Origin of the sequence: Vibrio crassostreae (assembly GCF_041439375.1) — a bacterium.
Taxonomy (GTDB): Bacteria; Pseudomonadota; Gammaproteobacteria; order Enterobacterales; family Vibrionaceae; genus Vibrio; species Vibrio crassostreae_D.
In genome coordinates this window covers 1-104,112 of the sequence record NZ_JBGONY010000013.1, presented here as the reverse complement: position 1 = coordinate 104,112, position 104,112 = coordinate 1, and the positions used below count along the sequence as shown (strand labels likewise).

General features: G+C 44.3%; 79 protein-coding genes, 1 pseudogene and 1 riboswitch. Of the genes and pseudogenes, 53 read left to right on the top strand and 27 right to left on the bottom strand.

What is annotated here, in order from left to right; genetic code table 11:
• Positions 1-91: 91 nt before the first annotated feature.
• The gene (locus ACED45_RS08195) at positions 92-1,372 is read right to left on the bottom strand and encodes a cation:proton antiporter (RefSeq protein WP_136979351.1); all 1,281 of its coding nucleotides are present in this window, start codon (positions 1,370-1,372) and stop codon (positions 92-94) included.
• Between the two features lie 169 nt (positions 1,373-1,541).
• Between ACED45_RS08195 and metH the strand changes: the two genes are divergently transcribed.
• A complete protein-coding gene (gene metH / locus ACED45_RS08190) occupies positions 1,542-5,219 on the top strand; it encodes a methionine synthase (RefSeq protein ID WP_123285560.1) in 3,678 nt (1,225 codons plus the stop codon).
• Positions 5,220-5,330: 111 nt separating this feature from the next.
• Here metH and lysC read toward each other — a convergent pair whose 3' ends face one another.
• Positions 5,331-6,698 carry a lysine-sensitive aspartokinase 3 gene (gene lysC, locus ACED45_RS08185; protein ID WP_371713719.1) on the bottom strand — a complete coding sequence of 456 codons (1,368 nt, stop codon included), beginning with the start codon at positions 6,696-6,698 and terminating at the stop codon, positions 5,331-5,333.
• A 108-nt stretch (positions 6,699-6,806) separates the two neighbouring features.
• Positions 6,807-6,984: riboswitch (Lysine riboswitch) on the bottom strand.
• 176 nt (positions 6,985-7,160) lie between these two features.
• On the opposite strand from lysC, the gene ACED45_RS08180 reads away from it, so the two are divergent.
• A complete protein-coding gene (locus tag ACED45_RS08180; protein ID WP_048618113.1) occupies positions 7,161-8,300 on the top strand; it encodes a pyridoxal-phosphate-dependent aminotransferase family protein in 1,140 nt (379 codons plus the stop codon).
• Positions 8,301-8,407: 107 nt separating this feature from the next.
• On the opposite strand, the gene ACED45_RS08175 is transcribed toward ACED45_RS08180, so the two are convergent.
• The 4 genes from ACED45_RS08175 to ACED45_RS08160 all read right to left on the bottom strand — a co-directional run bounded on the left by ACED45_RS08175 (position 8,408) and on the right by ACED45_RS08160 (position 14,927).
• Positions 8,408-10,171: a PglL family O-oligosaccharyltransferase gene (locus ACED45_RS08175; protein ID WP_371713718.1), complete on the bottom strand. Its 1,764-nt coding sequence runs from the start codon at positions 10,169-10,171 to the stop codon at positions 8,408-8,410.
• A gap of 96 nt (positions 10,172-10,267) precedes the next feature.
• The gene (gene uvrA, locus ACED45_RS08170; RefSeq protein ID WP_371713717.1) at positions 10,268-13,099 is read right to left on the bottom strand and encodes an excinuclease ABC subunit UvrA; all 2,832 of its coding nucleotides are present in this window, start codon (positions 13,097-13,099) and stop codon (positions 10,268-10,270) included.
• A 151-nt stretch (positions 13,100-13,250) separates the two neighbouring features.
• Positions 13,251-14,123 carry a UTP--glucose-1-phosphate uridylyltransferase GalU gene (gene galU, locus ACED45_RS08165; protein ID WP_048657943.1) on the bottom strand — a complete coding sequence of 291 codons (873 nt, stop codon included), beginning with the start codon at positions 14,121-14,123 and terminating at the stop codon, positions 13,251-13,253.
• Between the two features lie 156 nt (positions 14,124-14,279).
• Positions 14,280-14,927 (bottom strand): LuxR C-terminal-related transcriptional regulator, encoded by a 648-nt coding sequence (locus tag ACED45_RS08160; RefSeq protein WP_029222919.1) that lies wholly within the window; start codon positions 14,925-14,927, stop codon positions 14,280-14,282.
• 278 nt (positions 14,928-15,205) lie between these two features.
• Here ACED45_RS08160 and ACED45_RS08155 point away from each other — a divergent pair, with 278 nt between their 5' ends.
• The 26 genes from ACED45_RS08155 (at position 15,206) to tldD (ending at position 46,188) form a co-directional block, all read left to right on the top strand.
• Complete coding sequence (locus tag ACED45_RS08155; RefSeq protein WP_017061342.1) at positions 15,206-15,763, top strand: single-stranded DNA-binding protein; 558 nt, start codon at positions 15,206-15,208, stop codon at positions 15,761-15,763.
• A gap of 161 nt (positions 15,764-15,924) precedes the next feature.
• Positions 15,925-17,940 (top strand): RNase E specificity factor CsrD, encoded by a 2,016-nt coding sequence (csrD, locus tag ACED45_RS08150; RefSeq protein ID WP_108167549.1) that lies wholly within the window; start codon positions 15,925-15,927, stop codon positions 17,938-17,940.
• Positions 17,941-17,942: 2 nt separating this feature from the next.
• Complete coding sequence (locus ACED45_RS08145; protein WP_102480907.1) at positions 17,943-19,385, top strand: MSHA biogenesis protein MshI; 1,443 nt, start codon at positions 17,943-17,945, stop codon at positions 19,383-19,385.
• Entirely contained in the window at positions 19,385-20,032 is a 648-nt protein-coding gene (pilO, locus tag ACED45_RS08140) for a type 4a pilus biogenesis protein PilO (RefSeq protein WP_371713716.1), read from the top strand. Before ACED45_RS08145 ends, pilO begins: the two co-directional genes overlap by 1 nt.
• Positions 20,025-20,360, top strand: coding sequence for an MSHA biogenesis protein MshK (locus ACED45_RS08135; RefSeq protein WP_371713715.1), 336 nt, complete (start codon positions 20,025-20,027; stop codon positions 20,358-20,360). The genes pilO and ACED45_RS08135 overlap by 8 nt, the downstream gene beginning before the upstream one ends.
• 15 nt (positions 20,361-20,375) lie before the next feature.
• Positions 20,376-22,046, top strand: a complete 1,671-nt coding sequence (gene mshL, locus ACED45_RS08130) for a pilus (MSHA type) biogenesis protein MshL (RefSeq protein ID WP_371713714.1) — start codon at positions 20,376-20,378, stop codon at positions 22,044-22,046.
• Between the two features lie 52 nt (positions 22,047-22,098).
• Complete coding sequence (locus ACED45_RS08125; RefSeq protein WP_055318979.1) at positions 22,099-22,938, top strand: ExeA family protein; 840 nt, start codon at positions 22,099-22,101, stop codon at positions 22,936-22,938.
• A 2-nt stretch (positions 22,939-22,940) separates the two neighbouring features.
• A complete protein-coding gene (locus ACED45_RS08120; RefSeq protein ID WP_371713713.1) occupies positions 22,941-24,101 on the top strand; it encodes a tetratricopeptide repeat protein in 1,161 nt (386 codons plus the stop codon).
• Positions 24,091-25,815 (top strand): GspE/PulE family protein, encoded by a 1,725-nt coding sequence (locus tag ACED45_RS08115; protein WP_048657952.1) that lies wholly within the window; start codon positions 24,091-24,093, stop codon positions 25,813-25,815. The genes ACED45_RS08120 and ACED45_RS08115 overlap by 11 nt, the downstream gene beginning before the upstream one ends.
• 12 nt (positions 25,816-25,827) lie before the next feature.
• Positions 25,828-27,051 carry a type II secretion system F family protein gene (locus ACED45_RS08110; RefSeq protein ID WP_060982974.1) on the top strand — a complete coding sequence of 408 codons (1,224 nt, stop codon included), beginning with the start codon at positions 25,828-25,830 and terminating at the stop codon, positions 27,049-27,051.
• A 3-nt stretch (positions 27,052-27,054) separates the two neighbouring features.
• Positions 27,055-27,510: a hypothetical protein gene (locus ACED45_RS08105; RefSeq protein WP_048657954.1), complete on the top strand. Its 456-nt coding sequence runs from the start codon at positions 27,055-27,057 to the stop codon at positions 27,508-27,510.
• A gap of 79 nt (positions 27,511-27,589) precedes the next feature.
• Complete coding sequence (locus ACED45_RS08100; RefSeq protein ID WP_048657956.1) at positions 27,590-28,165, top strand: prepilin-type N-terminal cleavage/methylation domain-containing protein; 576 nt, start codon at positions 27,590-27,592, stop codon at positions 28,163-28,165.
• A 35-nt stretch (positions 28,166-28,200) separates the two neighbouring features.
• Positions 28,201-28,668: a type II secretion system protein gene (locus tag ACED45_RS08095; protein WP_371713712.1), complete on the top strand. Its 468-nt coding sequence runs from the start codon at positions 28,201-28,203 to the stop codon at positions 28,666-28,668.
• Positions 28,669-28,805: 137 nt separating this feature from the next.
• Positions 28,806-29,303, top strand: coding sequence for a prepilin-type N-terminal cleavage/methylation domain-containing protein (locus ACED45_RS08090; RefSeq protein WP_108083055.1), 498 nt, complete (start codon positions 28,806-28,808; stop codon positions 29,301-29,303).
• On the top strand, positions 29,300-29,662 hold the full coding sequence (locus ACED45_RS08085; RefSeq protein ID WP_108083056.1) for a type IV pilus modification PilV family protein: 363 nt from the start codon (positions 29,300-29,302) through the stop codon (positions 29,660-29,662). The genes ACED45_RS08090 and ACED45_RS08085 overlap by 4 nt, the downstream gene beginning before the upstream one ends.
• Entirely contained in the window at positions 29,662-30,384 is a 723-nt protein-coding gene (locus tag ACED45_RS08080) for a PilW family protein (protein WP_371713711.1), read from the top strand. Before ACED45_RS08085 ends, ACED45_RS08080 begins: the two co-directional genes overlap by 1 nt.
• Positions 30,374-30,832, top strand: coding sequence for a hypothetical protein (locus tag ACED45_RS08075; protein WP_055318986.1), 459 nt, complete (start codon positions 30,374-30,376; stop codon positions 30,830-30,832). The genes ACED45_RS08080 and ACED45_RS08075 overlap by 11 nt, the downstream gene beginning before the upstream one ends.
• The gene (locus ACED45_RS08070) at positions 30,829-35,199 is read left to right on the top strand and encodes a DUF6701 domain-containing protein (RefSeq protein WP_371713710.1); all 4,371 of its coding nucleotides are present in this window, start codon (positions 30,829-30,831) and stop codon (positions 35,197-35,199) included. Before ACED45_RS08075 ends, ACED45_RS08070 begins: the two co-directional genes overlap by 4 nt.
• Before the next feature lie 150 nt (positions 35,200-35,349).
• Complete coding sequence (locus tag ACED45_RS08065) at positions 35,350-36,393, top strand: rod shape-determining protein (protein ID WP_017062957.1); 1,044 nt, start codon at positions 35,350-35,352, stop codon at positions 36,391-36,393.
• Positions 36,394-36,487: 94 nt separating this feature from the next.
• Positions 36,488-37,375 (top strand): rod shape-determining protein MreC, encoded by an 888-nt coding sequence (mreC, locus tag ACED45_RS08060; RefSeq protein WP_048657962.1) that lies wholly within the window; start codon positions 36,488-36,490, stop codon positions 37,373-37,375.
• Complete coding sequence (mreD, locus tag ACED45_RS08055) at positions 37,365-37,853, top strand: rod shape-determining protein MreD (protein ID WP_004735926.1); 489 nt, start codon at positions 37,365-37,367, stop codon at positions 37,851-37,853. Before mreC ends, mreD begins: the two co-directional genes overlap by 11 nt.
• 7 nt (positions 37,854-37,860) lie before the next feature.
• Positions 37,861-38,463 (top strand): Maf family protein, encoded by a 603-nt coding sequence (locus ACED45_RS08050; RefSeq protein WP_333918673.1) that lies wholly within the window; start codon positions 37,861-37,863, stop codon positions 38,461-38,463.
• Positions 38,464-38,483: 20 nt separating this feature from the next.
• Positions 38,484-39,953: a ribonuclease G gene (gene rng, locus ACED45_RS08045; RefSeq protein ID WP_017061363.1), complete on the top strand. Its 1,470-nt coding sequence runs from the start codon at positions 38,484-38,486 to the stop codon at positions 39,951-39,953.
• Between the two features lie 10 nt (positions 39,954-39,963).
• A complete protein-coding gene (locus ACED45_RS08040; RefSeq protein WP_371713709.1) occupies positions 39,964-43,836 on the top strand; it encodes a YhdP family protein in 3,873 nt (1,290 codons plus the stop codon).
• Between the two features lie 74 nt (positions 43,837-43,910).
• Positions 43,911-44,723, top strand: coding sequence for a carbon-nitrogen hydrolase family protein (locus tag ACED45_RS08035; protein WP_108020401.1), 813 nt, complete (start codon positions 43,911-43,913; stop codon positions 44,721-44,723).
• Positions 44,724-44,742: 19 nt separating this feature from the next.
• Positions 44,743-46,188: a metalloprotease TldD gene (tldD, locus tag ACED45_RS08030; protein ID WP_008220563.1), complete on the top strand. Its 1,446-nt coding sequence runs from the start codon at positions 44,743-44,745 to the stop codon at positions 46,186-46,188.
• A 106-nt stretch (positions 46,189-46,294) separates the two neighbouring features.
• Here the strand turns inward: tldD and ACED45_RS08025 are convergent, their stop codons facing one another.
• On the bottom strand, positions 46,295-47,674 hold the full coding sequence (locus ACED45_RS08025; RefSeq protein ID WP_048657967.1) for a PhoH family protein: 1,380 nt from the start codon (positions 47,672-47,674) through the stop codon (positions 46,295-46,297).
• A 466-nt stretch (positions 47,675-48,140) separates the two neighbouring features.
• On the opposite strand from ACED45_RS08025, the gene rapA reads away from it, so the two are divergent.
• Positions 48,141-51,050, top strand: coding sequence for an RNA polymerase-associated protein RapA (rapA, locus tag ACED45_RS08020; protein ID WP_048657968.1), 2,910 nt, complete (start codon positions 48,141-48,143; stop codon positions 51,048-51,050).
• A gap of 110 nt (positions 51,051-51,160) precedes the next feature.
• Here the strand turns inward: rapA and ACED45_RS08015 are convergent, their stop codons facing one another.
• Positions 51,161-52,438 (bottom strand): NRAMP family divalent metal transporter, encoded by a 1,278-nt coding sequence (locus tag ACED45_RS08015; RefSeq protein ID WP_102530529.1) that lies wholly within the window; start codon positions 52,436-52,438, stop codon positions 51,161-51,163.
• Between the two features lie 158 nt (positions 52,439-52,596).
• Between ACED45_RS08015 and ACED45_RS08010 the strand changes: the two genes are divergently transcribed.
• Positions 52,597-53,331 (top strand): pseudouridine synthase, encoded by a 735-nt coding sequence (locus ACED45_RS08010; protein WP_102530528.1) that lies wholly within the window; start codon positions 52,597-52,599, stop codon positions 53,329-53,331.
• A 34-nt stretch (positions 53,332-53,365) separates the two neighbouring features.
• On the top strand, positions 53,366-54,328 hold the full coding sequence (locus tag ACED45_RS08005) for a D-2-hydroxyacid dehydrogenase (protein WP_102530527.1): 963 nt from the start codon (positions 53,366-53,368) through the stop codon (positions 54,326-54,328).
• A 104-nt stretch (positions 54,329-54,432) separates the two neighbouring features.
• On the opposite strand, the gene ACED45_RS08000 is transcribed toward ACED45_RS08005, so the two are convergent.
• The 4 genes from ACED45_RS08000 to argR form a co-directional block, all read right to left on the bottom strand.
• Positions 54,433-54,870 (bottom strand): universal stress protein, encoded by a 438-nt coding sequence (locus ACED45_RS08000; protein ID WP_010434405.1) that lies wholly within the window; start codon positions 54,868-54,870, stop codon positions 54,433-54,435.
• A 107-nt stretch (positions 54,871-54,977) separates the two neighbouring features.
• Positions 54,978-57,557, bottom strand: a complete 2,580-nt coding sequence (locus tag ACED45_RS07995) for a TRAP transporter permease (RefSeq protein ID WP_371713708.1) — start codon at positions 57,555-57,557, stop codon at positions 54,978-54,980.
• Positions 57,558-57,812: 255 nt separating this feature from the next.
• Positions 57,813-58,781: a TAXI family TRAP transporter solute-binding subunit gene (locus ACED45_RS07990; protein ID WP_017061374.1), complete on the bottom strand. Its 969-nt coding sequence runs from the start codon at positions 58,779-58,781 to the stop codon at positions 57,813-57,815.
• A gap of 342 nt (positions 58,782-59,123) precedes the next feature.
• Positions 59,124-59,594, bottom strand: a complete 471-nt coding sequence (gene argR, locus ACED45_RS07985; protein ID WP_004740827.1) for a transcriptional regulator ArgR — start codon at positions 59,592-59,594, stop codon at positions 59,124-59,126.
• 332 nt (positions 59,595-59,926) lie between these two features.
• Between argR and mdh the strand changes: the two genes are divergently transcribed.
• Positions 59,927-60,862 carry a malate dehydrogenase gene (gene mdh, locus ACED45_RS07980; RefSeq protein WP_371713707.1) on the top strand — a complete coding sequence of 312 codons (936 nt, stop codon included), beginning with the start codon at positions 59,927-59,929 and terminating at the stop codon, positions 60,860-60,862.
• A 125-nt stretch (positions 60,863-60,987) separates the two neighbouring features.
• Positions 60,988-61,182, top strand: coding sequence for a hypothetical protein (locus ACED45_RS07975; RefSeq protein WP_102432791.1), 195 nt, complete (start codon positions 60,988-60,990; stop codon positions 61,180-61,182).
• 100 nt (positions 61,183-61,282) lie between these two features.
• Here the strand turns inward: ACED45_RS07975 and ispB are convergent, their stop codons facing one another.
• Positions 61,283-62,254, bottom strand: coding sequence for an octaprenyl diphosphate synthase (ispB, locus tag ACED45_RS07970; protein ID WP_048657974.1), 972 nt, complete (start codon positions 62,252-62,254; stop codon positions 61,283-61,285).
• Between the two features lie 268 nt (positions 62,255-62,522).
• Here ispB and rplU point away from each other — a divergent pair, with 268 nt between their 5' ends.
• From rplU to folA, 6 genes are all read left to right on the top strand, one after another.
• Entirely contained in the window at positions 62,523-62,834 is a 312-nt protein-coding gene (rplU, locus tag ACED45_RS07965) for a 50S ribosomal protein L21 (RefSeq protein WP_004740823.1), read from the top strand.
• A 19-nt stretch (positions 62,835-62,853) separates the two neighbouring features.
• Complete coding sequence (rpmA, locus tag ACED45_RS07960; protein WP_004735905.1) at positions 62,854-63,111, top strand: 50S ribosomal protein L27; 258 nt, start codon at positions 62,854-62,856, stop codon at positions 63,109-63,111.
• 305 nt (positions 63,112-63,416) lie between these two features.
• A complete protein-coding gene (gene cgtA / locus ACED45_RS07955; protein ID WP_017061377.1) occupies positions 63,417-64,589 on the top strand; it encodes an Obg family GTPase CgtA in 1,173 nt (390 codons plus the stop codon).
• A gap of 165 nt (positions 64,590-64,754) precedes the next feature.
• Complete coding sequence (locus ACED45_RS07950; protein ID WP_146490481.1) at positions 64,755-65,522, top strand: threonine/serine exporter family protein; 768 nt, start codon at positions 64,755-64,757, stop codon at positions 65,520-65,522.
• A complete protein-coding gene (locus ACED45_RS07945) occupies positions 65,522-65,995 on the top strand; it encodes a threonine/serine exporter family protein (protein ID WP_017062945.1) in 474 nt (157 codons plus the stop codon). Before ACED45_RS07950 ends, ACED45_RS07945 begins: the two co-directional genes overlap by 1 nt.
• A 39-nt stretch (positions 65,996-66,034) precedes the next feature.
• The gene (folA, locus tag ACED45_RS07940) at positions 66,035-66,514 is read left to right on the top strand and encodes a type 3 dihydrofolate reductase (protein WP_146490482.1); all 480 of its coding nucleotides are present in this window, start codon (positions 66,035-66,037) and stop codon (positions 66,512-66,514) included.
• Positions 66,515-66,592: 78 nt separating this feature from the next.
• Here the strand turns inward: folA and ACED45_RS07935 are convergent, their stop codons facing one another.
• The 6 genes from ACED45_RS07935 to lptD all read right to left on the bottom strand — a co-directional run bounded on the left by ACED45_RS07935 (position 66,593) and on the right by lptD (position 73,394).
• Positions 66,593-67,396, bottom strand: a complete 804-nt coding sequence (locus ACED45_RS07935) for a symmetrical bis(5'-nucleosyl)-tetraphosphatase (RefSeq protein ID WP_146490483.1) — start codon at positions 67,394-67,396, stop codon at positions 66,593-66,595.
• A 29-nt stretch (positions 67,397-67,425) separates the two neighbouring features.
• The gene (gene apaG / locus ACED45_RS07930; protein WP_004735899.1) at positions 67,426-67,806 is read right to left on the bottom strand and encodes a Co2+/Mg2+ efflux protein ApaG; all 381 of its coding nucleotides are present in this window, start codon (positions 67,804-67,806) and stop codon (positions 67,426-67,428) included.
• A gap of 88 nt (positions 67,807-67,894) precedes the next feature.
• Entirely contained in the window at positions 67,895-68,710 is an 816-nt protein-coding gene (gene rsmA / locus ACED45_RS07925) for a 16S rRNA (adenine(1518)-N(6)/adenine(1519)-N(6))-dimethyltransferase RsmA (protein WP_017632191.1), read from the bottom strand.
• Positions 68,707-69,696 (bottom strand): 4-hydroxythreonine-4-phosphate dehydrogenase PdxA, encoded by a 990-nt coding sequence (pdxA, locus tag ACED45_RS07920; RefSeq protein ID WP_061019093.1) that lies wholly within the window; start codon positions 69,694-69,696, stop codon positions 68,707-68,709. Before pdxA ends, rsmA begins: the two co-directional genes overlap by 4 nt.
• Positions 69,686-70,981 carry a peptidylprolyl isomerase SurA gene (gene surA, locus ACED45_RS07915; RefSeq protein WP_371713706.1) on the bottom strand — a complete coding sequence of 432 codons (1,296 nt, stop codon included), beginning with the start codon at positions 70,979-70,981 and terminating at the stop codon, positions 69,686-69,688. Before surA ends, pdxA begins: the two co-directional genes overlap by 11 nt.
• A gap of 43 nt (positions 70,982-71,024) precedes the next feature.
• Positions 71,025-73,394, bottom strand: coding sequence for an LPS assembly protein LptD (gene lptD, locus ACED45_RS07910; RefSeq protein ID WP_371713705.1), 2,370 nt, complete (start codon positions 73,392-73,394; stop codon positions 71,025-71,027).
• Positions 73,395-73,543: 149 nt separating this feature from the next.
• Here lptD and djlA point away from each other — a divergent pair, with 149 nt between their 5' ends.
• Together djlA and ACED45_RS07900 are read left to right on the top strand one after the other, a co-directional pair.
• Positions 73,544-74,398: a co-chaperone DjlA gene (djlA, locus tag ACED45_RS07905; RefSeq protein ID WP_371713704.1), complete on the top strand. Its 855-nt coding sequence runs from the start codon at positions 73,544-73,546 to the stop codon at positions 74,396-74,398.
• A gap of 59 nt (positions 74,399-74,457) precedes the next feature.
• Complete coding sequence (locus ACED45_RS07900) at positions 74,458-75,003, top strand: DUF924 family protein (RefSeq protein WP_371713703.1); 546 nt, start codon at positions 74,458-74,460, stop codon at positions 75,001-75,003.
• A gap of 97 nt (positions 75,004-75,100) precedes the next feature.
• On the opposite strand, the gene ACED45_RS07895 is transcribed toward ACED45_RS07900, so the two are convergent.
• The 5 genes from ACED45_RS07895 to leuA all read right to left on the bottom strand — a co-directional run bounded on the left by ACED45_RS07895 (position 75,101) and on the right by leuA (position 80,958).
• Positions 75,101-75,883 (bottom strand): DUF547 domain-containing protein, encoded by a 783-nt coding sequence (locus ACED45_RS07895; protein ID WP_371713702.1) that lies wholly within the window; start codon positions 75,881-75,883, stop codon positions 75,101-75,103.
• A gap of 190 nt (positions 75,884-76,073) precedes the next feature.
• Positions 76,074-76,676, bottom strand: coding sequence for a 3-isopropylmalate dehydratase small subunit (gene leuD / locus ACED45_RS07890; protein ID WP_371713701.1), 603 nt, complete (start codon positions 76,674-76,676; stop codon positions 76,074-76,076).
• 14 nt (positions 76,677-76,690) lie between these two features.
• The gene (gene leuC / locus ACED45_RS07885; protein WP_371713700.1) at positions 76,691-78,103 is read right to left on the bottom strand and encodes a 3-isopropylmalate dehydratase large subunit; all 1,413 of its coding nucleotides are present in this window, start codon (positions 78,101-78,103) and stop codon (positions 76,691-76,693) included.
• Between the two features lie 117 nt (positions 78,104-78,220).
• A complete protein-coding gene (leuB, locus tag ACED45_RS07880; protein ID WP_102432786.1) occupies positions 78,221-79,312 on the bottom strand; it encodes a 3-isopropylmalate dehydrogenase in 1,092 nt (363 codons plus the stop codon).
• Positions 79,313-79,410: 98 nt separating this feature from the next.
• Positions 79,411-80,958: a 2-isopropylmalate synthase gene (leuA, locus tag ACED45_RS07875; protein ID WP_048657988.1), complete on the bottom strand. Its 1,548-nt coding sequence runs from the start codon at positions 80,956-80,958 to the stop codon at positions 79,411-79,413.
• 568 nt (positions 80,959-81,526) lie between these two features.
• On the opposite strand from leuA, the gene ACED45_RS07870 reads away from it, so the two are divergent.
• The 10 genes and pseudogenes from ACED45_RS07870 to ACED45_RS07825 all read left to right on the top strand — a co-directional run bounded on the left by ACED45_RS07870 (position 81,527) and on the right by ACED45_RS07825 (position 96,494).
• Positions 81,527-82,186 carry a TetR/AcrR family transcriptional regulator gene (locus ACED45_RS07870; protein ID WP_048657989.1) on the top strand — a complete coding sequence of 220 codons (660 nt, stop codon included), beginning with the start codon at positions 81,527-81,529 and terminating at the stop codon, positions 82,184-82,186.
• Complete coding sequence (locus tag ACED45_RS07865; RefSeq protein WP_371713699.1) at positions 82,186-83,523, top strand: efflux RND transporter periplasmic adaptor subunit; 1,338 nt, start codon at positions 82,186-82,188, stop codon at positions 83,521-83,523. The genes ACED45_RS07870 and ACED45_RS07865 overlap by 1 nt, the downstream gene beginning before the upstream one ends.
• Positions 83,520-86,627, top strand: a complete 3,108-nt coding sequence (locus ACED45_RS07860) for an efflux RND transporter permease subunit (protein WP_055319006.1) — start codon at positions 83,520-83,522, stop codon at positions 86,625-86,627. Before ACED45_RS07865 ends, ACED45_RS07860 begins: the two co-directional genes overlap by 4 nt.
• 208 nt (positions 86,628-86,835) lie before the next feature.
• A complete protein-coding gene (locus ACED45_RS07855) occupies positions 86,836-87,360 on the top strand; it encodes a phosphatase PAP2 family protein (RefSeq protein ID WP_123285532.1) in 525 nt (174 codons plus the stop codon).
• 54 nt (positions 87,361-87,414) lie between these two features.
• Complete coding sequence (locus tag ACED45_RS07850; protein WP_371713698.1) at positions 87,415-88,485, top strand: MJ1255/VC2487 family glycosyltransferase; 1,071 nt, start codon at positions 87,415-87,417, stop codon at positions 88,483-88,485.
• Between the two features lie 346 nt (positions 88,486-88,831).
• On the top strand, positions 88,832-89,791 hold the full coding sequence (gene leuO, locus ACED45_RS07845; protein WP_019826889.1) for a transcriptional regulator LeuO: 960 nt from the start codon (positions 88,832-88,834) through the stop codon (positions 89,789-89,791).
• A 201-nt stretch (positions 89,792-89,992) separates the two neighbouring features.
• Complete coding sequence (locus tag ACED45_RS07840; RefSeq protein ID WP_108083070.1) at positions 89,993-91,801, top strand: AMP-dependent synthetase/ligase; 1,809 nt, start codon at positions 89,993-89,995, stop codon at positions 91,799-91,801.
• 460 nt (positions 91,802-92,261) lie between these two features.
• Positions 92,262-94,001 (top strand): acetolactate synthase 3 large subunit, encoded by a 1,740-nt coding sequence (locus ACED45_RS07835; RefSeq protein WP_102478552.1) that lies wholly within the window; start codon positions 92,262-92,264, stop codon positions 93,999-94,001.
• A 1-nt stretch (position 94,002) separates the two neighbouring features.
• Positions 94,003-94,497, top strand: coding sequence for an acetolactate synthase small subunit (gene ilvN, locus ACED45_RS07830; protein WP_008219984.1), 495 nt, complete (start codon positions 94,003-94,005; stop codon positions 94,495-94,497).
• Between the two features lie 113 nt (positions 94,498-94,610).
• Positions 94,611-96,494 (top strand): annotated as a pseudogene (locus ACED45_RS07825) (diguanylate cyclase).
• A 575-nt stretch (positions 96,495-97,069) separates the two neighbouring features.
• Here ACED45_RS07825 and ACED45_RS07820 read toward each other — a convergent pair.
• Both ACED45_RS07820 and pykF read right to left on the bottom strand, forming a co-directional pair.
• Complete coding sequence (locus tag ACED45_RS07820; protein ID WP_019826885.1) at positions 97,070-97,741, bottom strand: GntR family transcriptional regulator; 672 nt, start codon at positions 97,739-97,741, stop codon at positions 97,070-97,072.
• Between the two features lie 176 nt (positions 97,742-97,917).
• Positions 97,918-99,330 carry a pyruvate kinase PykF gene (gene pykF, locus ACED45_RS07815; RefSeq protein WP_017061403.1) on the bottom strand — a complete coding sequence of 471 codons (1,413 nt, stop codon included), beginning with the start codon at positions 99,328-99,330 and terminating at the stop codon, positions 97,918-97,920.
• A 429-nt stretch (positions 99,331-99,759) separates the two neighbouring features.
• Between pykF and ACED45_RS07810 the strand changes: the two genes are divergently transcribed.
• Positions 99,760-100,530, top strand: a complete 771-nt coding sequence (locus tag ACED45_RS07810; protein ID WP_136984179.1) for a DeoR/GlpR family DNA-binding transcription regulator — start codon at positions 99,760-99,762, stop codon at positions 100,528-100,530.
• 107 nt (positions 100,531-100,637) lie between these two features.
• Complete coding sequence (gene glmS / locus ACED45_RS07805; protein WP_371713697.1) at positions 100,638-102,470, top strand: glutamine--fructose-6-phosphate transaminase (isomerizing); 1,833 nt, start codon at positions 100,638-100,640, stop codon at positions 102,468-102,470.
• Positions 102,471-102,588: 118 nt separating this feature from the next.
• Here glmS and ACED45_RS07800 read toward each other — a convergent pair whose 3' ends face one another.
• The gene (locus ACED45_RS07800) at positions 102,589-103,857 is read right to left on the bottom strand and encodes an O-acetylhomoserine aminocarboxypropyltransferase/cysteine synthase family protein (protein WP_371713696.1); all 1,269 of its coding nucleotides are present in this window, start codon (positions 103,855-103,857) and stop codon (positions 102,589-102,591) included.
• Positions 103,858-104,112: the final 255 nt, after the last annotated feature.

The following is a 104,112-nucleotide window of genomic DNA, read 5'->3' as shown; positions in this document are numbered from 1 at the left end:
TCCCAGCCAAATATCCGTTCAGGTTCAAGCAATAATGCTTATCCGAACGGCATTAACCTAAAGTAGACGGCCTTGGTTGATCATCTAGATGTTAATCTAGCTCTTTCTCTGCTTGTTTTGCTTTCTCTATCATAGGAGTGATTGTTGAGCCTTGAATCAGAATAGAGAACACAACAACAGCATATGTCATGACAAGGATTATCTCTTTAACATCTATTGCCTTGTCTTCAATTACCCAGATACCTGAAGGGATTGAAAGTGCCATGGCTAGTGCTAAACCACCGCGTAAACCACCCCAAGTTAGAATCTTAATCGACCACGGGTTGTAAGTTCTAAAACGTTTAAATCCAATGTAAGACAAGAAAACACTTAAGTAGCGAGCACTCAATACAAGGGGGACTGCGAACGCCATTAAGATCCAGTCTTCTTGGTGGAATTTGAATAGCAGCATCGACATACCAATTAACAAGAATAATACGCCGTTTAAGAATTCATCTATCAATTCCCAGAAATGATCTAGGTGATCTTCACTCTCTTTTGAGAATCCGATAAAGCGAGTCCAGTTACCAATCATGATACCTGATACCACCATCGCTAATGGACCTGATACATGTAGAACTTCAGCAAACGCATAACCAGCAGTTGGGATGCCGATGGTTAATAGCAACTCCATCGAGTGGTCATCGGTATTGCTGATTAGGTAATGGAATACAAGACCTAAAACAAAACCGTAGACGATGCCGCCAATTGCCTCTTGAACGAATAGCATGGTCACACTACCGACGGTTGGCGCTTCTGTGCCGAATGCGATAGTAAATAGGGTTACGAAGATCACTAAGCCAAAACCATCGTTGAATAGAGATTCTCCTTCGATTTGAGTAGAGATTCTTCTGGGCGCATCGAGCTTCTTTACTATTGCTAAAACGGCAATTGGATCGGTTGGAGAGATTAACGAGCCAAAGAGTAGGCAGTAAATCAGATCAAATTGAATGCCGATGACCTGACAGAACCCGTACAGTACAAAACCGATAAAGAAGGTTGAAAACAGCGTAGCACCTAACGCGAGTACAGTTATTTCCCACTTTTGGTCTTTTAGGTTTGGTAACTTAATCCCTAAACCACCGGCAAAGAGTAAGAACCCCAATATTCCCTTAAGTAGGAAATCTTCAAAGTTGATACTGGCAACGGTTTCTGAGGCGATGTCAGCCAGTTGGAACCAATTGTTTTGTCCCGCAATGATAATCAATAGAGATAACATCATTGAGCCAGCTGTGATGGCGATGGTTGTCTGCATTTTACCAATTTTTGTATTCACGAAAGCAATAAGCATGGCTGCAGCGGACAAGAAGCATAAGGTGTAATAGACCGACATTGGGATTCCAACATGTAACAAAGTATGAATATGAATTTTCGTTGTCTCATGCTCAAATAGCAAACATTTTTTTGTCATGAGTCGGTAATCAATTTCCTTTTTTAGACGTCTAGACTCCTTTTTAATGTGTGATAGGATGGAGGGATAATTAAAGGAATGAGGTTGTACCGTGGGAAGTAATGTAAGGCAAAAGATTGACGCTCTGTTGAAGCAACGAATTTTACTGATTGATGGTGGTATGGGTACCATGATTCAGGATTATAAATTGGAAGAGCAAGACTATCGTGGTGAACGCTTTGCTGATTGGCACAGTGACTTAAAGGGCAACAATGACCTTTTAGTTCTTACACAGCCTAAGCTTATCAAAGATATCCATTCAGAATACTTGGAAGCTGGGGCTGACATCCTCGAAACCAATACCTTTAACGCTACAACCATCGCTATGGCCGACTATGATATGGAAAGCCTTAGTGAAGAAATTAACTTTTCTGCTGCCAAGCTTGCTCGTGAAGCGGCTGATGAATGGACCGCAAAGACCCCAGAAAAGCCTCGCTTCGTCGCGGGTGTATTAGGTCCAACTAACCGAACTTGTTCTATCTCGCCTGATGTAAACGATCCAGGTTATCGAAATGTTAGCTTTGACGAGTTAGTTGAAGCTTATTCTGAGTCGACTCGCGCGCTTATTAAGGGCGGTTCAGACTTAATTCTTATCGAAACTATCTTCGATACGTTGAACGCGAAAGCGTGTGCTTTTGCCGTTGAATCTGTTTTTGAAGAAGTGGGTATTACTCTTCCAGTGATGATCTCCGGTACCATCACTGATGCATCAGGTCGTACGCTTTCAGGGCAGACAACAGAAGCATTCTATAATGCCCTTCGTCATGTTAAACCTATCTCATTTGGACTGAATTGTGCTCTAGGCCCTGACGAACTGCGTGAGTATGTTGGTGAGATGTCTCGCATCTCAGAATGCAATGTTTCGGCTCACCCTAACGCGGGGTTACCTAACGCATTTGGTGAGTATGACCTTTCTCCTGAAGATATGGCCGAACACGTTAAAGAATGGGCTGAAAGTGGTTTCTTGAACCTAATTGGTGGTTGTTGTGGTACTACTCCAGAGCATATCCGCCAAATGGCTGAGGCTGTTGAAGGTGTAACGCCGCGTCAATTGCCAGACTTACCGGTTTCTTGTCGCCTTTCGGGGCTAGAGCCTCTGACGATTGCTAAAGAATCTTTATTCGTGAATGTGGGTGAGCGTACCAATGTGACGGGCTCAGCTCGCTTTAAGCGCCTGATTAAAGAAGAGCTTTACGACGAAGCCTTGAGTGTTGCTCGAGAGCAAGTTGAGAACGGTGCTCAAATTATCGATATCAACATGGATGAAGGGATGCTAGACGCTGAAGCGTGTATGGTTAAATTCCTTAATTTATGTGCCTCTGAACCAGAAATTTCAAAAGTACCAGTAATGGTTGATTCTTCAAAATGGGAAGTTATCGAAGCTGGCCTGAAATGTATTCAGGGTAAAGGTATAGTCAACTCTATCTCTCTAAAAGAAGGCAAAGAGAAATTTGTCGAGCAAGCCAAGTTAGTTCGTCGCTATGGTGCTGCCGTTATTGTGATGGCTTTTGATGAAGTTGGTCAGGCTGATACTCGAGAGCGTAAAGTTGAGATCTGTACCAATGCCTACAACATTCTTGTGGATGAAGTTGGCTTCCCTCCTGAAGACATTATTTTTGATCCGAACATTTTCGCAGTAGCTACTGGTATTGATGAACATAACAACTATGCGGTTGATTTCATTGAAGCAGTGGGAGACATCAAACGCGATCTCCCTCATGCGATGATCTCTGGTGGCGTATCTAACGTGTCGTTCTCATTCCGCGGCAATAACTACGTCCGTGAGGCAATCCACGCAGTATTCCTATATCACTGTTTTAAAAATGGTATGGATATGGGCATTGTAAATGCTGGTCAACTGGAGATTTACGATAATGTTCCTGAAGACCTGCGTGATGCTGTTGAAGATGTAGTACTAAACCGCCGTGATGATTCGACGGAACGTTTGCTTGATATGGCAACTGAGTACCTAGAGCGAGCAGTAGGTAAAGTTGAAGATAAGTCAGCTCTAGAATGGCGTACTTGGCCTGTAGAGAAGCGCTTAGAGCACTCTTTGGTTAAAGGTATTACAGACTTTATAGTTGAAGACACTGAAGAAGCTCGTGTTAATGCCTCTCGTCCTATTGAGGTGATTGAAGGTCCTCTAATGGACGGCATGAACGTTGTTGGTGACCTATTTGGTGAAGGTAAGATGTTCTTACCACAGGTAGTTAAGTCTGCGCGTGTAATGAAGCAGGCTGTTGCGCACTTAGAACCGTTCATCAATGCATCCAAAGAAGTGGGTGCGACTAACGGTAAGATTCTGTTAGCGACCGTTAAAGGCGACGTACACGATATCGGTAAGAATATCGTTGGTGTGGTTTTGCAGTGTAATAACTACGAAATTATCGACTTAGGTGTGATGGTTTCTTGTGAAAAGATTCTTAAGGTCGCGAAAGAAGAGAACGTCGACATTATCGGCTTATCTGGTTTGATCACACCATCTCTTGATGAAATGGTACACGTTGCCAAAGAGATGGAAAGACAAGGTTTTAAGCTTCCTCTATTGATCGGCGGCGCAACTACATCTAAAGCGCACACTGCGGTCAAGATTGAACAAAATTATTCAGAACCTGTTGTATACGTAAATAATGCCTCGCGCGCTGTAGGTGTGTGTACTTCACTACTTTCTGATGAATTGAAGCCCGCTTTCGTTGAGAAGCTAGATATCGACTATGATCGCGTTCGAGACCAGCACAATCGTAAGAAGCCGCGCACTAAGCCTGTCACACTTGAAAGAGCTCGTGCCAATAAAGTCGCTATCGATTGGGATGCGTATACGCCACCGGCACCCGCTAAGCCGGGAGTTCACATTTTCAATGATTTTGATGTAGCTACTCTGCGTCAGTACATCGATTGGACTCCATTCTTCATGACATGGTCATTGGTTGGTAAGTACCCTGCGATCCTTGATCATGAAGAAGTGGGTGAAGAAGCAAAACGTTTATTCAAAGATGCCAATGATTTACTGGATCGCGTAGAGAAAGAGAAGCTGCTTGAAGCGCGTGGTATGTGTGCCATGTTCCCAGCGAACAGTGTTGGTGATGATATTGAAGTGTATACCGATGAATCTCGTACCGAAGTTCTAAAAGTTCTACACAACCTTCGTCAACAAACAGAGAAACCAAAAGGCTTTAACTATTGCCTGTCAGATTACATTGCGCCAAAAGAAAGCGGTAAAGCGGATTGGATTGGTGGCTTTGCGGTAACCGGTGGTATTGGTGAGCGAGAACTGGCTGATGAATACAAAGCGAAAGGTGATGACTACAACGCAATCATGATTCAAGCGGTTGCTGACCGATTGGCTGAAGCGTTCGCGGAGTATCTGCATAAAGAAGTGAGAAAGGATATTTGGGGCTACTCGCCAGATGAGGACTTGTCTAACGACGATTTGATTCGAGAGAAATACCAAGGTATCCGTCCTGCTCCAGGTTATCCTGCTTGTCCAGAGCACACAGAGAAAGGCACGTTGTGGGAGTTGATGGACGTTGAGAAGGCTATCGATATGTCACTGACGTCTAGCTACGCGATGTGGCCTGGTGCTTCAGTATCAGGGATGTACTTCTCACACCCTGATGCTCGGTACTTTGCGATAGCCCAGATTCAACAGGATCAAGTAGATAGCTATGCCGACCGTAAAGGCTGGGATATGTTGGAAGCTGAGAAGTGGTTAGGGCCAAATATCAACTAACTCTGGAATCAGTGAGTTGTTCGTAAAGCTAGAAAGAGAAAGGGTTGCTTAATCGCAACCCTTTTTGTATTTGTGATTTGGTTAACTCAACCCTATCTATTAATTGACTTCTTATTCAAAAAGCTCTTGATGCAGTTTTTGAATTGCTAACTTAGATACAGGTTCATCCAACAAGAAGCACAGATTGTGTGGGCTTGCTCCGTAACAAATCATACGTAGGTTGAAATCTTCTAGAGTGCCGAATACCTGCTTTGCATAGCCTTTGCTTTCGCTCATGTTGTTACCAATAAGAGCAACCAGGCATAGGTCATGCTCAATATCGACAGAACACAGTTCTTCAAGCTCAATACGCGCTGCTTCTGGTAATTCAGGAGCCCCACCTGATGTGTCTGTTTGATCCAGCGTAAGTGAAACGCTGATCTCTGATGTAGTGATAAGATCGACAGAGATCTTATGTTTAGCAAGGATCTCGAATACTTTCGCAAGGAAACCGTAAGCATGGAACATATTAGCGCTACGCAGCGTAACCATGGTTTGGTTGCAGCGAAGGGCAAGGGCTCTAAAAAGAGGAGAGCTCTCAACTTCTTGACGAATCCAAGTGCCACCTAACTCTGGTGCTTTAGAAGATCCAACAAATACTGGGATTTGGTGGCGTAGTGCGGGTACTAGAGTCGATGGGTGCAAGATCTTCGCACCAAAGTTTGCCATTTCCGATGCTTCACTGAAGCTGATCTCTGGGATAGGAGATGCTTTCGGTGCGATGCGTGGATCGGTAGTGTAGATCCCCGGAACATCCGTCCAAATTTCTAAGCCAATTGCTTGTACTGATTCGGCAATCAGTGCCGCCGAATAATCACTGCCCCCGCGACCTAAAGTCGTGGTGTTGCCTTCACTATCAGCGCCGATAAAACCTTGAGTAACGACAACTTGCTGTTGGCACAGTGGAATCAATTTCTCTTTTGCCAAAGCAGCAATCTCTTCTAGCTGTGGTTCTGCTTTTCCGAAATCATCATTAGTGCGCATCACTTCTCTGATATCAAAGCGAACTGCAGGTGTGCCTCGTTCACGAATGATCTGAGCCAAGATGTGTGTCGACATCAACTCGCCACATGCGACAAGGTGATCAGTCAGTTTGGTACTGGTTTGAAATGATGCCGCTTCTGCTGCGCTCGCAATGTCATCAAGAATGCTGTGAACTTCTTTTTCGATGCTGACTGAGTCTGCCAGTTGGCCAAGAATTGCGTTATGAATGTCCGCTAATTGAGCCATCAATTCCTGACGACGAGCTTTATCTTGAACGCCATTCGCCAGTTCAACCAGCAAGTTAGTCACACCAGAACACGCAGAACTTACGACTAACTTGGTATTTGAGTTGTTTTCAATAATGGCAGCACAACGGCTCATTGCTTCAAAGTTGGCAACACTTGTACCACCAAACTTAGCGACATTAAAAGAACCAGCTACATTAGATGCACTCACGATATATCTCCCACGACTTCCTAAAATAAAATTACGGTTGGGTAATCCAACGTCCGATGTTTTTCGAAGAGAGTTTTAGAGCAAAAAGAGAGGAATTATTAGAATAGTAACCTCAGAAGCTCTTCACCATATAGAAATGGCGACAGTTGACGGGATTCAGCCCGCTCAACCGATAATAAAGGTCCTGCATCCTTTTATTATCTCGGCACTGCTCCCCATAAATGTTTTGTATTGGAAATGCGGTTCCACAAAACACCTGCCTGGGCAGTGCTCCTCTTCTGCTAGATAGCCATTTCATTGAACGTGTTTGCGGTAACAATGTCAATCCGTAACTTGAGATAATTGAAAAATAATTTTAACAATTATGTGACAGTGGTTTGACCTCAATACTTATGGCTAATTGCTGAGGTAATCAATTTGCTTTAGGGTGGATTGTTCACAACATTAACGTAAGGGATGTACATGTCTAATTTAACACTCACTACTGCTATCGATAGCTTTTATCCACCACACCGAACGTTAATGGGACCAGGTCCTTCTGATATCTCACCTCAGGTACTGCAGGCTCTAAGCCGTCCGACGATTGGTCACTTAGATCCGCTTTTTATTGCGATGATGGATGAGCTTAAACAGCTTCTTAAATACGCTTTTCAGACTGAAAACGAATTTACGATTGCCGTTTCTGCACCGGGCAGTGCGGGTATGGAGACCTGTTTTGTTAACTTGATTGAGCCTGGTGAAAAGGTGATTGTTTGTCGTAACGGTGTCTTCGGTGAGCGTATGCGAGAAAACGTGGTGCGCTGTGGTGGCGAAGCCATCCTTGTTGATGACGAGTGGGGCAAGCCCGTTTCAGTTGAAAAGGTAGAACAAGCATTGGCAGAAAACCCCGATGCTGTTGCGGTTGCATTTGTGCATGCAGAGACATCAACTGGAGCGCTATCTGATGCTCAAGCTATCTCAGCTATCGCTCGTCAGTTTGATGCGTTAACGATTGTCGATGCAGTGACATCACTTGGTGGTGTGCCATTGCTGGTTGATGAGTGGCAGCTAGATGCGGTTTATTCTGGCAGCCAAAAGTGTCTGTCTTGTGTGCCAGGGCTATCTCCGGTGACTTTCTCTCAGCGTGCCGTTGATAAAATGAAAGCCCGCCAAGCTCCGGTGCAAAGCTGGTTCTTAGATCAAAGTTTAGTATTAGGTTACTGGAGCGGAGAAGGTAAGCGCAGCTACCACCATACCGCACCTGTAAATAGCCTCTATGCTCTGCATGAGTCGCTGGTTTTGTTGAAAAATGAAGGCTTAGATAATGCGTGGTCTCGTCATCATGCGATGCACCAGGAGCTTAAAGAAGGCGTAGAAGCTCTAGGGTTAAAGTTTGTGGTTGATGAAGAGAGTCGCCTGCCGCAGCTGAACGCACTTTATTTCCCTGAAGGAATTGATGAAGCTAAGATCAGAACGCAGCTTTTAGAAGAATACAATCTTGAAATCGGTGCAGGGCTGGGCTCTTTGGCTGGTAAGGCATGGCGTATCGGCCTAATGGGTTACGGTGCTCGTAAAGAGAATGTTGCGCTGTGTCTCAAAGCGTTAAAAGATGTTCTGAAATAGTAGTGGCAATGAACTGAAATTAAAGAGAAAAGCGCCCGAGAGATCGGGCGCTTTTTTGTGTCTAACCGAAAGGTCAAAAATGGTGCTTCAGTTCCGAATTCTAAACATCACTCAGCAGATGAAACGGTATCTTCTGCTTGTGACACTTTCTTATACTGAACCTTTGAAAAGTCTCTATCTGGGAACAAGAAGCTTGCTTCACTACGAATTTGTTCCGCCTTGCTGTGATCCCCCAATCCTTGATAAGCAAGAATAAGGTTGCTGTAAAAAGCCGGCCTAGGCTTACTCTTGATGATCTCTAACGACCAGTCGATGTAAGGCTGGATAAGGCTCGGGTCTGCTTTATAGAGACCAATATTAAGGTATGTACTGTATATGTCCCAATCATAGCGATCTTTCCAGACTACGGGGTTGGTTACTTGCTTAAGAATGTCTGGGTTTTTAGGCTTAGACAGCTCAAACTTAGTCAGGACATAGTTGGTATGCAGAGCGCTCAACATATAAAAACTGACTAAGATAGGTATTACTAAGCTCGACACTCTAAACAGGGTCTTGCTGATGATACTGAACGGCTGTTGATAATGTCGGGAAGAGCGCTGATCGACCCAGTAAATCAATATAATGAATGTTATCCAGTGAATCGCCGAGTGATAAAAAGGATACTCAAGCTGAGAGTGCAAAAGAATTGGGATGAATAAAGCGAGCAGGGCTAGACGCGTTCCCTTTGCAGAACTTGCTATACGTGACATAACCAATATTGCAGCAATCAAGATCCCGATGATTGGTACAATTCCCCCTTCTACCCCCCAAAACAGAAACTCATTGTGGGGGTGATCCATTGAAGGAAGACCTGGATGATAGTTTGAATTGAGTTGGTGCTGACGAGCGGTATAAAGGGTGTACTCTGATTCAAATTTCCCGTAGCCGTAACCAGTAAATGGTTTCTCTACCAACATGTCTAGTGTTTGAGGGAAGGTGTAAGCGCGAGGGCTTTCTAGGTTCGCTTTCTTACTCGCTATGCTATCTGTAGCGCTAAGGTTTATTACAGTAAACGCAACCACAATACCTACAACAACTGATGCGCACCATCCATAGAAGCGTTTCTTGGTCGAAAATTTATATAGGTAAGGAAGAATACACACAAAGCCGATGAGTGCCGCTAACCATCCGGTACGTGATGCGATGATGATCAGCAGTGGCACGGTTAAAGTTGGGGTCAGATACAGTAAGAAAGACTCACTGATCTTATGGTTATATTTAGCGGGCTGCCTTGCTAAAAGATAAGCTGAAAGCACAAAGCCCGTAGCAAGGAAGCTTGCCATTACATTCGGTTGTTGGAATATCCCATATGGTCGGTTTGCCGCTGTGTTGTAGCCAAATAGGTTGCCAGGCTCCAAGAAGAAATATTGCACATAGCCAAATAGTGCTTGTATGACAACAGCAAGCACAATGAACCACAACATGCGCTGCTTGTGCTTATTGCTGAATTTAAATTGCTGCAGCACGACGAATAATGCAAAGCCCGCCCACAATCCAAGCAAGCGTCCTGAAGCTCCTTGAGGAGCTGCATTGCTGTATAAAATGGGTAGTGTGAGTATGATGCAGCTTATCAACAAGCCAATCGTTAATTTTGAATACTTAAGTACTCGGTTGGTAGCGAGTTGGTAAAAGCCAATTGCTAGCGTGAAGCTTAGCGCCAGCCAAGTTGTTGGGTTAAATGATAACGCAAGCCCCGAGCCTCCAGGGTTAGGCATGAAAAAATGCATGGCTAACAAGAATACAACAGCTAAAGAAGCCAGAAATGCTTTGTTGAGTGGTAGCTGAGTGACCTGATTTTCTAGCTGGGTACCGCTAGTGTGTATTGTTGCCATAAATCCCTAACCTTATAAAAACAGAGCTTGTTCCTTCTGAAACAAGCTCTGTTACTTTAACATTTTTCTGTCTGCTCGCAGGGCGCTATTTTACACCTACTTCAAATTTAACATAGGCTTAAGGAAGCGAGCAGTGTGTGAACCTTCGACTAACGCCACATCTTCAGGTGTACCTTCTGCAACAATCTCGCCACCACCTTGTCCGCCTTCTGGGCCAAGATCTAGGATCCAGTCTGCTGTTTTAACGACATCTAAGTTGTGCTCAATCACGACAACCGTATTACCGTGATCACGCAACCTATGTAGTACCGTTAACAACTGCTGGATATCGTGGAAATGAAGACCTGTTGTTGGCTCATCGAGAATGTATAAGGTTTTTCCTGTGTCTCGTTTCGATAGCTCTCGCGCCAATTTAACACGCTGGGCTTCACCACCAGACAAGGTTGTCGCTGCTTGCCCCAAGCGAATGTAAGATAGACCCACGTCCATGAGTGTTTGTAGCTTACGAGCGATAACAGGTACTGGATTGAAGAACTCGCGTGCATCTTCTACGGTCATCTCAAGAACTTCGTCTATGGTTTTGCCCTTGTAGCGAACCTCTAGAGTCTCACGGTTATAGCGCTTGCCTTTACACACATCGCAAGGTACATACACATCCGGCAAGAAGTGCATCTCTACTTTGATTACGCCATCGCCCTGACAAGCCTCACAACGGCCACCACGAACGTTAAAGCTGAATCGACCTGGTTTATAACCACGAGAACGTGACTCTTGTGTGCCCGCGAATAGTTCACGAATAGGAGTAAAAATCCCTGTATAAGTTGCAGGGTTTGATCTTGGTGTACGACCGATAGGGCTTTGATCTATGTCGATCACCTTATCAAAATGTTCTAATCCTTTAATCTTTTTGTGTTGTGCAGGAACAGCAGTCGTGGCCCCGTTTAATTGAGTGTGGGCGACTTTGAAGAAGGTGTCATTGATTAGTGTTGATTTACCTGAACCTGATACACCTGTAATACAACTGAATAAGCCTACAGGAATTGTCGCGGTGACATTCTTTAGGTTGTTCCCCGTTGCGCCTACGATCTCTACGACCTTTTTCTTGTCGATAGGTGTTCTCTTTTCTGGCACTGCAATTTCTTTGGTGCCGCTCAGGTATTGGCCTGTCAAAGAGTTCGGGTTTTCGATGATGTCTTGCATGGTGCCTTCTGCTACCACGTGTCCACCATGCACACCTGCACCTGGGCCGATATCGATAACATGGTCAGCACAACGGATTGCGTCTTCATCATGTTCAACAACAAGCACCGTATTACCTAGATCTCTGAGGTGAACCAAAGTTTGCAGCAGACGTTCATTATCGCGCTGGTGGAGGCCAATCGATGGTTCATCCAGTACATACATAACGCCAACTAAACCGGCACCGATTTGGCTCGCCAAACGAATACGTTGCGCCTCACCACCAGACAGCGTCTCGGCACTGCGTGATAGGTTAAGGTAGTTTAAACCAACGTTGACTAAGAAATGCAGACGATCATTGATCTCTTTCATCACTTTATCTGCGATCTGCCCACGCTGACCGTCTAATTTCAATTCTTGGAAAAATTGTAGTGCGTCAGCAATGCTCAGTTCAACGATTTCCGGCAGTGTTGTATCACCAATGAAAACATTTCGAGCCTCTAATCTTAAGCGAGTACCATCACAGCTAGAACATGATTTGGTTGATATATATTTGGCAAGATCTTCACGCACCGCGCTAGATTCAGTATCACGGTAACGGCGCTCTAAGGTATTTAATATTCCCTCGAATGGATGACGCTTAACTCGAATATCACCTCGGTCATTGATGTACTTGAATTCCACTTCAGTACGACCTGATCCTTTTAGAATGATCTCTTGAGTCTTTTTCGGTAGAGAATTAAATGGTGCATACAGGTCAAAACCATAATGTTCTGACAGCGATGTTAGCATTTGGAAATAGTAGTAGTTCTTTTGATCCCAACCTTTGATCGCACCTTCTGCGATACTTAGGTTCTCATCCAAAATCACTCGGCTTTGGTCAAAATACTGCTGAACCCCAAGACCATCACAAGTACCGCATGCCCCAGCTGGGTTATTGAAAGAGAATAGGCGAGGCTCTAGTTCCTGCATGCTGTAGCCACACTTTGGACAAGCGAAGTTAGCAGAGAATACGATCTCTTCTTGGTCTGTTTCATCCATCCAACCGACGACAGCGATGCCGCCAGATAGCTCTAATGTGGTCTCGAATGACTCAGCTAAACGCTGTTGAAGATCAGGACGAACTTTGAATCTGTCTACCACGACTTCAATGGTGTGTTTCTTATGAAGTTCAAGTGCTGGTGGATCGGATAGATCACAGGTTTCACCATCAATGCGCGCACGGATAAAGCCTTGTGCCGCTAAGTTTTCCAGTGTTTTAACATGCTCACCTTTACGCTCTTTGACGATCGGTGCCATTAACATCATCTTTGAGCCTTCAGGCAGTTCTAATACCTTGTCGACCATTTGGCTGATGGTTTGCGCAGCTAGAGGGATGTTGTGATCTGGACAGCGAGGTTCGCCAACTCGCGCATACAGTAACCTAAGGTAGTCATAGACTTCAGTAATAGTACCGACGGTTGAGCGGGGGTTATGTGACGTCGATTTTTGCTCTATCGAGATAGCTGGAGATAAACCTTCGATGTGGTCTACATCGGGTTTTTCCATAAGAGATAGAAATTGGCGAGCGTAGGCAGACAAAGACTCAACATAGCGACGTTGTCCTTCTGCGTAGAGAGTATCAAACGCAAGTGACGACTTCCCTGAACCGGATAGTCCAGTGATAACCGTGAGTTTATCGCGGGGAATCGTTAGGTTAACGTCTTTGAGGTTATGCGTACGAGCGCCTCTAATTTCTATTTTATCCATCTCAATAGACCATGTAATTTTAAGTGGCTAAAGTATTACATAGAGTGAGATTTGTGCAAAGTTTTACTGGATAAAAAAACAGTAAAATAAAAAAAGGGTGACTCATCGAGTCACCCTTTTACCATTCGAAACGCTAGTTATTAACCAGTCGTTATGCTTCTTTCTTTGTCGAGTGCTTACCTAGCTCAATTTGCTTTTGGTCTTTTTTGTATAGGTTTTCGAAGCAGTAGTTTGTTGCTTCGATATAACCTTCAACACTACCACAGTCAAAACGTTGGCCTTTAAATTTGTAAGCCAATACACAACCCGCTTTTGCTTGTTTTAACAATGCATCGGTAATCTGGATCTCGCCGCCTTTACCTGGTTCTGTTTGCTCAATTAGTTCAAAGATATCTGGAGTCAGAATATAACGACCAATGATCGCTAGGTTGCTTGGAGCAGTACCTTGTTCTGGCTTTTCTACCATGTCATCAACACGGAAAAGATCATCTTTAATCATTTCGCCTGAGATAACACCGTACTTGTGAGTTTCTTCTTCAGGAACTTCTTGTACAGCAACAATAGAACAGCGGAACTGTTTGTATAGCGCAACCATTTGAGCCAATACACCTTGTTGCTCGTTAACACAAAGGTCATCGGCAAGTACAACGGCGAATGGTTCATCACCTACAAGTTCGCGACCCGTCAAGATAGCGTGGCCAAGGCCTTTCATCTCACGTTGACGAATGTAGGTGAAGTTTGCTGCTTCAATCGTTTCACGGATATTAACCAATAGATCTTCTTTATTGGTACCGCTAATCTGGTGTTCAAGCTCGTAGTTTTTATCAAAGTGATCCATGATCGAGTGCTTACCACGTCCAGTAACGATGCACATTCCATCCATACCAGCTTCAATAGCTTCCTCTACACCGTATTCAATCAGAGGTTTGTTTACTACAGGCATCATTTCTTTAGGCATTGACTTGGTTGCAGGTAAAAAACGTGTACCGTAGCCAGCTGCCGGGAAAAGGCACTTTTTGATCATGATAAGACCCTTTATCTATAATAATTATTGATTCAACTGAGTTGTTGATATTTCTGAGGGCAACTCTAGCATAAGTTATGTCGAAAATTCAGCAACAATAGCCATGGTTTACTAGAGCTTCCCTCAAAATTATCGTCAGACTAAGAGGTGGGTCGATTATGCAAGCAGGTTCTGGTTTGCCCATGCTATCGCTTGAACTCTATTTTTTACCGCAAGCTTACGGAATATCTGATAGAGGTGAGATTTAACCGTGAACTCACTAATAAACAAGTCATCGGCGATTTGTGTGTTTGAAGACCCTGATTGAAGACAGCGAATCACCTGAATCTCACGAATGGTTAAATCAACATTGGTTGGTGTCGTGTTGGTATTGACCATATTGCGATAATAAAACAACAGTTGATTGGTTACCTTCCTTGGCAGCCAGTTATCGCCATCAATGACTTCTTGAAGACCACGAGCAATCTTGTCCTTTTGTTCAGTGTTGTAAAAGAGTCCTTTTAGTACCCCATAGGTAAGAAGCTCTGAGGTTGGAAGTTGCTGGGGGACATTGAATAAAATGATTTCGTGATTTTTCCACATAACAGTCAGGTTAGGACAAATAACCAGTAGTTGTGGTACCTCTCTGTAATCGACGAGTAAGATCCGGTTACTCTGCTTTCTATCAACTAGCATTAATTCGTCGGGTGTCATTTTGTAGAGAATAATAGATAAGTGCTTTTCTATCTCTTTTACATGTAGATAGGTATCGTTTGGGTCGATGCACAGAAAATGCAAAGTGCGAGCGTATCTTGATTTTCTCATTGAAACGTCCTGTTTGAGTGGGATTAGATTCCACGTTGTCATGCAGGCTTTAGCTTCTCTAGCGTCTTGATAGTGACTTGCGTTGAATATCAATTATCAAAGTAAATGAGTGGTTTGTAAGTGGAGAAAAAAGCAACATCGCTCTGAATATCATGATTTGTTACGTTTTTATTCTTTGTAGTGGAGTGAGAATAGGAAGCGATTTATCACAGCAGAAAAGCATGCTATTCTTGTGCGCTAAAAATTTTCTGAGACTATGAATTTAGACGGAGCAAATCATGGCTAGCCGTGGAGTTAACAAAGTTATATTAGTGGGTAACCTAGGTAATGACCCTGAAATTCGTTACATGCCAAATGGCGGCGCAGTAGCGAACATTACCATTGCAACGTCAGAGTCATGGCGTGATAAAGCAACTGGCGAGCAACGTGAAAAAACAGAATGGCACCGTGTTGCTCTGTTTGGCAAGCTTGCGGAAGTTGCTGGTGAGTACCTACGTAAAGGTTCTCAAGTTTACATTGAAGGTCAACTTCAAACACGTAAATGGCAAGATCAAAGCGGTCAAGATCGCTACACAACTGAAGTGGTTGTTCAAGGCTTCAATGGTGTAATGCAAATGCTTGGCGGCCGTGCTCAAGGTGGTGCTCCTGCTCAAGGTGGCATGGGTAACAACCAACAGCAAGGTGGTTGGGGTCAGCCACAGCAGCCACAACAGCAGCAGCAACAATATAGTGCTCCAGCTCAACAGCAGCCGAAAGCACCTCAACAAGCTCCTCAGCAGGCTCAACCTCAATATAATGAGCCGCCAATGGATTTTGATGATGACATCCCATTTTGAGCTCTGTTTTTAATATATTATAAAGACAGTATTAAATTGGAAAAAGCCGCGTTCATCGCGGCTTTTTGTTACCTACAATTCTTAACGCTTTATTTACAACGTCAATTTATAGTATAAGTAGCAATACGGTATAATGTGAGTTGAAAAGGATTTCGTTATTCATGAGATATACCCCGACACTAAAATTGAGCACCCGATTGGTCGCATTTGTCACCGTGATAGTGATCAGCGCGATGTTCATTCTTTTTATTGGTGGCACACTTTCCTTTAAGCGTATTGGACAGGAATATTTAGACCATTATTTGGTTGGTATTGTCGACGTTGTAGATAAAGAGATGGAAGATCCCGACGCCGCGTATTCAATGCAGCGTTGGATGCCTAAAATGTTGCAGGCGAGCAATATTGTTGAGATGAAACTCTCGAACAAGACTGGCATCGTCTATCGTTTCAAAGATACCTCCCCACAAATTGATCCCAATCGCCTTTATGAGAAAAGCTTCATTTTAGAGCGTAATGAAGGTTACCGAATCGAATTTAAAGCGCTTCCTCCTTATATTGGCTACAACTACTCAATGGAAGCGATGTGGTCAATTACTTTGGCTGTCGCATTGGTCTTGTTCTGTCTGGCTCGCGGTGTTCGTTGGTTGAAAGAGCAACTCATGGGTTCTGAGATCTTAGAAGAGCGAGGAAGAATGATCCTTGCTGGACAGGTTGAACCTCACGCAAAGGGGGATGAGCGTGAATGGCCTTATACGGCAAGTGAAGCCTTAGATGTATTGATTGAAGAGCTACAAGATGCTCGTCAAGAGCGAAGTCGCTTTGATACTTTTATTCGTACCCATACCTTCCTAGATAAACTCACGGGCACGGCAAACCGAGTTTTATTTGATAATAAACTGGAATCGGTACTGCATGAAAGTGGTGCTCGAGGCGGTGTGTTACTGATACGTATCGACGAGTGGGAACAAGTTCGTGATGCTAACGACAAGCAAATCACTGACGGCTTTATTATTGAAGTCGGTGAAGTCTTATCGAATATCGTTCAGCGTTATCCAGATGTCATTTTTTCTCGCTATTACGAAGCGGACTTTGCTGTATTCATCCCTCACCAAGGTGCAAAAGATATTGCGACCTTGGCAGCTCAATGTTTAAGGCAGTTGGATAAACTAACCCCGCCAGAGCCTTTGGAATCCGAAAACTGGTGTCATATCGGTGTGACTATGTATACCGAAGGTGATCGTCACAGCCAGATCATGGATGAAACGGAAACGGCATTAAAGAGTGCTCAGTTAGAGCGTATTAATAACTGGAGCCGTTACCCGAAACAGAATAAGAATGAGTTGGATAGAGGCAGTGTTCGTTGGAGAACATTACTTGATAAAGCGCTGCTTCCTGAAAATTTAGTAATCTTTGCTCAGCGGTGTTATCTTATGCCGGAATCTGGTCAAGCTAATGAATTACATAGAGAAATATTTACTAGAATTCAGGATCCTGATAAAGGTTTATTGAAATCGTCTCGATTTATGCCTGCGGTAGAGCAAGTGGGTTATCAAGCTCAAATGGACCAATCGGTTCTAAAGGTTGTGTTGAAATCGCTGAAAGAATCAACTCAACCTATCAACTATTCGGTGAATCTGAATGTTACCCCGTTTGCTAATAAACAGCACTTTAAGTGGTTTAGGAGTGAGTTGTTACAGCTTTCTGCTCAGCACCGCTCTCAGCTTGCATTTGAGTTTCCAGAAGGGCACTTGATTGCTCATCTTGATTATATGAGACCGGTGGCAAAGATGCTACGAGGTTTAGGGTGTAAAGTTGTGGTTGGTCAAGCGGGGCGAACCATTGTTAGCACTCACTATATAAAGGACTTAAAGGTTAATTACATTAAGCTTCATCGAAGCTTAATCAAGAAAATTGATCAAAGGCATGAGAATCAACTGTTTGTCCGAAGCTTAATTGGGGCATGCGGTGACTCTCCAACTCAAGTTATTGCCGTTGGAGTCGAGACAAAACAAGAGAAGAATACTTTGATAGAGTTAGGCATTAACGGCTATCAAGGAAGATATTTCGACGAAGAACAACAAATTATCCCTTTGCCTAACCACGTTGAAAAGGCTGCAAAAGCGGAATCTGTTGTAAAAGTTGGACGAAGAAATCGATGGCGTAAGAGTAGTAGTTAAGAATGAATTTTAAAGCGATTTTAGACAAGATAAAGCCAACGAATAATAAAGGTAGCTCGCAAGTTGTCCTGCTGGGCAATGATGCCATTTATATTTCATCGACAGAACAAGAACCTCAAGTAACCAGTATTCCCGTGGTTAATGGGGACTGGGAGAGTGCGCTAAAAAAATCGCTTAGCAGTGAGGCGTTTGCCAGTAATCGTCTCCAGTTGGTTGTCTGTGCTAACTACTACCAAACCTATCAACTTGATAAACCGGACATTCCAGAGAGTGAATGGTCGGTTGCGTTGCCATTCTTACTCAAAGATCTCGTCTCTGAAAGGGTTACTGAGATCACGGCGAGTGCGGTCGCGCTTCCGACGTCGAACAAGCTGCAAGTGTATGTCTTGCCTAAAAAGCTGTTAGATAAGCTTTTAAATATTGCCAACTCGGTTCAGATCGAATTAGTTGGAGTGGCTCCTGAAGATGAAATCTGGGGTTACAGTGCTGGCGAGTTGTCTAACTTCATCCTTTTACAGCGCAGCGCTAATTCACACTTTAAGTTGGGTGCGTTTGTTGAAAATACCGTTTGTTTTCAAAGAACGATTCGCAGTGTTGTTCCACCTTTAACGGGTGTTGCGTCAAGTGCTCTACAGTTAGACGGTCTCGCTTTAGAACTTCAACGCTCGATCGATTACCTTTCTTCACAAATTAAAGGTACACAGCTTCACCAGCTGAAAATTTGCTGTGATGAGGAAGATGAAGCAGAGTTACAAAGTGCCTTAAATAGTACATTGAGCTCGACAGTTTCATTGTTGGTTGAATATGAACGTGATAATTCAGAGAGTTTGTTGGTTAAACTCGCAGCTGAAAAAGAGACGTTTAAGGTCAACCTTTACCCTGAACATCTTAAGCCTAAAAAAGAATATTTTACGCTGACCAATGTTGTTGCGAGCTGGGGGCTAGTTTGTGTTTTATTGCTTGGTGGTTACTTCGCGATGCAGTACCAAGTATCTAATCTAGATAAAGAACTAACAGCCCTGCAACAAGACTCGAATCAACTTAACAAGCAAGTTAACCAATTGAATAGTAAGTTAACTCAACACAAACCGTCCCCTGAGAAAGTGGCGGCCGTTGCGCGTCTCAAACGTGAGACTCAAGCAAAAAAAGAGGCTTTGAAGGCGGTCGGACAATACGACGAATCACAACAAGTCGGGTATTCTGGCGTCATGAATTCCTTAGCTAAATTAGGCCGAAATGACATCTCTCTTTCGCACATCTACATGACCCACGATACTTTAGATCTTAGTGGTTTGGCTCGTAACGCAAATGTCGTTCCGAACTGGATTGGTCAGTTTAAAAGTGAGCTTAATTTAGTCGGACGTGCTTTTGAAAAACTTAAAATTGGTCGTAATGACCAGGACGTGGTGACGTTTGAATTAAGTACTCGCAGGGAGAGTAAATAATGCAACAGTGGAACCAGCTTAGCGATAAGTTTCTTGCATTAAGCCAAAGAGAAAAATGGCTACTTTTCGTGTGTGGTTTTGTTGGCCTGTCCATGCTGTTATTCACCTTATTGGTTGAGCCCGCGTATCTCGACTTACAAGCGAAAAATGCCAAGACTACGAGCTTGACTCAATCGAATCAAAGGCAGCAGGGTGAATTACTTGTTCTGCAAGCTAAGTTAAGCAAAGACCCAGATAAAGAAATTAACCTCGAATACAAGAAACTCATGCGAGAGAGCCAAGACCTTTCTTTGCAACTTTCAGAGATTGTCGATGGGTTGATTACGCCTTCTCAAATGTCGCAATTATTGGAGAGTGTTCTTAATGCCGGTAATGGTCTAAAGCTAGAGTCGCTAGAGTCGTTAAAACCGGAAGCGATTTCGAATAATAAAGAGACCAGTGAATATTCTGGCTACTTTCTTCACCCTGTGAGAATGGAATTGACGGGCAGTTACTTTGATATTTCAGCTTATCTTCAAGCGCTTGAATCTTTGCCTGTTAGCTACTACTGGCGCACATTTGAATACTCAGTAGAAGAATATCCTAAAGCTCGACTGGTGTTCGAGGTATACACGCTAGGTACTAGACAGGAGTTTATCGGTGGTTAGAACTCTTTTGTTGTTTCTGCTGTTTGGCAGTTCCGCGGTGTGGGCTGAGCAAGACCCCACTGCACCATTAGGTTGGCTTTCACCCCAACAAAAAGCAACGTCATCTAAGAAAGCGCCAACTCGTTATCGCTTACCGTCCTTAGAAAGCATTGTATGCAAGGGAGATACACCTTGCTATGTGATTCTGAATGGTCAGATTCTCGGCCAAGGGGAAACGATCAGAGGGTACCGAGTTAAGAACATCGATCCAGAATACGTCACTCTGCAGAGAAGCTCTAAGCAGTGGAAATTAGAGATGTTCTCTTTAGATGTTAAGAATAATAATTAAGGTTAGAGTGAAGACATGCGTAAACTTGTAGTAGCAATCCTAGTGTCATCTTTGGTCGGCTGTTCGATGGGGCATAGAGATCCTGTTGAGATTAAAGAATCTTTAAACGAATCAATTAATGAAGCCAATAGCAGAGCGCTTCATGATCTTCCTTCGTCGGTACAAGATGACCTTATGCCTCAGCTTAGTTCTGACTCTATGTCTCCGGGGATGGAAACGGTTAAGCGTTTTCGTATTCAGGCAAAAGGTGTTGAAGCGAGAACCTTTTTTGCAAGCTTAGTGAAAGGTACTGAGTATAGTGCTGCTATTCATCCAAGTGTTTCTGGAAAGCTCACTTTTAATTTAACCGATGTGACGTTAGATGAAGTGCTGGCTGTTGCTCAGGACATGTATGGCTACGATATTGAAAAGCGTGGAAAAGTCATTCAGGTTTACCCTGCAGGTTTACGTACAGTAACGATTCCTGTTGATTACTTACAAGTTAAACGTTCTGGTCGCTCATTAACGACGATCACGACAGGGACTATCACGACTTCTGATTCAAACTCGTCGAGCTCTTCCAGTTCCAATTCAAATTCGTCGAATTCATCCAACTCTTCTAACTCATCAAACTCGACATCGAACGGTGGTACAGAGATTGAAACGACCTCTGAAAGTGACTTTTGGCCACAACTTGAAGCCGCCGTTGCTCACTTAATTGGTTCTGGTGATGGACAGAGCGTCGTTGTTACCCCGCAAGCCAGTGTGATTACTGTGCGTGCTTATCCTGATGAAATCCGTGAAGTTCGTGAGTTCTTAGGCATTTCTCAGAAGCGCTTACAACGCCAAGTGATCTTGGAAGCAAAGATCATGGAAGTGACTTTGAGTGATGGCTACCAGCAGGGTATTAACTGGACCAAGATGTTCTCGTCAAATGGTACTAACTACACAATTGGCATGGGCTCTATTGTTAAAGATGCAGCCGGTACGATAATCCCAGGTACATTGCCAGGGATGGACCCAATTGGTGCAGCTTTAGGTGGTCAATCTAACCTAGTTGTTTCTGGTGGTAGCTTTGAAGCAGTATTAAGTTTCATGGATACACAGGGAGATTTGAACGTGCTGTCTAGCCCTCGAGTGACAGCTGCGAATAACCAAAAAGCGGTTATTAAAGTCGGTACTGATGAATATTATGTAACTGATTTATCAAGTGCGGTTGGTAGTGGCGATAACGCGAATGTCGCTCCTGAGGTTGAATTAACCCCGTTTTTCTCTGGTATCTCTTTGGACGTGACACCTCAGATCGATGATAAAGGCAGTGTGTTTTTACATGTCCACCCGGCAGTTATTGAGGTGGATGAAGAAGTCAAAGAGCTTAACTTGGGTTCAACAACGGGGGTCGTGACGCTTCCTTTGGCAAAAAGCTCCATTCGTGAGTCTGACTCAGTGATTCGTGCTCAAGATGGTGATGTTGTGGTTATTGGTGGCTTGATGAAATCAAATACCAGCGATGTAACCTCTAAAGTTCCATTCCTTGGTGATATTCCAGCCCTCGGCCATTTATTCCGTAATACCAGTCAGTTGACGCAAAAAACTGAGCTTGTGATCTTGCTTAAACCGACAATCGTCGGTGTGAACACATGGCAAACAGAGTTAGAGCGTTCTCGAGATCTGCTTCAACAGTGGTTCCCAGATGATGAAGAGTAGTTACTTACTTTTTCAATGTAGATTGGCAGTATCTAACTAAGCTAGGTTACTTATGTATCAAGCTCATTTTGGTTTTGAACAACTGCCATTTACCTTAACGCCGAATACCGATTTTTTTTATGGTTTAGCGCCTCACTTTGAAGCGATTCAGACGGTAATATCGGCGTTAGAAATGGGCGAGGGCGTGATTAAGGTCACCGGAGAGGTCGGTACTGGAAAAACCATGGTTTGCCGGATGCTGGTCAATCACCTAAATGATTGCACAGCTCTAATTTACCTGCCAAACCCTGTGCTCTCAGGTGCAGACTTACGCCAAGCCGTTGCTAAAGAGCTCGGTTTGACTATCGACAGTGAAGCAACCTTGGTTGATAACATTCAGCATAAGCTCATTGAATTGCACAATTCGGGTTTAAGAGTGGTGGCAATTCTTGATGAAGCTCAGGCTCTATCGGATGAAGCTCTCGAAACACTAAGGCTGTTTGGCAACCTTGAAACAGAAGATAAGAAGCTGCTGCAGATTGTTTTATTGGGGCAGCCTGAGCTGGATGCTCGACTAGAGGCTTACCATCTCAGACAGTTTCGCCAAAGAATCACGTTTAGCTCAACTTTGAGGCCGCTGACTCTCGATGAAACGGTGGCGTATATTGATAACCGGATCGCTAAATCTGGTGGTAATCCTGAGTTGTTCAGCTTGAATCAAAAAAAGGCGATTTGTCGATCGTCGTTAGGTATCCCTAGATTGATCAATCAACTTTGTCATAAGGCTCTATTGCTTTCGTTCAGTGAAGATAAGAAAAGTATCGACAACCAGCATCTGTTTTCCGCTATGCATGAAACATACGATGTGTGTAAGCCTAAATTTAAAACGCCAATACTGTGGGGTTGGAATTAATTATGAGCGTCATTAACAACGCCTTGTCTGAATTGGCAAAGAAAAAATCAGCGACTTCGATTGAAGCGGCAGTCGTACCTAAAGTAAAAACACGTTCCCCATTGGTTTGGGTCACAGCAGGTTTTACTCTGAGTTTAGCAATGGGCGGTTGGGCGATATCGCAAGGTCCAGTGATTGAGCAGCCAATCTTAACTCGAGATTTACAGGTTCAGGTTTCTGTCGTTGATGATTCAAATGGTATTCAGGAAGCGGTTCAACCTATCTCATCACCAACTACGAAATTGGTGACCCTAGACACTGCCAGCTTTTCAACAGAAAACACTGCGATGGTAAAAAGCGCTAAAGCTAAGCCAGTTGTATCTGAACCGGTTGCTGCGTCTATCCCACAGCCGACAAAAGAGAAAGCATCAACGAAAGCTCTAAGCGCGCCTCAAACGACTAAGACTGAAATTCCTCAGCCGACTTATGTTGCTAATGTGGCAAAAACAGTTTCAGCCTCTATCTCTAATGAGTCAGTAACTTCTGGTGGTTCAGAAAATAACGGAATGTTGATCGAACAGGTTGAGTTAACACCTGCGCAGTTATCTGTGAATGCACAAGGGCGTGCTCAAAAAGCGCTTGATGCGAATGATCTTACTGGTGCTCTGAAAGGCTACACTGAAGCTCTACGTTATACGCCACGAAATGAAGATGTTCGTCAGAAACTCGCGATTCTCTATTTTGGTAAGGGTGATACACGTAAAGCGTACGAGCTGTTTCAGTCAGGGATTAAGCTTAATATTAACAGCGAAAAGCTACGCTTGGGCCTATCTAAGCTTTTGGTTAAAGCAAACCAAGCAGAAGCGGCTTTAAGTCCATTAATACATTTACCGCCGAACCCTACGCAAGATTATCTAGCTATGCGTGCAGCATTGAGTCAAAAGTCTCAGCAAGAAGAAGTGGCCTTGGAAAGTTACCAAAAGTTGGTTGAGATTGATTCAGATAATGCTCGCTGGTGGTTAGGCTTAGCGATCCAGCAAGAACGTCAGCTCGATTTCATAGCAGCTAAAGCGTCATACCAAGGTGCGTTAACCAGAGTAGGTATCTCATCTCAATCACAAAGCTTTGTGCGTGACAGGTTAAAAATACTCAATGCTTTAGAGGAGAGCGGCGATGCAAATTAGATTAAGAAAAAGGCTTGGTGATTTGCTTGTCGAAGAGGGCATTATCACGGAGACTCAAGTTGAGCAAGCACTGGCTGCTCAGAAAAGCACCGGTCGTAAGCTGGGTGATGCACTGATTGAACTTGGCTTCTTGTCAGAGCAACAGATGTTGAGTTTCTTGTCGCAGCAGTTAGCGATTCCTCTTATTGATCTAAGCCGAGCTGTTGTCGATGTCGAAGCGGTACAGCTTTTACCGGAAGTACATGCTCGTCGCCTTCGTGCATTGGTGATTGGACGCCAAGGTGACACTTTGCGTGTTGCAATGAGCGACCCTGCCGACCTGTTTGCCCAAGAATCTTTGCTAGGCCAGTTAGGAGATTACGCACTTGAATTCGTTGTCGCTCCAGAGAGGCAATTAGTTGATGGCTTCGATCGCTATTACCGAAGAACTAAAGAGATCGCCTCATTTGCTGAGCAGCTTCACGCTGAACACCAAGTTAATGATGCCTTTGATTTCGATATCGCTGAAGAAGACAGTGACGAAGTTACAGTAGTAAAGCTAATTAACTCGTTATTTGAAGATGCAATCCAAGTCGGCGCTTCTGATATCCATATAGAGCCAGACTCAAACGTACTGCGTCTTCGTCAGCGTATTGATGGTGTGCTGCATGAAACATTGCTGAACGAAGTGAACATTGCTTCTGCACTTGTACTGCGCTTAAAGCTGATGGCAAACCTCGATATCTCAGAAAAACGTCTTCCTCAAGATGGTCGCTTTAATATCCGTGCTAAAGGTCAGTCGGTTGATATTCGTATGTCGACCATGCCAGTACAGCACGGTGAGTCTGTCGTGATGCGTCTGCTTAACCAATCTGCAGGACTACGTAAACTTGAAGCCTCGGGTATACCGAGCGATCTGTTGGTTCGTCTTCGTCAACAGCTGCGCCGCCCGCACGGTATGATCTTGGTTACTGGGCCGACAGGTTCGGGTAAAACCACAACCCTGTATGGGGCATTAAGTGAGCTCAACGAACCGGGCAAAAAGATCATTACCGCGGAAGATCCGGTGGAATATCGTCTTCCTCGTGTGAACCAAGTTCAGGTAAACCCTAAGATCAATCTCGACTTCTCTACAGTCCTAAGAACCTTCTTGCGTCAGGATCCCGATATCATTCTTATTGGTGAGATGCGTGACCACGAAACGGTTGAGATTGGCTTGAGAGCCGCGCTGACTGGCCACTTAGTATTAAGCACCCTCCATACCAATGATGCGGTAGACAGTGCACTGCGGATGATGGATATGGGAGCACCAGGTTACTTGGTCGCGAGCGCTGTTCGAGCGGTCGTTGCACAGCGATTGGTTCGCAAAGTTTGTACCGATTGTAAGGTTGAGGATGAGTTAGATGAACCTCGTAAGCAATGGCTGAGCGTTCGTTTCCCTAACCAAGTGGGTGTGCCGTTTATGAAAGGCCGTGGCTGTCAGAACTGTAATTTAACCGGTTACCGTGGGCGTATTGGTGTATTTGAAATGTTGGAGCTAGAACAAAACATGATGGATGCACTAAGAGCGAATGATGCAGTTGGTTTTGCTCAAACGGCGAGACAGTCTGAAAACTACAAACCGTTATTGGCTTCTGCGATGGAACTGGCTCTGCAAGGTGTTGTGAGTCTCGATGAGATCATGCATCTTGGCGAAGGTGATGCTTCTGGTGCCACCGACCCAATTTATCTTTAGGGGTAGAGTGATATGCCAACGTATCGTTATGTAGGTCGCAGCTCTGATGGTAGCCAAGTGAGTGGTCAATTGGATGCGAATAACGAAGATCTCGCAGCTGAAAGCTTGATGAGCAAGGGGATCATTCCAACCTCTATCAAGCTAGGTAAAAGTGGTGGTTCAGTCTTAGATATGGATGTATCGAGCCTGTTCTCTCCGAGTGTACCATTAGAGGTGTTGGTTCTGTTTTGCCGACAGTTATACAGCTTAACCAAAGCGGGTGTACCACTTTTAAGGTCGATGAAAGGCCTTACTCAAAACTGTGAAAATAAGCAGTTGAAGGCTGCTCTCGAAGAAGTGGTTGCTGAGCTAACTAATGGCCGCGGATTAGCAGCATCGATGCAGATGCATCCCAAGGTATTTAGCCCATTGTTTGTGTCTATGATTGGGGTTGGTGAAAACACGGGTCGTTTAGATCAGGCTCTTCTGCAGTTGGCCGGGTACTATGAGCAGGAAGTTGAGACTCGCAAGCGAATCAAGACCGCGATGCGTTATCCAACGTTCGTGATTAGCTTTATTTTGATTGCGATGTTCATTCTTAACATCAAGGTGATTCCGCAGTTCTCTAGCATGTTTGCGCGCTTTGGTGTCGACCTGCCGCTACCGACTCGTATCTTGATTGGTATGTCGGAATTCTTTGTGAATTACTGGGGCTTAATGCTTGGCGTGATCTTTGGCCTTATTTTTGCGTTTAAAGCCTGGGTTAAAACAGACAAAGGCTTGGAGAAGTGGGATCGATTACGCTTAAAAATGCCGGTTATTGGCGGGGTAGTAAATAGAGCACTATTGTCACGCTTCTCACGTACGTTTGCTTTGATGCTAAAAGCGGGCGTGCCACTAAACCAATCGTTAGCTTTATCCGCTGAGGCTTTGGATAACCGTTTTCTAGAGCTTCGAGTTCAAGCAATGAAGTCAGCCATTGAAGCCGGTAGTACGGTCTCATCGACCGCGGTCAACAGCGAAATTTTCACACCGCTAGTGATACAAATGATTTCAGTTGGTGAAGAGACGGGTCGTATTGATGAGTTGCTACTTGAAGTGGCTGATTTTTATGATCGCGAGGTCGATTACGATCTAAAAACCTTAACTGCCAGAATTGAACCCATTTTGTTAACCATCGTTGCGGGCATGGTGCTGATTTTAGCACTAGGTATATTCTTGCCGATGTGGGGCATGTTGGATGCAATCAAAGGCTAGGGGATGCTAAATAACCTACAACGCTCACGTTTTGTTATTTGGACTGTGGTTATTCTTTTTCTTATTGTCGGTGTGCTTTCGGCATTTAAAACGGTAGAAGAAGAAGCGACTAATACGGCATTTATTGTGGCGAGCAAGCGGATTTTAGAACAAGCCAATTTGTTCAAACAGCAGTATTTGTTATCAGGCTCCGAGCAAAACAATGATCCGGAGCACCCCAAAAGTTATAGTCGAACAGGCTGGTTAAAACCGATTCAAGGTACGGAGCGAGACTGTAATTATTGGCTGGATCAATTGTATCCCCAAGGGAGCATTTTAGGGCTAAGATCTCCAAGTGTTGAAGATAAAAGTGATAACATACTGTTTCACTGCGCTTATCATTATGCTGATAAGTATCAGCTAGATATATTGCTCGAAAAAGAAAGGTTTAGTGTGAAAGCCAATATTTTGGCTTTGTGAAAATATTGACAGTTTTTGTATGGTTTTATACGTGCGCGAATGTATAATGCGCGTTAATAATTAGATGAGTAGGTAGAAAATGCTTAAGAATCAAAAGGGTTTCTCCCTTGTCGAATTAGTGATAGTGATCGTGGTCGTTGGTTTATTGGCGGTTGCTGCATTACCTCGTTTTCTCGATGTAACTGATGAAGCCAAGAAATCAAGCATTGAAGGTGTCGCTGGTGGTTTTGCGACCGCTGTTTTGTCGGCAAGAGCACAGTGGGAAGCAGAAGCAAGACCGTCAGAGAAGATTGGTGTTGAGACATACAATACTGTAAATTATGATGGTGTTGATTTTTGGTTAACAAGATCAAAGAACAGTAGCAACGTCGATACTGACTTTCGAGATGGCTATCCGTGGACTCTGAACAATAATTCGAGCACCGCGCCACAAGATATTTCAGATGAAACATGTTCTGAGTTGATGGAAAACTTGCTGCAAAATCCACCTAAAGTGGGTCCTATCTCGGATGTTGCTAACGACTCAAACTACAAGTATTCAGCGCAAGCAAATTCTGGTGATGCAACCTGTACTTACGTTCAATTGGAAGGTAGTACAGAGCATGAATTTGTTTACGAAATTAAAACTGGTCGTGTGACCGTAACTTTGCAGTAAGTCTGCGTAAAATTAAACATAGAGAGAGCTTAACTATGAAAAGACAAGGCGGTTTCACCCTAATCGAACTAGTGGTTGTAATTGTTATTCTAGGTATTCTTGCTGTAACTGCGGCACCACGTTTCCTAAACCTGCAAGATGATGCTCGTGAGTCTTCACTTCAAGGTCTAAAAGGTGCAATTGATAGTGCTGCTGGTATTACTTACGGTAAAGCTGCTGTCGAAGGGTTAGAGGCTGTATCTTCAGGACAAAACGTAGAAGGTATTGATATTGCTTTTGGTTACCCTACGGCTGATGATACAGGTATAGGTGCGGCTGTTGTTGGCCTAACAACAGATTGGAGTCGATCTGCTAGTAATGGTGTTATGACACTGACTTTTTCCGGCACTAGTGCAGCGACTGCAACTGGATGTATTGTTACTTATACACAAGCTACAGGCACAACTGCGGCCTCAGCTGCCTCTACAACAGTAACTCTTGGTGCAGGTTGTAATGGTAACTAAATAGCTTGCTACGGTAAGCTAGAGGTCGGCATTTGCCGGCCTTTTTTATTTTAGATATAGGTAAATAACTCTCTAATATTCATTGTTTTTATTCTATCTTGTAATCTAGAGCTACGATTGACTTTCTTAGGGGCTATATGGAGATAAAGCCAAACAAAGGTTTCACTTTAGTTGAATTGATTGTGGTGATTCTTTTACTTGCGATTATTGCTGCTACAGCCATTAGCCGTTTTAATGGACGCCAAAGCTATGAGTTGTATGCCCTGCAAGGGCAGGTTTCTTCTGTTGTTCGGCAAGTTCAGCTGAATCGAATGCAATCTAACATGGATATGTCTGTGTCAGGTGCTGAAAGCTTACGTTTAGTGGCTGTGAACAATTGTATCGGTTCGCAATCTGCTTGTGACAACACATCTGCAACAAGAAGTGATGTTATTGCTAGTGATGATTATAGTTTCTCGTCTATACCGACCTCTAGCTACACTTTTCCAATTGAATTCAGCCTTTTAGGTAACCCTGAAAATACCGCCTCATCTGGTGTTCAAATTACCATCTCATCCAATAATAGTTCAGACAAGGCTTGGGTTTGTATCAATTCTCAAGGTTTTGTTTATCCAAGTAATCAGGTATGCCCATGAAGTACGTAAATAGTGGCTTTATGCTTATCGAGTCGATCATTGTTATTGTACTACTTGGTTTTGCAATGCTCGCATTTTCTACTTTTCTTGCACCACAATCCGCGCTTTCAGGGCAAGTGAATTATTCCAACCGAGCTTCAGCATTAGGTCAAAGTATTATGACTGATCTTTTAGCTCGAGATTACGGCTCGGTGAGCTCTGGTACTCCAATTGAAATCGGTAGCACTTATACTAATTTTGATGTGGACTTGGTTGTTGCCAACGATACACCAACTGCTTCGATGCAGAAATTTACGTTAACAATCACCGCAAGCAATAATCCTCCTATCACCTTAGTTGCTTACAGAGGGGAGTATTGATGAAGGGGAAAGGGTTTACGCTTATAGAGATGATTTTAGCTATTGTCATCTCAAGTATCGTCTTGCTTGGTGTCGCGAATTTTACTGAGCTTGGTATGAGAGGCTATTTTGGCTCTGTAGAACGCTTTCGACTGCAAACTGAAGCCAGGTTTGTATTGGAAAAGCTTTCTCGTGAAGTAAGGCATGCTGTTCCTAACTTGTTCCCTGCTTCTGTAAGTAGCGGTTGCGTATCATTTTATCCAATTGTTGACTCGGGTTTTTACGCTATATCAGGGGCAGACATTAATTTTCTAGTGAGTGACAGTGGAGCGACAAGCAGCTCATTACAATCTATGTCATTGGTTATAAACCCGACTAGGCCACATACGGACATCAACAACCTAAATAATATATACCCCCTTGATAGTGTGGTTCCTCCGAGCGCGTCCGCTGCCTATTTTTCTATTCCAAATGGAGCTAACACTCTTGTTAGTGAATCTGTAGGTAAAAGGCACTACATTTTTGACTCAACTAACCTTGTGGAGTATTGCCTTGCGAGTAGTAATTTACTAACTCGTAATGGTGTCACAATAAGTGATCGAGTTATGAGTGAGAATAGTACTTTGAGTTATCAACCTGCGGATGTTCAGAGTAATGGTGTTGTTGAGTTGACTCTCGAGTTTGCAGAAAATAATGAGTCCACAGTGTTTGAGCAAGATATACAGGTGATTAATGTCCCGTAAATCAACCCAAAAAGGTAGTGCGCTAGTCATTGTCATCTTTGTTATCGTGGTGCTTGGTTTCTTAGCGACAAGTTTGAGTCGAACTAGTTGGTCAGATAATGATTCAAACACTCGAGTTGTACTTGGTACACAAGCTTGGTTACTCAGTCATTCTGTTAATGAGTATGTTATGACTCAGTTTTATCCGGACCCTGATCCTCAGGCTTCTTCTGCTGTTGCTAGTGTTTGTAGCAGTAACGATCTCCAGCCTGGTGGTGGGATTTTTACGGTAGCAAGCTCTATGGTTAACACCGCCCCGGTGAATTGTTCTCTTGAGCGAATACAGTGTTCCAATCGGGGAGAACTTGATGGCTTTGTTTTCTATGTTCTAGAGTCTTCGGTAATTTGCGGTTCCGGTGTGAGCCAAGTTCAACGTAATCAAGAACTTTGGGTGAAGGAGGCTGAATGAAGCATCTAAGTATAATATTTGCGCTGCTATTTTTTTCTTTTCCTGCTTTCGCAGATTTTTCTTCGTCTCAATGTAGCTCACTTCATGCTGGAGGCGATTTCTCTGTATGGTTTAAATTAGAGCCTTCATCTGGGCAAGACACTATTTATGCAACCAAAAGGAACGGTGGTAGCCCGACGCCAATTTGGAGCAACGATAGTGGCGTTCGAAACCCTGTCATTGATGATAATGAAACATTAAATGGTGAGTTTTATGAAGTTTGGCTTGAATATGAAAGTAGCTCGAATAAGTCAGGATGGCTAACTTATAATTTATGGGAAGGAAGCTCTTGGCGACAAGTTGGCTCGCCTCAATTTGCTGACCTTTCAGGGCTTTCTGCAGCGATTGCTGTATCGGGAGATGGAGCGAGTGAGGTTCAGTGTGATGATGGTATAACTCAACCACCACCAAGCTATGTCTCGCAAGCGCAGTACCAGTTTGGAGTTGCGCAATGTACAGGCTCAGAATGTAAGATTCCTCTAAATAAACCCTTCACGAATACACCACTTGTGTTCGTAATGCCTACTATTACTTCAAATAATCCTGACTTAGATGCTCCCGCAACGTTAGTTGTGACTAATGTTACGAAAACGGAAGCCACTATCGAGCAAATTAAAGCGCCTAAAAATGGTGGGGGCGCTGATTTAAACAGCCAACCAATGACTGAGGTGAGCTATCTTGCTATCGAGCCTGGTGTGGCAGATTTTAATGGTCATGAAGTTATTGCTGGTTACTTGGATACGAATAGATACAAATCAAAAAATGGCACAAATGGTAATGCCGATTCCGTTGCATATTCTACATTTGGAGCCCAACAAGCTTTTAATTCCCCAGTTGTTCTTCATCAACTTCAAACAAGGAATAATGGTAGTAGATGGGTGACATCCGGAAAACTTCTTGGGGGCAATGACAATAATGAAGCGAGGCTATTTTTAGAGTTATCGGCATCAAGAGTTGGTAATAATTACCAAGACGAACGGGTGGGTTTTATCGCAACAAATGCCACAAGTGGCTCAATGCTTGAAGTCGATGGGTATAAGGTTCAATTTGCAAGAGGGTATGATACACCCAGTCAAAACGGTAATGACCCAATGTTGGATGGCTGTGAGGATAAGTATGCTACCACCTCTCTAGCGAATGTTGATGGAATCATCGCCAATAAACAAGAGCGGGCTGGTGGACACGGAGGCTGGTTGCGTCGATGTAATATCAATAACGATCAGGTTAGTTTTGTTGTCGATGAAGACTTTAGAGACCGCACGCATATACCTGAAGAGGTTGGTTACTTTGCTTTTGAAATTGACGATATTTCAATTGATATTTGTGAAATATTTCCTGCTCCAGCGAGTTCTTGGAAGAATAATTCTCAAGTAACATTCAATAATGCCCCCAACTTTCCTAATGGTGAGCCTTTGAAGTATTTCATCGGCGGATGGAGTGGTGAATCTTGCTCTCCAAGCGAAAATAATTGCCAAGATATCAGGATGGGGTTTGACCGATTAACTGATTATTCTAATTACCAGTACACATGTCAGACTGGTACTTGTGCTACCGGTGGTGAAAAGGTTGACGCAAGTAAACTCCCCTCAATTAACTTTCCAGAGTTAAATGGTGATGTAGTATTCAGCAACTCAAGACCTGATGAAATTGATCAGACCGGAAGTTGTGAGGCTGCTTTAGTAGGGGATACATGCCACCCTGCAGGGCAAGGCGATGGCGTGATTAATATAAACGTGGATCTTAATTCACTAACTTTAGCGTATGGTGGTTCTGATTACCCAGTTGAATACCGATTCCCAGCGAATAAAAAAGTGTATATCGGAAATCTTACATCTAATAGTTCAAATGTTACTTTGGCGGTTGGAGCAAATACCTATCATTATTTCAAGACACTAAAGTTTAATAGTACGAATAATACGATTAAGGTGAGTTCTAAGTCGGCGATATTAATAAAAGATTCATTAATCTTTAATAGCCCGGCAGACGTGAACAATGATCACGTTAGTGATGATTTGATTTTCTATGGCCCTGAGGCTGATGCCACATTCAACATCGCATCAGGTGCAATAGTTAATGCGCATATTTTATTTGATTCGATCCAGTTTAATAATGGTGGAACGATCGGAGGTTCAGTTATAACCAATAGCTTAACCATACATGATGCCAATACTGTGATCTTAGGACAGAATAGTTGTTACAGCCCCCCCGCTAGTTATCAATTGGATTTGACGCCTAACAAAGACTTCTCTCTATTGTGTGAAACCCCACAAGTGACGGTCACCGTAACTGATTCTCAAGGGAATCCAGCCACTGAGCAAGTTGAAGTTTATATTACGACACCTACCGGCATAACCGTTGATAGTGTTATTGAGGGACGTCATAACGGTGGCAACTCTTATTCGACAAATTTATCTGGGATATTAACACTCGGTTTGGATGCTTACTCAATTGGTACTTATAAAATTGAGGCTGAACTGGCGTCAGACTCCAATCAAAGTGACTCTGGCGACTTTTTAGTATCGCTATACAAGTTTGAAGCGAGCGATATATATGCTGTAGCCGGTCTGGCTGCGAGCTTTGACCTGAAAGCTTTGGCTTGTAAAGATGATACGGCAACACCTGTTTTAGGCTATCAAGGGGATAAAACTCTCAATGTCTCGGACTTTTCATTGGTGAACCCCACTTCTACCCAGGGAGCCGTTGATGGAAACTTATTGGTAAAAAGTAAGAGCGACTGGAGCGATACCTCGGTAGTCTTTGAATTTGACAGTTCCGCTCAAACTACTGGTTCAATTATTTACAGCGAAGTCGGTAAAGTTAGCTTCAAACTTTCCGATCCTACTTTTGAATGCCCTACGGGATATGATTGTGAAGATAATGATGGTGACAGTTGGGACTCGTTAGAAGGTATCGTTGAGGTCTATATCAGACCTTGGAAATTTGCCATCTGCACGAGCAATAATTCTGATGGAAACAGTAGTGGTGAGAGTGCGTTTGCTGCTGCTGGGGAAGAGTTTGACGTGTTTGCTAAACCTATTCGGTTCACGAGTGATGCAAGTCAGCAATGTAATAATAGCTTGGTAACACAAAACTATTTGCTTTCTTCAGGTGCAGTAGGTGCAACTCATACATTAGATACACCTAGTAACAGTGGTGCAGTATTAGGTAGTTTAGAGCCGACTAGTCAACTTACTCAATCTAGCTCAGATATAGTACTTGCTGATAACGGCTATAAATTTAAAAATCTAAAATACTCAGAAGCGGGTAGTTTTAATTTTGAAGTGGCCGAAGACTCGAATAGTTTTTATGGCAAGATTCTTGGTGGCTTCTCTGGCAGTAAATCAATTGGCCGCTTCTATCCGAAGTACTTCCTGCAAGAGAACCCTGAATGGAATGTCGCGAATCAAAACGACATTGCTTATTTGAGTCAACCTTACGACTCAAGCGTTCATCAAGTGTATCCAATGGCATCTGGTGAGAGTGATACGGATGATGCGCTCAATAACTACCGATTCTTCAGTTCAGACCTGCAAGCTAGCTTTGGTATTCTGGATGACACCAGTATAGATAATGATTTCTTGCTAGATACGGACGCTGGAACATGGTCTGCTGATCGTAAACATTGGTTACTGAATGACAATGCAGCTGAGCTGCAAAGAGTTACGGATTCTGATGGGGTTAGCCGCAAGGATAATCCCTTTAATACATCGGATACTAACTCTACCGTTACTCATTTCGGTTTAACGGTAGACGGTGCTGATCCTGTGTCATTTACGGACTCTGACCCTGTTACTGATTCGGCAGTATTCCCAGTCCAACCTCCGGTCCGCTATGGCCGAATAGTACTCGATGATATTGGTGGCAATTCCGGTTCTACTTTAACGATTCCACTTCGTGCTGAGTTTTGGAATGGCAGTGAGTTTGTTGTTAACGAGGAGGATGACCGCAGTATCTTCAATGGGGCTAATACTTGTAAACAAGTTATTTGGCACAGTGAAGGGGCGGCAACCACTTTAGCTTCACTTAACGGTAGTGGAAATGTGGATGAGGGAGAGGAAGAGGTCACAGCAAATCAAAATACGCCAGCAGGTATAGATTCGCCACGTGAACAAGTCCGTTTGTGGTTAAGAATGGATGACTCGGAGCCAAGTAAGAAGACGGGCGAAAATGACATATCATGTTCTGGTAGCGATCAAGACCAGCCATGGCTGCGCTACAACTGGCGACAGTTAGGCGATGAAGATCCCTCTACCGTAGTCACATTCGGCATCTACCGCGGTAACGATCGAGTGATCTATCGAGGAGAAAGTGGCTTAACAGGTCAGTAATAATATAATTTTTGCCCCTTAAGTTAGGAATCTGTAAGAAATTACGGGTTTCAGTCCATGTTTGTACTTCAATGCCTTGCCGTAACAGCAAGGCATTGGTACATTTAGTACAATTTTTGTCTTCTAATTCTTGCAGGATGAGCGAAGAATATGTTTAAAAAACTTCGTGGCATGTTTTCAAACGACCTATCGATTGATTTAGGTACAGCCAATACCCTTATTTATGTAAAAGGCCAAGGCATTGTTCTTGATGAGCCTTCAGTTGTAGCTATTCGCCAAGATCGTGCGGGTTCTGCAAAGAGTGTCGCTGCTGTTGGTCACGCTGCTAAGCAAATGCTTGGTCGTACGCCTGGTAACATCTCAGCGATCCGTCCAATGAAAGACGGTGTAATTGCCGACTTTTACGTAACGGAAAAAATGCTTCAGCACTTCATTAAACAAGTGCATGATAACAGTGTGCTTAAACCAAGCCCTCGCGTTTTGGTTTGTGTTCCTTGTGGTTCTACGCAAGTAGAGCGTCGTGCTATTCGTGAATCAGCATTAGGTGCTGGTGCTCGTGAGGTTTACCTAATCGATGAGCCAATGGCTGCAGCGATTGGTGCTGGCCTACGTGTCTCTGAGCCAACGGGCTCAATGGTTGTTGATATCGGTGGTGGTACTACTGAAGTTGCGGTTATCTCACTAAACGGTGTGGTTTACTCGTCTTCTGTACGTATTGGCGGTGACCGTTTTGATGAAGCGATCATCAACTACGTTCGTCGTAACTACGGCAGCTTGATCGGTGAAGCGACGGCAGAGAAGATCAAACACGAAATCGGTTCAGCTTACCCTGGCGATGAAGTCGAAGAGATCGAAGTACGTGGTCGTAACCTTGCTGAAGGTGTGCCTCGTAGCTTTAGCCTAAACTCAAACGAAATCCTTGAAGCACTTCAAGAGCCTCTATCTGGCATCGTATCTGCAGTAATGGTTGCACTAGAGCAGTGTCCGCCAGAGCTAGCTTCTGATATCTCAGAAAACGGTATGGTACTAACAGGTGGTGGTGCACTGCTTAAAGACCTTGATCGTCTGTTAACAGAAGAAACAGGCATCCCTGTTGTTGTTGCAGAAGAGCCATTAACGTGTGTTGCTCTAGGTGGCGGTAAAGCTCTAGAGATGATCGACATGCACGGCGGCGATCTGTTCAGCGAAGAATAATATCTAGTGTTAGGCTCTTTTATTATCTAGTTTTATGTAAAGAGCCTAGGACCTTGTCTATAGGATCAAATGTAGCTCTAGGACCAAATATAGAATGAAGCCAATTTTTGGTAGAGGTCCCTCTCTACAATTGCGCCTGTTTTTTGCTGTAATTTTATCAGCCAGCCTTATGCTGGCTGATAGTCGTTTAGATGCTTTCTCAAATGTTCGCTATCTATTAAACAGCATGGTTGCGCCTATTCAATATGCAGCCAACTTGCCTCGCACTATGTTCGATGGTGTTTACGACCGTTTTAGCACTCGCAAAGGGTTAATTGAATCCAACCATAATATTAAACGAGAGGTCTTGCGACTGAAGAGCGAGCTGATTCTGCTTGAGCAATATCAAGAGGAAAACAAACGCCTTCGTAAGCTATTAGGCTCACCGTTTATCCGTGATGAGAAGAAAGTCGTCACAGAAGTTATGGCCGTTGATACTTCACCCTATCGTCACCAAGTCGTGATCGACAAAGGTCAGATTGATGGAGTATATGAAGGTCAACCGGTGATCAACGAGAAAGGCATTGTGGGTCAAGTGACCTTTGTTGCTGCTCATAATAGCCGTGTCCTTCTACTCACTGATGCAAACAATGCGATTCCCGTGCAGGTTATTCGTAATGACATCCGTGTGATTGCTTCGGGGAATGGCATGATTGACGAGATCCAGCTAGAGCACATTCCAACCAGTACTGATATACAGGAAGAAGATCTGTTGGTGACATCGGGTCTTGGTGGGGTGTATCCAGAAGGTTACCCAGTCGCCTATGTTACTGCCGTTGATTACGACCCGAAACGAGAATTCGCCGTTATCAAAGCAGAGCCTGTGGTTGAGTTCGACAAGCTCAGATACTTGCTGCTTGTATGGCCTGATGAAAATAAACAGATGCAAGCGGATCAATCCAGCATAGAACAAGCATTGTTAGAGGATGAAGATGGCCAATAGCGTTTTAAGAAGCAAGGTCGTAATTGGCTGCTCATTTTTAGTAGCCCTTATTCTGCAAACGATCCCTTGGCCTGGTAGCTTAGATCTATTTAGACCATCTTGGTTGCTGCTGGTTACGTGTTACTGGGTTTTGGCTCTGCCACATCGTGTTAACGTAGGTAGTGCTTTGATTCTAGGCTTATTGTGGGACCTTTTGATCGGCTCTACTCTGGGTATTCGAGGCATGATGATGGCAATAGTGATGTACATTATTGCGATGAACTTCCTCGTCATTCGTAACATGGCGTTATGGCAGCAAGCGATGATCATTGCTGCGTTAACAGTGTTGTTTGAGGTATTGATCTTCTTTGGTGAATATTTGATCCAAGATGTCGTTTTCAATCCATTATCGCTATGGAGCGCATTGATAAACTGTATACTTTGGCCTTGGATGTTTTTATTGATGAGACGCGTGCGTCGTCATTGGCATGTGAGGTAGCGTGACGATGGAAAAGAAACATTTAGTTTTGGCATCCGGCTCTCCACGCCGCAAAGAATTGCTATCTCAACTCGGTTATGAGTTCTCTGTCCTCGTAACCGATGTTGAAGAGTGTAAACACGCTCAAGAAACCGCCGAAGAATATGTTAAGCGACTATCTTTAGATAAAGCTTTAGCTGCGTTGTCTTTATTGAAAGATAACCCTTCTGAAAGGCAGCATGTCGTTCCTAGTTCTGATACTGTAGTTCTTGGGTCTGACACAGTCGTTGTTAGTCAAGGGCAAGTACTTGAGAAGCCCTGCGATTTTGCTGACTCTAAGCGTATGCTTACTCAGTTAGCGAATGAACGTCACCAAGTGATGACGGCGGTTTCTGTGGTTTCAGAAGAAAAACAAAGAACAGAAATCATTATTACCGACGTATGGTTTAAACCCCTCAGTGAAAAAGAAATAGAACAATACTGGCAAACAGGGGAACCATGCGATAAAGCCGGTAGCTATGGGATCCAAGGTTTGGGCGGACGCTTCGTTACCCGAATCGAAGGTAGTTATTATGCCGTTGTCGGCTTACCTTTATTTGAAACGGATCAGCTACTGCAAGAATTCTTATAATTACTAATCTGAGGTGCACCATGAGTGCTGAATTGTTGCTGAACGTGACCCCGAGTGAAACTCGTGTGGCCATGATTGAGGGGGGGGCTCTTCAAGAGATCCATGTCGAACGAGATGCTCGACGCGGTATCGTAGGAAATATCTATAAAGGACGTGTAAGCCGTGTTCTTCCGGGAATGCAGGCGGCTTTTGTGGATATAGGCCTTGAAAAAGCAGCTTTTTTACACGCCTCTGATATTGTTCCACACACTGAATGTGTTGCTGAAAATGAAAAGAAGCAGTTTCAAGTTCGTGACATTTCAGAGCTTGTTCGTCAAGGGCAAGACATTGTGGTGCAAGTGGTCAAAGATCCTCTTGGAACTAAAGGTGCCCGCCTAACCACGGATATCACTCTACCGTCTCGTTATCTGGTGTTTATGCCGGGCGCAAGTCATGTCGGCGTTTCCCAACGAATCGACAGCGAGTCTGAGCGTAACCGTCTTAAAAAAGTCGTGTCTCGTTACTGTGACGAACACGGTGGCTTCATCATCCGCACTGCGGCTGAAGGCGCTGACTCGAATGAACTTGCACAAGATGCCGCTTTCTTGAAGCGACTTTGGCTAAAGGTTCTTGAGCGTCGTGGTAAACACAAAGCGCGCACTCGCTTGTATGGTGAACTTTGCCTAAGCCAACGTATCTTGCGTGATTTTGTCGGTACTGAGCTGAGTAAGATTCAGGTCGATTCTCGTCTAGAGTATGAAAACCTAAAAGAGTTTACCTCTGAATACGTGCCAGAGCTGACAGACAAGCTTGAGCTGTATGAAGGTGATAAACCTATCTTTGATATGTACGATACCGAGAACGAAATTCAGCGTTCATTGGATCGTAAAGTCGAATTAAAGTCTGGTGGATATTTGATTATTGACCAAACTGAAGCGATGACCACTGTTGATATCAACACTGGCGCGTTTGTTGGTCGCCGTAATCTAGAAGAGACGATTTTCAACACCAACGTAGAAGCGACTCAAGCGATTGCTCGCCAGCTACGTCTGCGTAACCTAGGTGGCATCATCATTATCGACTTTATTGATATGTTGTCAGAGGAACATCGTAAGCGAGTGCTCACTTCTTTAGAGGCTGCGCTAGATAAAGACCGTGTGAAAACCAATATTAATGGCTTCACGCAGCTTGGTTTGGTTGAGATGACTCGTAAACGTACTCGTGAAAGTATTGAGCATATCCTGTGTTCGAGCTGTCCTGCTTGTGAAGGTCGCGGCAGTGTGAAGACCGTTGAAACCGTTTGTTATGAAATTCTTCGAGAGATCACGCGAGTGAATCGTGCATATGACGCCGATAAATTTGTGGTTTATGCGGCAGCTGCCGTAGCTGAGGCGTTAGAGGGCGATGAATCTCATGCGCTTGCTGAGCTTGAAGTCTTTATTGGTAAGCAAGTTAAAATCCAGGCTGAGCCTCTGTACATACAAGAGCAGTTTGATGTTGTTATGATGTAATGGAAATTTTGTGAGCTCAAGCGTTACTCTGATTCTACGTGCATGTTTATGGTTAGTGGTTACTCTCTTAGTAACGCTAGCCATTGCCGTAACTACACTGCGTGTAGCCTTACCCAATTTAAATAAGTATCAATCTGAAATTGAGCTTTGGGTAAACCAACATTCCGGTTTTGATTTTTCAATTCAAGACGTGGGCGGTTTTTGGCGTAACACTCACCCTTCTATTGCTCTGCAAGGCGTTAAAGCCAGCCTTCCTAATGCAGAAGATGTGACCTTTTCTGTCGAGCGTGTTGAAGTCGAGTTTGACTTGATTCAATCGCTTGTTCAAATGCGTCCGGTTGTGGCCGATTTGGTCATGAATCAAATGTATCTTGATATCCGTTCTATTGATCTGTTTGCCGGGCAAAATGGCAAAGACGAACCTAAAGATCCCGGTTCTTCCAAGCGAGTGGTACAAGAGCTCGATAATTTACTGCTGAAAACTTTGGTGGATGTGACCGCTAAAGATTCCTCTCTTTTGTATCGCACTATCTCTGATGAAGAACGTCAGCTTGATATCGAAACTCTGAAATGGCAAAACTCTGGTAAGCATCACCTTGCGGAGGGTGTGGTAAGTATCAAAGATGCCAATCTAAACTCTTTGTCAGTGAGTGCTAACTTTGTTGATGGCGGCTCGTTAACGGATATGACGGGCGAGTTTTATGTCAGTGCAGACAGCATTTCGGTTAAGCCTTGGTTAACTCGTTATATGCAGGCGGAATCCGGCATTGAGACGGGCACTGTGAGCTTGAATAGCTGGCTAACACTGCGTAATAGCAAACCTGTGAGCGCTTATGTTGAAGTTCTGCCTTCAGAGTTGACTTGGAAGGAAGATGGTAAGCATGACCTGATGCTTGAGTCTGGTATCTTTAAGTTGTCTCCGATTGATGATGGTTGGCAGGTAAATGGTCACTCACTAAACCTTAGAACGGATGATACACCTTGGCCTGAGCTCGACTTTGCGTTCAAGTGGAACCAAGGTCCTTGGGAGCTCAATGTCTCTGAATTAAACATTGAGACAATTACGCCGTTGATTAAGCTGATGCCTGACTCTGAACAATCAACCAAAATGATCAACGTATTGGCGCCGGGCGGTACTGTTTCTGATATCCGTGTCTCAATGGATTCGGGAATCGATAGCCTACGCTACTCTGCCAGCTTTTCTGATCTTGCGATTGAGCAATGGGATTTAGTTCCAGGTTTTAGCCAAGTGTCAGGCAGTGTGTTTGGTTCGGCTTCGGAAGCCAAAGCTAGTCTGCATGTGATTGATGATGTGTTCCCATATGGTGATGTTTTCCAAGCCCCTTTGAACATCAAGCAAGGTCAGGTTGATATTGTTTGGCAGCAGGATGAAAACGGCTGGAAACTGTGGTCGGATAAAATCACGGCAGCCACACCAGACTTACAAGTACTAGGCGCATTTCGCTTAGACTTTCCAAAGGATGCGAGCCCATTCTTATCCTTCTATGGCGAAGCGGACGCTTACAATGTAGGTGAAACATGGCGTTACCTGCCGACACTGGCACTTGGACAAGACCTGACCGATTACCTTTCAACTGCGATTCAAGCCGGTAAGGCTGATACCGTAAAGCTATTGTGGCATGGTGATTTATCTCATTATCCCTACACTAATCATGATGGTATTTTCCAAGTTTGGGTCGGATTAGAAGATGCTAAATTCAGCTTTGATACAGCATGGCCATTGATTACCGACCTTCAGCTCGATCTGCTATTTGAAAATGATGCAATGCATCTAGATTCTCGCTCTGCACAATTAATGGATGTGACTGCAGATCGCATCACTGGACGCATTCCTTATCTAGGGGAAGGTGGTCATATTGAGATTGAAGCTAAGGCAACGGCGTCTGGCAATGCGGTGCGTGATTACATGACGTCTTCGCCACTGGTTGACTCAGTAGGGGCCGCGTTAACCGCACTTCAAGTGAGTGATGATGTCTCTTCCGAGTTCCAGCTCAATATTCCGTTTGATTCTGAAAGAGAAGCAAGAGCATGGGGTTATGCTGACCTTAGTGGTAACCATGTTGAGATTGAAGCGCCGCCAATGGTGCTTGAGAACACCACGGGCCGTATCGAGTTTGATAATGATGTAGTGACAGCAAATGGCCTCGCCGCTGATTTGCTTAAGCAAGGGATATCGCTTGATTTTAAAGGTCAGAATGATGGCCCTGGCTACGCAGTTGATATCGATGTGTTAGGCGATTGGGATGTTAAACCTTTAGAACCTTACATTGGTGAACAATGGCTAAGTCGCTTATCTGGTCATGCGCAGTGGCAAAGTCAGATTGATATCCAACTGAATGACATCGGTTTTACCTACCAATTGGATTTGCAGTCTGATTTAAAATATCTCGCGAGCGATTACCCATATCCATTGGCCAAAAAGTCATTGGAAAGTGGCTCTGCAAGGCTACAAGCATCGGGTAACCAAGAGTCGATTACTGCGCGTTTGCAACTGCCGAATACTAAGTACCAAGCTGAAATCGATATTACAGGTGATGTGCCTGAGTTAACGGCGACTAACTTAGTTCTGGGTCGTGGTGGCTATAAAATTAGCCCTGTTGTGGGTCATCATGCACTGATTCGTACTGACAAGTTTAATGCGGATGATTGGTTATCTGTCGTGATGGAACCTGTACAGCCGTCAACCGCTGTGCTGAGTCAAATGAACACGCCAACCATTCCTGCGCCAAGTCGTGTGACCTTCGAAAGTAAAGAGCTGATTCTAGGTGGTATCTCTTGGAATGACGTTGATTTTAGTGCTCGTAAGAACAAGCAAGCTTGGCAAATGGAAGTGTCTAGCCAAGAGTTAGAAGGCGATATTAATTACCTGCCACCTTACGATTTGACCGTTTCACTGGATCGTCTACATCTGTTCGTTCCTGAGTGGAGCGACAAGAAAAATCAAGAACAACTGCTGCAACGTAAAGCACAAGAAGCGCCATTGATCTCTGAGCTAGATAGGAAGATCCACGATGTGATGCCGAACCTGAAGCTGACCCTGAACGATTTTTGGCTGCAAGGCTATAAGGTTGGCAAGGTCGATGTTGAGATGGCTAGACAAGATAATCGCATTGATTGGAAGAAGATTCAGGTTCGAAGCGGCGGCAATAAAGCGGATGTCAGTGGCTGGTGGGAACTGGACGGTGACAAGAGTCATTCCGCGCTAACGGTTGATGTTGAGGGTGAAAACAACAGTGAGTTGATGGAACGCTTTGGTATCACTTCAGGAATTCAAAAAGCACCATTTGCGTTAGAAGCTCAACTTGGTTGGGATGGTTCGCCTTGGGGCATTAAGATGGACACCCTTGATGGCAACGTGAAAACCAAGTTTGGTAAAGGCATTATCTCAGATGTGAGCGGCGCGGCTCGTCTACTTGGTCTGTTTAGCCTAGATTCGATCATCCGTAAGATGCAGCTCGATTTCTCAGATGTGTTTGATAAAGGCATGGCATTCAACAGCATCACAGGTACGGGCGAGATCCAAAACGGTATCTTCCTGACTAATGACTTGAATATGGATGCGGTGGCGGGTGAGATGAAGATCAAAGGCATCGCCAACCTAAATACGCGTCAGGTTGATGCAGAAGTGAACTTTACTCCAGATATCACTTCTGGAATTCCGGTATTAACGGCGTTTGCGGTAACCCCTCAAACGGCGCTGTACGTATTGGCGGTGACCACGGTTATTTCGCCGGTTGTTGAAGTCTTTACCCAAGTTAATTATTCGGTGAAAGGGCCATTGGATTCACCAACGGTGAGCGAGCTTTCTCGTAGCTCCGGTGAGTTCCAGCTACCAGAGAAACTCAGAAAGTTAGCCGAATAGGCCTTATATCCTAGTCAGCGAATATACGGTGAAATGCTGATTTCTGAATCATAATGAATGGAGGAGCGATACACATGGATTGTGTTGGGTTGATTCAAATGACATCTGGCCCTAGCCCTGAATTGAACTTTGAGTACCTTGTTCAAGAGGTAGCAAAGTGCAAAGAGTTAGGGGCGAAGTGGGTTGTGTGCCCTGAAAACGCGTTAGTCTTTGGCAGTAAAGCTGACTATCACCAGTATGCAGAGCCTCTAAATGATGGCCCACTGCAAAAGAAAATCTCTGAGCTAGCAAAGCTTCACCGAATTTGGATCGTTATTGGTAGTATGCCGATAAGCACAGCTAAAGGCGTGACTACCACAACCTTGGTGATTGACGATTTTGGCAGTTTAGTGGCTCATTACGACAAGCTACACATGTTTGACGTAGATGTCGCCGATGCCCATAAGTGCTATCGAGAGTCGGATATTTTCACACCGGGTGACCAAGTTGTGACAGCGGAAACGCCTTTTGGTCGCTTAGGTTTGAGTATTTGTTATGATGTGCGCTTTCCACACTTATATTCCGAGTTACGGAAACAAGGTGCGCAAATCATGGTTGTTCCGGCAGCATTTACTGCAGTAACCGGACAGGCGCATTGGGAAGCACTATTAAGATGCCGTGCGATCGAAACACAATCGTGGATCGTTGCGGTAGGACAAGGCGGCAAACATCCTTGTCAAAGAGAAACATGGGGACACTCTATGGTGGTTGATCCCTGGGGAAGAGTGGTCGCACAGTTAGATCAAGAACCTAAAAGTATGGTGGTTGAGATAGATACGTCCAGTTGCGAATCAATCAGGCAAAATATGCCCATCGCGCAACACTCTCGATTTACCAATCAATTTTAATTACAAACAAGAGCCATCTATGAGTATTAATCAAATTGAAGAAGCGCTACTGAACCCAACAGGGCTTACGGAGCAAAATATCGCAGATACATTGGCGAGCATTGCTACCCGCCAAATTGATTATGCTGATATCTACTTTCAGTCTAGCTGGCACGAATCTTTGGTGCTAGAAGATAGCATTATTAAAGACGGCTCTTTCAATATCGATTGCGGTGTTGGTGTTCGTGCAGTATCTGGCGAAAAGACCGGTTTTGCTTACTCTGACCAAATCCAATTGGATGGTCTTAAACAGAGCGCAATTGCGGCTCGTGGTATCGCGAAGCAAGGTCAAAACGGCAAGGTTCAAGCGTTTAAACGCAACTCTAACCAAACTTACTATGATGCAGTTAACCCGCTAGCGAGCTGGGAAAAACAGCAGAAAACGGAACTACTGAAATCATTGGATGCTTACATTCGTACGAAAGAGCCTATGGTGACTGAGGTATCTGTGAGCCTAAGCGGTGTACATGAGCAGATGCTGGTTGCTGCGACTGATGGAACTTACGCTGGCGATATTCGTCCGCTGGTTCGTCTATCAATCAGTGTACTTGCTCAGAAAGGTGATCGCCGTGAACGTGGTAGTGCTGGTGGCGGTGGTCGTTTTGGTTACGACTTTTTCCTAAGCGATGACAAAGGCACTCAGGTTGCTTACCAATTTGCGGATGAAGCGATTCGCCAAGCGCTTGTTAACCTTGAAGCAGTTGCTGCGCCTGCTGGTGCAATGCCTGTGGTTCTTGGTTCTGGTTGGCCGGGCGTTCTTCTACACGAAGCCGTAGGCCACGGTTTAGAAGGCGACTTTAACCGTAAAGAGTCTTCAGTATTCTCTGGTAAAGTTGGCGAGCAAGTCACTTCAAGCCTATGTACGATTGTCGATGACGGTACATTGACTGATCTTCGTGGTTCATTGAACGTCGATGATGAAGGTGTCAATGGTCAGTACAATACGTTAATCGAAAACGGCATCTTAAAAGGTTACATGCAAGATAAGCTGAACGCTCGCCTAATGGGTGTAGCACCGACAGGTAATGGTCGTCGTGAGTCTTACGCGCATCTTCCAATGCCACGTATGACGAATACATACATGCTACCGGGCGAACACACGCCGGAAGAGATCATCGCAACGGTTGAGAAGGGTATCTACGCACCGAACTTCGGCGGCGGTCAGGTGGATATTACATCAGGTAAGTTTGTATTCTCAGCTTCTGAAGCGTACATGATTGAAAACGGCAAGATCACTCACCCAGTGAAAGGCGCGACGCTAATCGGTTCTGGTATTGAAGCAATGCAGCAGGTGTCTATGGTCGGTAACGACCTAAGTATCGACCGTGGTGTTGGTGTGTGTGGTAAGGCTGGTCAAAGTGTACCAGTGGGTGTTGGTCAACCAACATTGAAGCTAGACTCGCTAACTGTTGGTGGTACTGAGTAACTCAGGTTAGCCTCAACAAGTCTGTTTAAAAAATTAATTGAAAAGCGCCTCCAATGTGAGGCGCTTTTTGTTTTTATATTACTGATTCAGTAAGCGTATAGAGTCACTACATGTTCTCTTCTGCAAACTCAGCCAGTCGGCTTCGCACTACACCATTGAGGTGGATGTTGGCACTGCCTTCGAAGTTTTTAAAACGCTCGACCATGTAGGTTAAGCCAGAGGTCACAGGGGTTAGGTAAGAAGAATCTATCTGCGCTAGGTTTCCAGAACAGATAATCTTAGTACCTTCGCCACAACGGGTGATGATGGTTTTGATTTGTGAAGCGGTGAGGTTCTGACACTCATCGAGAAGTACAAACGCATTCTGAATTGAACGTCCGCGCATGAAGTTAATCGATTTAAACTGGATATTGGCTTTGTCACAGATGTACTTCATCGACCCTTCGGTACAATGGTCGTTCTTGTGCAGCGCTTCCAGTGTATCGGTCACTGCGGCTAACCAAGGCAACATCTTCTCTTCCTCAGTACCAGGAAGGAAACCTATCGACTCACCTATATCAGGTGTGTTTCGGGTTACGATGATCTTATCGAACTGCTTACGTTCAATGGTTTGCTCAAGTGCAGCAGCCATGGCGAGCAGCGTTTTACCACTCCCTGCCGCACCAGTTAGGATCACCAGGTCAATATCAGGGTCGAGCAGGGCATCAATCGCCATTCCTTGGTAAATGTTTTTTGGCGTGATGTCCCAAGCTCTTCGGTTCATTAAGCGTTCACGGCTTAAGTCCCTGAGTGTGATGGTTTCGGTATCAATCTCTTCAACTCTTGCTGCAAAGTCGCTCTCTTCATCAATCACATATTGGTTGAGGAAGGTCGGCTCAAAAGGCGCTCTAGCTAAGGTGTGCAGTGTCTTTCCACCTAAACTTCTGCTCTCGACATTGTCGATACCATCCCAAAATGATCCTTCGAGCTGTTGAAAGCCTTTAGTGAGATATTGAATATCATCAATCAGTTGGTCTGTTTGATAGTCTTCAACAAAGCGAACACCAGCGCCTTTGGCTCGTAAGCGCATGTTGATGTCTTTGGTGATGAGAACCACTTCGCGTGGCGCGCGTTTGTTTTGAAGGTAGAGTACAGCGTTGAGGATTCGGTTATCGCCTGCCTTGTCGTCGGCAAAGGCTTTGATGCTTTCTTGAAGTTCGTAATCGGCGAGTATTGAAATACTGCCTGAGGCTTTAATGTCTTTGGTGAAAGGGATACCTTCCGATATTTGGTCTGGTGTAGCTTCCCTGAATAGATCTTCGAGAGTTCGTATCGCAATTCTCGCATCTCGGGCAACGTCTCTCTTACTGTCTTTGATTCTGTCTAGTTCTTCTAGCACTGTCATGGGGATAACGACATCGTGCTCTTGGAAAGAAAATATAGCGAAGGGTTCGTGAAGTAGGATATTGGTGTCTAAAACAAATAGCTTCCGGTTGGTCTCGCCCATAGCATCTCCTTGCCGACGTGCGGCTTGCCTTGCATTCATTGAACGTAGATAAAGCTCATATAAAGATTAGTATCTGATTCTGGTGATAGTCAACTACTCACCTAAACTTCATCTAGAGGAATACCACCATATCGTTGTAGATGACTATGGCGTATTCGTTTGAGAGCAGCAATCTGCTACCTATAGATTAACCATGATTTTTTGACAGTTTGATTGCACTGGCGAAAACAGAAAAAAAGCACGAAATCATCTCCTTTAGGCGTGACCTAAATCACAGCATCGAGTAAGATTAGCGACCTTTTTCTGCACCATTTTCTTGAGATATTTATTATCTAGAGCGCACTTAAAAAGTGGCTGCAAACTAGGCATTTTTGGCTATATTTTTAGTTCAGGAGCGAGAACGTTCTTGTTTGAAACTGCAGTTAAAAAGACCAAATTCCAACTATAAGATTGAGGTAGTCGATTCATGACATTTGCTTTGGGGCAACGCTGGATAAGCGATACGGAGAGCGATTTAGGTTTAGGTACCGTTGTAGCAATGGATGCTCGCACAGTGACACTAATGTTTGCAGCGTCAGAAGAAAACCGTGTTTATGCACGTACTGATGCTCCCGTAACCCGAGTAACGTTTAATGTAGGCGATGTCATCGAATGCCAAGAAGGTTGGTCTCTGTCTGTCGAAGAAGTTATCGAAGACAAAGGACTGCTAACCTACTTAGGTACTCGCGAAGATACCCAAGAAACAGAAGTCACTCTGCGTGAAATCTTCTTAAGTAACCAGATCCGCTTTAACAAGCCACAAGATAAACTGTACGCAGGTCAAATCGACCGTATGGATAACTTCGTGTTGCGTTACCGCGCGTTGAGTAACCAGTACCAACAACACAAGAGCCCTATGCGTGGCTTGTGTGGTATGCGTGCTGGCTTGATCCCTCACCAGCTATACATCGCTCATGAAGTGGGCCGTCGTCACGCTCCGCGCGTTTTACTGGCTGATGAAGTTGGCCTAGGTAAAACCATCGAAGCGGGCATGATCATCCACCAACAGGTGTTGTCTGGCCGTGCTGAACGAATTCTGATTGTGGTTCCTGAAACTCTACAGCACCAATGGTTAGTAGAGATGATGCGCCGTTTCAATCTGCACTTCTCTATCTTCGATGAAGAGCGTTGTATTGAAGCGTTTGCTGAATCGGACAACCCATTTGATACCCAGCAGTACGTTCTGTGTTCTTTGGATTTCCTACGTAAGAGCCGTAAGCGCTACGAGCAAGCACTTGAAGGCGAGTGGGACTTGCTGGTTGTCGATGAAGCGCATCACCTTGAGTGGAGCCAAGACAAACCAAGCCGCGAATACCAGGTGGTTGAAGGCTTAGCGGAAAATACGTCTGGTGTGCTACTACTAACAGCAACGCCTGAACAACTAGGTCGTGAGAGTCACTTTGCACGTCTGCGTCTGCTTGATCCTGACCGCTTCTACGATTACGAAGCATTCGTTGAAGAAGAAGACCAATACGCACCGGTTGCTGATGCTGTTACTGCATTGTTCTCTGGTGTGAAGCTTGAAAACAGCGCGAAGAATCAGATTACTGAACTGCTTTCTGAGCAAGATGTAGAGCCGCTGTTCCGTGTTATCGAAGGTGATAGTAGCGAAGAAGAGCAAGCGTTAGCTCGCCAAGAATTAATTGATAACCTTATGGACCGCCATGGTACTGGCCGTGTTCTATTTAGAAACACGCGAGCTGCAATCAAAGGCTTCCCTAAGCGTAATGTAAACCTACTGCCTATGGAGATTCCAACGCAGTACACAACCTCAATGCGTGTATCTGGCATGATCGGTGGCAAGATGGCTCCCGAAGCTCGTGCTATGAAGATGCTGTACCCAGAAGAGATCTTCCAAGAGTTTGAAGGTGAAGACTCAAGCTGGTGGCAGTTCGATTCACGTGTTAACTGGTTGATTGAAAAAATCCAAGACAAGCGTAGTGAAAAGATCCTAGTGATCGCATCACGTGCAAGTACGGCGCTTCAACTAGAGCAAGCACTGCGTGAGCGTGAAGGTGTGCGTGCAACCGTATTCCACGAAGGCATGTCGATTCTAGAGCGTGATAAAGCCGCGGCTTACTTTGCTCAAGAAGAGGGCGGAGCTCAGGTTCTTATCTGTAGCGAAATCGGCTCTGAAGGTCGTAACTTCCAGTTCGCGAACCAGCTAGTAATGTTCGATCTTCCGTTCAACCCAGACTTGCTTGAACAACGTATTGGTCGTTTGGACCGTATCGGTCAGCTGCGTGACATCGACATCCATGTCCCTTACTTAAAAGGCACGTCACAGGCGATTCTTGCGCGTTGGTTTGATGAGGGTCTAAATGCATTTGCAGAGACATGTCCAACTGGTCGCACAGTTTACGACAAGTACTCAGATGTTCTTATCGAAATGCTGGCTTCTGGTAATACAGAGCAGCTTGATGAAGTGATTGAAGAGTCTGCCAAGCTAAATCAAAGCCTAAAAGCGGATCTAGAAAAAGGCCGCGATCGCCTATTAGAGATGCACTCAAACGGCGGCGACAAAGCACACGAAATCGCAGAGAAGATTGCATCAACTGATGGCGATACTAACCTAGTAACGTTTGCACTGAGCTTGTTCGACACGATTGGTTTGAACCAAGACGACAAGGGTGAAAATGCGCTAGTCGTGACACCATCTGAGCACATGATGGTACCAAGCTACCCTGGCTTACCATACGAAGGCGCAACCATCACGTTCGATCGTGATACAGCCCTTTCTCGTGAAGACATGAACTTCATCAGCTGGGAGCACCCAATGATTCAAGGCGGTATTGATCTGCTACTGAGTGAAGGTGTGGGTGCATCAGCGGTATCATTGCTGAAAAACAAAGCGCTGCCAGTGGGTACTATCCTGCTTGAGTTGGTTTACCTTGTGGATGCGCAAGCACCGAAACGCAGCGGTATCAGTCAGTTCCTGCCTAAGACACCAATTCGTTTGATGATGGATGGCCGTGGTAACGATCTATCTGCTCAGGTTGAATTTGATAGCTTTAACCGTCAGCTAAGCCCTGTAAACCGTCACTTAGCGAGCAAACTAGTGAACTCGGTACAAGGCGAGATTCACAAGCTAATCGAAGCGGGTGAGACGCATGTACTGCCGAAGGTTGAAGAAGTTCGTCAGCAAGCTCAGAAAGATATGCAAACTAACTTGAACGGTGAACTAGAGCGTCTACAAGCGCTTAAAGCGGTGAACCCGAATATTCGTGATGAAGAGCTTGAGGTTATCGAAGCTCAAATCAATGAACTGACAGGTTACATCAGCAAAGCTCAGGTTCAGCTAGATTCATTACGCTTGATTGTGGTTTCTCACAACTAGTTTGAATTAGCGAAATGCTTCAACGAAATAAGGCCTTCATTACGAAGGCCTTATTGTTATCTAGCGTTTGAAAGATGTACTGGTTGTTGAAAGGTGTATTGACTGAGGAATTACATCAACCACTTCCACCAAACAAATACCGCTAGGAAACCAAATAGGTAAACCAGACCCGCTACAGACAACCATTTTAGTTTGGTGCCAATCGCTAGAGCTTCAGGAAGCTTGGCTTTGTTTACCAAAATGAAGTTAAGCAGAGCGAAGAACGGTGTCGTTGCAAACGCAAGTACCATCGCAAAATCCAACATTGGCATCAGCGCAGCACTAAAGAACATCACAATCGCCAAGGCCGCGATAGAGACAATGATGATCCAGCCTTGCAGCATGCGTGGGCTCGACTCTTTTTTAAATAATAGTCGCTGTGATTCAGCAAGTACGCGTGAGTAGCCATCGATAACGGTAATGGTGCTGCCAAAGATACAGAAGAAAGCGACGATGGCGATCAGTGGACGAGACCATTCACCAATCGTAGAAGCATAAATACCGACTAACTGGTGAGTAAAGCCAACACCAGAGCGAGACAGTTCAACCCCCGAGCCGTGAAGTACCAGAGCGCCTAACGCAACGAACACTAGTGCAAGTAGTGCAGTACCAATGTAGCCAACATTGAAATCGAATAGCGCTGATTGAGCCGTGACTTCTTGTTTCTCTTTTTGGCTCTTTAGCCACATAGAGGTGATGCTGGATATCTCGATAGGCGCAGGCATCCAACCCATAGTCACCACGATAAAGCCAATAGCAGCCAATGACCAAGGCGACGGTGGAACAAAAGCAGCATCAGGTTCGACTGGAGAGCCTATAGCAATGGCGACTGCAGCTAGGGTTGTGATGGTCAGGATCGCCATGATCGCTTTGGACAGCGTATCAAGTGCGCGATAATGGCCAGCAAACAGAATGATCAAGCAGGTCGCTAAAACGATCATGCACAATGTGCTGGTGGCCAATTCGAAAGGAATAAAGTAACTGAGTAGGCTTGCACTAAATAACAGTAGTGCTGCAGTATTTACCACGGCGGAAATTGCGCTCAATATCGAAAAGATTACAAGGTAAGGTCTGCCAAGGTTAGAGTAACCTTCAACCAAGCTTTGTCCTGTGCCAAGAGTATATTGGATACCGGCTCTAAAGAATGGGTATTTAAATATGTTTACCAGGATAATAAGTGCGGCGAGCTGCCAGCCATAAATCGCACCAGCTTTGGTCGAGGCAACTAAATGTGAGCCACCTACAGCTGCTGCGGCCATCATAATGCCTGGGCCAAGAGACTTGATTAAACTTGATAGGGGAGCAGAGGTTTGTGTTTTTTCGGTGGTTGTTTTAACCGTACTTTCCATCATTTTTCCTTTGATGCTGACTTCTTATTTTCCGTTACCTTATCAATACCATGTTTCGTAACTTCGTCAACTTTTATGTACAAAAATGTTGAAAATTGTATTTAATAATAAACAAATTAACCGTAAATTATTTATTAACCAGTAATATAGAGGCTTCAATGGCGTTAGAGCTGTACACACCACCACGTGAACCGTGGATCGACATTGTCTATCAAGATGACGATATTCTTGTGGTGAACAAGCCAGCAGGCCTACTTTCAGTGCCGGGAAGATTGCCAGAGCATTACGACAGTATGTGGAGTCGGTTGGTTGAGGAGTTTGCTGATATTCAGGTCGTGCATCGCTTGGATATGTCGACATCGGGCTTGATGTTGTTAGCTAAACATAAGCAGGCTGAGCGGCATTTGAAGAAGCAGTTCCAATATCGACTGACACATAAGCTCTATTACGCACGAGTGTGGGGGGCAGTAGAAGAAAAAGAAGGGCTTATTGATCTGCCACTCATCTGTGATTGGCCGAATCGCCCTAGGCAGAAAGTGTGTTTTGATGATGGCAAGCCATCACAGACTCGTTATGTGGTAGAGCAAGAAGAGACTCAAACCACTTTGTTGAAGTTACTGCCGATTACCGGTCGCTCTCATCAGTTGCGTGTGCATTGTATGGAAATAGGGACGCCCATTGTTGGCGACGAGTTTTATGCAACGCCTGAAGCTTTTGAGTATAGCGATAGATTAGCTTTACATGCGTGTGAACTGAGCTTCTATCATCCGGAGAACAACCAACTGTTCAAAGCCTTTGTTCCTTGTGAGTTTTACCCTCAAGCGTCACCACAAATTGAACAGCACTTTGAAATTGCGCCAGAGCTTCCAGACTACAGAAAGCTAAAAGCTTAGAATGGTGTCATCAATACCAATTCAAGGACGTACAATGCCGAAGTTGAAAGTGGTCTTTCTTGACCGGGCTACCATCCCATCTCAAATCAATTTAAAACCTCTTAGCTTTGAACATGAATGGATTGAGTTTGATTTTACTGCTCCAGAGCTCGTTGCTGAGCGCGTTGCGGGAGCAGATGTTGTTATCACCAATAAGGTTGTGCTCAACGCTGATAATTTAGCTCAAGCGCAACAACTCAAGTTGATCGCTGTTTCTGCTACAGGTGTCAACAATGTTGATGTGGAATACTGCAAGGGCAGTAATATCGCAGTGGCTAATGTGCAAGGCTATGCGACTCAGTCGGTACCTGAACATGTGATTGCTATGCTGTTTACGTTAAAGCGAAATCTTGTTGGCTACCATCAAGACATTGAAGCCGGGGAGTGGCAGAAGGGTAAGCAGTTCTGTTTCTTTACTCATCCGATTCAAGACGTGGCGGGTAGCACATTAGGCTTAATGGGCAGTGGCAGCTTAGGGCAAGCAACCGCAATATTAGCCAAAGCAATTGGTATGAAAGTTATTTTTGCTGAGCGCAAAGGGGCTGACTCTTGTCGAGAAGGCTACCTACCTTTTGAAACTGTTTTAAAGCAAGCGGATGTGATCAGCCTGCATTGCCCTTTGACTGATGCGACTCGCAACCTGATTTCAGAGCGAGAGCTCGCGATGATGAAACCGAGTGCAGTCTTAATCAATGCAGGGCGCGGTGGATTAGTTGATGAGCAAGCCTTAGTTGAGGCTTTGAAAAAACATGAGATTGCAGGCGCAGGTATGGATGTATTCACACAAGAGCCTGCAGACAATTCGAATCCACTCTTGGCTAACAGTCACTTACCTAATTTACTGCTAACGCCTCATGTTGCATGGGGCAGTGATAGCTCAATTCAAAAGCTGTCGGATATCTTAATGGACAACATAGATGGCTTTGTCGCAGGTAATCCGCAAAACTTAGTGCGTTGATTCTTGAGATCTTTATTACGATTGGTATTAAGCGAGTAGAGTTCAAAACAAAAAAGGTTGGCTTTTGGGCCAACCTTTTTAGATCGTTATGTCGATTAAGTGATTTAGCCTTGCGGCTTAACTACCAATACATTGATTGGTGAGTTCTGTACCACTTTGCTTGCAACAGAACCAAGAACCACTTTGTCGATTTTCGAACGCTTATGGCTAGGCATCACAATAAGGTCGGCGCCAAGCTTTTCTGCGTAATCAAGAATCGTCGTGTAAGTTTTACCTTCAGCTACGTGAACCTTATACACCACTTCATCGTCGATGTGTTTGTCGGCAAACTCTTTCAGCTGATTTTTAACATCAAGCTTCATTTGGTTCGCCGCATCTTTCGGGAAGTAAGACGCCACCATCGACATGTGAATGCCCGGTAGTACGTTCAGAATGTGGATTTCAGCATTGCTGTGTTTCGCGTGCCATACCGCTAGCTCGACTGCTTTATCAGAAAAGCCTTTGTCGTTAAGATCAACGGGAACAAGGATTTGTCTATACATGTATTCGTCTCTTTTTGAGCAGCGCTTAGCACATACCAAACGCTGTAATTATCTTTTCCATGTAGTAAAAAAGCCAAATAGAGTAGAGCGCTACTTGGCTCTATCCATTACGCGCTAATCTCATCCTTACGAGCACGCCTTCTTTGGTTCATCGCTAAACCAATCAAAATCAGTAGGGCAGGTAAGAATACCCACTCTTTCATTGGTCGATCTGCATCTTGGATAACGGATTTAATTTCCCAATCAAAGTCAATGCCAGCGGCTTCTGCAGGGCTACCAAACTCAACCATATCAACAATCATCTTGTTGTCAGCTTGTGTCAGCATTAGGCCCATTGAAGCAATGCGGTCTTCACTTGTTGTCGCAGAATCTTCAAATGGAAGGCGGACTGTCTTCTCAGAATAGTTACCTTCTAAGTTTTCGCCACCTACTCTCAATTCAAGTGATTGTCCCACAGATAAATTTTCTGTGATTTGAGCGATCTCAACTCCTGGCGAAAGAACTTTCTCTGGATAAATCATGTCCCACCAGAAACCTGGGCGGAAGAAAGAGAAAGTCAGAACGATAAGCAGTATGGTTTCCCACCACTTGTTCTTAGTGAACCACCAACCTTGAGTTGCTGCTGCAAAGATAAGTACCGCAGTAACCGAAGAGAAAATCGTTAGCGCTAAATGCCACCAAGAATCAATGCCCATCAACAGTAGTTGGGTATTGAATATGAACATGAATGGTAAGATTGCGGTCCGGATATCGTAGGTAAAACCTTGAATACCTGTACGAATCGGGTCTGATTTCGCAATCGCTGCTGCGGCAAATGCTGCCAGACCTACCGGAGGTGTGTCATCCGCAAGAATACCGAAGTAGAACACGAATAAGTGCACCGCAATCAGTGGGATGATAAGACCGTGCGCAGCGCCCAGAGTAACAATTACCGGCGCCATTAGCGTTGATACAACGATGTAGTTTGCTGTGGTTGGTAAGCCCATGCCTAGGATCAAGCTGATTACCGCGGTGAATAGCAACATAAGAATGATGCTACCGCCTGAGATGAACTCAACGAAATCAGTCATTACAAGGCCGATACCCGTTAGAGTCACCACACCAACAACCGTACCTGCGGCAGCTGTCGCTACACCGATACCAATCATGTTACGTGCGCCTGAAACCAAGCTCTCTGCTAGATCAACGAAACCAGCTTTAGTTTGCTCTGCAAGATCGTCTGATTTGTTCATCAGAGTCATCAAAGGACGCTGAGTGATCAAAATGAAGATCATGAAGACGGTTGCCCAGAATGCAGATAGACCTGGCGAGAAACGTTCAACGGTTAGACACCAAACTAGCACTACGATAGGCAGTAGGAAGTGCAAACCAGATTTAATTGTTGGACCTGGATCTGGAACTTCTTTCAGGTCCGCATCGATTTCCATGCCGCCTTCAGCTGCGTATTTTGCTGATACGCGAACCAGAGCAACATAAGCGATCAATAGCGCCACAGTTACGATCGGTGTTGCAGCATCGCCAAATACATCTTTCGTCCAACCCACACCGTAGTAAACCGCGGCACTAATAACACATAGACCTAATATGGTGCCAGTGAAAGAGAGTAGGCTTTGTAAGATAGTTGGTGTGTGACGACGAGGTAAGCCGGTCATGCCAGCTTTACATGCTTCTAGGTGAACGATGTAAATCAGAGCTATGTAAGAGATCAGAGCTGGCAGTAGCGCCGCCTTGATAACTTCCACATACGAGATGCCCACATACTCAACCATCAAGAATGCCGCAGCACCCATGATCGGTGGCGTTAGTTGGCCATTGGTTGAAGCCGCAACTTCTACCGCACCTGCTTTTGTGCCCGGGAAACCAACACGCTTCATTAGCGGGATAGTAAAGGTACCTGTGGTTACCACGTTTGCAATAGATGAACCTGATACCAGACCAGATAACCCAGAGGCTACAACGGCTGCTTTTGCTGGGCCGCCTTTCATGTGACCAAGCAGAGAGAATGCAACCTTGATGAAGTAGGCACCAGCACCAGCGCGTTCTAGCATTGCACCAAACAGTACAAACAAGAATACGAATGACGTTGATACGCCAAGAGCAACACCGAATACACCTTCCGTTGTTAGCCACAGGTGCGACATTGCCTTGTTCAGGCTTGCACCTTTATGGGCGATAACGTCTGGCATGTGTGGACCGCCAAAGGTGTAAAGTAGGAATACTGCCGCCACAACCATAAGAGGTGGACCTAAAGCGCGTCGTGTTGCTTCAAGCAGTAAAACCATGCCGAATACAGCAGCAACAATATCGAATGTTGTTGGTGCGCCCGAACGACCGGCAAGTTCAGTGTAGAAAATATAGATATAAGAAGCTGAAAAACTACCTACTAGCGCCAATATCCAGTCGACTGCAGGAATGCGATCCCGAGGCGAGTTCTTCATAGCTGGATAAGCGGTAAAGGCTAGGAAAATAGCAAACGTAAGGTGAATTGCTCGAGCTTCAGTGTCGTTTAAAATTGCGAAGTTAAAAATGAACGGCAGCGGAGATGCATACCAAAGTTGGAACAGTGACCAACATAGAGGCACAAACCATAAAATACGGCCTTGGATACCACGAGGGCTACGCGCACCAGTATCTGATTGTGCCACCATTTCTTGCACATCTGGAGACGGTGATGTTGTCTGCGTCATGTACTTTATCCTTATTATTGATGGTCTGCCTTTTCTTACGAACAACCAAACGTTATTTATTTCCTATCTAGTGTAGTGAATGGATAGGGAAATGCGTTCTTTGTTCGTCTTTGTCTTAGGCTTGATACGAAGGTAAGTCCTCCAAATTGGAGAAACTTAAAGGGTTGCTCTTTTCACTTAAGTTATTTTTATAAAACGTGAAAAGCCAATAAGGAGGGCTAGCCTCCTTATTGGTGTAGTAGGCTTAAAGTAGAATTACTTTAGAAGGCCCACTTCTTTGTAGTATTTTGCTGCGCCTGGGTGAAGAGGGATAGAGATACCCGCTTTAACCATGTCTTCTTTTTTCAGGTTCGCAAATGCTGGATGTAGGCGTTTGAAAGTGTCAAAGTTTTCAAATACTGCCTTAGCAACGTTGTATGCAACTTCTTCAGAAACGTCTGAAGTTGTTACCATTGTTGCTGCAACACCGAAGCTGTTTACGTCAGCGTCAGTACCACGGTACATGCCAGCAGGAACTGTGCTGTAAGCGTAGTATGGGTTTTCAGCTACGATCTTGTCGATCTGTGGACCCGTTGCTGAAACCAGTTTTGCATCACAAGACGTTGTTGCTTCTTTGATTGATCCGTTCGGGTGACCAACCATGTAGATAAATGCATCAATCTTGTTATCACAAAGTGCTTGTGAACGCTCAGAACCTTTAAGTTCAGAAGCAAGCTTGAAGCTGTCGTTCGTCCAACCCATTGCGTCCATTACAACACCCATCGTTGCACGGTCACCAGAGCCTGGATTACCAATGTTTACGCGCTTACCAGCTAGGTCAGAAACATTGTTAATGCCAGCATCGGTACGAGCGATGATGTTGAACGGTTCTGTATGTAGAGAGAACATAGCGCGAAGTTTCTTGTATTCGCCCTGATCTTTGAACTTACTTGTACCGTTGTAGCCGTGGTATTGCCAGTCCGATTGAACAACACCGAAATCTAGTTCACCAGCACGGATGGTGTTAACGTTGTAGATTGAACCACCAGTAGACTCTACAGAACAACGAATGTTGTGGTCTTTGCGGCCCTTGTTCACTAGTTTACAAATTGCACCACCAGTCGGGTAGTAAACACCCGTCACTGAACCAGTACCAATTGTGATGAACTCTTGAGCGTTAACAGCGCCAGCGCCCATTACAGCAGCTGCAATAGCACCAACTTTAATAAGTTTGGTAAATGCCATGAATTTCCCTTCCTTTATTCATTATTAACCCTGAAACAAGTGTAGTCGTTTCTGGAGTTTCCTATTTGGAAACGGCACCTTTTTCAATCCATGTGATGAAAAAGTGGCTGAATAATATCAAAAATTGGCAGAAAATTACTCGAATGTTAAAAGATATAGCTAAAAAATCTAACAAATGATGTCTAGATCTCGTGTTTAATTTGCTACTGAGTTTTTTAAAATCAATGATTTAGTGTAATTTCGGGAAGGGTGTATGGATATTCTAGGATGTGATTTGGATCACGAAGCGAATAGATGTTCGTGATCCATTAGTAAGGCTGATAGTTATGAAACAGTGAGCAATTATCCTGCGTATTCAAACAGTTCGCACACAGAATCAAACAGTTGCTTAGTGGTAACCGATAACGTTGGAGTAATAAAGATAGTGTCATCACCCGCGACCACACCCAGTATGCCTTCCGACTTACCTAGTGAGTCTAATAAGCGAGCGATAAGCTGAGCTGCACCAGGGCCAGTGTGTATCACAACTAATGCATTGTTGTGGTCAATATCTAGTACTAATTCTCGTAAAGAGCTAGAAACTGTCGGAACACCCAGTTCAGCAGGAAGACAGTAAACCATCTCCATTTTTGCGTTACGAGTTCGAACGGCACCAAACTTGGTTAACATACGCGAGACTTTAGACTGGTTGATGCTTTCAAAACCTTCGTGTTTTAGGGCATCTACAATTTCGCCTTGTGAGCCAAAACGTTCTTCTTTTAGTAAGGCTTTAAATGCACGAACTAAGTTGTCTTGCTTTTCTGTATTGCGCATATGTCATTCTTATTCATTAACAAAGATGTTTGCATATTCTCGCATACATATTCAATTTTAGCCAAAACATCCCTGTAATTTGTTAGTCATATCACTGTAAATATTTAATAGAATAATGTGTTATTTGCGACGACTTATTTTGTTATTTCAGTCGATTATCGCCATAATGCGAACTTGCTGTGTAGCACGGTTTTATTGACTTGCGCGAAGTCGCAAAGCTAGCGTTAATTGATTGTAATCACTTTGTGATTAATATAGTTTTTTAACTTAGATTTAGCTCAAGAATTACCCTACAAAGAATCTATAAGAGAAAGCTCTCAAGGAGAATAACAATGAAAGTAGCTGTTATTGGTGCCGCTGGTGGCATCGGTCAAGCCCTAGCCCTACTACTTAAGAACCGCCTACCTGCTGGTTCAGATCTTGCACTTTACGACATCGCTCCGGTAACACCGGGTGTTGCTGCCGATCTTAGCCATATCCCAACGCCTGTTTCGATCAAAGGTTACGCGGGTGAAGATCCAACACCAGCACTAGAAGGTGCGGATGTTGTACTTATTTCAGCGGGTGTTGCTCGTAAGCCTGGTATGGATCGTGCGGATCTTTTCAATGTGAACGCTGGCATTGTTAAGTCTCTTGCAGAGAAAATCGCAGTTACTTGTCCTACTGCTTGTGTTGGTATCATCACTAACCCAGTAAACACAACAGTGCCAATCGCAGCTGAAGTACTCAAGAAAGCAGGTGTTTACGATAAGCGTCGCCTATTCGGTATTACGACTCTTGATGTGATTCGTTCTGAAACGTTCGTTGCTGAACTAAAAGATAAAGATCCAGGCGACATCCGTGTTCCTGTTATCGGCGGTCACTCAGGCGTAACGATCCTTCCTCTGCTTTCTCAAGTTGAAGGCGTAGAGTTCACTGATGAAGAAATTGCAGCGCTAACGACTCGCATCCAAAATGCAGGTACTGAAGTAGTAGAAGCTAAAGCTGGCGGCGGCAGTGCGACACTGTCTATGGGTCAAGCGGCTTGTCGTTTCGGTCTTGCTCTAGTGAAAGCGCTTCAAGGTGAAGAGAACGTGATTGAATGTGCATACGTTGAAGGTGAAGGCGAACACGCACCATTCTTCGCTCAGCCAGTTAAGCTAGGTAAAGAGGGCGCAGAAGCGATCCTTAGCTACGGTGAACTGAGCGACTTCGAGCGTAACGCTTTAGAAAGCATGCTTGAAACACTAAATGGCGATATTGAGATTGGTGTTGAGTTCGCTAAGTAAGCGATACAGCATTTAACTCAATTTAAAATTGCTAATAAATGCCGGTCATTATGATCGGCTTTTTTGATCCTTGGATTTGCCTCGTTCGTAAATAGTGTTTTAGAGATGAAAGTGGGGCAGCAGTTATGAGTCGTATTCAAAAAGGAATGAACGTCCATTTCCATTTAGGTAGATTGGGAAAGATCCTCGTTATAGATGAGCAAGAGCAATTTGCGCTGGTTGAGTCATACAATAGCCACGAGCAGTACGCAGTGCCGCTGGAAGAGATAGAAGAAGTCGAAGCTCAACTTCCGTTGTCGTTAGAGTCGAGTCGTTATTGACAGTGGATTTGAAAAGATTTTCGTGAGGATCAAAAAAAGAGCCCTGAGGCTCTTTTTTATTATCTATGTAATGTCGCTATATAGAAGACAGTCTACAAAGTTACTTGCTGCGTTTAACAGCCAAGTGTGCAAGTGTGGTTAGTGCTTGCTTATATTCAGAGTCAGGCAGTACAGAAAGCTCAGCAATCGCTTTGTCGGCTTCTTCATAGGCTTTATTAGTCGTGTACTCTAATGAGCCTGTGTCTTTCATCACCGCCATAATGTCGTCGAGACGTTCCATGCCGTTCGCTTTCTCAATTGCTTCACGAATCATGCTTGCTTGTTCAGGAGAACCATTGTGCATTGCATATAGTAAAGGCAGCGTTGGTTTGCCTTCAGCAAGGTCGTCACCAACGTTCTTGCCCATCTCTTTACCATCAGCAGTGTAGTCCATCACATCGTCAATCAGTTGGAATGCGGTGCCTAGGTATTTACCGTAGTTTTGCATTGCCGTTTCGATTTCTGGTGATGATTCGCTAAGGATGGCACCGATTTGTGTTGCGGCTTCAAACAGGCGAGCGGTCTTAGAGTAGATCACTTGCATGTAGCTTTCTTCAGTGGTGTCTGGGTTGTTGCAGTTCATTAACTGTTGAACTTCACCCTCGGCAATCACGTTTACTGCTTCACTCATTAGTTCAAGGATCTTTAAGGATCCTAGCGTTGTCATCATTTGGAATGAGCGAGTATAAATAAAGTCACCCACCAAAACGCTAGCAGCATTACCAAAAGCTGCGTTGGCTGTCGCTTTACCGCGTCTCATGTCCGATTCGTCGACGACATCATCATGAAGTAGGGTTGCTGTGTGAATAAACTCGATAAAGGCTGCAGAGGTGATATGAGCTTCACCTTGGTAACCAAGTGCGCGAGCAGATAAAAGAGCAAGCAAAGGGCGTAGGCGTTTGCCACCGCCGCTAACGATATAAAAACCAAGCTGGTTGATTAAACTTACGTCAGAATTAAGTTGGGCTTGAATTGTTTCATTCACTTTTGCCATATCATTGGCAGTAAGCGTTTGGATAGCTTTAAAATCCATTGTTCATCCGGCTGAAGTTAGACCCTGTAAGGCTTATACGTTGTATTTAATTGTTGAATAATACACTAAAAAACGTTGATTAATACATCGCTAAAGGGCATGATTGCCGCACTTTTCTTTGGCGAACAGGTTTTCGCCAATTTTTTAAAAATATGGCTTGTCATAGCGCCATGATTCCCGTAGAATCTGCGCCCTATTGATTAGTTTAGCGCACACCCGAGTTGTACAATTAACAACCATAGGCTGTGCGGAAAAAGCGGAGTAAAATATGTACGCTGTTTTCCAATCTGGTGGCAAACAACACCGAGTAAGCGAAGGTCAAACACTTCGTTTAGAGAAATTAGACGTTGAAACTGGTGCAACTGTAGAATTTGATAAAGTTCTTCTTGTTGCTAACGGCGAAGAAATCGCTGTTGGTGCACCTCTTGTTGAAGGTGGCAAGGTTACTGCTGAAGTAGTACAACACGGTCGTGGCGATAAAGTAAAAATCGTTAAGTTCCGTCGTCGTAAGCACTCGCGTAAGCAAGCTGGTCACCGTCAGTGGTTCACTGAAGTGAAAATCACTGGCATTAACGCTTAAGTATTAGGAGAGTTTAACAATGGCACATAAAAAAGCTGGCGGTTCTACTAATAACGGCCGCGATTCAGAAAGCAAACGTCTTGGTGTTAAGCGTTTTGGTGGTGAATCTGTTCTTGCAGGTAACATCATCGTTCGTCAACGTGGTACTAAGTTCCACGCTGGCACAAACGTTGGCATCGGTAAAGACCACACTCTTTTCGCTCTTACTGAAGGTAAAGTGAAATTTGCTGTTAAAGGTCCTAAAAACCGTAAGTTTGTAAGCATCGAAGCTGAGTAATTTAATCTTTAACTAGATTATTTTATTAGCTTTCAAGCTGAATTCAAAAGCCCTGCCGATTCGGCAGGGTTTTTTATTTATAGCAAGAATAAAAAAGCAGACGCTCTGGCTTTAATTTTTAATAAGCAGTTTGGTTTTTAAGAAACCATTTGTTTTTTAAGAAAAAGAAAGCAAAGAACCTCTCCTTATTTGTTCCTTGGTTGCAGGTCGGCCTAGATCTTAGGTGATCGATCTAAACACGGATCTGCTAGAATTTATATCACTCCTTGATGAGTGGTAACGCAACGTAAGTGCGGAGTTAAAAAATGAAATTCGTTGATGAAGCGGTAGTAAAAATAGAAGCCGGTGATGGCGGTAATGGTACAGTTAGCTTTTGGCGCGAAAAATTCGTCGCTAAAGGTGGCCCTGACGGCGGTGACGGCGGTGACGGTGGTGATGTTTACATCCAAGCGGATGAGAACTTGAACACACTGATCGATTATCGTTTCCAACGCTTTTACAACGCAGAGCGTGGTGAGAACGGTCGCGGTGGTAACTGTACTGGTAAACGTGGTAAAGACATTACACTGAAAGTACCTGTAGGTACTCGTGCGGTTGATATCCATACCAACGAAATCGTTGCTGAAGTTGCTGAACACGGTAAGAAAGTAATGGTTGGTAAAGGTGGTTGGCACGGTCTTGGTAACACGCGTTTTAAATCGTCTGTTAACCGTGCACCTCGTCAAAAGACAATGGGTACTAAAGGTGAAGTTCGCGAACTGCGTTTAGAGCTTCTTCTATTAGCTGACGTTGGTATGCTTGGCCTACCAAACGCAGGTAAATCTACTTTTATTCGTTCAGTATCTGCTGCGAAACCAAAAGTGGCTGATTACCCGTTCACTACCTTGATCCCAAGCTTGGGCGTGGTAAGTGTCGTCCCTGAAAAGAGCTTCGTCGTTGCCGATATCCCTGGTCTAATCGAAGGCGCAGCTGATGGCGCAGGCCTTGGTATTCGTTTCCTTAAGCACCTTGAGCGTTGTCGTGTTCTTCTGCATATGATCGATATTATGCCGATCGATCAGTCTGATCCTATTCAGAATGCTCTAACGATCATTGATGAGCTTGAGCAATACAGTGAAAAAGTTTCACAGAAACCTCGTTGGTTAGTGTTCAACAAAGTTGACCTAATGCCTGAAGACGAAGCAGACGAAAAGATTCAAGAAATCATCGATGCTTTGGGTTGGGAAGGCGAGTACTTCAAGATCTCTGCTGTGAACAAAATCGGCACCAAAGATCTTTGCTTCAAACTAGGTGAGTTTATGGAAAACCTACCTCGTGAAGTTGTAGAAGTTGAAGAAGAAGAAAAAGTAGACTTTATGTGGGATGACTACCATAAAGATGCGATGAGCGGTAAGAATGTCGTCACTGAAGATGACGATGACTGGGACGATTGGGATGACGAAGAAGATGACGGTCATGTTATCTATGTTCGTGACTAATCCTCTTAGTTTCTCATAACGCATCGGTCGCTTCTTACAAGTACACTGATAGTTTTATTAAACCGCAATGAAAATTGCGGTTTTTTTGTATCTAAATCATTATGTACAGTCGGATTTTAATGCAGAATTTATTTCTAGAAATTTAACGCCTATGGGAAGGAAATCATGGCACTAAAGCAAAGAGCGATCTCAAGACTTGTCGCTCAATCAGGACAAATGTTACTGGCACACGGAGCTGAAAGTACACTGGTCGGCGATATTATGCGCCGTATCGGCATTGCTTGTGGGGTGAATGAGGTTGAAGTCGCACTGTCAGCCAATGCGCTCGTTGTCACTACCGTGATGAATGATCACTGTATTACCACCACACGAAGCTGTGCTGATCGTGGCATTAACATGCAAGTGATCACTGACATTCAGCGAATTTGCATCATGATGGAGAAGGGAATTCTCGATTATGAATTAGCATATAAAAAGATTCAAAACATCAGCCCTGAACGCTACAACCGTTGGCTAGTGGTTGTGATGATAGGGTTATCGTGCGCTTCTTTTAGCCGTCTTGCGGGCGGAGATTGGCAGGTATTCATGATGACTTTTATTGCTTCAGCCTGTGGCATGATCGTCAGACAAGAAGTTGGCCATCGTCATTTCAATCCTTTATTAAATTTTGCGATCACCGCATTCGTTACCACTACCATCTCTGCTCAAGCAGTACTTTACAATATTGGCGGTCAACCCACGATCGTGATGGCTTCATCAGTATTGATGCTAGTACCAGGCTTTCCTCTGATTAACTCTGTTGCTGATATGCTCAAAGGTCACATTAATATGGGGTTAGCGCGCTTTACCATGGCCAGCTTATTAACTCTGGCAACGAGCTTGGGTATTGTTGCAGCGATGAGTTTATCTGATGTTTGGGGATGGGCGAGCTAATGAGTATTTTCGAACTGTTTTTAGGTTTGCTCAATGATATGTTTTTCGCCGCGATTCCTGCGGTTGGATTCGCATTGGTGTTTAACGTCCCACAGCGCGCGTTAATTTATTGTGCATTAGGAGGCTCTATTGGTCACGGTAGCCGTTACCTGATGATGCACTTTGGTATTCCAATCGAATGGGCGACATTTTTCGCCGCGACTGTAGTTGGTATGATAGGGGTTCATTGGTCACATAAACTGTTAGCGCATCCTAAAGTATTTACGGTTGCTGCCTTGATTCCTATGGTCCCAGGCGTGTTTGCCTTCAAGGCAATGATTGCTATGGTAGAGATTAACAGAGCTGGCTACACTCCCGAGTTACTGGCAATGTTGATGGAGAACTTTTTGAAATCAATGTTCATTATCGCTGGACTAGCGGTTGGCTTAGCTGTACCTGGGCTGTTATTCTACCGACGCAGACCTATCGTCTAGCATCAAATCTCTCTCAGTTAAGGACAGGACTTTCGATTTATGATCATCAGTATGATTGCAGCAATGGCCAATAACCGTGTAATAGGTAAAGACAACCAGATGCCTTGGCACTTGCCTGCGGATTTTGCATGGTTCAAGCGCTCAACTATGGGTAAGCCTGTAGTCATGGGGCGTAAAACCTATGATTCGATCGGTCGTCCTTTACCTGGCCGATTAAACGTTGTGATTAGCCGTGATGAGAGCTTAGAGATCGAAGGGGTGACAACGGTTACTTCTATTGAAAAAGCTCTGGATCTCGTTAGTGATGTTGAAGAGGTGATGATCATCGGTGGTGGTTCAATCTATGAAAGCTGCCTACCTAAAGCAGACAAGTTGTACCTGACCTATATCGATTTTGATGTTGATGGCGACACTCAATTCCCAGACTGGGGAGAGGGTTGGAAACAAAGCTTTAATGATACTTATCAAGCGGATGAGAAAAACAAACACAATATGGAGTTTGTGATTCTCGAGCGTTAACTGTGGTTATTAAGAGTTAGGCTTTGAAAAATGCTTGCGTTACTGTACCCAGCAGCGCAAGCATTCGTATCTCTGTTTCTATAGCGCTTTTTGAGTAAAAAACTGTTTATCTTCCCAGCGAAGTGCGGTTAAGTCTCCTCCCCAAACGCAGCCAGTATCAAGTCCAATCACGTCTTTTCCGTTATAGCCTTCAAGTGCAGCCCAGTGTCCAAAAACAACGGTTTTATCGAGCTTTATGCGTTGTGGAAGGTCAAACCACGGTACTAATGGTTCATCGGTAATTTCATTGGGTGGTAGCTTACATGCCATGTCGAGTCGACCATCTTCAAAACAGAAGCGCATTCTTGTTAGGCTATTGATTGCATAGCGATAGCGCTCAATATCATGTAAATCCTGATGCCATAAATCAGGCGTGTTGCTGTACATGTTTTCGATAAGCCATTGCCATCTGTCTGACTTCAGCAAGGATACTATCTCTCGATTTTCGATACGTGCTGTTTCTATGCTCCATTGCGGTGAGATACCCGCATGGCACATCACGAACTCCGGGTGTTCCTGAAGCAAAGGTTGTTGCCTTAACCATTCGAGTAGTAATTCACGATCTTCAGCATCAAGAATCGCTTGAGTCTTATCTTTTGGTTTCGCTGGAAATAGCCCTAAGGACACCGCCAGAAGGTGTAAGTCGTGGTTGCCTAATACAACCTTAGCTGCGTCACCAAGGCTACGAATAAAGCGTAGAGTTTCCAATGATTTTGGGCCTCGAGCGACTAGGTCTCCAGCTACCCATAAGGTATCTTGGTGTTTATCAAAGTTAATAACTTCAAGCAGTAATTGAAGTTCGTCGAAGCACCCTTGGATGTCTCCGACAATATAATTCGACACAATAATTTCCTGTAGAGACGGATGTACGGCTAATTAAGAATATTAGGGATTGCGAGTCTGAATGGGTCAACTTCGGTAATAAAATCAATGCCCTTGTTATCGGTCATCACATAGTGACCTTGCATAACGCCAACAGGGGTTTCGATGACAGTGCCACTTGTGTAGGTGTATTCGTCGTTGGCTTCAATCACGGGTTGTTGCCCAACCACGCCATCACCTTCAATGGTGAGCTGCTTGCCGTTAGAGTCGGTAATTAACCAGCGGCGAGACATCAGCTGCACCGTTGTTTTACTTAGGTTTTTGATGGTTATGATGTAGGCGAAGACGTAACGGTTCTTCGTTGGCTCAGATTGCTCCTCTATGTATTTAGAGTGAACCTGGCATTTGATACAAGGCGTAGATATATCCATATTCGCACCTTTTGTTGTTGGTATACTTAATGTAATTAAAGTATTACATAAAAAAGGCTCCTAACCGAAGTGTAGGAGCCTTTTTTATTTATTTATCAGCGTTGTGACTGTCGTGCAGCCAGTTTGCCATGTCGACAAACTGCTCGAGCGTTAAGTTTTCAGGACGCATACTTGGGTTGATACCAAGTTCTTCAAGTACTTCCTTATCAATTAAGCTCTTGTAGCAGTTACGAACGGTTTTACGACGTTGGTTAAAGCCTTCACGACAAACACGATCTAACCATTTTAGATCTTTTGCTGGGTAAGGTAACACTTCGTATGGCTGCAAGCGTACAACTGCTGAGTCTACTTTCGGTGGCGGAACGAAAGCCGTTGGTGGCACTTCCAGTACTGGTGTTACTTTGCAGTAGTATTGAGCCATTACAGTAAGACGACCGTAAGCTTTGCTGCCAGGACCTGCAGCCAAACGGTTAACCACTTCTTTTTGAAGCATAAAGTGCATGTCTTGCACGTCTTTATGGAATTCAAAAAGGTGGAACATCAATGGTGTAGAGATGTTATATGGCAAGTTACCAAAGATGCGTAGCTTATTGTTTGGCTTAACGAGCTCTTGGAAGTCGAACTTCATCGCATCGCCTTCGCGGATTGTTAGCTTATCAGCCAAATCCGGATGGTTACGAAGACGCTCTGCAAGGTCTCTATCCAATTCGATAACGGTAAATTTATCGACAAGCTTACCCACAGGCTCAGTAATAGCGCCTAGACCAGGGCCGATCTCTACTAGATTTTGACCTGGTAGTGGGTTAATGCTCGATACGATGCCATCAATAATGTATGGATCGTTAAGGAAGTTTTGACCAAAACGTTTACGCGCTTTGTGTCCTAAGTGGACATCATTTCTCATTGCTTTTTCTCTACTAATTCAATGGCGTGCGTGAGCGCTGTTCTAAAGCTCCCTGTATCGGCTTGGCCTTTCCCTGCCAAGTCTAAGGCGGTACCGTGGTCGACTGATGTGCGAATAAACGGTAAGCCAAGCGTGATGTTCACTGAGCGACCAAACCCTTTGTATTTCAATACCGGGAGTACTTGGTCGTGATACATACCTAAAACAGCATCTGCATCTTGCAAATATTTTTCATTAAAGATGGTGTCTGCTGGCAATGGGCCAACTAAATTGATGCCATCTTTTTGGCGAATTTTTTCTAGCGTCGGGGTGATGGTTTCTATTTCTTCACGCCCTAAGCAACCATCTTCACCAGCATGTGGATTCAAGCCACACACGTAGATAGTTGGTTTCTCAATAGCAAATTTTTCAACCAAGTCTTTATTCAGAATAGCAATAATTTGCTCTAATCTGTCTTCGGTCACTGCTTGAGATACATAAGCTAGTGGGATGTGCGTTGTTACGAGAGCAACACGCAGCCCTTCAGTTGCCAACATCATCACTACCAGTGGTGTATTGGACTTCTCTGCAAAGAACTCGGTATGGCCACTAAAAGCAACGCCAGCTCGGTTAATTACACCCTTGTGAACAGGGCCGGTGACAATAGCATCAAATTCATCATTCATACAGCCAATTGCTGCGGTTTCTAAAGTATTTAATACGTAATGGCCATTAGCCTCGTTGAGTTGGCCCGCAATTGCCATTTCAGCAAGTGGAATGTGTTTCACTACTAGTGTGCCAGCACGTTGAGGTTGCTTAGCCGCGTTTGCGTCGTAATCTAGCAGATCCACTTCGATACCAAGCACTTTAGCTCGTTCAGCTAGCAGTGTCTTATCGGCACAGACTACAAGTTGATGAGGCCAGCTTTCTTGAGATAGAGCCAGAGTCAGATCTGGACCTATCCCCGCGGGCTCTCCTGCAGTTATGACAATACGTTTAGTTGTCATCTTGGTCGTCCTCAACCATTTCCACAAAGGCACTTGCTCTCACTTCTTGTAGCCAAGCACCAGCTTCTTCGTTGAATTTACGGTTAAATAGAATTTGGTAAGCTTTATTTTTCAAAGCTGAATCAGTACGGTCTACTTCGCGACGGTCTAGTACTTCAACAATGTGCCAACCGTGCACGGTTTTGAATGGCGCACTGATCTTACCTTCGGGTAGTGTTTCTACTTGGTGTTTGAACTCTGGTACATACAAATCTGGCGTTTGGTAACCTAGCTCACCGTCTTGTACTGCAGAACCTGGGTCTTGGCTGTATTGCTGAGCAAGGTCGCCAAAGCTCGCTTCACCTGCGTTGACACGACGAGTGATTTCTTCAAGTTGCTCTTTGGCACCGTCATCACTCAAGATGACCGTTGGCTTAATCAGGATATGACGAGCATTAACTTCCGTTACCGCTACGGTTTCTAAGCCTTTCACATCTTCAATTTTTAGAATATGGAAACCAACGCCGCTTCGGAAAGGACCTATGATGCTGCCTTTATTTTGCATTTTGATTTGATCAGCAAAGATGGTCGGCATCTCTTCTTTGCGCATCCAACCCCAATCACCACCTTGTAGTGCTTTAGGACCTTTAGAGTAAGTATATGCCATGGTGCTAAAATCTTTGCCTGAGTTCAGTTCTTCGACAAGTTCTTTAGCTTGGGCTTCTAGCTCTTCTTTGGTTTGGTCATCATTGAAGCGAAGTTGAATGTGTCCAATCTTGTATTGAACGGTTGCGTTACTCTCTTGCGCTAAGATATCCGCTAGGTTATCGACCTCTGCAGGAAGGATGTTAATACGACGGCGAACTAGAGCATTGCGAGCCTCACTTGCCGCAATTTCTTTTCTTACTTGCTCTCGAAATGCATTGTAGCTAAGGCCTTCTTCAGCAACCGATGCGGTAAGTTGTTCTACCGTTTGGTTGTTGTCTTTGGCGATACCTTCAATAGCTTGATCAAGTCGAGCATCATCAATACGAACACCGATACGTTCCGCTTCTTGAGTCTGAATAGTATCGATGATCAGTTTTTCAAGCACTTGCTCGTTGAGCACGTCTTGTGATGGCAGTGTTTGACCGCTTTTTTTAGCGTTTGCACGCAGCGTCTTCATAGAAGCATCGATGTCACTTTGTAAGATAACGCCTTCGTTAACGATAACTTTTACGCTGTCTAGCTCGATCGGCGCTGCATAGCTTGTTGATAAAGTACAAGCTGCTGCAATGGCAATTAATGTGCGTTTCCACAATGTCATGTGTAATCCTTTAAATTTACTGATGTCTTATCAGTAAAGAAAATTAGTTGTTTAAGAAGAATGGGCGACCGTAGCTTAGCGAGTTGTCGGAGCTGCTATCCCCAACTGCTCCAGAGTCAGAACCAATGTTGGTACCAAAGCCTACAATACCGAAGTTAACGCTGAAGTTATTTTCATATTCAGGCGTAGTATTTGGATTACTAATGTTGTTTGTCAAACGGTTACTATAAGTAAAGCCGATGTACCAACAATCCGATTTGTAGTTTAAACGAGCTAACCACTCTAGATCTTCTTGTGTGGTTAAGTCATAGAAATATTGAGCACTGGTATTCCACTTTGGCGAAATTTGGTAGGCTCCGAGTAGACCTGCTTGTGAGATACCATCCCTCGTAATTGATGATACGTCAAAATCTACAGTTTCATTTATGTACTCTTCTGTTACATAGCGATAGTTGGTTTGTATGTAACCACCAGCAAAGCGGTATTCAAGTGTACTATTCGCTAATTGCATCGAAGATGAGTCAATATCGTATTGCACGCCACCATGGTAGAACAGGTAGTCATCATAGTTGAAGTCCATTTCTATAGCCCAAGACGAATAATTAGTTTTGTTATTAGATCCTTCACTGCTCAGGGTTTGTTTTGTATCTTTATCAAAATAGAATATTTGACCAAATGATATATTTAGTCTTTCTTTGTATTCGTCATCAAAGAAACGAGATGAAGCCCCATAACTGACTTGGTTTGCCGCGGCAATACGATCTACACCACTGTATTTTCGACTTCTAAATAAGCCGTAATAATCTGTTTGTAATAGTGTTGTATCGTACAGACCAATGTCGCTTTGATCTTGCTCAGGAACATATAAATACTGAACTTGTGGCTCTAGCGTTTGAGTGTAATTGCCAACAATTGTTGTATCGCGTTCAAGAACGATACCAGCATGACTTCTAAACTCTGGAATTACGCGAGATACCGTATCTTCAAGACCGTAGTATGGGTTATCGACTAAGTTGCCTGATGAGTCACGTATTTGTTTCTCGGTTGTATTAACCCCGGATAGATCTTGCTGGTAGTACGTACCAAGCAAACGAGCTTCTGTCGTCCAAGTACCCCAAGTATTGCCAACTGGGATCGTAATACCTGGTTCCACGTGGACTCGGGTAGCTGATGGTTTTCCTGTTGCGTCGGTATCAAATAGTGACACATGGCTGATCATGTCGAAATCTAAATACTTCATTACCTCAGGAGCGTAGTAATTGTATTCAAGCTGAGGCATCAGACGGTAAGGTAGGTTGTCTTCTTCAGTTAGAACTTGGAAGTCTCGGACTAGTACTGAGGCATCCCAGTTTTGGGAACGATAGGTTGCTTTACCCTCTTGAAGTAACTGACCATCTTCACGGTTACCGATATCACTTGAACTCACCTCAGTGAAGTACTTTGTGTCACTCACTTTTGAGTAATCAACCTCAAACAACCATGACTCTTGGAAAATCCCTGTATGCTCTAGCTGAGCGCCCCAGCGGTCACCTTTCTCTTTGAACTTCTTATCATCAGGTAGGTATTCAGACTTAATGCTACCGGAGCCGAAATCGCTCAAGTAACGGAATTTACTGTTCAGTTGTGTGCCACGCTCTTGCATGTACTTAAAAGTGGTTTCTAAGTCGTAGTTTGGTGCTAAGTTCCAATAAACAGGGATTTCAGCTTCAAAGCCATCACTTGAACCGTATGACACGGTTGGGTACAGGAAACCTGTTTTACGTGTATCGCCAATAGGGACAGTTAGATAAGGCAGATAGAAAACTGGAACGCTCTGGATTTCAAAGCGTGGGTTATAAAAGGTCGCTTGCTCTTCGTCTTGGTCGACATCGATACTCGATGCTCTTAGACGCCAAGCGTTGTCACCAATCGGGCAAGAGGTAATCGAGCCATCTTCAATCTCATAAACCGCTTTACCTGTTTTTGCGATATAAACCGCATCTCCGCGACCTGGTTCGCAAAGAAATTCGTAATCGGTATTTTCTAACGTCATCTCATCGCTAGTCAGATTGTTGGTTGCTCTATCTGATACTGACTTGATTTGACCGTCACTAAAGTTTACGTTGCCTTCAGCTACAACGATATTTTCTTGTTGGTGTAGGGTTACGTTATCAGCAAGGATGGTCTTGTTCCCTTGCGTAACTCTTACGTCACCTGAATATATAGCCTTGTCACCATTGATAGCTTCTAAGCGATCTGACTCAACGTGTGCGGGTAGCTGTGTCTCGTTTTCTGCAGCGGGTTCGATCAAGCATTGATCTATAGAGGGCATTTCCTGCACACTACTATTGGTGATTGTTTCAGCTTGAGTTGTCGACACGTATAACGCCGTACTTATAGACGCGGCTAACAAGGTGCGGGAAAAAGATTGCATGAAGTTGAACTATCCTGTGTCACTAGATGAAGGGTTGATCTAGTATCAATCCAATTAATAAAGCATTTTCCTTATGATAAAGGAAATATTAGCATTCAGCATCATCAGACAGCATTACTCAGATAAAATTCATAGATAGAGAACACATAATGCAAATATTTGGCAAAATTTTGGGCGCGTTTTTTGGCTTTTTATTTGGAGGGCCGCTCGGTTTAGTTTTTGGTCTGTTTTTAGGACATCAATTCGATAAAGCTCGCCGATTGAACCAATCTGGATTCAATAGCTCTGGTTTTGGTCGAGGGCCAAGTCAAGCAGAAAGACAGAGTGAGTTTTTTAAATCCGCTTTTGCGGTTATGGGACATGTTGCTAAAGCGAAGGGGCAAGTAACACCAGAAGAGATTCAGCTTGCTTCTACCATGATGGAGCGCATGAACCTACATGGAGAGCAACGTAAAGCGGCGCAAGATGCTTTTCGTGACGGTAAAGAGAGTGACTTCCCGCTGAGCGATGTACTTGAGCGAGTGAAAATCTCATCGGGTGGTCGTTTTGATCTTCTACAGTTCTTTCTTGAGTTGCAAGTATCTGCTGCATTTGCTGATGGGAGCTTGCATCCAAGTGAGCGTCAGGTCTTGCATAAGATAGCTCAAGGTCTAGGGTTTTCTGCAGAGCAATTAGAACGCCGCTTGCAGATGCAAGAAGCTGCATTCCGTTTCCAACAGCAAGGCGGAAGCTTTGGTGGTCATCAAGGCCATGGGCAATCATCAGGTTGGCAACAGGCTTCACAGCAGAATCAGCTTGGCGATGCTTTTAAGGTACTAGGTGTGAGTGAGAGTGCCGACGGTAAAGAGGTCAAGAAAGCTTATCGTAAGCTGATGAATGAGCACCACCCAGATAAACTGATGGCGAAGGGCTTGCCTCCAGAGATGATGAATGTTGCGAAAGAGAAATCGCAAGAGATTCAAAATGCTTATGACCTGATAAAAAAAGTTAAAGGTTTTAAGTAATCGAACACTAAAGCGAGTCATGACATTAAATGACTCGCTTTTTTATTAAAGGGAATTATATGACGGTGACGTATCAGGATGTTCTAGAGTTTTGGTTCGATGAGTTGACGCCTAAAGATTGGTTTACTGGCGGCGCCGAGCTTGACTCTTTGATAGAGTCTCGATTTTCTGAACTGCACAAAACTGCGACTCAAGGTGAGCTGTTTGAATGGCGACAAAACGCACAAGGGCGATTGGCAGAGATTATCGTGCTTGATCAGTTTTCTCGAAATATTGGTAGAAACAGTCCGGCAGCTTTTTCGGCTGATCCGATGGCGTTGGCTCTAGCGCAAGAGGCGGTAGCGGGTGGTTTTGACCACCAACTTAACGAGCAACAAAAAAGTTTCCTGTATATGCCTTATATGCACAGTGAGTCTTTGTTGGTCCATGAACAAGCCGTGGAGCTCTTTTCTCAAACGGGATTAGAACATAATTTGGATTTTGAGTTTAAGCACAAGATTATCATTGAGCGATTTGGTCGCTATCCGCACCGAAATGAAGTGTTAGGACGAACTTCGACTCCTGAAGAGGTTGAATTCTTGCAGCAGCCAGGTTCAAGTTTCTAGTTTTAGAATTCAGTGAAATAGATGAAAAGAGGCTAGTGGTTGATAAAACCCTAGCCTCTTTTTTGTTTTGCTTTAGTTATGAAGTTTAGCGTTAGAGCTAGTTAGCTTGGTTGAGCGACCAGTCGTAGTCATAACTGATATTTTGAGTATTGGTTACTGCTTCTGTTCGATATTGGTCTAAGTGCTGAATGAGTTGTTTCTCCGTACCAAAATCCACAGCAAACCAATCGTAAATCGATGATAGCTGAAGCTTATTATTTGTAACCAGCACGCCTTTGTCACTGTTTACAAACTCATGAGCAGCTTGCTCTAGCAAGGTTTCAGTATTGTCAGAGGTAAAAGCATCAGGCTGCAAGTTAGGGCAACTTAGGCTGGCACAGTTCACTGCATAATGCGTGCGTGGATCTTGCCAAATCGGTCTTAGGATTCGATGTTCAATATCGTTGAGTGTCAGTGACTTACCGTTAACGCCTACCACATCATCTCCCCACGGCCCGAAACTAAATAGTCCGCCAAGTTTAGTGATGGATTTTATCGGGTAGGCATCAAGAATCAAATCGACAGTCACGGCGTTGTATAGGTTAACCCAATAGGCATACTGCTCCGCTTTTGAATAGTCGAGCGGATTAACTTGTTCGAGTTGCTTGATGTATTGCTTGAGCTTTTTTTTATCGGCAGTGTTCACTGCTTTATAGCGAACTAGGGTATTTTGCCCTTGTTTAACTAGGTAGTTATCGAGAAATTGCTGCCAATCTTGGTGAGATATTTGTTCTAGATTGGTTTCATTGCTTTGATTCCAGTACCGCCAAAGATCGGATTTAGGCGCAGACCAAACTAAGGTTGAGAAAAGTAGGCTGACAATAAAAAGTAGTTGTTTCATGGCATTCTCCTGATGACTGACTACTAAGACCTTATGGCTTACCATTTTCTTTCATGGCTCTTCAGTTAAATAACGAACTTAGTCAAATAAAGAAGAAGTTTAATAATGATATTCAGCTAAATAAAAAAGGTTGGCACTAGGCCAACCTTTTATGTCTACAGAAACTGTGTGATTCTATTTCAAGACTTCTTTATTTCAGGAAGCTAGGAATCTTAGCTTCAAACTCTGAGATCTTATCAGCATGTTGAAGTGTAAGGCCGATATTATCTAAACCATTCAGTAAGCAATGACGGCGGAACTCATCAATTTCAAACGAGTACTGTTTACCATTTGCGCTCACTTTCATTGCTTCTAGATCAACGGTGATTTCTGCGCCTTCATTTGCTTCAACGAATTGGAATAGCTCATCCACTTCTTGCTCAGTCAATCGAACCGGCACCATTTGGTTGTTGATCGAGTTACCGTAGAAAATGTCGGCAAAGCTTGGTGCGATCATTACTTGGATACCGTAATCGGCAAGTGCCCAAGGTGCGTGTTCACGAGATGAACCACAACCAAAGTTTTCACGAGCTAGAAGAATTGAAGCGCCTTGGTAGCGTTCTTCATTCATTACAAATTCAGGGTTTGGTTGTTGGCCTGCATCGTCTAGGAAGCGCCAATCGTGGAACAAGTGTTTACCAAAACCGATGCGGTTTACTTTCTGTAGAAACTGCTTTGGAATGATCGCATCAGTATCGATGTTGGCCGTATCTAGAGGAACGACTAATCCGGTGTGTTGTTGAAAACCTGACATGTTAAATCCTCTAATTAAAGTTCACGAATATCGACAAAGTGACCAGCGATAGCTGCTGCGGCTGCCATTGCTGGGCTAACTAGGTGCGTACGACCATCACGGCCTTGGCGACCTTCAAAGTTACGGTTTGATGTAGAAGCACAGCGCTCTTGTGGACCTAGACGGTCGTTGTTCATTGCAAGACACATAGAACAGCCTGGTAAGCGCCATTCAAAGCCGGCTTCGATGAAGATCTTATCTAGGCCTTCAGCTTCAGCTTGTGCTTTAACTTGCTCTGAACCCGGAACGATAAGCGCTTGAACATGTTTCGCGACTTGACGGCCTTTCGCTACCGCTGCTGCTGCACGCATGTCTTCGATACGAGAGTTAGTACAAGAACCTACGAAGACTTTATCGACGTTGTAATCCGATAGCGACTTACCCGCTTCAAGACCCATATAAGCCAGAGCTTTTTCTGCAGATGCCTTTTCAACAGGGTCTGCGAAGCTTTCTGGTGCAGGGATTGGTGTGTCTACCGAGATAACCTGACCTGGGTTGGTTCCCCATGTGACTTGCGGTTTGATGTCTGCCGCTTCTAGCGTGACAACAGCATCGAACTCTGCGTCAGCATCGGTTTTCAATGTGTCCCAGTATTCAATTGCCGCTTCTAAGTCTTCCCCTGCTGGAGAGAACTTACGACCTTTGATGTACTCGTATGTCGTTGTATCTGGAGCAATTAAGCCAGCTTTCGCACCAAGCTCAATTGCCATGTTACATACCGTCATACGACCTTCCATCGTAAGGTCTGTAATTGCCTCACCACAGAATTCAACCACGTAGCCAGTACCGCCAGCCGCTGTTGTTTTACCGATGATCGCTAGCACGATGTCTTTTGCAGTGATACCCGGAGCAACCTTACCTTTTACTTCGATCTTCATGGTTTTAGCGCGAGCTTGTTTTAGCGTTTGCGTTGCTAGAACGTGCTCCACTTCAGAAGTACCGATACCGAATGCTAAAGAACCGAATGCACCGTGTGTTGCTGTGTGTGAGTCACCACATACGATGGTCATGCCCGGCAGAGTAATACCTAGCTCTGGGCCCATTACGTGCACAATACCTTGGTATTTGTGGTTTAGATCGTAAAGCGTGACACCAAATTCTTCACAGTTTTTCGATAGCGTTTCCATTTGGATACGAGCCATCTCACCAGAAGCGTTGATGTCTTTCGTTTGTGTCGATACGTTGTGATCCATGGTCGCAAAAGTTTTGCCTACTTGGCGAACTTTACGGCCTTTTTCACGCAGGCCATCAAAGGCTTGTGGCGAGGTTACTTCATGGACTAAGTGGCGATCGATATAAAGAATTGGTGTTTCGCCCTTCGCTGCAACCGCAACGTGAGCGTCATAAACTTTTTCGTATAAGGTTTTTGCTTGCTGGTTTGTCGACATAGCTTTTCTTCCTTGGGAGCATCAGTCCCAGTGTTTGTTTCGAGCCAAGTCATGCGGTTTACGCTGACTTGGCTTGATATTATTCTTATGTACTTGCTTTTAATCGGAGTATTTAGCTTATGAAGCTAAGATGTACTCAGCGATCTTGTCACCCATTTCAGAGGTAGTCAGTGCTTGGTTGTTACCTGCAAGGTCTGCTGTTAGCTCGCCTGCTGAAAGCGCTTTAGATACCGCTGCTTCGATGTCTTGTGCTGCCGCTTCTTCGCCTAGGCTGTAACGAAGCATTAGTGCTGCAGAAAGGATTTGCGCTACTGGGTTTGCGATGTTCTTACCTGCGATATCTGGTGCACTGCCGCCTGCTGGCTCGTATAGGCCGAAGTTGCTTTCGTTCAAGCTAGCAGAAGGAAGCATACCCATAGAGCCTGTAATCATTGCGCACTCATCAGAGATGATGTCGCCGAAGATGTTTGAACACAGCATTACGTCAAACTGAGAAGGATCTTTGATTAGCTGCATGGTCGCGTTGTCGATGTACATGTGGTTTAGCGTGACATCTGGATAATCTTTTGCAATATCTTCGACAACTTCGCGCCATAAGATAGAGCTCTGTAGAACGTTCGCTTTATCGATTGAGTAAACGTTTTTGTTACGTAGGCGTGCCGATTCAAACGCAATTTTTGCAATACGTTCGATTTCGTAGCGGTGGTAAACCTCAGTATCAAATGCTTTTTCAGTTGCGCCTTCGCCTTCACGACCTTTAGGTTGGCCGAAGTAGATGCCGCCTGTTAGCTCACGTACTACCACGATGTCGAAACCGTTACCTGAGATGTCAGCACGTAAAGGAGAGAAAGACTCTAGACCTTTATGGATTTGTGCTGGGCGTAGGTTACAGAACAGTTGGAAGTGTTTACGTAGAGGAAGTAGGGCACCACGCTCTGGTTGATCGTTTGGTGGAAGGTGTTCCCATTTAGGACCGCCGACAGAACCAAAAAGTACTGCGTCAGATTCTTCACAGCCAGCTACTGTTGCTTCTGGAAGTGGACAGCCGTGGTTATCAATCGCAATACCACCAACATCATACTCTTCGCGAGAAAAGCTAATCGCGTGCTTCTTTTCGATCGCGTCTAGCACTTTATGTGCTTGTTGCATTACCTCTGGGCCAATGCCATCACCAGGTAGTACGGCAATTTTGTATGATTTATCAGTCATGTTAATCCTTTAATTCTTTGTTACTGAGCTATTTGGCTCGTTTTAAATTTTGTCCCTAAAGCCAATAACATCGGCTCTAGGGCTCTGTTATTGGGTATTTAAACTGTCGCGATTTTTTGCTGTTTCATTTCAGCAATGGTGTCGGCACGTTGAATACTATTGATCACATGCAGTAGCGCCTGACCAGAAGCTTCAACGATATCGGTTGATACGCCTGTACCGTGGTACTTGCGGCCTTTATAGTTAGCAATAATATCAGCTTGGCCTAGGCCATCTTCGCCTTCACCTTTGGCGGTAAGATCAAATTTATCCAATGCAATTTCGTACCCCGTTAAGCGGTAAATACATTGGTATAGCGCATCAACAGGGCCGTTACCGACAGCCGCTTCGCATTTCTCTTCATCACCACATTGAAGCTTGATGCTGGTGGTAGACATAACACTACCAGATTGTACGCTTAGGTAGTTAAGTTTATAGAAGTCATCTTCGTCGCGTAGATTTGCGAAGTGCATTAGTGCTTCTAGGTCGTAATCGAATACTTGGCCTTTACGGTCAGCAAGCTTCAAGAAGTCTTCGTACAATGAATCTAGGTTGTACTCATTGTCTTTGTAGCCCATTGCGTCCATGTGGCTCTTAACGGCTGCACGACCACTGCGGCTGGTTAAGTTCAATGCTTTGTTTTTCAAGCCAATAGATTCAGGCGTCATGATCTCGTAAGTGTTCTTGTTCTTAAGCATGCCGTCTTGGTGAATACCCGAAGAGTGGCTGAATGCGTTAGCACCAACGATTGCTTTATTGTCTTGAATTGGCATGTGGCAAAGCTGGCTAACCAACTTACTGGTACGGTGAATCTCTTTATGATCCAAGCCTGTGTGAACACCTAAAAGCTCTTGACGAGTTTTGATGATCATTGCTATTTCTTCTAAAGAACAGTTACCCGCACGCTCACCAATACCATTGATTGTGCCTTCAATTTGTCTAGCACCCGCTTGCACAGCTGCAATTGAATTAGCAACCGACATGCCTAAGTCATCGTGACAGTGAACAGAGATGATCGCTTGATCGATGTTTGGTACGCGATCAAATAGCGTTTGGATAATGCCACCAAACTCATTCGGTACTGTGTAGCCTACGGTATCTGGAATGTTGATGGTTTTTGCGCCAGCGTTAATTGCTGCTTCAACCATACGACATAGGTTGTCGATAGGTGTACGACCGGCATCTTCACAAGAGAATTCAACATCATCGGTATAGTTACGCGCATGCTTTACCGCTTTCACTGCCATCTCGACAACATCGTCGTAACTGCGGCGTAATTTGTCTTGTACGTGAACCGTCGATGTAGAAATAAAGGTATGAATACGGAACTGTTCAGCCACTTTTAGTGCTTCGGCTGCGGCATCAATATCTTTCGCTACTGCACGAGAAAGCGCACATATACGGCTATCTTTAATATTCTTTGCGATGGTTTGTACTGATTCAAAATCGCCTGGTGATGACACAGGGAAACCCGCTTCAATAACATCTACACCCAGTCGTTCAAGTGCATAAGCGATCTGTAATTTCTCTTTTACCGTTAAGCTTGCAGCCAACGCTTGTTCGCCATCACGTAAGGTCGTGTCAAAAATTATCACTTGATCGTTCATGGGTGCTTCCTTATATCGATAATGAATCGATTGCTATCCAAATTATTATTAAGAATGATGTTCTTTTAAAAGTGCCAGTTACAAAAAAACCCGCTCAGCGCGGGTTTTAATATTTGTGTAGTTCTTGACCCACAACTTACCCGCGCGATTGGTTCACGATAAGGAGAAGTTTCAGCAGTCGAGAAGAAGAAAAAATCATTACACAAATATCCGTAAATAAACTGTTAACACCATATTTACCGCAATTTATTCTGAGCGTCAAACAAGAAAATCCAATATCAGCGTGCATTGGCGACGTTTTTGTTTGGTTTGTACTGTTTTGTGTTTAGTTATTGGCTAAATCATCTGATTGATGGTTTTGTATTGGGGGGTTAGTTTATCGTTTAGCTTATGTGTAGGTTAAAACTTTGTAGTAAATCTTTTTGATGGAACGATTCACCAAAAAAATCACAAGCGTGACCAAATTAATTAATCACTTGATTAAATAATGAGTAATTAATCTTCTACTGTTACGCCTGTTTATCTCTATAATTAATCAGATGATTAATTATAGAGATGGATTTTTTCCATGACGGCACGAAAAGCGGGGCGACCTCAAAAGAACTTAGATGTTCGACAGTTATTGATTGAGCATGCTCGTGATCTGTTTGTCGTTCTGCCATACGACAAGGTCTCGACACGCCTGATTGCTGAGCGTGCGGGTGTCAATATTGCGATGATCCGTTATTACTTTGGCAGTAAGGCCGGGCTGTTTGAAGCCATGCTGCGTGAAACGCTACGACCGATGCAATTGCAGATGCAAAGGTTGGTTGAAGAAGGTAGTCATGAGAGCTTTCTTGACCTAATGCGGACTTACTACAAAGAGATGGTCAAGGTACCTAAGTTTCCTCGCTTGCTAGCCCAAGTGATGAATATGCCTCCCTCTGAAGTGCAAAGAGAATTGCTCGAAAAGGTTTTTCACGATGTCGCTAAGCCAGCTCAGGATGTCATTTTTGAAAAACTGGTTGAACAAGGCGTTTTAAGAAAAGAGATGGATCCCAAACTCTGCCGCGTGTCGTATATAAGCTTGATGGTGTTCCCGTTCATTGCGCCCCCACCTTTGCTTGCTATTCATGGTATTGAGATTAATGAAGAATTTCTTAACCGCTTAATCGAACACAACATTAAATTGATGACAGAAGGCTTTATAAATACGCCTAGCCCTTCTTCTGTGCAGGACCAAAGATAATGAAAATAAATAAAAAACTACTCTTCTTTCCAGCACTTGCGGTTGGTGTGATTGGCCTTGTCGCCGCGATTAACTTGAAGCCGGATCTTCCAACCAAACCTGCGGGTGATAGAGCCCGCTTAGTTGATACAGTAAGCCTAGAGCAACAACTGATAGCGCCGTTAGCGGTTGGCTTTGGCAAGGTGGTGCCGAAAGTCGAATGGAAAGCAATTGCCGAGGTAACAGGGCAGATTGTCTATCGACATCCAGATCTTGAAAAAGGGCAGGTGATCCCTGCAGGAACGGTCGTACTCAAAGTTGATCCATTGGATTACGAATTGAAACTGATACAAGCAGAGGCGGATCTAAAATCAAGCCAAACCTCATTAGCGAAATTGAATCAAGAAGAAGACAACCTTAATCAGACTCTTAAGATCGAAAAGAATCGCTTAGTGATCAGTAATAAAGAGTTACAACGTAAACAGGATCTGCGTAAGAAAGGGCTGACTTCGCAGTCTGATGTCGATCTACAAAAACAAAGTGCGCTATCTCAACAGAAGTTGGTATTAGATATCGCGAACCAAATCGCATTAATGCCAGACGAAAAACGTGTTGCGGAAGCGGTGATTAAGGTCAATGTATCTAAAGTGAAAGAGGCGCAACGCTCTCTCGATAAGACTACCGTCACTTTGCCAAGAGCGATGCGAATTGCTCAAGTTGATATTGAACAAAATCAAGTGGTTAACCTTCAGCAAGAGATGTTTATTGCTCACGGGATTGATGTTATGGAAGTGGAGGCGCAACTTTCTATTCACGATATGCAAACCTTAGCCTCCAGTTTTAAGCAGTTCCCTCGCGATACCGCAGGAATTCCTAATCCTTACGAAGCGCCAATCAAAGCAAGCATCCAACTTAACAGCGGTAACCTGAACCTTAGCTGGCCTGCGAAGGTAGCAAGAATCAGCGAAACGGTTGATGAAAACCAAGCGACGGCGGGGATTATTCTCGAGATCGCTCAAGACTATTCACAACTGCAGCCAGACAGCGCAACGCCGTTGGTTAATGGTATGTTTGTAAAAGCGGAGATTGAAGGTGTAGCGAATCTGAGTTGGGTTGTGCCGGAGCGAGCACTGCATGGTGATAAGGTTTACTTGATGGACGACAATCAACGCTTGCAAGTGGTGAATGTTGAAGTGCTTTACCGTAGAGACAATCAAGTGGTTGTGAGTGGTGAGCTACAAACCGGAGACAAGTTGGTTCTAAATGATGTCCTGCCAGCTATCGAGGGCATGTTATTGAAAGAGTCGAACTCTGAAGAGGCTGAGCTTGAATCGGATACTCAGGAGAGTGCGTCATGATCAAGTTCTTCTCTAGGCACCCAACAGCAGCCAACTTGTTGATGCTTGGACTGTTGATCATGGGTATAAGCTCATTATCAACAATCAAGCGTGAAACCTTCCCCGCTTATGATCCGCCTTACATTATGGCAGCCATCGTTTATCCCGGCGCTTCTCCACAAGAAGTGGAAGAGAGCCTATGTGTGCGAATGGAAGACGCGGTAGATGGTTTAGCCAACATTGAAGAAACTCAGTGTGAGGCGATCGAAGGTAGCGCACGTCTAATTCTGAAGTTAAATGAGAAAGCGGATATTGGCCGAATGCTGGTGGACGTGCAAACCCAGATCAACTCGATCAATGACTTCCCAACCGAGATTGAATCACCTGTTGTTCAAGAGCTAGATTGGAATGAACCAGTTGTTGATATCGCCATCACAGCCGAAACGTCGTGGCCGGAACTTAAGGCCTACGCGGAAGATCTTAAGCGCACTATGAAGCTCGATTACGGTGTATCTTTGGTCGAGGTCAGCGGCTTCTCAGATCATCAATATCGTGTTGAGTTGGATACCCAAGCGATTCGTCAGCTGGGTTTGAGCGTCGGTGATATTGCAGATCAAATTGGTCGTCAGAATGTGAAGCTTCCGAGTGGTAACGTTGAAACACCTGATAAAAACTTCCTGATTCGTTTTGACGAGAGACGAATCACACCGGTTGAACTTGAAAGTATCGTGGTTGGTTCTGCGCCTAATGGCTCGGTGATCCGTTTGAGAGACATAGCCAAAATAACTGACCGCTTTGAGCTGGATGAACAGAAGGTGTTATTTGATGGCAAGCCTTCGGCGCTGCTTAAGATCAGTAAGAACAAAGAAGACGATGCGCTGCGAATCAAAGAGAACGTAACACGATTCGTTGAAGATCAAAGCGCGATTGCTCCTGACGGTGTGACACTACAAATGACCAACGATCTCTCCTCTGTGCTGTGGGATCGTTTAACCATGATGGCGCGTAATGGCTGGCAAGGTATTGTGCTGGTGTTCGCCACCATGTGGCTGTTCTTCAGCTTACGTTATTCATTTTGGGTAGCGGCGGGGTTGCCGGTAGCCTTCCTTGGTGGTTTGTTTTTGATGGCCAATCTTGGTTTATCGATTAACATTATGTCGCTGGTCGGACTGTTGATGGCGATTGGTATCATGATGGATGACGCCATCGTGATTGCCGAATCGATAGCGTCCCATTTAGATCGGGGGCAAAACGTTGATGATGCGGTGTACAACGGCGTTAAGAAAGTGTTTCCCGGAGTGTTGTCTTCTTTCTTAACCACGGTGTGTATTTTCGGTAGCTTACTGTTCCTAGATGGCGAGATGGGCGCGGTGCTTAAGGCCGTTCCTCAAGTCTTGATTTTGGTGCTGTCGTTGAGCTTGATTGAAGCCTTCCTGATCCTACCTAATCACCTATCTCATTCATTACACAAAGAAAAGAATGACAAGCCAGCGCTGCGTTTTAAGGTTGTGTTGCTTGAGAAGTTTGAGAACTTCCGTAATACCACTTTGATGAACATGGTTGAGAAAGTCGTGACGTTCCGCTACGCCTTTATGGGCGGAGTGATTACGCTATTGTTGCTTTCAGTAGCCTTGATTGCTGGCGGGGTTGTTAAGTTTCAACCTTTCCCTGAGCTGGATGGTGATATTGCCGAAGCGCGTATCATTCTTCCACCGGGCGCATCACTGTCTCAAACCGAAAAAGTCGTCGATAAAATTGTCGCGTCGGCTGAGCGTTTGAACAAGCAATGGAGCGAAGAGGTTGAAGAAGGCAATACACTGGTCGAGCACATAACTAGCCAATTCAATGCTAACGCCGATGCCAATGAATCTGGCCCACACCTAGCCACAGTGCGCTTAGACTTACGCGGAGCAGAGAGTCGTAATACGGTGATCGATGATTTCATCGATGCATGGCGAGAGGACATCGGTGAACTTGCAGATCCAATCTCACTGGTATTCAAGCAACCCACCATGGGGCCGGGTGGTCGCGCTATCGAGATTCGAGCTAAGCATGATGACCTAAGTGCATTGAAATCCGCTTCTCTGGATATTCAGGAATACCTTAATCAGTTCGATGGCGTGCACGGCGTGCTTGACGACATGCGTATGGGTAAAGAAGAGATCTTGGTGAAGCTGCGTCCGGGAGCTGAAACCTACAATGTGAATGGGCAGATGATTGCTTCCCAATTGCGTGCGGCTTTCTTTGGTCAGACAGCGGATGAGATTCAAATCGGTGTTGAGAATATCTCGATTGAAGTGCGTCTTGATAAAGAGCAAGCGGGCGACATACAGCAGCTGGCCAACTTCCCGATCATCACCGCAGATGGCAGTCAGATCCCGCTAGCAACGTTGGCGACGTTAGATTTCCAACGTAATTACGTGCGAATTCAGCGTATTGATGGGCTGAGAACCATCAGTATCTTTGGTGATATTGATAACAAGAAAGCGAGTTCATCCGCGATCTTGGCTCAGTTCCAAAAAGATGAAGCCGCCAAACTTATTCAGAAGTACCCGGGTTTACGCTTTGATTTCGAAGGGGAGGCCAAAGATGCGGCTAAGACTGGAGCCTCTATGGGCAAAGGCTTCTTACTCGGCTTATTTGGCGTGTTTGCGATTCTTAGCTATCAATTCCGAAGCTACTTAGAGCCTGTGGTCGTGATGTTGGCGATTCCACTCGCTTTTATTGGGGTGGTCGTTGGACACTGGATACTTGGGCACTCTTTGAGTATGCCAAGCATGATGGGCTTTGTGTCGCTTGCTGGGATTGTGGTCAACGATTCCATTTTGTTGGTGCAATACATTCGTCACCATGTCGATGAGGGAGATAGCGTGCATGACTCGGTGGTGAAAGCCAGTCGCGAGCGTTTCCGAGCGGTATTTTTGACCTCAATGACAACCGCAGCTGGTTTGCTACCGCTGTTAACGGAAACCAGTTTACAGGCTCAGGTTATTCAGCCTCTGGTTATTTCGATTGTGTTCGGTATATTTGCCTCGACCTTACTGGTGCTGTTTATGATCCCAGCGGCTTACGCAATATTGGCGGACTTTGGTTTAGTGAAAAAGCACGAGCCTCTCTCGCTATAGACATTGGAAGCAAGAAAATAAGTAATAAACACTAAAGCGGCCTAGTGCCGCTTTATCTTTATAGGGTGTTTTTTCATATCCTTGGCCCGAGCGGCTGCACTGCGCATCCCAAGGAAATTTCATTTTAGTTCATTCAAAACGTCACTTAACTGTCATTTGTTGAGCATAACTTGAGCCTTAACTGAATAAGGATTGTTAAGGAGATCGTATGCGTACAATCGAACCTATTGTCCGTTGGGATGTGGCATTTTCTGTTTTCTGTTTAAAAAACCGTTATAGCGGGCAACATGCAACGCTCAGTAAAGCGGTGTCTCATACTGGAGATGGACACCTTTACGTGTTAATTGCATTGATTGCTTTGTTGGCTGATAGCAGTACTGGCCGAGATTTTCTATTGGTCGGTTTAACCGCCTTTGCCATCGAGTTGCCTATCTACTGGCTCGCGAAAAATACCCTCAAACGTCGCAGACCGGCAGAGTTCTCTTCACTGCTTTATTCCCACATTGTGCCATCCGATAAATACAGCCTGCCATCTGGGCATTCCGCGGCGGCTTTTGTTATGGCGACCCTAATCGGACATTTCTATCCGAGCTTATATCTCTTTAGCTTGGTGTGGGCAACTGCGATTGCTGGCTCTCGAATCTTACTTGGTGTGCACTTTTTAACAGACGTACTGATTGGCGCAGCCTTGGGCATCGCTTGTACTAGCCTTGCTATCAGCTTCATCCTGTAATTATTTTGTTGGCAACCACTGCCGAGCTAAAGTGGCAAACTTAAAGGAACATGCATGAAAATTTTATACGGCGTACAAGGCACTGGAAATGGTCACATCGCACGTGCGAGAGCAATGGCTGTGGCTTTTCGTCAGCAAAATATCGATGTCGATTTTCTATTCTCAGGTCGAGAAGCGAGTAAATACTTTTCGATGGAAGCGTTTGGCAACTATCAGACTCGCAGCGGCTTAACTTTTTACAGCGAGCAGGGGCAGGTTAAATACGGCAAAACATTCATCAAGAATAACATCTGGCGATTTCTCCGTGAGATTAACCAGATCGATCTTACGCCTTATGACTTAGTGATTAATGACTTTGAGCCTGTGACTGCATGGGCGGCTAAGCGGCAAGGTGTGCCATGCATTGGGATAAGCCACCAGAATGCGTTTCGTTATGATGTACCCAAAGAAGGGGGCAACTGGATTGAACATTCAGTGATTCAACATTTCGCCCCAACCGCGCACTCAATTGGGTTGCACTGGTATCACTTTGAACAGCCGATACTTCCACCTATTGTTCATACGCCTATCGCTCCCACGCTAGTTGGTGAGCAACAAACCAAAACAGCACAAGACTTTACGTTGGTCTATTTGCCATTTGAGGATCTTGAGTCGATCTCAGAGCTGCTGATGAAGTTCATTTCGCATAATTTTGTCTGTTACCACCCAGATGTTATTGAGCATAGTCGAGTCGAAAATATTGAGTTCAAACCACTCAGTCATGCGGGCTTCCAATTCGACCTTAATCAGTGCTCAGGTGTGGTCGCAAATGGCGGCTTTGAATTGCCGTCTGAAGCTTTAACCTTAGGGAAGAAATTGCTTCTCAAACCACTTGAAGGGCAGTTCGAACAACAGAGCAATGTGGCAACACTTGAGGCGCTTGGATTAGCCCAAACGATGAGCTTTCTTGACCCAGCAATCTTGCGTGGTTGGCTCAACGAAAAACAGGCTGAGGTTGTCTCTTATCCAGACGTGGCTAGTGCACTTGTTGAGTGGGTTTTAGCCGGAAATTGGTCCAACCAAGATGACCTAAGAAAACAACTTTGGGACAAGGTGGATTTTCCAAGCTATGCATCACTCACCTAATCCATAAGTGGTGTTTTTGAATCGAATGGTCAATCAATTCATCGATTCAATAATTTGTAACAAATGTAACCAAACGATAGAACAGCTAAATAAGTCGAAATGAAACTCATAAGTAGCGCATTTTATGTTTTTTTATAACTCTGTAAATTTATGATTTTTAAGTGTTAATTAATCATTAAGGTAAAATAAAATTATTCTTTATCAATCTTGTTGGTAGCTAGGGATGTATTGGTTAATAGTAGTGGTAATCCGAAACACATCGGTCTGATAAATATAAGAACTAGTGGTTATCTATTCCCATACCATTACAAATTTAACGCTGTCGTACCGACAAGAGGCAACTTGAATGTTAGATAAAAAAGACGCAATGAGTGCTATTGCTAGCTACAGAATGGAAAGCACACTTCGTGGAGTAGACTTAAACCTTTTGACTGTATTTGATGCAGTAATGCAAGAGCAAAACATTACACGTGCAGCTCACAATTTAGGTATGTCTCAGCCGGCAGTAAGTAACGCTGTGGCTCGCTTGAAAGTGATGTTTAACGACGAACTATTTATGCGCCAGGGTCGTGGTATTCAACCGACTCAACGTGCACGTCAGTTGTTCGGTCCTATCCGCCAAGCGCTTCAACTAGTACGCAACGAATTACCAAGCTCTGTGTTCTCTCCAGAGTCGTCTTCTCGCTTGTTCAAGCTTGCGATTTGCAGCCCTTGTGACATGCGTTTTGCACCTAAGATTATGTCTACAATCAACGACCAAGCACCTAGCGTTAAACTGCACATGGATGCTGAATTCGATCGTCAACTTTCTGAGCGTATGCGCTACCAAGAAATCGACTTCGTTATCGATTACGCTCGTTTTGATGAGCAAGGCTTCTCAAGCACTGAAATCTTCCAAGACGAGTTAGTTGTGGTTGCTTCTGCTTCTCACCCACGCATCAATGGTGAAGTTTCTGCGGCAGAGCTGCTTAACGAAAAGCACGCAAAACTGTCTCGCATCCATGGTCAACGTAGCTTCTCTGAGCAAGCTTACCGTGACCTAGATTGCACGCCTTTCTACGAAGGTACGAGCTTGAGCAACGTTCTTTACGTTGTTGGTCAATCTGAACTAGTAACGATTGCTCCTCGTTGGATGGTAGAACATGCAGCAAACAAAGAGCAGCTTCAGATTCTAGATTTCCCATTCGATAATGCGGCGATTTCTGGCTTCCTAAGCTGGCACGAATCAAGTGAAAAGGATAAAGGACACATTTGGTTACGAGATCAGTTAATGATGATCTGTGGCGAAGTAGTGGCACTTAACTAGACACTAATCCCTATGATTTATAAGCCCTAAGCTAGGAGTCTGGCTTGGGGCTTTTTTATGCGCGCTATTTTAGTGGATAGAAAACTTAGCGTTAGACGTACTATTACTGATAACTTTGAGCTTCATCAGTTGCCTTTTCCATGATCAGAGGTACACTTGTGCGCTCAAAAAAGCTTACAGGTGTAAGCCAAAGGTAAAGAGATGGCCAATTTAGATTTTCATATCGTAAAAAGACTTCGTGACCAAATTGCCCAAGGCGGCAACCGTACAGCTTTGAAGCACAAAGTAGACAATGTATGGCAAGGTATTAGCTGGGAGCAGTTTGGACAACAAATCGATACGCTTTCATTAGCACTATTGGCTCAGGGACTTAGAGTTCAAGATAAGATCGGTATCTATTCAAACAATATGCCTCAATGGACAGTGGCAGATTTTGCATCTTTACAAGCTCGCCTTGTGACTGTGCCGATTTATCCAACCAACACAGCAGCGCAGTCGTCTTACATCATCCAAAACGCAGATGTGAAGATCTTATTCGTTGGTGAGCAAGTTCAATTCGATGCGGCAGTTAGCCTGTTTGAAGAGTGCGAGCAGCTAGAAGTTGTTGTAGCTATGTCTGATGACATCGACCTGCAAGGACACAGCTTTGCCGTATCTTGGAATGACTTCATGGCGCGTGGCGTTGAAGCACAACAAGCAGAACTTGACGCGCGTCTTGCTGATGCAAGCATGGATGACTTACTGACTCTTATTTATACCTCTGGTACTACAGGTCAGCCAAAAGGCGTAATGCTTGATTACACTAATATTGGTTACCAGTTAGAAGGCCACGATGAGCGTCTTAGCCTAAGTAAAGACGATGTCTCATTGTGTTTCCTACCTCTGTCACACGTATTTGAGCGTGCTTGGACGTTCTACGTTCTCTATAAAGGCGCAACCAACTGCTACCTGCAAGATACGATGCAAGTGCGTGATGCGCTAAGCGATGTGAAACCTACCGTAATGTGTGCGGTTCCACGCTTCTACGAGAAGATCTTCTCAGCGATTCACGAGAAGGTATCTAAAGCGCCGTTTATCCGTAAAGTGCTATTTACTTGGGCGGTGAACATGGGAGCGAAGCTTTCAGTTTGTCACCAGGAAGGCCGTACTCCATCGTTAATGCTGAAGAAGAGCCATGCACTAGCCGATAAGCTTGTGCTGTCTAAACTGCGAGCTTTGCTAGGTGGTAACATCAACTTCATGCCATGTGGTGGCGCGAAGCTAGATGAGACGATTGGTCGCTTCTTCCATGCTATCGGTATCAACGTAAAACTTGGCTATGGCATGACAGAAACTACAGCAACAGTATCTTGCTGGGATGACCGCTGTTTTAATCCTGATTCGATTGGTATGTCGATGCCGGGTGCTGAAGTGAAGATTGGTGCGAAGGACGAGATTCTTGTACGTGGTCCAATGGTGATGCGTGGCTATTACAAGATGCCAGAAGAGACGGCTAAGACGTTTGACGAGCACGGCTTCCTGAAAACTGGTGATGCGGGTCATTTTGATGAAAATGGTAACCTGTTCATTACTGATCGTATCAAAGAGTTGATGAAAACCTCTGGTGGTAAGTACATTGCACCGCAAGTGGTTGAAGGAGCGATTGGTAAAGATCACTTTATCGAACAGATTGCTGTTATTGCTGATACACGCAAATTCGTTTCTGCGCTGATTGTACCTTGTTATGACTCGCTAGAAGAGTACGCCAAAGAGCTTAATATCAAGTATCACGATCGCGTTGAGCTTGTTAAGCATCACCAAATCGTTGAGATGCTAGAAAAGCGTGTCAATGACCTACAGCAAGAGCTGGCTAAGTTTGAACAAGTGAAGAAATTCAAACTGCTACCGAAAGCATTTTCGATGGATGATGGTGAACTGACACCAACTCAGAAATTGCGTCGTAAAGTTATCAACGATAAGTATCAAGACGAAATCGAAGAAATGTACAACGAACAGCCTAAAGATAAGTAGTTTTCTGCTTAGATAAATTTTCAGTTGTTTAAAAATCCCCCTACGAATGTGATTGCATTTTTAGGGGGATTTTTTGTATCTAATGACACAGCACTATGTGCGAAAGCGCACACCAACAGGCTCGCTGTTTATCGATAAATAGCGATCTATCGAAATATTAAGTGCTTTTTTTTGCTCGTGTACTAGTTTTTAAAACTAGTTGTTAAGGTTGGTTTGGGTTTTATTTGATGCTTTGAGCTAATAGTTAGTTTTTTGGCACAGTTGACGAATAACAGGTGTTAGACCAGATGATAATAAAGCGTTAAAGTTGTTTCGTATTACTGTTTGTTGTTATCACGATAGACAGCCATAGCCGAAAAAGTGGAAGTATTTCGAATTAGGCTACGAATAAGCCCTAGACTATGAAAAACCAGCCCAACATGTTCACCAAATATGATTGGAAACTGGTGAGGAGAGCAATATGACAACAAAACCTGAAACAGCAATGTTATCCGGCGCTGAGATGGTGGTGCAGTCTCTAATTGAAGAGGGTGTAGAACAAATTTTTGGTTACCCAGGTGGTTCTGTACTTGATATCTACGATGCGCTGCATGCTAAAACTAATGAAATTAAACACGTATTAGTACGACACGAACAAGCCGCTACCCACATGGCAGATGGCTACACTCGTTCTACCGGTAAACCGGGTGTAGTACTTGTGTGTTCTGGTCCAGGTGCGACCAATACCGTTACTGGTATTGCAACAGCCTACATGGACTCAATTCCAATGATTGTTATTTCTGGTAACGTACCAAATAACCTTATTGGTAACGACGCCTTCCAAGAGTGTGATATCGTGGGTGTATCCCGCCCGATCGTTAAACACAGCTTCTTAGTTAAGAAAGCGGAAGATATCCCTGAAGTCGTTAAAAAAGCATTCTATATTTCAACGACAGGACGTCCTGGTCCTGTGGTTATTGATCTGCCAAAAGATATCTTAAACCCACAAATCAAACTTCCTTATGAATACCCAGAAACGATCAAAATGCGTTCGTATAACCCAACGGTTACGGGTCATAAAGGTCAAATCAAAAAGGCACTAAAAGCCCTTCTTGAAGCGAAGAAGCCGGTACTTTATGTCGGTGGTGGTGCGGTTATTTCTGAGGCAGATAAGCCGCTGTTAAAATTAGCAGAGGCACTGAATTTACCTGTGGTAAGCACCCTAATGGGGCTTGGCGCTTTCCCTGGCACTCATAAGAACTCTTTGGGTATGTTGGGCATGCATGGTTTGTATGAAGCCAATATGGCGATGCACAATGCGGATTTGATCTTTGGTATTGGCGTACGTTTCGATGATCGAACGACCAATAACCTAGATAAGTACTGTCCTGATGCGAAGATCATGCATATTGATATCGACCCATCTTCGATCTCTAAGAACGTAAAAGTGGATCTGCCGATTGTAGGTTCTGCTGAAAAGGTTCTGGAGAGCATGGTCAACTTGCTCGTTGAGCAAGGCGGCACCAATGATGCAGAAGCAATGGAAAGCTGGTGGAGTGAAATCAAGGTGTGGCAAGATCGTGATTGCCTAGCTTATGAAAAATCTTCAGAGTGCATCAAACCACAACAAGTTATTGAAACACTTCATAAAGTAACTAATGGTGATGCTTACGTTGCTTCGGATGTAGGTCAGCACCAAATGTTTGCAGCATTGTACTACCCGTTTAACAAGCCACGTCGTTGGATTAACTCTGGTGGTCTAGGCACAATGGGCTTTGGTCTGCCTGCTGGTATGGGCGTTAAGTTTGCAAAACCAGACGAAGAAGTGGTTGTAGTAACCGGTGACGGCAGTATTCAAATGAATATCCAAGAGCTGTCGACTGCGCTGCAATACAATATTCCCGTTAAGATTATTAACCTTAATAACCGTTTCCTAGGCATGGTAAAACAGTGGCAAGACATTGTTTATCAAGGTCGTTACTCTAACTCATATATGGACTCTGTTCCTGATTTTGCTGCTATTGCTGAGGCTTATGGCCACGTTGGTATGCGTATTTCATCCCCGGATGAATTGGAATCAGGTTTGGAAAAAGCACTGGCGATGAAAGACCGTTTGGTATTTGTCGATATTAGTGTGGATGACACCGAGCACGTATACCCAATGCAAATCAAAGGCGAGGGTATGGATAACATGTGGCTAAGCAAAACGGAGAGAACATAATATGAGACACATTATTTCACTACTAATGGAAAACCAACCGGGTGCGCTTTCTCGTGTGGTTGGCTTGTTTTCTCAGCGTGGCTACAACATCGAGTCTTTGAATGTATCCCCTACGGATGATCCGACACTGTCTCGTCTGAACGTCACCACTAACTCAAGCGAAATGCAGCTTGAGCAGATTCAGAAACAGCTACATAAGCTCATCGACGTACTAAAAGTACAAGAAGTGTCTGAGCTTGAGCATATCGAGCGTGAATTGTTGATGGTAAAAGTACGAGCTAGCGGCTTTGCTCGCGCAGAAGTGAAGCGCACAGCAGATATCTTCCGTGGTCAGATTGTTGATGTAACGGCTTCGCAATATACGGTTCAAATGGCGGGTACGAGCGAGAAATTGGATGCATTCATTCAGGCGCTGTCTGAAGTAACAGAAGTGCTTGAAGTGGCTCGAAGTGGGGTTGTTGGTATCGCACGAGGCGAACGTGCGTTGAAAGCCTAGACGATAAGCCTTTAAAAAATATATTTAAAGCCGCTTTTTTAAGCGGCTTTAATTTTGTTAATTTTTTAGAGTGCTATAATCCCGCGCTGCACTTCCATTCATCTGAGTTAGCAATGAGAAATAAAAAATCAATAATTACATTGCTGATTATCTCTATCATATTGTCTTCTGCAGTATGCCTGTATTATTTTCAGCGTTACAAAGAAGTAAAACAGCAGAGCTTTGACTACTCAGCTAAGCAAGCTGTCCATCAGCTAGTGTATGCCAAGCGAGATTATGATCTTCTCAAGACTCAGTTAGTCTCGGTAATGGAGCTACTCAGTCATAGCCAGAGCTTGGTTAACTTTGCTTCTTCTCCCTCAGACCAAACCAAAGATCTACTTGAGGAGGTCTGGCAATCTGTTCTTGTGAATCAGAAGTGGTATACACAAATTCACCTATTAGATATCACAGGTAAAGAGCTGGTGCGCGTTAACTATTCTTCTGATACCGGTAGGGTGACGTTACCCCAGCAACTGCAAGATAGGTCGGATTCTAACTACTTCCAATACGCTCAAAAACTAGAAGCCGAACAGATTGGCGGCTAGGGGATTGAGCTTGAAACGGAGCATGGTGAAGTCACCTTTCCTTATTCGCCAGTAATCCGTGTATTTACCCCGGTAGAAACCCCTGACAAAAGAGTGGGCTATCTAGTCATTAATCTCGATGTATGGGGCTTATCGTCGCGTCTTAGCTTTTCACCTGATAACGACCTTAGAGCTGAAGTTATCAATGAAGCGGGTTATTTCATCGCGAGTAACAACAGCGATAAGTTGTTCGGAGACGCTATTCCTGAAAGAAAGGGTTACAACCTTAAAAATATCGCGCCAAAGACGTGGAATGCGATCTCCAATGAGCAGGTGGGGTACTTTTTTGAAGGTGACAACTTGTTTGCCTTTAACACGGTTATGCTTGCGAACAGTCAAAAGGTCCATTTGCTGATTCAACTTAATCAGAAGCAACTGATGGAGCGGGCTGAGCGTGACCTGAATGATTTGGCCTACGAAGAGATCATTGTTTTGATTACGGTGCTGATTTTCGCCTTCCCGTTTGCTTACTTGGTGACGCACTATCGACGCCGAAGCCTTGAGAGTAAATTGGCGCGCGCCGCATTGAATGGCATGTCGGCAGTGATGATCTCTGACAAGCAGCACCGCACAATGATGACCAACAACGAATTTGAAAACATGACAGGGTACTGCAAAAAACAAGTTATCGGTCAGAATGCCCTGCAGTTGTTGCTTGAGAATACCGACCAAGTACTCTCAAGTTCGGCTATCTGGAGTCATTTAGAGCAAGAAGAAGTATGGGAAGGGGAAGTTCAGTGTAAGAACAAACTGCGTATTCCTTTTACAGCGATCATGCGAGTGCATGTGGTCAAAAACAATTCGGGTAAAGTCAGCTACTACATCACCTCGTTGGTGGATATTTCCGTGAGGAAGGAGCTTGAAGTACGTTTGAGGATCTTAAGTGAACGTGACTCTTTGAGTAACCTTTGGAATAGACGAAAGTTCGAAGAGCAGCTCGCGTATTATTCTCGTCTGGTAGAGCGTTACCCCAATGAATCGACGACTTGCTTAGCTTTAGTCGATATCGATAACTTCAAGCGAATCAACGACGAACTTGGTCATGACGAAGGCGACCGGGTGATAGCAAGTGTCGCTAAGCTTCTGCAAGATAGCCTTCGCGGGACTGATTTTGTTGCACGTGTCGGAGGAGAAGAGTTTGCACTGTTGATGCCACACACCTCACTATCGGAAGCAAAGCGCGTATTGGATCGCTTGCGAATCGAGATTGAACTGGCAGCCGGAACTAAGGTCACGGTGAGTGTTGGCTTTACTGATTTAACAAGTAATAGTACTCGCTCATACAAGTGTGCCGATGTTGCGCTTTACGAATCTAAATCGTCTGGTCGTAATACGGTCTCTATGTGTCCTAGCTACGATGATGTCGCTTAGCTTAGCTTTAATCCTTTCTTCTCTTTGCTTCACCTCTTCAAGCTGGCCCCGACTCACTTTATCTCTCCCCCTTTTTCTAGGAATCTCACTTTTGAGCGACCTATGTCACAAAATCTATACAGTTAGACTAAAGTCTAATGTCGGTGAAAATTTGAGCTAAAATGAACAATAAGTAAACTACTTTGCTTCAGATGACATCGTGTTAAACGATGTAATAAATAGAGTGTTTACCAGATGTAAAAGGATGACACCGTTAACTTAATTCAACTGATTAGCTAGCTTTTTCAATGATTTGAGAGGCAGCAGTAGAATTAGGTTAGCTGGAGCAAGAGTTTGGGGATCATACAGTCTGGTTAAAAGAGGCGTGGTATGTTTGTCGATTTTTTAGTGAGGTTAACCATAGGCACATTAGCCATTCTTGGCTTTCAGCTGAGTGCATTGTATTTTTTACCTATGGTTGTGCTGCTCAATACTCATCACAAAGAGTTTTTTGGGTGGTAGTTCAGTCGTGATACTGAAACAAAAAAACGGAGCCGTTGGGCTCCGTTTTTATTTAGTTAGAATCTATCTTGGCATTATGCTGCTTCGATAACTTCTTCAATTCGTTTCATTGAACCTAGCAGGTGTTGATCAAGCAGTTCAGTCGCTTGTTCTACATTCTTAGACAGTACTAGTTTCATGATCATTTCGTGTTCATCAATATTGAACAGATCATCTGATGCGCTTTCTGCAGACATAGCGAGGAAACGGTAACGTTTTACTTGGTTGATCAGGTCATCAAAGAACTTAAACATGTTTTCTGAATCAGCGCCTTCAAGTAACGCAACGTGGAATTGTTGGTGACGCTCTTCCCATTCAACACAATCAAACTCTTCAGATACGTACTGTACTCGTGACAGTTTATGGTAAGACGTTAGTACATCCAGCTCCCAGCTCTCATCACCCGCTGAAATCGCCTTTTTTAGTAGAACAGAAGAGACAACACGAAGGCTTTCGTATAGGTCATTCAATTCTTTCTTTGATACAGGAGATACCCAGCAGCCTTTCTGTGGCTCTAGTTTTACGTATTTGCTCCAAGATAACTGTACCAAGGCTTCGCGAATAGGAGATGCGCCAACGTTGTAGCGTGCTTTTAGATCAGCAACAACGAGCTTTTGACCTGGGGTTAACTCACCATTAAGAATATCTTGGCGAATCATCTTTGATACTTTGTCAGTGAGCGTAGGACTAGACATTACAAACCTCATCTATATATGATTTCTAGTCTGCTAATCCGTCTCTTAGAAAGAGCCAATTGGAAGTTAACAGTACGTAGTTCTATTGTGATTGATAATACAGCGTACTGAAAAGTTAGGCAAGATTTTGTTTCATAAAAAAAGAGGGCCGAAGCCCTCTTTTATATTTTATGCGAATCGGTTCATTCTTATAGAACGTGAACAGATGCCGTATTTGTAGTACCAGAAGCTACTAGAGCACCAGAAACCATAACTACGATGTCGCCTTTGTTACCTAGGCCAGATTGTAGAGCGATTTCTTTACCGTTGATGTAGAACGCGTCTGTGTTCTCGATAGAGTCAACAAGAACAGGCTTAACACCTTTAGTCAGAACTAGCTGTGCAGCTGTCTTTTCGTTAGTTGTTAGAGCAAGGATGTTTGCAGTTGGGAAGTACTTACGTACTGAACGTGCAGACTTACCGCCTTCAGTTGCAACAACGATTAGAGGAGCAGCTAGCTTCTCTGCTGTGTCTACAGCGCCTTTACATACTGCTTCAGTGATGCGTAGACGTGGGCTGTCTAGACGAGAACCTAGCTCAGCTTTAAGAGCTGAATCAGTACGGTTCGCGATTTGAGCCATGATAGTAACAGCTTCAACTGGGTACTTACCTTTAGCAGTTTCACCAGAAAGCATTACTGCATCAGTACCATCCATGATTGCGTTCGCAACGTCACCCGCTTCAGCACGAGTTGGACGTGGGTTGCTGATCATAGAGTCAAGCATTTGAGTTGCTGTGATAACCATCTTACGTGCGCGGTTACACTTCTCGATCATCATCTTCTGAGCGAAGATTACTTCTTCAGCTGGGATTTCAACACCTAGGTCACCACGAGCAACCATGATGCCGTCAGAAGCTTCAAGGATTGAATCGAAGTTATCAACACCTTCTTGGTTTTCAATCTTAGAAATGATGTGGATGTTCTCGCCGCCGTTAGCGTTTAGAAGCTCACGGATTTCTTTAACGTCTTCTTCTTTACGGATGAAAGAAGCAGCAACGAAATCAACGCCTTGCTCACAACCAAACTTAAGGTCAGCTTTGTCTTTCTCAGAAAGAGCTGGAAGTTGAACAGAAACGCCAGGAAGGTTAACACCTTTGTTTTCGCCTAGAGCACCGTTGTTAAGAACTTTACACTTAACTTCAGTTTCTGTTGTTGCGATAACTTCCATTTCGATTAGGCCGTCATCAACAAGGATAGTGTTACCCGCTGTTAGGTCTTTAGCGAAACCTAGGTAAGTTACTGCCACTACGTCTTTGTTACCAACAACTGTTGCGTCAGTTGTGAAAGTGAACTCTTGACCAGCTACTAGATCTACGTCGTTACCATCTTCAAGTTTGATAGTACGGATTTCTGGACCTTTAGTATCTAGAAGGATAGCAAGTTGCTCACCTTTGTTTTCCATTACTTTACGGAAGTTCGCGATACGAGTGCCGTGCTCTGCGAAATCACCGTGAGAGAAGTTAAGACGCATAACGTTCATGCCAGCATCTACTAGTTCAGTTAGCTTCTCTACAGATTCAGTTTTAGGGCCAATCGTACATACGATTTTGGTCTTTTTCATGGAAGGTACTCTCCGGTAAGTATTGTTACAATTTGAAATTTATTTAAGTTCTGAAGATTGGTCCGCTACATCAACATTTTGTGCCTGTTGTGTAAAAGCGCGGGACTTCCAATATGTCCTTCAGAGTTGTAAGTCTTTCATCAGTTTTAGTCATTTTATGACCAAAAGAATTTGATTCAATATCGGTTTTCTGTGACTTACCCCACTATATAGGTGGTAAGTTGCAAAAAAATAACAGTCAGTTTTGTAATTTTTTTTCTTTTCGGGTGCGGATTCTACCACCTAATGAGTTCAATATCACTGCTTAACAATTGTCTTAGGACAAGGTTTTATCGCTATTTATTAATTTTTTGGATCAAAATAAATGGACTAAATAGTTTCGTTGTAACTATAATATGTTTCATATCGAAACTTAGTGGCCTTTTTTAAATGTCGAAACGAAACACCCAGCTCAGAAGACATGCAATTTCTAACCTAGTGAATGAAAAAGGGGAGGTTAGTGTTGATGAATTATCCGCTAAGTTCGAAACCTCAGAGGTCACTATTAGAAAGGACTTGGCGTCTTTAGAGAAAAACGGTCAGCTTTTACGCCGTTATGGTGGTGCGATTTCGTTACCGAAAGAGGTTGTCAACGAAGAACTGGGTCAACAAGTTTCGACTCGAAAGGTTTCATTGGCAAAAGCCGCTGCAGATTTAATTCGCGACCATAACCGCATCGTGATCGATAGTGGCAGTACTACCGGTGCCCTAATTCAGCAGCTAAATGCTAAGCGTGGCTTGGTTGTGATGACCAACTCATTGCACGTCGCTAATGCGCTTAATGAATTAGAAAGCGAACCAACACTGCTAATGACCGGTGGCACTTGGGATACCCACTCGGACTCTTTCCAAGGCAAAGTCGCAGAGTCAGTACTGCGTGCTTACGATTTTGATCAACTATTTATCGGGGCTGATGGTATCGACCTTGATAGAGGCACAACCACGTTCAATGAATTGGTTGGTCTAAGTAAAGTAATGGCTGAAGTGTCACGAGAAGTGATCGTGATGGTTGAGTCGGAAAAAGTGGGACGAAAGATCCCCAATTTAGAGTTGGCTTGGAACCACATCGACATTTTGATTACCGATACAGACTTAGGCGAAGAATCCAAAGCACGTATCGAATTACATGACGTTCGAGTGATCCTGACTAATCCAGCGTAAAAACAAATTTAAATATTATGCATTTACCTTCCTATAATTGATCTTAATAAAGATATGGCCTTTGCTTGCTGCCAATAGGAATAAAACAAAATTGATGGAGTGAAACTATGTGTGGAATTGTTGGTGCAGTAGCACAGCGTGATGTGGCCGAAATTTTAGTAGAAGGCCTTCGCCGCTTAGAATACCGAGGCTACGATTCTGCGGGTGTCGCTGTAGTTGATAGCGAGTCTAATCTAACTCGTGTACGCCGCCTTGGTAAAGTACAAGAGCTAGCAGACGCAGTCGATCAGCAACATGTTATTGGCGGTACTGGTATCGCCCATACACGTTGGGCAACACACGGTGAGCCATCTGAAGCGAATGCACACCCACACATGTCTGGTGATATTGCAGTTGTACACAACGGCATTATCGAAAACCACGAAGCACTGCGCACTCTGCTGCAAGAGCGCGGTTACGTGTTTACTTCACAAACGGATACGGAAGTTATTGCTCACTTAGTTGAGTGGGAACTTCGCACGTCAGCTTCTTTGGTTGAAGCGCTACAAAAAACAGCAAAACAACTAGATGGTGCGTATGGCACGGTGGTGGTTGATCGTAAAGATCCTAGACGTATTGTTGTTGCTCGCTCTGGTAGCCCGATTGTTATTGGTTTTGGTGTCGGTGAGAACTTTCTGGCATCAGACCAACTAGCGCTATTAAACGTAACTCGTCGCTTCATGTACCTAGAAGAAGGTGATGTTGCTGAGGTAACTCGTCGTGATGTTACGGTATTTGATGTAGCGGGCGAGCGTGTAGAGCGAGACATCGTTGAATCAAACGCAGAACACGATGCAGGTGATAAAGGTCAATACCGTCACTTCATGCAGAAAGAGGTCTTTGAGCAGCCAACAGCGCTGATCAACACAATGGAAGGTCGTATCTCTGACACATCGGTTATTACTAACGCGATTGGTGTAAAAGCGGAAGGTATCCTAAGCAAGGTTGAACACGTGCAGATCATCGCATGTGGTACGTCTTACAACTCAGGCATGGTTGCACGTTACTGGTTTGAGTCTCTAGCTGGCGTAAGCTGTGACGTAGAGATTGCCTCTGAGTTCCGTTACCGAGACTTCGTTGTTCGCCCGAACAGCCTATTGGTGACTATCTCTCAGTCTGGTGAAACGGCCGATACGCTTGCTGCACTTCGCTTGGCGAAAGAGAAGGGATACATGTCCGCAATGACGATCTGTAACGTTGCGGGCTCTTCGCTGGTCCGTGAGTCTGATTTTGCCTTTATGACTCGCGCAGGAACAGAGATCGGTGTTGCTTCGACTAAAGCTTTCACCACTCAACTAGCCGCAATGCTGATGATGGTAACGTCAATTGGTCACCTACAAGGTCGCATCAACGAAGAGAAAGAAGCAGAGATCGTTCAAGCACTGCATCAACTGCCTGCAGATATCGAGAAAGCATTAGCGTTTGATAAAGAAATTGAAGCACTGGCACCGGATTTTGCTGATAAGCACCACACACTGTTCTTGGGTCGTGGTGAGTTCTACCCAATCGCGATGGAGGCGTCTCTTAAACTGAAAGAGATCTCTTACATCCACGCAGAAGCATACGCTGCTGGTGAGCTTAAGCACGGTCCTTTAGCACTTATCGATGCAGATATGCCTGTTGTTGTGATTGCACCAAGCAATGACTTGCTAGAGAAACTGAAATCGAACGTTGAAGAAGTACGTGCTCGTGGCGGTCTACTTTACGTATTCGCTGACCAAGACGCTGGCTTTGAAAGCGATGAGAGCATGAAGATCATCAAGATGCCTCACGTAAGTGAAGTAACGGCACCTATCTACTACACAGTACCGATGCAGCTATTGTCTTACCACGTAGCACTAATCAAAGGTACCGATGTTGACCAGCCTCGTAACCTAGCGAAATCGGTTACCGTTGAGTAATCGTTAGCTTGTCTAATAGAAATAGATAGTTCCAGCTGAACATAGACAATAGAAAGCCCATCCTGTGATGGGCTTTTTTGTGTCTGTTAGTTAACTATCAGAGCTAGCGGTAGCGTTATTAAGCGCTAAGTGCTTGCTCTAGGTCAGCCAAGATATCGTCAATGTGCTCGATACCTACTGAGAGGCGAATCATCTCTGGTGATACACCGGCTTGCTTTTGTTCTGCTTCGCTTAGCTGACGGTGTGTTGTAGAAGCAGGGTGGCAAGCCAGAGACTTGGCATCACCAATGTTCACTAGGCGCTTGAAGATTTGTAGCGCGTCGTAGAAGCGGACACCAGCTTCATAACCGTCCTTCAAGCCAAAAGATAGAATAGCCGATGGCTTACCCTGCATGTATTTTTCAGCAAGCGGGTAGAATTCTGAGCTAGGCAGACCAGCGTAGCTTACCCAACTGACTTTTTCGTGTTGGCTGAGGTATTCTGCCACTTTCAATGCATTCTCTGTGTGTCGCTCCATACGTAACGACAATGTCTCCAAGCCTTGCATCAACATGAAAGCATTCATTGGCGACAGTGCTGCACCTGTATTACGTAGGGGAACCGTTCTAGCTCGACCAATAAACGCAGCCTCACCAAATGCCTCGGTATAAACCACGCCATGATAAGAAGGCTCTGGCTGATTAAAAACAGGGAAGCGCTCTTTGTGCTCTGCCCATGGGAATTTTCCTGAATCGACAATCACGCCACCTAACGTTGTACCGTGACCACCCACGTATTTGGTTAGTGAGTGCACCACGATGTCAGCACCAAAATCGATAGGTTTACACAGCACAGGCGTCGCGACTGTGTTATCAACAATCACAGGCACTCCTTGTGCGTGGGCAAGTTCTGCAACACGTTCTAAGTTGATGATATTACCAGCAGGGTTACCAATACTTTCACAGTAAACCGCCTTGGTTTTTTCATCGATCAGTGCCGCTAAGCTTTCTGGTTTGTCGTCTTTAGCAAAACGAACTTCAATTCCTTGGTTTGGCAACATGTGAGCAAATAGGGTGTAAGTACCACCGTAAAGCTGAGGCGTTGAGACAATGTTGTCACCGATTTGCGCCAACGTCTGAATCGCGTAGTTGATCGCAGCACTGCCCGCACTTACCACTAAGCCTGCAATCCCCCCTTCTAAGGCTGCCATGCGTTTTTCTAACACATCATTGGTTGGATTCATTATCCGTGTGTAGATATTACCTGGCACCGCAAGGTTAAACAGGTCGGCGCCATGTTGTGCGTCATCGAATTCGTAAGCGACGGTTTGGTAAATAGGTGTGGCAACCGATTTGGTTGTTGGATCAGTTTCGTAGCCGAAGTGAATCGAGAGTGTTTCGTCTTTCATGTTTCTTCCCTGAACTATTGAATGATTTGTGTACACTCATATTGCCGATTTTTTTATAAAAGAAAAGTATGTTTAGTCACAGAGAGGCAATTGGAATTGTGTGCGGGATGATTCGTTATTGGTTAGGAAATGCAGGGCGTAAGTTGTACAGATTTAGAAAAGCAAAAAGCCAGAGCAGCATGAACTGTTCTGGCTTTTCTAATTTGGTGGCCCCTCCCAGATTTGAACTGGGGACCGAACGATTATGAGCGAAAG

What these genes read in the sequence shown, in the direction of transcription:
- ACED45_RS08195 (WP_136979351.1), bottom strand. Translation starts at nt 1,372, where the DNA reads ATGTCGGTCTATTACACCTTATGCTTCTTGTCCGCTGCAGCCATGCTT.
- ACED45_RS08180 (WP_048618113.1), top strand. Translation starts at nt 7,161, where the DNA reads ATGTCTAATTTAACACTCACTACTGCTATCGATAGCTTTTATCCACCA.
- ACED45_RS08175 (WP_371713718.1), bottom strand. Translation starts at nt 10,171, where the DNA reads ATGGCAACAATACACACTAGCGGTACCCAGCTAGAAAATCAGGTCACT.
- uvrA (WP_371713717.1), bottom strand. Translation starts at nt 13,099, where the DNA reads ATGGATAAAATAGAAATTAGAGGCGCTCGTACGCATAACCTCAAAGAC.
- galU (WP_048657943.1), bottom strand. Translation starts at nt 14,123, where the DNA reads ATGATCAAAAAGTGCCTTTTCCCGGCAGCTGGCTACGGTACACGTTTT.
- ACED45_RS08160 (WP_029222919.1), bottom strand. Translation starts at nt 14,927, where the DNA reads ATGAGAAAATCAAGATACGCTCGCACTTTGCATTTTCTGTGCATCGAC.
- ACED45_RS08155 (WP_017061342.1), top strand. Translation starts at nt 15,206, where the DNA reads ATGGCTAGCCGTGGAGTTAACAAAGTTATATTAGTGGGTAACCTAGGT.
- csrD (WP_108167549.1), top strand. Translation starts at nt 15,925, where the DNA reads ATGAGATATACCCCGACACTAAAATTGAGCACCCGATTGGTCGCATTT.
- ACED45_RS08145 (WP_102480907.1), top strand. Translation starts at nt 17,943, where the DNA reads ATGAATTTTAAAGCGATTTTAGACAAGATAAAGCCAACGAATAATAAA.
- pilO (WP_371713716.1), top strand. Translation starts at nt 19,385, where the DNA reads ATGCAACAGTGGAACCAGCTTAGCGATAAGTTTCTTGCATTAAGCCAA.
- mshL (WP_371713714.1), top strand. Translation starts at nt 20,376, where the DNA reads ATGCGTAAACTTGTAGTAGCAATCCTAGTGTCATCTTTGGTCGGCTGT.
- ACED45_RS08125 (WP_055318979.1), top strand. Translation starts at nt 22,099, where the DNA reads ATGTATCAAGCTCATTTTGGTTTTGAACAACTGCCATTTACCTTAACG.
- ACED45_RS08120 (WP_371713713.1), top strand. Translation starts at nt 22,941, where the DNA reads ATGAGCGTCATTAACAACGCCTTGTCTGAATTGGCAAAGAAAAAATCA.
- ACED45_RS08115 (WP_048657952.1), top strand. Translation starts at nt 24,091, where the DNA reads ATGCAAATTAGATTAAGAAAAAGGCTTGGTGATTTGCTTGTCGAAGAG.
- ACED45_RS08110 (WP_060982974.1), top strand. Translation starts at nt 25,828, where the DNA reads ATGCCAACGTATCGTTATGTAGGTCGCAGCTCTGATGGTAGCCAAGTG.
- ACED45_RS08105 (WP_048657954.1), top strand. Translation starts at nt 27,055, where the DNA reads ATGCTAAATAACCTACAACGCTCACGTTTTGTTATTTGGACTGTGGTT.
- ACED45_RS08100 (WP_048657956.1), top strand. Translation starts at nt 27,590, where the DNA reads ATGCTTAAGAATCAAAAGGGTTTCTCCCTTGTCGAATTAGTGATAGTG.
- ACED45_RS08095 (WP_371713712.1), top strand. Translation starts at nt 28,201, where the DNA reads ATGAAAAGACAAGGCGGTTTCACCCTAATCGAACTAGTGGTTGTAATT.
- ACED45_RS08090 (WP_108083055.1), top strand. Translation starts at nt 28,806, where the DNA reads ATGGAGATAAAGCCAAACAAAGGTTTCACTTTAGTTGAATTGATTGTG.
- ACED45_RS08085 (WP_108083056.1), top strand. Translation starts at nt 29,300, where the DNA reads ATGAAGTACGTAAATAGTGGCTTTATGCTTATCGAGTCGATCATTGTT.
- ACED45_RS08080 (WP_371713711.1), top strand. Translation starts at nt 29,662, where the DNA reads ATGAAGGGGAAAGGGTTTACGCTTATAGAGATGATTTTAGCTATTGTC.
- ACED45_RS08075 (WP_055318986.1), top strand. Translation starts at nt 30,374, where the DNA reads ATGTCCCGTAAATCAACCCAAAAAGGTAGTGCGCTAGTCATTGTCATC.
- ACED45_RS08070 (WP_371713710.1), top strand. Translation starts at nt 30,829, where the DNA reads ATGAAGCATCTAAGTATAATATTTGCGCTGCTATTTTTTTCTTTTCCT.
- ACED45_RS08065 (WP_017062957.1), top strand. Translation starts at nt 35,350, where the DNA reads ATGTTTAAAAAACTTCGTGGCATGTTTTCAAACGACCTATCGATTGAT.
- mreC (WP_048657962.1), top strand. Translation starts at nt 36,488, where the DNA reads ATGAAGCCAATTTTTGGTAGAGGTCCCTCTCTACAATTGCGCCTGTTT.
- mreD (WP_004735926.1), top strand. Translation starts at nt 37,365, where the DNA reads ATGGCCAATAGCGTTTTAAGAAGCAAGGTCGTAATTGGCTGCTCATTT.
- ACED45_RS08050 (WP_333918673.1), top strand. Translation starts at nt 37,861, where the DNA reads ATGGAAAAGAAACATTTAGTTTTGGCATCCGGCTCTCCACGCCGCAAA.
- rng (WP_017061363.1), top strand. Translation starts at nt 38,484, where the DNA reads ATGAGTGCTGAATTGTTGCTGAACGTGACCCCGAGTGAAACTCGTGTG.
- ACED45_RS08035 (WP_108020401.1), top strand. Translation starts at nt 43,911, where the DNA reads ATGGATTGTGTTGGGTTGATTCAAATGACATCTGGCCCTAGCCCTGAA.
- tldD (WP_008220563.1), top strand. Translation starts at nt 44,743, where the DNA reads ATGAGTATTAATCAAATTGAAGAAGCGCTACTGAACCCAACAGGGCTT.
- ACED45_RS08025 (WP_048657967.1), bottom strand. Translation starts at nt 47,674, where the DNA reads ATGGGCGAGACCAACCGGAAGCTATTTGTTTTAGACACCAATATCCTA.
- rapA (WP_048657968.1), top strand. Translation starts at nt 48,141, where the DNA reads ATGACATTTGCTTTGGGGCAACGCTGGATAAGCGATACGGAGAGCGAT.
- ACED45_RS08015 (WP_102530529.1), bottom strand. Translation starts at nt 52,438, where the DNA reads ATGGAAAGTACGGTTAAAACAACCACCGAAAAAACACAAACCTCTGCT.
- ACED45_RS08010 (WP_102530528.1), top strand. Translation starts at nt 52,597, where the DNA reads ATGGCGTTAGAGCTGTACACACCACCACGTGAACCGTGGATCGACATT.
- ACED45_RS08005 (WP_102530527.1), top strand. Translation starts at nt 53,366, where the DNA reads ATGCCGAAGTTGAAAGTGGTCTTTCTTGACCGGGCTACCATCCCATCT.
- ACED45_RS08000 (WP_010434405.1), bottom strand. Translation starts at nt 54,870, where the DNA reads ATGTATAGACAAATCCTTGTTCCCGTTGATCTTAACGACAAAGGCTTT.
- ACED45_RS07995 (WP_371713708.1), bottom strand. Translation starts at nt 57,557, where the DNA reads ATGACGCAGACAACATCACCGTCTCCAGATGTGCAAGAAATGGTGGCA.
- ACED45_RS07990 (WP_017061374.1), bottom strand. Translation starts at nt 58,781, where the DNA reads ATGGCATTTACCAAACTTATTAAAGTTGGTGCTATTGCAGCTGCTGTA.
- argR (WP_004740827.1), bottom strand. Translation starts at nt 59,594, where the DNA reads ATGCGCAATACAGAAAAGCAAGACAACTTAGTTCGTGCATTTAAAGCC.
- mdh (WP_371713707.1), top strand. Translation starts at nt 59,927, where the DNA reads ATGAAAGTAGCTGTTATTGGTGCCGCTGGTGGCATCGGTCAAGCCCTA.
- ACED45_RS07975 (WP_102432791.1), top strand. Translation starts at nt 60,988, where the DNA reads ATGAGTCGTATTCAAAAAGGAATGAACGTCCATTTCCATTTAGGTAGA.
- ispB (WP_048657974.1), bottom strand. Translation starts at nt 62,254, where the DNA reads ATGGATTTTAAAGCTATCCAAACGCTTACTGCCAATGATATGGCAAAA.
- rplU (WP_004740823.1), top strand. Translation starts at nt 62,523, where the DNA reads ATGTACGCTGTTTTCCAATCTGGTGGCAAACAACACCGAGTAAGCGAA.
- rpmA (WP_004735905.1), top strand. Translation starts at nt 62,854, where the DNA reads ATGGCACATAAAAAAGCTGGCGGTTCTACTAATAACGGCCGCGATTCA.
- cgtA (WP_017061377.1), top strand. Translation starts at nt 63,417, where the DNA reads ATGAAATTCGTTGATGAAGCGGTAGTAAAAATAGAAGCCGGTGATGGC.
- ACED45_RS07950 (WP_146490481.1), top strand. Translation starts at nt 64,755, where the DNA reads ATGGCACTAAAGCAAAGAGCGATCTCAAGACTTGTCGCTCAATCAGGA.
- ACED45_RS07945 (WP_017062945.1), top strand. Translation starts at nt 65,522, where the DNA reads ATGAGTATTTTCGAACTGTTTTTAGGTTTGCTCAATGATATGTTTTTC.
- folA (WP_146490482.1), top strand. Translation starts at nt 66,035, where the DNA reads ATGATCATCAGTATGATTGCAGCAATGGCCAATAACCGTGTAATAGGT.
- apaG (WP_004735899.1), bottom strand. Translation starts at nt 67,806, where the DNA reads ATGGATATATCTACGCCTTGTATCAAATGCCAGGTTCACTCTAAATAC.
- rsmA (WP_017632191.1), bottom strand. Translation starts at nt 68,710, where the DNA reads ATGAGAAATGATGTCCACTTAGGACACAAAGCGCGTAAACGTTTTGGT.
- pdxA (WP_061019093.1), bottom strand. Translation starts at nt 69,696, where the DNA reads ATGACAACTAAACGTATTGTCATAACTGCAGGAGAGCCCGCGGGGATA.
- surA (WP_371713706.1), bottom strand. Translation starts at nt 70,981, where the DNA reads ATGACATTGTGGAAACGCACATTAATTGCCATTGCAGCAGCTTGTACT.
- lptD (WP_371713705.1), bottom strand. Translation starts at nt 73,394, where the DNA reads ATGCAATCTTTTTCCCGCACCTTGTTAGCCGCGTCTATAAGTACGGCG.
- djlA (WP_371713704.1), top strand. Translation starts at nt 73,544, where the DNA reads ATGCAAATATTTGGCAAAATTTTGGGCGCGTTTTTTGGCTTTTTATTT.
- ACED45_RS07900 (WP_371713703.1), top strand. Translation starts at nt 74,458, where the DNA reads ATGACGGTGACGTATCAGGATGTTCTAGAGTTTTGGTTCGATGAGTTG.
- ACED45_RS07895 (WP_371713702.1), bottom strand. Translation starts at nt 75,883, where the DNA reads ATGAAACAACTACTTTTTATTGTCAGCCTACTTTTCTCAACCTTAGTT.
- leuD (WP_371713701.1), bottom strand. Translation starts at nt 76,676, where the DNA reads ATGTCAGGTTTTCAACAACACACCGGATTAGTCGTTCCTCTAGATACG.
- leuC (WP_371713700.1), bottom strand. Translation starts at nt 78,103, where the DNA reads ATGTCGACAAACCAGCAAGCAAAAACCTTATACGAAAAAGTTTATGAC.
- leuB (WP_102432786.1), bottom strand. Translation starts at nt 79,312, where the DNA reads ATGACTGATAAATCATACAAAATTGCCGTACTACCTGGTGATGGCATT.
- leuA (WP_048657988.1), bottom strand. Translation starts at nt 80,958, where the DNA reads ATGAACGATCAAGTGATAATTTTTGACACGACCTTACGTGATGGCGAA.
- ACED45_RS07870 (WP_048657989.1), top strand. Translation starts at nt 81,527, where the DNA reads ATGACGGCACGAAAAGCGGGGCGACCTCAAAAGAACTTAGATGTTCGA.
- ACED45_RS07865 (WP_371713699.1), top strand. Translation starts at nt 82,186, where the DNA reads ATGAAAATAAATAAAAAACTACTCTTCTTTCCAGCACTTGCGGTTGGT.
- ACED45_RS07860 (WP_055319006.1), top strand. Translation starts at nt 83,520, where the DNA reads ATGATCAAGTTCTTCTCTAGGCACCCAACAGCAGCCAACTTGTTGATG.
- ACED45_RS07855 (WP_123285532.1), top strand. Translation starts at nt 86,836, where the DNA reads ATGCGTACAATCGAACCTATTGTCCGTTGGGATGTGGCATTTTCTGTT.
- ACED45_RS07850 (WP_371713698.1), top strand. Translation starts at nt 87,415, where the DNA reads ATGAAAATTTTATACGGCGTACAAGGCACTGGAAATGGTCACATCGCA.
- leuO (WP_019826889.1), top strand. Translation starts at nt 88,832, where the DNA reads ATGTTAGATAAAAAAGACGCAATGAGTGCTATTGCTAGCTACAGAATG.
- ACED45_RS07840 (WP_108083070.1), top strand. Translation starts at nt 89,993, where the DNA reads ATGGCCAATTTAGATTTTCATATCGTAAAAAGACTTCGTGACCAAATT.
- ACED45_RS07835 (WP_102478552.1), top strand. Translation starts at nt 92,262, where the DNA reads ATGACAACAAAACCTGAAACAGCAATGTTATCCGGCGCTGAGATGGTG.
- ilvN (WP_008219984.1), top strand. Translation starts at nt 94,003, where the DNA reads ATGAGACACATTATTTCACTACTAATGGAAAACCAACCGGGTGCGCTT.
- ACED45_RS07820 (WP_019826885.1), bottom strand. Translation starts at nt 97,741, where the DNA reads ATGAGGTTTGTAATGTCTAGTCCTACGCTCACTGACAAAGTATCAAAG.
- pykF (WP_017061403.1), bottom strand. Translation starts at nt 99,330, where the DNA reads ATGAAAAAGACCAAAATCGTATGTACGATTGGCCCTAAAACTGAATCT.
- ACED45_RS07810 (WP_136984179.1), top strand. Translation starts at nt 99,760, where the DNA reads ATGTCGAAACGAAACACCCAGCTCAGAAGACATGCAATTTCTAACCTA.
- glmS (WP_371713697.1), top strand. Translation starts at nt 100,638, where the DNA reads ATGTGTGGAATTGTTGGTGCAGTAGCACAGCGTGATGTGGCCGAAATT.
- ACED45_RS07800 (WP_371713696.1), bottom strand. Translation starts at nt 103,857, where the DNA reads ATGAAAGACGAAACACTCTCGATTCACTTCGGCTACGAAACTGATCCA.